This window comes from Nonomuraea sp. NPDC003804 (genome assembly GCF_040610675.1).
In the GTDB taxonomy this organism is placed as follows: domain Bacteria; phylum Actinomycetota; class Actinomycetes; order Streptosporangiales; family Streptosporangiaceae; genus Nonomuraea.
The window spans coordinates 1-111,726 of sequence record NZ_JBEXMT010000017.1 but is presented as its reverse complement, the minus strand read 5'-3'; the positions used below and the strand labels follow the sequence as shown (position 1 = coordinate 111,726).

Below are 111,726 nucleotides of genomic sequence, written 5' to 3'. Positions count from 1 at the left end.
CGCGGGGTTCGGCCGCTTCAGCGTGACCTTGATCTGGTCGGCGCCGACCGCCTCGACCTGCTTGACCGTCGTGAAGTAGCTGGCGGCCTGCGAGGCGACCTTCGGATCCAGGTGGCGGCGCAGCGAGAACGCCGCGTCGTCGGCCGTCAGCGGAGTGCCGTCGGCGAAGCGTACGCCCTTGCGCAACGTGAACAGGTAGGTGGCCGGGTCCGGCTGCGTCCATTCCGTCGCCAGCCGGGGTGCGGGCGCGCCCCGGGTGTCGAGGGTGAGCATCGTGTCGAGGACGGCGGACTGGATGAGGGTCGAGGCGTTGTTGAAGCCGTGTGCGATGTCCAGGCTGTTGGGCGGGCTGGCGGTGGCCCAGACCAGGGAGTCGCGGGCCGGCTCTGCGGCTCCGCCGGAGGAGCAGGCGGTGACGAGCGCGAGTACGACGGCGGCGGCGGTGGCGGCCTTCGCGGATGTCATGGAACCACCTCTGTCATGGAACCACCTCGGAAAGGTGCGGGCGGGGGGACAGTGGGACGGTAGGAGCCGGACAGCCGCTGTTCACTGACCCGGCAGCCAAAACCGCCGGCCCCCGCCTCGTCCTGCAGGCCAATCAGCCGTCGAAGCGCATCCGGCGCAGGCCGCCGCCGCTCACCAGCAGGTCGCCCTCGTGGAGACGGAGCGTGAACAGCCCGGCCTCCCACGCTCCGCCTGGCGCGGGAGTCACCGGCAGCTTCAGCTCGCGGCCGAAGTGCACCTGGCCGTCTCGCACGGTGGCGGCGATGTCGAGCTCCCGGCTGTGGAAGACGCCGTCGGGCATCGGCGCGTCCGAGGGCGGCGACGCGGCGTGGAAGACGACCGGCGGGCGCGCCGGGGGGCCGACGCGCAGGAACATCCGGTCACCGTCGATCTCCAGCCAGGCGCCCTCGGCGTCACCTGTCCCGTGCCAGCGTCCGTCGGCGCCGGCAGTGAACGCTCCCACGCCCGCGATCACGAGGCGCCCGTCGGCGGGTTCGAGGGTCAGCGTGCCGTCCCCGGCCGGATCGTGCCAGTGCAGCCGCTCCGGCGGCGCCGACGTCGCGGGCGCGGGCTTCGGCGGCTCCGCCGTGCCGAGCAGCAGCCGCACCAGCCGGTGAGACAGCCGCACCGGATCGATCGCCGTCTGGTTGGACAGCACCGCGATGCCGACACCCGGATCGGGCAGATACAGCAGGTTCGACAGGTAGCCGTGCATGCCGCCCGCGTGGCCGAACCAGTCGTCGCCGTGATAGATCCCCAGCGCGTACGGCTGGACCGTCCCGTCAGCGAGCACACCCCGCTCCAGCAGCCGGTCGCGCAGGTCGGCGCCGAGCACCCGCCCGTCGGCCAGGAAGCCGAACCACGGCGCCAGATCCGCCACGCTGGTCACCAGCCCGCCGTCGCCGACGGCGCTCTCCTGAGTGTCGGCCCGGCGCGGCTCTTCTCCCCCCGCGTTGGCATAGCCGTACGCCAGCCGCTCCAGCGGCACCGACGCGTCGTCCCTGAACACCGAATCGGCCATCCCCAGCGGCTCGAAGAGCCGCTCCCGCGCGAACCGCGCCAGCGACATGTTCGTGACCCGGTTGACCACGACCGCCGCGAGCACGTACCCGGTGTTGGAGTAGGCGAAGGCCGTACCCGGCTCGAACGTCGTCCTGCGGATGCCCGCCAGCACCTCCAGCAGCCGCTCCTCGGTCATCTCGGCCAGCGGCACACCCGTCAGCGCCTGCAGCCCGTACCACTCCGGCAGGCCGCCCGTGTGCTGCAGGCACTGCCGCAGGGTCACCGGCACCTCCAGGTTCAGCTCCGGCACGTGCATTCGCACGTCGTCGTCGAGCCCCACCTTCCCGTCACGCTCCAGCAGGAGCACGCACGCCGCCGTGAACTGTTTGCTCGCGCTGGCGATGTCGAAGCGGGTGTGCTCGTCGACCGGTACGCCGAACTCCACGCACGCCGCCCCCTGGGCGACCGTGAGCACCGCGGCTCCGTCGGCGTACACTCCTACGGCCAGACCCGGGGTCTGCGGGCTGATCAGCGAGAATACCTCGCGCTTGACTCGTTCGAGATCCATGCTGCCAGTATCGCCAGGCGACCCGCGCCGCCCTTTGGCGTACGCGACGACGGATGCCCGCCGTTCTTTGTCCTCCGGGCACAAGGCGGGCCTGTGGCAATACGTAAACTCCCCGATGCGGGATGCGGCCGGGGTCTCTACCGTCTGCGAGGTCGAGAGTCCCCCAGCCAAGGTGAGCCCATGCGCGTGCTGACCGTGTTCCTCTCCGCCGTCCTGCTGACCACCATCGTCACCCCGTCCGCCGCTGCCGAGCTGAAACCGCCACCTGGCCCGGCGGACGTCGTCTACCAGCGGGCCGCTTTCGCCTCCGGCACCGCCGAGGGTGTGACGGCCGGTGACACCCTGACATTCGACTCCCCGGCCGGGACCACCTCCTACACCGACGCGCTGGGTACCAGGACCTGGGAGTACGCCCGATGGACCGGCCCTGAGCGGCCGATCGGATTCGCCGCCACCGAACTGGTCGCCTCCTGGACCGCCGACACACCGCCAGGAAGCTGGCTGCAGGTCGAGATGCGCGGCCGTCACGCCGCCGGGGCGACCACGTGGTACGTGCTGGGCCGCTGGGCGTACGGCGAGGCCGACATCCGCCGCACCTCGGTACCGGGCCAGGCCGATGCCGACGGCACCGTGTCCGTCGACACCTTCGTCGCCGCGACCGGCAAGCCGATCACCGCCTACCAGCTGCGCGTCACGCTGCACCGCGCACCAGGCTCCGCCGCGACGCCGGTGGTGAAGACGCTCGGCGCGATGGCCTCGGCCGTCCCCGAGCGCAAGACCGTGCCGGTCAGCCCCGGCGGCGGCGCGTGGGGAACCGAGCTGAACGTACCCCGCCGTTCCCAGAGCATCCACCAGGGCCACTACCCCGAATGGGACGGCGGCGGCCAGGCCTGGTGCAGCCCGACCTCCACCACGATGGTGCTGGGCTACTGGGACAGGTGGCCCAGCGCCCAGGACACCTCCTGGGTCGACGCCGCCGACCCCAACCCCGAGGTGGACCACGCCGCCCGGTACACCTACGACCACGCCTACCAGGGGGCGGGCAACTGGCCGTTCAACACCGCCTACGCCGGCCGCTACGGCCTGGAGGGGTTCGTCACCCGGCTGCGGTCGCTGACCGAGCTGGAACGCCTGATCACCGCCGGCATTCCGGTGATCACCTCCCAGTCGTTCAAGAAGGGCGAGCTGCCCGGCGCCGGCTACGGCACCGACGGCCACATCATGGTGGTGGTCGGCTTCACCGCCACCGGCGACGTGATCGCCAACGACCCCGCCTCGCCGAGCAACGACGCCGTGCGCCGGATCTACCCGAGGGCCGATTTCGAGAACGTCTGGCTGCGCAGCTCCAGCAGCGGCGGCATCGTCTACGTCATCCACCCGCCGGGCCACGCCCTGCCTGCCACCACCCCGGGGCTGCCCGCCAACTGGTGACCCCTCGGTCCCGACCGGGCCGGTGAAGGACGGCCGGCTGTGGCGGTGCGCCCGGGTGCTGACGCGAGGTGGGGCGACCTCAGCCGCGCAGCGGGAAGTGACAGGCCACCTGGTGCGCGCCGCCCGTCAGCGGCGGCTCGCTCTCGCAGATCTGCTCGGCGAACGGGCACCGGGTCCTGAACCTGCACCCTGACGGCGGGTTCTGCGCGCTGGGCAACTCCCCGCTGATGGCGACGCTCGGCCGGACGGCCACGCCCGGCTCGGCGGCCGGGACGGCGTCGATCAGCGCCTGCGTGTAGGGGTGCCTGGCCGCCCGCACCACGTCGTGCGCCGGGCCGACCTCGACGAGCTTGCCCAGGTACATGACGCCGATCCGGTCGGCCATGTAGTCGACGACGGACAGGTCGTGGCTGATGAACACGTAGGCCAGATCCAGCTCCCGCTGCAGGTCCCGCATCAGGTTGAGCACCTGCGCCTGGATCGACACGTCCAGCGCGCTCACCGGCTCGTCGCCGACGATCAGCCGTGGCCGCAGCGCCAGCGACCTGGCCAGCCCGATGCGCTGCAACTGCCCGCCGGAGAACTCGTGCGGGTAGCGCTCCAGCACCCGCCGCGACAGCCCCACCTGGTCCAGCAGGGTGGCGACGCGGGACCGGCGCGTGCCGGGGTCACCGTCCTGCTGGATCTCCAGCGGTTCGGAGAGGATCGCGTCGATGCGCATCCGCGGGTTCATCGCCGCGTAGCTGTCCTGGAACATCAGCTGCACCTGCCGGTGCATCCGGCGGCGCGCCCGCCGGTCCAGCGTGGCGATGTCGGCGCCGTCGACGACGATCCGCCCGTCCGACGGCTGCTCCAGCCCGACGACCAGCCTGCCCACCGTGGACTTGCCGCACCCCGACTCGCCGACGAGCCCGAACGTCTCGCCGGGCCGTACGTCGAACGACACCCCCGCGACCGCGCTCACCTGCCCGGCACGGCGGCGCAGCCCGCCACCGGCCGCCTCGTAGTTCTTGACCAGGCCGCGGACCGACAGGATCGGCTCCACCGCGGGAACGTCAGGCCCTTCCGCGGGCCCGGATCCGGGCCCGGCAGCGGGTGCGGCGGCCGTCACGGTGGTGATCACGGAGCCGGTTGCGGTGGCGGTCACGGCGGCGGGCACGGCGGCGGGCACGGCCGGCGTGACCGCACGGGCCGTGACCGGCGGCTCGGCGACCGGGTGCAGGCAGGCGTGCCGGTGCTCCTCACCCGCCAGGACCACCTCGGTGGTACGGCACGCCTGCGTGACATGCCGGCAGCGCGAGGCGAACCTGCAGCCGGTGAGCGGCCTGGACAGGTCGGGCGGCAGTCCGGGGATGCTGTAGAGCCTGGCGCGCGAGCCGTTCTCGCGGGCGGCGGCGCCGGGCAGCGACTCCATGAGCGCCTCGGTGTAGCGGTGCCGTGGCGAGCGGAACAGGTCCGCGGTCGCCGCCGACTCCACCACCCGACCCGCGTACATCACCGCCACCCTGTCTGCCCTGCTGGCGATCACCCCGAGGTCGTGGGTGACCAGGATGACCGCCATCTCGTATTCCTCGCGCAGGTCGTCGATCAGGTCGAGGATCTGCCGCTGCGTGGTCACGTCGAGCGCCGTCGTCGGCTCGTCGGCGATGAGCAGCCGGGGAGAGCAGACCAGCGCCATGGCGATGACGACCCGCTGGCGCATGCCGCCCGACAGCTGGTGGGGATAGGCCTCGACGATCTTCTCGGGGCGGGGCATCCCGACCCTGCGCAGGATCTCGACGGCCCGCTCGCGGGCCTCCGCCTTGCCGACGCCCTGATGGACGCGCAGCGGCTCGGACACCTGCGCGCCGATCCGCATCGTCGGGTTGAGCGAGGTGAGCGGATCCTGGAAGACCATGCCCATGCGGACGCCGCGGATCGCGCGCACCTCGGCGGGCGGCAGCGACAGCAGGTCCTGGCCTTCGAAGAGGATCTCCCCGCCGACGACCCGGCCGCCGTGGGGGAGCAGCCCCATGACCGACAGCGCGGTCATCGTCTTGCCGCTGCCCGACTCGCCCACGACGCCGAGCGTCTCGCCCTGCCGTACCTCCAGGTCGACCCGGTCGAGTGCGTGGACGACACCCCGGCGCAGCGTGATGTCGGTGCTGACGTGACGCAGCCGCAGCACGGGCGTGCTCGCGTCGATCGGTGCGCTCATGTTCCCGTTTCCTGCTAGCGCCGCCGGAGGCGGACCTCGAAGACGTCCCTCAGCCCGTCGCCCATGAAGTTGAAGGCGAGCACGATGAGGATGATGGCGATGCCGGGCGGGTACAGCAGCCACCAGTGGCCGCTGTAGGTGTCGGCCAGGCCGTCGGACAGCATCCCGCCCCAGTTGGCGGCCGGTGGCGGCACGCCGAGCCCGAGGAAGGACAGGTAGGCGACGTAGAGGATGGCGTCGGCCACCTGGAAGGTCGCGTTGACGATCACGGTGCCGATGGCGTTGGGGATGATGTGCCGGCGTACGGCCCTGCCGCCGGTGCCGCCCATGGACCGCATGGCGTGCACGTACTCGCGAGAGCGCAGGGTCAGCGCCTCGCCGCGCACCAGCCTGGCCGGGCCGAGCCAGGCGAACGCGCCGATGATCAGGATCAGCATCGGCACGCTCGGCGTGACGATCGTGGCCATCAGCATGAACAGGAACAGCGACGGGATCGACATCATGGCGTCGACCACGCGCATCATGGCCGCGTCCACCCAGCCGCCGGCGAACCCGGCGATCGCCCCCCACAGCGTCCCCACGAAGGTGGCCAGGACACCCGCGGCCAGGCCGACCACGAGGGAGGTCTGCCCGCCGAGCATGAGGCGGCCCAGCTGGTCGTAGCCGACGCCGTCGGTTCCCAGCGGGTGCCCGGCCGTACCCGGTGGCAGGTGGACCGACGCGAGGTCGGTGTGCACCTGGTCGGTCTGGTAGAACAGCGGGCCGAGGAAGCAGATCGCGCCCAGCACGACGAACAGCGCCAGCCCCACCAGGGCCAGGCGGTTCTCGGCGAAGACCGACAGGCCCTGACGCCACAGGCCGCGCACCGGCGCGTCGTCGGCGTCGAGGGGGGTCTCGGTCGTCTCGGTCGTCTCGGTCGTGGTGATCACGCGCGGCCCGCCCTGAGCCGCACCCTGGGGTCGGCCACCGCGTAGAGCAGGTCGGCCAGCAGCGCGCCGACCACGGTGGCGACCGCGATGATCAGGGTGACGCCGAACAGGATCGGGAAGTCGCGCTTCAGCGCGGCCTGCCAGAACAGCTGTCCCATGCCGGGGAAGTTGAACAACGACTCCACCACCAGCGCGCCGCTGAACAGCGCGGGCAGGTACATGCCGAGCAGCGTGATGACGGGGAACAGGCCGTTGCGCAGGGTGTGCAGGCCGACCACCCGCCCTTCGGACAGGCCCTTGCTCCGGGCGGTGCGCACGTAGTTCTCGTTGAGGTTGTCGACCATCGAGGAGCGCACGTAGCGCGAGTACACCGCGATGGTCACGACGGCCAGGGTCACGGTCGGCAGGACCAGGCCCGCGGGGTCGGCCAGCACCTCACCCAGGGTGAAGCCCTGCGGCGCCTCGGGCGGCAGGATCGGCCAGACCTGCGAGAAGACAATGATCATCATGAGGCCCAGGAAGAAGATCGGGGTGGCGTAGGCCAGCAGGGACAGGGCGGTGATGGCGTAGTCGGGCCACCTGTTGCGCCGCACCGCCTGCACGACGCCCAGCGGGACGGCCACGACGATGGCCAGCAGCGTCGACAGCAGCGACAGCACCATGGTCTTGGGCAGCCGCTGGCCGATGGCCTCGGTGACCGACTGGTTGAGCTGGAAGGAGTAGCCGAGGTCGCCGCTCAGCAGGCGTTGGACGTACATCACGTACTGCTGCGCCCACGGCTGGTCGTAGCCCATCTCGTGGTCGAAGGCCGCCAGCTGCTCCAGCGTCGCCTCCTTGCCCAGCGTGGCCCGCGCCACGCCGCCGGGCAGCAGATGCAGGATGACGAACGTGATCATCGTGACGAGCACGACGATGACCAGGGCCTGGCCCAGGCGCGTGATCAGATACCGGGCCACGGAGGCCCCTCCTTGTTCCGGGGACCCCGGCGGCCCTGTCGTGGGCCGCCGGGATCGGGGACGGTCGCTGCGTCAGCTCTTCCAGGCCCAGTCCTGGAAGAACATGCCGTTCATCGGGTCCTGCGGGTCGACCCCCTGCAGATCCGCCCGGAAGGCCGAGATCTGGTAGACGGGGTTCGGCATCCACAGCACCGGCAGGTTCTTGGCCAGGTGGTCGTTGTAGGCCTTGAGCGTGGCCTCGTCGGTGGAGAACTGCGTCGCCTCGATGAGCCGGTCGGCCTCGGGGTCGCTGTAGCTGCCCAGGTTGACCGGCGCGCCGGTGGCGAACAGCCGCTCGCCGCTGGCGAAGGCCGGGTAGTACCAGCTGCCCTGGGAGCCGAAGAAGGACATGTCCCACGTGCAGCTCGGCTCGGACGGCTTGCAGATCGGGGTGACCGCGACGGAGTCCGGCACCTCCTTGATGGTCAGCTCGATGCCGACCTTGGCCATCTGCGACTTGATCTCGGCGAACATCTTCGTCGTCGCCGCGAAGCCGGTCTGGCTGGTGACCGTGAAGGCGAGCGGCGTGCCCGCCTTGACGCCCTCGCCGCACTGGCCGGCCGCGCTGCCCGGCTTCTCGCAGGTGGTCCGCCCGTCGGGGGTCACCTTCCAGCCGTTGCTCTCCAGCAGCTGCCTGGCCTTGGCGGGGTCGAAGCCGTAGACGCAGCCCTCCCCGCTCCCGTTGGTGCCCGGCTTGCTCGGGACGGGCCCGCACGTCGGCGCGGCCATGCCGGACCAGATGACCTTGCTGATGGTCGGCTGGTCGATGAGCATCTGCATGGCCTGCCGCAGGTACGGCTGCTTGAACAGCGGCCCCGAGGTGGGGTTGTTGTAGTTCAGCTGCAGGTAGGTGATGGACCAGCCGTACCAGGGCGAGATCGTGTAGCCCTTGGACTCGAGGTACTTGCGCTGCGACAGGTTGGCGGGAGGCAGGTAGCCGTAGTCGATGTCGCCGGCGCGCAGCACGTTGAACTCCGCGTCGTCACCCGTGAACGGCCGGAGCACCACCTTCTTCAGCTTCGGCTTGTCGGTGCCGGAGTAGTTGTCGCGGGCGGCGAGGACGACCTCGCCGTTCGGCACGTACTTCTCCAGCTTCCACGGGCCGCTGTTGACCTGCCACAGCTCGTTGGTCGCGTACGTCTTGGGATCCTTGGCGGCGGCCAGCAGGAAGTCGAAGACTTTTTTCGCACCTTCGGGGGTTTTGTCGAGGTCGCCTACCGTGCCCGTGGCCGAGTCCTTGTCCCAGACGTGCTGGGGCATCGGGACGATGCGGTTGAGCTGGTTCCCGACGAACCAGGCGGTGTTGTAGACCTTCGTGGTCGTCAGGGAGAAGGTCTTCTCGTCCTTGACCTTGAACGCGGTGATGTTGTCGGGGAACCCGCCGGCCCGGTAGGAGGCCCACCTGTCCTTGTTCGCGCTGACGAGGTTGTACCAGAACTGCACGTCCCGGGTGGTGACGGGCTTGCCGTCCGACCACGTGTTGTCCTTCAGCGTGATCGTCAGGGTCTTGCCGCCGTCGCTGACCTCGGGCGGCGCGGCCATCGAGCGCTCGGGGTCGATGTTGTGGACGGCCGAGCCGTCCAGCCGGTACTCGTACAGGTGACGGTACTGCGCGGCGCCGAAGATGGCGTTCTCGCCCTGGGTGAAGCCGGGCGCCGAGATGGGCAGGATCCAGTTGGGCGTGCGCAGGGCGACCGTCACGGTGTCCTTGCCCTGGCTGCCGCCCTTGCCGTTCTGGGCGCCCTTCGGCGAGCCGCCGCCGGCGCCGCCGCACGCGGTCAGGCCCAGGCCGACGGCCATCACACCCGCTAGGGCGACGGTGCCGCGGAGTCCGCGCCTGTGGAATCTGGTCCCCATGGGATCTCCTCGATTGACGGGCACCGGCCCTGCGCTTTCGGGGCTCTGGTGCGCTCAATCCGGAGAATGTATAGACGCATATGTTCGAAGTCAACGGAACTAACCACTTTGTTTCGCAGACTTATTTCGCGTTAGAGTCGAAGTGCGGTGTGGTCCATGATGGGCCTCGGTGCAATCGCGGTCCGGGAGACCGGCCGTAGGGAGGAGAGGCATGTCGGACCCAACGAGCCCCGCCAACTTGCGTGAGCAGGCGCTCAGCCTGTTGGCCAGCGGCGAGGCCACGTCCCGTGCCGACCTCGTGGAGAACCTGCAGGTCGCGCCGTCGACCGTCTCCAGCGTGGTACGGCGGCTGCTGGAGGAGGGCGCCATCCTCGAGGAGGGCGTGGGCAGGTCCACCGGCGGGCGCCGACCCCGCATCCTGCGCCTGCGAGACGCCGGCGGCGTCTACGCCGTCTCCGAACTCGGCGCCGGGCACGCCCGCGTCGGCCTGTGCTCCCCCGACGGGCGGCTGCTGGCCGCCGAAGAGATCGCCATCGACATAGCGGCAGGACCCGGCGAGGTCTTCGACACGGTCGAGACCGCCTTCGACCGGGTCCGCAATGTCGTCGCCGCGGGCCAGGCCTTCCTCGGCGTCGGCCTCGCGCTCCCCGGACCCGTCGAACACCCCAGTGGCCGGCTGATCGGCCCGGCCAGAATGCCCGGCTGGAGCGGCTTCGACGCGCAGGCCGGCCTGCGCGAGCGCCTCGGCCTGCCGGTGGTCGTCGACAACGACGCCAAGGCGGCCGCGATCGGCGAGCACATCACCCGCGGCAGGGACACCGGCGACATGATCTACGTCAAGGCCGGCACCGGCATCGGCGGCTGCCTGGTCAGCGGCGGCCAGATCTACCGCGGCGGCCGCGGCCTCAGCGGCGACGTCACCCACGTCCGCGTCGCCGACAGCGGCGAACGCGAGTGCTCATGCGGCGCGCGCGGCTGCCTGGAGACCGTCGCCAGCGGCGCCGCCCTGGCCCGCCAGCTGGGCGAACGCGGCCTGCCCGTCAGCACCACCCGCGACGTCATCGCCGCGACCGTCAACGCCGAACCGTCCGTCGTGACCATGGTCCGCCACGCCGGCGGCCTGCTCGGCGTCGCCCTGTCCGGCCTGGTCAACTTCCTCAACCCCGACGCCGTCGTCATCGGCGGCGCCCTGTCCAGCCTGGACGTCTACGTGGCAGCCGCCAGGAGCATGCTCTACGAGCGCTGCCTGCCGTCCATGACCCAGTCCCTGTCCATCGAGGCCAGCGTCGTCGGCCCGGATGCGGCCCTGCTCGGCCTCGGTCATCTGGTCCGCGCGTCGGCCGACGTCCGACCCTCCTGAGGAGCTTCCACCCGTGTCCCGCCCCCTCCGCATCGCCATCGGCGGCGTCCACATCGAGTCCAGCACCTTCTCGCCGCACCTGAGCACCACCGACGACTTCGAGGTCACCCGCGGCGCCGCCCTCCTGGCGCGGTACGGCTGGCTCGCGCCCACCGCCCCCTGGGCCGAGGACGTCGAATGGATCCCGCTCGTCCACGCCCGAGCCCTGCCCGGCGGCGCGGTCACCCCCGCCGCCTACGACGCGTGGGCCGCCGAGATCGTCGACGGGCTGACCCAGGCCGGCCCCGTCGACGGCGTCCTGCTCGACATCCACGGCGCGATGAGCGTCGTCGGGCGCGACGACGCCGAAGGCGCGCTCGTCGCCGCCATCCGCGCCGCGATCGGGCCCGAGCCGTACCTGTCGGCCGCCATGGACCTGCACGGCAACGTCTCCCACGACTTCTTCCACGGCTGCGACCTGCTCACCTGCTACCGCACCGCCCCCCACGTCGACGTGTGGGAGACCAGGGAGCGCGCCGCGCGCAACCTCGTCGACGCGCTGCGCAGGGGCGAGCGCCCGCACAAGGCGCTCGTCCACGTGCCGATCCTGCTGCCCGGCGAGATGACCAGCACCAGGATCGAGCCCGCCGCCGGCCTGTACGCCCGCGTCCCCGAGATCGAGGCCAGGGACGGCGTCATCGACGCGGCCGTGTGGATCGGGTTCGCCTGGGCCGACGAGCCCCGCTGCCGCGGCGCGGTCGTCGCCACCGGCACCGACGCCATCGCCACCGCCGAGGCCGCCCGCGAGCTCGGCGAGCTGTTCTGGGCGGCGCGCGACGAGTTCGCCTTCGTCGCGCCGACCGGCACCATGGACGCCTGCCTCGACGAGGCCCTGGTGGCGGTGAAGGACCAGGCCCGGCGCCCGTTCTTCATCAGCGACTCCGGCGACAACCCCGGCGCCGGCGGCGCCGACGACGTCACCTTCGCCCTCGGCCGGCTGCTGGCCCGCCCGGAGGTCGCCGACGGCTCGGTCAGGGCGGTGTTCGCCTCGCTGGTCGATCCCGACGCCGTGGCCCAGGTGGCGAGCCTGCCGATCGGCTCGCCGGTGAGCGTGCGCGTCGGCGGCCGCATCGACACCCGCGCCCCCGGACCGCTGCCGATCGACGGCGTCCTCGAAGCCGTCGCCGCCGACCCCGACGGCGGCACCTGCGTCAGCGTGCGGACCGGCGGGCTCAGCGTGTTCGTCACCTCCCGCCGCATGCAGTACCGCGAGCTGGCCTCCTACACCAGGCTCGGCGTCGACGTCGCGGAGGTGGACCTGGTCGTCGTGAAGATCGGCTACCTTGAACCCGAGTTGTACGACGCGGCCGGCGACTGGCTGCTGGCCCTCACGCCGGGCGGGGTCGACCAGGACCTGACGCGGCTGCCGTACGAGCGGCTGGCCCGTCCCGTCTTCCCGCTGGACCGCGACTTCACCGCCGACCTCAGCGTCGTCACCGGCTGACCGGTGAAGGCCTGACACCCCGACCACGCGGCCCGGCCGGCGCCTTCGCCGGCCGGGCGGCGCTGCTCGCTCGCGACCGTGAAGAGGTGACATCCCGTGGCTCCCGATTCCACGAGCCCGGCGACTCCCCGCTCGTCATCCGATCCGGACGGCCGTGGCCGCCTCGTCGTGGCAGACGTGTTACGAAAGTCGTTTGGTCCGCCTGTCGGACACGTCTACCCTCTGGCCATGATCCAGATGAGGAATGACGAGTTGCGTAGCTATCAAGTGGGACCAGTACATGCCGAGCTTCGCGCGCTCACGGTAAGTGACGACCGTGAAAGTGTGCTCGAAGGGACGCCGCACCTACACCGTCGCTTTCGTCTGATGGGCATCGAGCGATGGCGGCGACGCCGCATTTGTATGTGCACGATCTCGACAAGCTCCGAGCCGATACAGAGGGGCGGGTCGAGGAGTGGCTGCCGCGAGAGACGGTTCACGCTCGACTGACGTCATGGTGGAAGCCCGAGGACATTGCAGAGCCTGGACATACGGTGCTCTCGGTGATGTGGTTCCAAACGGCTGCGCAGGATCCCTTCGCCCGCCTGGCCGCGATCGTGCGTCCGCTGGACTGGACTTCGCTCGCCAAGTTTGTCCCCTTTGAGGACTAGGTGTGGTGTCTCAGGAGGTTGGTTCCACGATGTCCTCGAACGTCAGTTGCTGCGGGACGGTGTCGAGCGGCTCCGGCGGCTGATCGAAGACGACGCGGTAGTCGCTGCCGATGGTTCGACTGATCGGTGGCTTCCCGCCCAGGGCGGCGTGCTGCCGCTCGTGGTTGTAGTAGTTCAGAAAATTTGCGAGGGCAACGCGGCGTTCGTGCTCGGAGGTGTAGTCGCGGACATAGGCCCACTCCCGGGCCAGGGTGCGGGTCTGCCGCCGCAATGCCTCCACCAGGTCAGCGATGCCCTCGGGGGTGCGGGCGGGGCTGCTGGTGGGGCGGGAGGAGTGGTCGAGCAGGCCGTTCTCGCCGTGCGCGCGCCAGCGGGCGTACCACTTGGCCAGGCAGCGGCGCGATAGCCCGGCCTCGGCAGCCCGCGTGAGCGGCTGTGCGTGGCGTCAGCGTGCGAACTTTTCGATGGCCGCCGGGGTGACGGGGGTGAAGAAGTTGACGAGGTTGCCGTCGGGGTCACGGAACAGCAGCGACCGGTTGCCCCAGGGCATCGTGGTGGGCTCGCTGACGAAGTCGGTGACGAAGCCGGTCAGGTTCTGGTGAACGCGGTCCACGTCGTCGACGAGGAACTCGGTGATCACGCTGTGGTTGTCCGCCGGGCGGGCAGAGCCCGGGGCGAACAGAGGGACGGTGCGGGTGCCGGCGATCGCGAGGGTGGCGCCCGCGGTCTTGAGTTCGGCGAAGTCCTCGGTGGCCCACATCGCCTGCACCTCCGTGGCTCGCTCGTAGAACTCGACGAGGCGCGCTACGTCGCTGGTGATGATGCGGATCGAGACGAAGTCCATGGGGATCTCCTTGGCTGTGATGGAGGCGTGCACGTCGCAGGCTAGGAGAAATACTGGACAGAATCAGTCCTGTATTCGCGTTAGGCTGCGAACATGCCTCGACCCGCCGGCCGCGTGCTGACACTCCTGGAGCTGCTGCAGTCGGGCGGCACCCGGACGGTGGCCGAACTCGCCGACCGGCTCGGCGTCGAAGGGCGCACCGTGCGGCGGTATGTGGACCAGCTGATCGACCTGGACGTGCCCGTGGAATCGGTGCGCGGCCGCTACGGTGGGTACCGGCTCGCCCCCGGGTACCGCTTGCCTCCGCTCATGCTCAGCGACGACGAGGCGCTGGCCGTGCTGCTCGGCCTGGTCGCCGGCCGCCGAGCAGGGTTGACGACGACGCAGCACACGGCAAGCGAGACGGCATCGGCGAAGATCCGGCGGGTGCTGCCCAAGCACCTCGCCCGTCGGCTGGACACGCTCCTGGAGGCTCTCGCCTTCACGGATCAGCCCGGTGAGTTCGCCACCCCGGACGCTGGAGTCCTGCTCACCATCGCCGATGCGGTGCGCCACCGCCGACCGGTCTCGATCCGCTACACCGACCGCGAAGGACGGCGCAGCGAACGCACGCTGCACGCGTACGGGGTCGTCGCTCACGCGGGCCGGTGGTACGTCACGGGCAAGGACCCCGACATCGGCGAGGACCGAACCTTCCGGCTCGATCGCATCGCAGACGCGAGGACCCTGCCCGGCTCATTCGAGGCGCCCGTGGGTCCCGATCCGGCGCAGCGCGTGTTGTCAGGGTTCGCCACGGCTGAGTACCGGCATGAGGTGACCTTGCGGATCCACGGGACAGTTGAGCAGATCCGCGCCCACCTTCCCGCCAGCGTCGCGAGCCTGGAGGAGCACGCGCCCACGGCAGACAAGGACCGGGCGACCGAGCGCTGGCTGCGCGTCGAACTACGGGCGGAGCGGCTCGACTGGTTGCCTCCGGCACTCGCCTCACTCGACTGTCCGTTCGTCATCGAGCGCCCCGATGAACTGCGCGACCTCGTCATCGCGCTCGCCGATCGCCTCGCGTCCTACGCCCGCCAAGCCTGACGGCGAGGAACCAGCGGTAGCCGCCGTCACCGAGGGCGACGAAGTCCCACCGGCGGGCATGACCGTGGACCACGACGAATTCTTCCGCGAGCACGTGCAGTTCGCCGGAAGCCGCGGAATGGGCTGCTCGCCGACCCCGCATGCCCGGGCCGACAGGTCTCCCACAGGCACTTCCTGCACTGGTCGTACGGCGACGCGACGACCAGTGCGGGACCGGCGGTGGCCTTCTCCGGTCCACCGCATCCGCGCCGACACCCGCTACGACATCAGAAGGCGGCATCAGCGCTCGACCACCTCAGCCCGACGGAAGCAGGAGCAGTCAGCAGCCCTGCGGGTCGACGCAGCCGGCGGCCAGCTCGTTCGGGGCGTCAGGGAGCGTCACCGACCTGACGACCTTGCGCGTGGGAAGGTCGACGGCGTGCAGCCGCCTGGCCGCGGGCTCGCTCACGTAGGCGGTGCCGCCCCGCACGTGGATGGCCGGACGGGGCTGCTGCCACTCCAGCGGCTCCGTCCACGCGCCCATGACCTTGATCTTCTCCACGACCGTGCCCTTGACCGGGTCGATCACGTGCACGGCTCCGTCGGTGCCGAGCACCAGCGCCTCGCCCTCCGGGCCGCGGGCCAGCGACCTGAACGTGTAGCTGGTGCCGAGCGGCACCAGCTTCAGCGCGCCCTTCTCGGTGTCGATCAGCGAGACCTGCTCCGGCCGTTCCAGCTCGGCGTCGCGGTCCTTCTTGTAGTCGCCCAGCACGATCGGCGAGGTGTCGGAGCCAGCCTGGTTGCCGATCCTGCCGTACTCGTCCGGGCTGGGGATCTTGGTGATCTCGCCGTCCTTGTACAGCAGCACGCCGTCCTCGCAGCCGATCACCACGGCCTCGTTCTCGGCGGTGGCCTCGCCGTGCACGCCAGGGCAGTTCTCGCTGCGGGCGATCTCCTTGCGTTCGCGGTCGAGGACGAGAATGCCGAGCCGCTTCTCCTCCGTGCCGAGCGTGACCACGAGCTCGCCGTTCTCCAGCTGGATGGCGACGCCGTGGTGCGGGGCCGCCGCCTTGTACACGCTGCTCGGCGGCAGGCCGTCGCCGAGTCGCCGCGGGTCGAAGCTGATGACCTGCCCGGTCCCGTCGGAGAACAGCACGGTACGGCCCGCGTGCCGGACGACGTGGCCTGGCTTGGCGCCCGCGAACTCGTCCGGCGTCAGCTCCGCGGAGACCGCGTCGAGCACGCGGAACCCGGTGGCCGTCGAGACGAGCACGTGGCGACCGTCACCCGCCGGGTTCACACGGTTGAAGCCCGGCAACGGGATGGTCCTGGCGAGCTCGAGCGTCTGCCCGTCGAGCACGTGCAGGCCGCCGTCGAAGGTGACGACCAGCGGGTCGGCCACGGTCAGCGCCGGGCTGGGCGGCGTGGGGGTGGCCGATGCGGGCGCGGCCACCGGCGCGGCGGCCGGCCGCGCCGCGCAGGCCGACACCAGGAGGCCGGCGGTGAGCAGGGCGGGGATCGTGATTCGCATGTCTTCCTTCAGTGAGTGAGAGCGTCGGCGATGGCTGTGGCGTTGGCGCGCATCATCTGCGTGTACGTGGGGGCGCCTCCTTGGGCGTCGGTGAGGGACTCGGAGACCAGCTCGACGATCCGCACCCGCAGCCCGGCCTGCTCGGCCATGACCCGGGCCAGGCGGTCGGGTTGCGAGGAGTCGGCGAAGACCGCGGGCACACCGGCCGCGCGGACCGCGTCCGACAGCGACTTCAGGTCGGAGGCGCTGGGGGAGGCGAGCGTGGTGCCGCTGGGGATCACGGCGCCGACGACGGTGAAGCCGTAGCGCTCGGCGAAATAGCCGAAGACGTGATGGTTGGTGACCAGCTTTCGCCGCTCGGGCGGGATGGCCGCGAACCGGGCCGCCATCCAGGCGTCGAGCTCCTCCAGTTGCCTGCGGTAAGCGGCCGCGTTCGCGCGTACAGCGGAGGCGTCGACGCCCTCGACCTCCGCGATGACTCGCTCGGCGATCAGGTCGACGGCCCTGGCCATCCGGCGGGGGTCGGTCCAGAAGTGCGGGTCGAGCTGCCCGGACTGGCCGTCGGCCCGGTAACGGAGCGGGTCGACGCGCTCGCCCACGGCCAGCGACGGCACCCCGGCTTCACGCGCCGCCTGGACGTGGCGCAGCACGCCTTCCTCCAGGCCGAGACCGTTGTAGACGAGCAGCGCCGCCCGCTCGATCCGCGCGGCCTGCCGCGCCGAGACGCCGAAGGAGTGCGGGTCGGCGTCCGGCCTCATCAGCACGCTCACCGTGGCCTCGGCGCCGACGATCTGGCGGGTGACGTCGCCGAGGATGTTCGTGGTGACGACGACGCCCGAGCGCGCGCCGCCGTCGCAGCCCGTCAGGAGCACGGCGACCAGCGTCAGGAGCGTGGCGAACAGGGGAATCCTGGTCATCGGCCGGTCTCCACCATGTGCGTCGGACGGAAGTCGAGGGTGAAGGTGCGGGCGCGGCGCAGGCGGTCGTTGTAGTCGATCTCGTGCACGGCCCGCCCGGCCGGGTCGTTGACGTAGGCGCGGGTGGTGTCCACCTGGATGGACCCGCCTCCGCCGCCGCTCAGCGGCTTGGTGCTCGCGATCCGCTTGCCGGATCCCGGATCGAAGGCGTGCAGCACGCCACCGGCGTCGAGCGTCAGTACCGGCGAGCCCGCCCCTGCCGTGTTGACCGCCACCATCGGGCCGGTCTCGAGGAACTTCCACGCCTTCGCGGAGACGTCGAGCAGCCAGGTCCCCCTGGTGCCGGCCCGCGCGGCAAGCGTCGTACTGCCCGGCCGGTGACTGAACGCGGTGGCGCGCGGCGCCTTCGCCGGGTACCCGATCTTCTCAGCGGTGAAGCCGCCCTTCCCTGTGACGTTCCCGCTGATCAGCAGGGCACCGTCCGCGCAGCCGAGCACCGCCCCGCGTCGCGTCACCGCGTGCCCTCGTGGCTCGCGGCACGGCTCGGCCAGCCTGGCGACGGGCGCGCCGTCCCGGCGGCGCACCTCGACCGCGTCGCCCCGCGCGACCAGCAGCCGCTCCGCGTACGGCACCGCCAGCACAGCACCGGCCTGGCTCGTGTGCGTCACCTCGCCCTTCTCCAGGCGGGCGCGGTCGAGAACGAGCGCGCCGCCATCGGCGAAGGACAGCGCGGTGACGGCGGTGTCTCCGGCGGCGGCCGGCCGTCCGCCTCCGGAGACGGTTCCGACCAGCCGTGGCCGCGCCCGGTAGTAGTGGACGTGGTCGCCGTGGTCCACGGTCCAGGCGCCGCTGTCCACGATGTGCGTGGCCGCCGGCGTGGACAGGTAGGCGAAGCGGCCGTCCCCGGTGATCGCCCCGACGTCCCTGACGGTGCCGAGACTCTCGACCTCGCCGGTGATCAGGTCGAGGACGCGCACGCCGCCCGTTCCGCTGTCGGCCAGCACCAGCCGCGACTGCGCCTCGGCGCTCTCCTCGGCGCCTGCGACGTACCCGTGCGGCACCGCCTCGTGCGTCTCCTCGCGCACGGTGTGCTCGGCGCAACCGGCCACCGCGATCACGGCCAGCGCGACGAACACCTCCCTGCCTCCTCCACGGCCTCCTCCACGGCCCCGGCCTTCTCCACGGCCTTCTCCACGGCCTTCTCCGCGCCCGGACGCGCGGCCGCGGCCTGCCTGGAGTGCGGGCGCGCCGGATGTCGTGGACCCGGGCGTGCGGTCGGCGGACGGCGTCGCCGTCTGCCGCCTCATGCCGACCGCCCCGGACGCGGGCGCGCGGGGAGCCCCGGACGCAGGCTCGAGGTCAGCGCCGATGCGAAGAACAGGGCCACGGCCACGGCGGCGATCGTGGCGCCCGCCGCGGTGCCCAGGTGCCACGAGAGCACGAGCCCGCACACCGTGGCCAGGGCACCGATCAGCGCCGCACCCAGCATGATCACCGGGATGCGTCGCGCCCACAGTGCCATGGCCGCGGGCGGCGCGACGAGCAGGCCGAACACCAGCAGGGTCCCGACCACGTGGAAGGAGGCCACGATGGCCAGCGTCACCAGCCCGACCAGCAACGCCTGCGCCAGGCGTGGGCGCAGACCCAGCGTGGACGCCTTGCGCGGGTCGAAGGCCAGGGCGACGAAGCAGCGGTGCCCCAGCACGGCGAGCGCGACGGCGATCACCAGCGCGGCCGCGAGCAGCCGCAGGTCCTGTGCCCTGACCGCCAGGACGTCGCCGAACAGGAACGCGGTGAGGTCGACGGCGAAGGACTCGGCGTGCGAGACGATGATCACTCCCAGGGCGAGCATGCCGGCGAACAGCAGTCCGATGCTCGTGTCCTGGGACAGGCGCGGCGACCTGCTCAGCACCGTCACTCCCAGCGCCATCGCGCCCGCGCTGAGCGCGGCGCCGGCCAGCAGGTTGCCGCCGGTCAGCGAGGCGAGCGCCACGCCGGGCAGCATGCCGTGCGACATCGCGTCGCCCAGGAAGGCCATGCCGCGTAACACCACCCAGGTGCCGGCCAGCGCGCAGATCGACGAGACCAGGACTCCGGCCCACAGGGCATGACGCACGAAAGCCACCTCAAACGGATCAAGGAGGTATTCCATGGCGACACACCCTACAATGAAAACCGTTATCGATTTCAAGGAGGTTGATGTGACAGTCGCCCTGCGCGCCCTGAGCGCCGGCTACCGGCGCCGGACGGTGCTGCACGAGATCACGGCGAACCTGCCCGGCGCCGCCGTGACAGCCGTCGTCGGGCAGAACGGCTCAGGCAAGTCGACACTGCTTGCCGTACTGGCCGGAGTCGTCAAGCCTTCAGCGGGCTCGATCGAGCACGCCAGCCGCCGGATCGGCTTCGTCGTGCAGCGCAGCGCCGTCTCCGACACCCTGCCGATCACCGTGCGCGAGACCGTGGCGATGGGACGCTGGAGCCACCGTGGTCCCTGGCGGCGCCTGTCACGTCACGACTGGGCGGTCGTCGACGACTGCATGGCCAGGCTGGACGTGCTCGACCTGGCCAGGCGTCCGCTCGGCGAGCTGTCGGGCGGTCAGCGGCAGCGGGTGCTCGTCGCCCAGGGCTTGGCGCAGGAGCCCGACCTGCTCCTCCTCGACGAGCCCGAGTCGGGACTCGACGCGGCGGCCCAGCGGCGCATCGCCGGCGTCATCAGCGAGGTGGCCGCCTCCGGCATCACGGTCGTCCAGGCCACCCACGACCTCGCGGCCGCGTCCCGCGCCGACCACTGCCTCCACCTGGAAGACGGCAGGCTGCGTGAAGCCCCGTAGGACCGCCGGCGTGTACGCGCGGCGCCGGGACGAGCCATGCTCGCGCAGCCGGTGCCCGGCCCCGGGGCGGGTCTGGCCTGCGGCGTCACGGTCGGCCTCGCCTCACCTCACCTCACCGAGCCGGCCCCGGCCGACCGGACTTGATCGAGCAAGGCGGTTACGATTCCGGCAATGGACGCAATCTTCCCGCCCAAGCTGAACAGAGGCGACGTCATACGAGTGGTGGCACCGGCCAGGTCCCGCGCGATGGTGACGGAGCACGACCACACCGACATCATCGAAGCCCGCTTCGCCGATCTCGGCCTGACGCTGTCCTATGGTCGCCACGTCGACGAACGGGACGCCTTCGACTCCTCCGGCATCGCCTCTCGGGTCGCCGATCTGCACGAGGCGTTCGCGGACCCCTCGGTCGCAGCGATCATGACGGTGATCGGCGGCTACAACTGCAACGAGCTCCTGCCCTTCCTGGACTGGGAACTGATCCGCGCCAACCCGAAGATCCTGTGCGGATACTCCGACATCACAGCCCTGCAGAACGCCATCCTGGCCCGGACGGGCCTGGTCACCTACTCGGGGCCGCACTGGTCGACGTTCGGGATGCGCGATCACTTCGAGCAGACCCTGCGGTGGTTCACCGACGTGGTGTTCGGCGGCGCTCCGGTCACCCTGACCCCGGCAGCCGAGTGGAGCGACGATCTGTGGTTCCTCGACCAGGACAAGCGTGACCTGATCCCCAACGAGGGGTGGTGGCCGATCCGGTCGGGCACCGCCGAGGGAAGAATCGTCGGCGGCAACCTCTGCACCCTCAACCTGCTGCAGGGCACGCCCTCCATGCCCTCGCTCGACGGCGCGATCCTGATCGTCGAGGACGACTTCGAATCGCATCCGGCGACCTTCGCCAGGGACCTGACCTCACTCCTTCAGCTTCCCGACGCCGCCGGCATCCGGGGGCTGGCGATAGGGCGCTTCCAGAAGGCCAGCAACATGACCCGCCCGCTGCTGGAACAGATCGTCGCCGGCCAGCCGTCTCTGGAGGGCGTCCCCGTCCTCGCCAACCTCGACGTGGGTCACACCTACCCCTTGGCCACGTTCCCGATCGGGGGTACGGCCCGGCTCACCGTCGACGGCGACGAGGCCGGCCTGATCTTGCGGCATCACTGACGCGGCCACATCGGCCGGGCGCATGGTCGGCGTGGTCGCTGACGTACGGCCGGCTGGTGGAGGAATCCTCGGGGAAGGCATGGGACGATCTCCAGGTGATCGGTCACATCGGGATCAACGTGCCGGACCTTCCGACAGCGAAGGCGTACTACGACGAGATCATGCCGCTGGTGGGCTTCGAGGAGTTCTTCAGCGCCGACGACGAGTTCTCCTACAGCCCGGCCGGCGGCAAGCGCGGCACGTACCTGTTCGTCTATCGGGCTCTCGGGGACGGCGACTACTCGCGGCACCGGACCGGACTTCAGCACATCGCCTTCATGGTGAAGACGCGGTCGGCCGTGGACGCGGTGCACGCCCGCGCGGTCGGGCTCGGCGCCACGGTGCTGCACGAGCCACGGCACTTCCCCGAATACCCGCCGCCCTACTACGCGACCTTCTGGCTCGACCCCTTCGGGATCATGCTGGAAGCCGTGTGCCACCACGACCGGGACTGACCGCGGCAGGTGCCATGTCGCCCGCCGGCGCAGCGCTGCCGCTGTGTTCAGCCGCGTCAAGATCCGGACAGCTGCGCTGGTGATCGACCAGCTGGTCACCCGACCGGGCCCCACCGCACACCCCGCCTCGGCAGCGGCCGCTCGATGTAGGCCCACCAAGGCGATTCAGCGCTGGACGAAGTCGCCTCGACTCCGCCCGATCGCCGGCACAAACTCGGATCATGGCGCCCAGAGCAGCGTACGACGAGATCGCCGACTGGTACGAAGCGGAGTTCCTGGCCAGACAGCAGGATGACCCGCGGGGACTCGGCCGCGCGCTGCGCGATCTGCTCGGGCCGGGCGGCGGGGTCTGCGTCGAGGTGGGGTGCGGCACCGGTGTGCACGCCGCCGCGGTGCGCGAACTCGGCTGGACACCGGTGGGCCTCGACCTGTCCGCGGGGATGTTGCGGCACGCGAGGGCTCGGCTGCCGGTCGCGCTCGCCGACGCCGAGCGGCTGCCGATACGCGACGGCGCCGTGCCGGCGGTCATCGCCATGATGGTCCACACCGACATGCCGGGGTATCCGGCGGTGCTGCGCGAGGTCGCCAGGATCCTCCAACCCGGTGGCGTGTTCGTGCACGTCGGTGTGCACCCCTGCTTCTGCGGCGGGTTCGCCGATCGCGGCGACCCGGAGGCGGTGGTGATCCGTCCCGGCTACCTCGACGGGCACTGGACCAAGGCGTCGTGGACGGACCAGGGGGTGCGGGACAAGGTCGGTGCCACGCACCGTCCGCTGCCGGAGCTCCTGCACGCCTTCCTCGAGGCGGGCCTGACGCTCGACCGCTTCGCGGAAGGCGGCAGCCCGGCTCCGGTCATGTTCGCGATCAAGGCCCGCAACGGCGACCGCCCCGCATGACCCGTAGGGCGCGGCCCGTGCCTGCCGAATTCCGGTGGCACCTGTCCGCGAGCCTCGCCGGAAGGCGGCGCCGATCAGGGCGCATGGCCCTCGGCGATCCAGCGGGCGAACAGGTCGACGTGCTCGGCGGGCCAGGCGCCGTCGCAGGGCATGCTGCCCTTGCGGAGCCGGGCCAGGATGGCGTCGGCGTGCCGTACGACGTCTTCGTGGGACCACAGGTCGAAGACGAAGCTCATCGACCTGCGGTCCATCTCGCGGAACAGCGGCTTGATGTGGTCGGCGAAGCCGACCGGCTCGTCCGATGCGGGAAGGCGCACCTCCGTCCTTTCGGCGGGCGGGGCCAGCGCCGAGACGCGCGAACCCGGTCTGGCCTCGCACACCCACCACCATTGCGGTACCGGCATGTGCGGGGGCGGTGTCGCGCCGGGCTGCGAGTTCTCCAGCGCGATCCTGGAGCCCCATTCGATGTAGGCGGCGAACGCGGCGCGGAACTCGGGATCGGTGGGCAGCCCCGCGTCGTCGGCGGCCCGGCTGATGAGCTGCGCCCAGCGGGATCGCCACTGTTCGGTCAGCGCCTTGCCCGCGTGCTCGGCGACCATGTGGTCGTATCCGCCGTACTGCTCGGTGTAGAGCTTGGGGCCGCCGAAGGTCTCGGCGAGCCAGGCGGCGACACGCTGGGGATGGTCCGGCGACATCCGGGCGAACAGCGGCCCGAGCAGGTCGTCATGCGGCACGTACTTCTCGTAGAAGATGCGGGTCATCCGCGTCAGGGCGGGCAGCCCGCCGGCCCACTCGAACAGCGTGGGCTCCTCGGAGAGCGGCGGGTCGGCGAAACCGACGTGGTAGTGCATGCCGCTGCAGATGGGTTTGTTCCGCGAGTGGCCGCACCTGCAGAGGCTGTAGTGCTCCCTGGAGTCGTCGCCGTCGAGCGGGATGCCGCCGGTGATCCGGTACGGGCCGTCCTTGGACACCTCGATCGCGGGCTCGCGTCGCGGGACGGGAGCCGTCCCGCCGTCGATCGCCTGCCCCAGCGCGCCCGACGGGCAGGCCCGTACGGCGCGGACGATCTCGTCGGCCCTGCCGCCGCTGGGCGCCACGAACGGCTCCTCACCAACCCGGAACACGGTGGGCAGCCGGTCGGTGCAGAAGCCCGAGTGGGCGCAGATGCCGCGGTTGTCGAGCACGGTGACCTGCACGCCCTCGTAGGACTCCTGCCGGTCGGGCACCCGGGCGGGATCCTTGTCGCCCTTGAACCCGATGCGGGCGTGGCTGCCGTCGCACAGCGGCTTGACGGCGGAGGCGCCGCATCGGCACAGGGCCATCTGCGGGAACGTCTGGATGGGCTCGCCCAGCCAGTTGGTGATCTTCGTGGGATTGGTGACCAGGTACGGCCCGTCGGCCGCGACGTCGATCCGTGTCTCCAGATCGCCTTGGAGGCCGGCCAGTTCCTCGATCCTGGCCGCCATGGCCGCGGGGTCCTCCGCGAACAGGCAGGCCAGGTGCTGTAACGCGGCCGTGGCCTCGATCAGGCCCTCAGGAGCTCCTGGCCGGGCGCGCAGCTGCGTGGCGTCCTTGGCCAGTTCCCACAGCCGCTCGGCGGGCGAGCCGGTCTCGGCGACCTCCGGCTCCGTCCCGACCTCGAGCCCCGCCATGGACTCCCGGTCCGGTCCCGTCGCCGCTTCCTCGACGGCGGCGGCGAGGGGCCGGATCACCGTCTCGGCCAGCGGTTCGCCGGGCGCCAGGTCGCGGTTGAGCAGGCGCGCCCGCGCCAGCAGGGCGGCCGTGCTCATCGTGCCCCGAACAGCGCGGTGTAGTGCTTCATCTCCTCGATCTGCGAGAAGAAGGGCTTGACCGCGGTGAAGAACTCGCCGAACCGGGCGCTGCGGCGAAAGCCCTGCTCGTGCCCCTCGACCGAGTCCCATTCGATGCGGACGGTGTAGTGCTCGGGCTCCTCGACGCCGCGGGCGATCTCGTAGGCCAGGCAGTGCGGGTCGGCGTCGAGGACGCTCGACGCCGTCTTGTACGCCTGCTCGAACTCCCCGGCCCGGTCGGATGGAACGGTGTATCGGATGTACTCGATGACCACGATAGAACCTTCTTCAGTACTGTGGTGCGAGACGAACTTTCATTACATTACAGCATTGTAATGAAACTAGGGGCTGGATCATGACACGAAGGACCGGACGAGCGCGGGACTCCTCCATCGACGACCGGATCCTGGCCGTCGCCCGACGGCATCTGTCGGTGTACGGGTACGAGCGCATGTCGCTGGCCGCCGTCGCCCAGGAGGCAGGCACCACCCGTCCAGCCCTGTACCGCCGCTGGCCGGGCAAGGCCGAGCTCGCCGCCGCGGCGGTCGCGAGCATGGCCGAGGAGGAGGAAACGAGCCCGCCGCGGGATCCCTACACCGCCCTGGTGGCCGAACTCGCCGACTTCGAGCGCGGGGTCTCCAGGCCAGGCCGGCTCTCGCTCGTCGGCAGCATGCTCCAGGACACGACGCAGCCCGAGGTCCTGGCCCGCTACAGGGCCCGCGTGGTGGCCCCGCGACGCCGCCGCCTCCTGGCCATCCTCCAGGCCGCCAAGGACGGCGGCCTCATCGACGCGGACGCCGACCTGGAGGTCGCCGTCACCATGTGCACGGGAAGCTGGTACGGCCGCGCACTGGCCGAGTCCACCCCGCCGCCGCGCTGGCCGGAACGTACCGCGGCCCTGGTCTGGCGCGCCCTCGGCGGCCGGTGACGACCGGCTCTCCCGAGGGCGCGTGTCACCCCAGGCTCGTCTCCCGGTCCTCGGGTCGCGCCCGACCGGCGGCCGCCGGGCGGGTGGCCGCGGTCCCCTCGGTCCCCTCGGTCAGCGGAGGTTGAACGCGCGGAGGGTGGTCTGCCTGACGCGGTTGCCCGCCGCGTCCCACGCCTCCACCTTCAGGCTCACCGCGCCCTTGGTGGCGCGGTAGGCCGGGTACCTCGCGCCGGCGGTGTAGACGCCATCCCGGCTCCGCTTGAGGTCGGCGGGCTGCCAGGTGGCGCCGTCGTCGGTGCTGGTCCACAGCCGCACGCCCGAGATCGCCGGCATCGTCGCCGCCGACGGCCCGTGGTAGGCCTCCAGCTCGAACGTGTGCCTGCGCCCGGCCGCGACGGTGTTCGCGGCGGACAGGCTGTCACCGAGGTCGTAGCTGACGTAGACCGCCGGGGTGGTGCGGCACTGCTCGACCAGCCCGTCCACGAACCAGGCGTAGCAGTTGGAGCCCGGCCTCAGCTGCTCCTTGGCCGGCGGGGCGGTGAACGTCCACTCGATGTCCTGCAGGTCGTTCTTGGCCGTCAGCCGGTAGACGCCCTGCTCCTTGGGCAGAGGGTAGCGCGGCAGCGTGTCGAACCCCGGCAGGGGGGCGTTCGGGATCTCCTTGCCGTCGCGGTACAGGTGCAGGTCGTACCGGGGCGCCAGGTCGCCGAACGCGACGCCGTCGTCGCGCCGTTCCCCGACCCCGCTGACCATGGACGGCGTCACCCACAGGTTGCCGTCGTGCATGCAGATCGCGCACGGCACCCCGATGACGAGCTGCTGGAGCGGGGCCGCGTCCGGGTCGCCGCCGAGCGCGTACAGCTTGTCGGAGGCCGTCGAGGCGCCCGGCGTGCTCGGGGTGGCGAACCACTGCTGGCGGGTGCTGCCCGGCTGGTCGAAGACGTCGGCGCGGTATCGGGTCTCCTGGACCTCCGCGCCGGGTTCGGACGTGACGAGAGCGGACATGCCCGCCTCGCTCACGATCTTGGGGTCGTGGCCGTCGAGATGGCGAAGTCGGCGCCGTGGAACTGCCGCCCGTCGGAGTCGGTGAAGCAGCTGTCGACCCCGATCTCGCCGAAGCACTCGCCCTCGCCCATGTGGTCGCGCAGGAACTCCAGGGACCGGTCCAGCTCGTGGTTCCCGACTGTGGTGAACTCCACCTTGATCTTGTTCAGGAACTCGATCGTGGGCTCGTCGGCGTGGTAGGACACCTCGGTCGGCCAGCCGCGTCAAGGCCATCGTCGCCAACGTGCACGAGGGAGGCAAGGCCGGAGACGACTACAACGGCTGCGCCGACCAGAAGAGCGGGCCGATCTGGGACTTCGCCGCCAACGCCTCGCCCGACATCGACGTCATCGTCACGGGCCACTGGCACTGGTACTTCACCTGCTCGCTACCCGACCCGGCGGGTAACCCCCGCCCTGTCGTCGAGGCCGCCAACCACGGCCGCCTCATCAACGAGATCAACTTGAAGCTCGACCACCGTACCCGCGACGTCATCAGGTCCGAGACCACCGCGGTCAACCACCCCGTGACCCGCGACGTCACCCCCGACCCCGCCATGGTGAAGCTGGTCGACCACTGGAACGCCAAGCAGAAGGAGACCTACGCCAAGCCGTACGGGACCATCACCGGCGACCTCACCAGGACCCGCGACGCGACGGGGCAGAGCACGCTCGGCAACACCGTGGCCGACGTGGCCTACCTCGACTCGCAGCGAACCGAGGGCGGCCAGGCCGACCTGGCCATGGTGGCCGCCGCCCCGACCAAGGGCTCCAACTCCCTGCGCGGCGACCTGAGGTTCGCCAAGGGCACCAACCCCGCCGACAGCGACGGTCAGGTGCTCATGGGCGAGTCGTGGGCGGCGTGGGGTTACGCCAACCCGGTGCTCACGGTCTCGGTCAAGGGCTCGCAGATCGAGCAGGCCCTGGAGCAGCAGTGGCAGACGCAGGCCAACGGCACCGTGAAGTTCGCGCCGCTGGCCGTGTCCAAGAACGTCCGCTTCTCCTACTCCGCGAACCGGCCCGTCGGGGACCGGGTCAACCCCGCCGACGTGATCGTGAACGGGCAGCCGCTCGACACCGGCAGGACCTACCGGCTCGCCGCGCTGGCCTACACGCTGCTCGGCGCCGACGGCTACACCGCCTTCGCCGGGTACACCGACGCCGTGCGCGGCAACCGCGACTACGAGGCCATGCGGGCCTACCTGCGGCAGGGGCCGGTGGCCCCGCCCGCCCTGGACCGGGCGGTGCCGCTGATGTAGGACTCCGGGCGCGGGGGACCCGCGTCCCCCGCACCCGCGCGGGCTCGCCCGGACGGTATCGCGATGGTCCGTGACCTGCAGCCGACCGTGCTGATCGACAATCGGCTGGAGACCGACGGCGGCGGCCCCGGCTCCATCGTGACCGGTTCGCCGACCGACTACAGCGGCGACTTCGCCTCCCGGAGCAGCTGATACCGGTCGACGGCATCCGTGCCGAGGACGGCAGCCCCGTGCCCTGGGAAGCCTGCGTCACGATCGACGACAACTGGGGCTGCACCGCGGGCGACGACCTGTGGAAGCGCCCGGAACAGCTGATCACCAAGCTGGTCGAGTGCGTGGCCGAGGGCGGCAACCTGCTGCTCATTCGGTCGTAGAGCGGAGTGCCACCGCGGCGGCGCAGCAGGCGAACGTGAGCACAGCGACCACGGCGAGCAGGCCCCCGGTCGCGCGCACCTCGCCGGCGCCGGCGAGGTCGCCGGCCACACGGACCGCCACGGAGGCGTGCAGCAACGCCAGCGGCGCGTACAGCACCGGGTGGTACGGCAGGCGGACCCGCAGCACGGCGGGCAGGATCACCGGCGCGTGCCCGAACAGCATCGACATGACGAAGCCCAGGAACAGCGCGTGCAGTGCCGCGTCGTACAGGAAAGAGCCGGCTGCCAGGCCCGTAACCGTCCACAGCGCTCCGGCGACCGCCAGCCAGCCGTACCCGGTCAGCAGGCACACGGCCGCGTAGCGGGACAGCCCTCGGGCGCGCACGGTGCGCCGGGCGACGTCGTGCCAGGCCAGCCAGACGGCCACCGCCAGCAGGCCGGCCCCGGTGATCCGCGCGCCCGCGGCGGGCTGCCAGATCGAACCGGCGGCGCCGACGCCGAGCAGCGCGGCCGCGCCGGTCAGGACGCGGGCCGCGCCGGGCCGCAGCGCGCCCACGTGGGTCAGCTCCAGTCGCTCCCCGGCGATGGTCAGGACGTGGAAGGCGGCGAACCAGACGACCAGCTCCGGTACCGGGCGGCCGGCCAGCCACAGCAGCCCGCCAACGTACCAGGCCAGCGCACCGCCCAGCTGCAGGAGCGTTTCACGACTGAGACGTCGTCCCAACAGAGCCAGGTAGACCCCTGCCAGCCACCCCGCGCCGGCGGTCAGCGCCACCCTCCCCGGCAGCTCAGCGCCGCCCACCAGGCAGAACGCACCCAGCGCCGACAGGCCGGGGGCAAGGTATCCCCAAGACCGGCGCAGTGCCACCGCGCGCTCCAAGCTGATCAGCGTGCCCAGGAAGCCCAACGCCATCAGCGGCCCGTGCTCGCGGGCCAGCGCCTCGGGTACGGGGACTTCGGGCAGCAGGAGCGCGAGTCCACCGTAGAGGCCGGCGAGCACAGAGACAACGGCACCGGCCAGCATCGGAAGCCGACCCGCGGCCGGACGGGCGCGGAGCCGCGCGGCGCTCGGTTGGGGGAGCGGGCGGCGGTCCGGGGAGGATGCCGTCGTCGGTTGTTCGGACACGGTCGTTCTCTTCGCTCTGACGGGCCGCAGGCCGTCCAACGCCCGGGCAACTGCTTGCCCGATCTGGACGGTCAGGTGGACTGCCGGATACGTCGGCCGGTGGCCTCCACCGTGGTGACGAGGATGAAGTGGTCGCGGCTGCGCGCCCACGGCGTCAGCGGCAGGCTTTCCAGCCGGGCGATCTGCGCCGGATCGTCGGCGACACGCGCCGGCCCCACAACGGTGACCGACCAGCCGGTCCGCTCCTTGGAGTCGAAGTCGTCGACCTCGAAGGCCACGACCGCACGGCGGGTGGCGGCGGCCAGCTTGGAACCGGCCGCCGCGCGGATGACGATGTCCTCCCCGTCCAGGCAGAAGTTGACCGGCTGCACAGCAGGCAGGGCACGGTCGGTGAAGACAATCCGCCCGATCGGGCGTGAGGGCAGCAGGCGCATGCACTCCTCGTGGGAAAGCACCTGCAGGCCGGCCGAGTCGAGTTCCATACCGCCAGCCTGCCAGCGCCCCTATGCGCGAGTTAGGGACGAAAGTCCCGTGACAGCCGCCGATCGCCCTCGGTCGCGGAGACCGCGGACCGTCCCCACGCGGAATGGCAGGCGCGTGCCGAACGCCCTGAAAGATCGGGTCCAAAGTCCCGCCGCGAAGGGGACCTGTGGCGGTGACGGCGGGCCTGGCTTCGGATCTACTGTTTCGGTCATGTCCGATGAGCGCCACCTGATCCGCTGCCGGCTCGGCACGCGGCCGGTGGAGCCCATGACGGGCATGCATCCTGACGGGCGGCGAGTCGCACGTGTGAAATCCCATCCTCCGGACCCGCCGCCCGTCCACCTCGCTGTCACGGGTCACCGGTTTCGCGACCCCCATGACCGGCTTGCACGTCCGACGCGTCTTCGACGAGCGGTGTCCCGCGGCCTGATCCGCTCGTAGCGGCCCCCTGCGGCACTCGTCACCGACGACGAACGGACCTCACCTCATGCTCGAAGACCTCCACGCGGCCATACGCCGCGACCCCGCTCTGTACGGCCACCACAAGCTGGAGGGCATCCTCGCGGGCGTTTCCGCAAGCGCGGCCCTGCATGCCGCGTCCGCCGTCGCCGCCTGCCCGGAGAACGAGGGCCGGCTCGTCGTCGTGGTCGTCCTGCCCGCCACCGGCCTGCTGGTACGGGCGATGCGGGACGAGCACGTCACCCTGTGGGCACTGGCGGACGAGCTGGCCTCGGCGACCACCTCCGGCGAGATCGTGAGCACGTCATCGGCGCTGAACGCCCTGTTCCAGTCACACCTGCACAAGGAGAACGACGTCCTGCTGCCCGCCCTCGCCGACCATGGCGTCGACCTGGCGGCCCTGCTCGGCGACGCCCACGAGATCCTCGGCGAACCGGCCGCCGGCTCCTGCTGCGGATGCGGCGGCACGGAGGACGTGGCGGACGTACCCGTCGCCGAACTCGACGTCCGCCGGCTGATCCCGGCCCGGCGCCACGAGCAGATCTTCGCCGCGTACGTTGTGGCGTTCGGCCACCTGAATGTCCGCCACCAGCGAGGTCACCGCCATAGCCGTGCCCGCGGGGATGACGCGCATGGTCATGCCCGCCGCTCGGTGCCCGGCCACCGTGCACCAGCCGTTCACGGCCTCGCCCAGCGGCTCGAGATTCAGCGTGGCGCTCTCGCCGGAGGCCGGCATCGGAGAGCCGTCCGTCCCCGTGCACTGCGCGCCGTCAGCCGCCGCGCGGCCACTGGCGAACCAGCGGTTCAGCGGGTGCCAACCTGCTCGGCCGTGCGACGGGCAGCCGCTGAGCGGACCACGATCACCGTCAGGGCCAGGGTGAGCGCGGCGGTGATCGCCAGGAGGGCCAGGCCGAGGCCGTAGGAGCCGAGCTGTCCGTAGATGAAGCCCATCACCAGCGGCGGCACGAACCCGCCGAGGCCGCCGGCGGCGCCGACCAGGCCGGTGACCGTGCCGACCTTGTCGGGGGGTGCGACTTGGGCGACGAGGGCGAAGGTGGCGCCGCTGCCCGCGCCGAGCGCCGCAGCCATGGTCAGGAACGCGATCGTGCCGATCGGCATGAGGCTGGGCGTGAGCGCCTGCACCCCCGCCATGACGGCGATGAGGACGAACACGCCGGTCAGCACAGGGATGGGGCCGACGCGGTCGGACAGCCAGCCGCCGAGGGGACGGGCCAGGACGGCCAGGACGACGAACCCGGCCATGCGGTTGGCGGCGTCGGCGAGCTCGAGGCCGTAGCCGGTTTGCAGGTAGGCGGGCAGGTAGACGGAGAAGGCGACGTAGCCGCCGAACGCGACCGCGTACAGCACTCCCGCCTGCCACGTGATCGCCAGCTTCAGGGTCGCGGCCATGCGCGTCGCGAGCGGCTGGGTGGCGACCGTGCGGCCGGGGGCGTCCCGCAGGACCAGCCACGCGACGATGGCGTAGGCGGCCAGGACGACGGCGGTGATCAGGAACGGGGTGGCGGCGCCGCCGGTCCGCACCAGGGTGACGGTGGTCAGCGCGCTGATCGCGGTGCCGCCCATCCCGGCGCCGAAGACCCCGACCGCCAGCCCGCGCCGGTGCGGCGGGAACCAGGCGTTGACGAACGGCACTCCGACAGCGAACACGGTGCCCCCGATGCCGAGGAAGAACCCACCGATCAGCAGCGCGGCCAGTGAGGTCTGCCCGAACAGCCCGATGAACAGCACGGGGACGATGGTGGCGGCGGAGATCAGCGGGAACATCACCCGCCCGCCGAAGCGGTCGGTGAGCGCGCCAACGGGGATGCGGCCCAGCGAGCCGACGATCACCGGTACGGCGACCAGCAGCGCCTGCTGCCCGGACGACAGGCCGAGCAGCTCTTTGAAACGGGGGCCCAGCGGGCTGAGCAGGGCCCAGGCCCAGAAGTTCACCGCGAACCCCAGGGTCGCCAGGGCGAGCATCAACGCGGGCCTGCGGCCACGGGTGGCGGCCGGTGCGTTTGTCATGTCTTCCTCACGTGATCGTGGATTCATGGGTGGGCGCGGCTGCGTGCCGTAGATGTCCCGGTCTCATCTCAGAGGTCCTGTCCATGGCGGGGTATGGACCAAGGTCCCCACCTCGGGGGACCTAGGACGCGTAGAGGTGCCGGGCGAGGTCGCTCTGGTAGGGGAAGCTGCCTGGCTCGTAGCCGCACCAGGGCTCCTCGGCGAGCACGTCGCCGGTGCAGGCGTACGCGCGGGACCGGGAGCCGCCGCAGATGGTCCGGAACTCGCATGCCCCGCATCGCCCGCCGAGCCGGTCGGCGTCGCGTAGGGCGGCGAACAGGGGCGCGGACCGGTAGATGTCGGTCAGCGGCCGATCGCGTACGTTGCCCGCGCCCAGCGGCAGGAATCCCGACGGGTGCACGGTGCCGGTGTGGGAGACGAACACGAAGCCGCGCCCGGCGTTCACGTCGATGGGCGGGCGGCGCACCCGGCTCTGGCCGATCAGCCCGGCGCGCTGCGCCCGCCGGTGCAGGTCCTGGTAGAGCGGTCCCAACGTCTGGGCGTGGTCGGCGCCGTGCTCGGCCAGGATCAGCCGTTGCACGGCCACGCGCCGGAAGTGGTGGGCCTCGGTGGTTTTGACCGGGATGGTGGTGCCGAGGTCGTACAGGAAGTGCAGCACGTCCTCTGCCTCGTGAGGGCTCAGCGCGGACAGGGCGCGGCCCCGGCCGGTGGGCACCAGGAAGAACACACTCCACAGCAGCGCGCCCTGGTCGCGTACCAGGCGGGCGATGTCGGGCAGCCGCACGAGGTTGCGGCGCGTGACCGTCGTGTTGATCTGCACCTTGAGCCCGGCCTCGCGGGCGGCCTGCCAGGCGGCCATGGTGCGGGCGAACACGCCGTCGTAGCCGCGGAAGGCGTCGTGTCCGGCGGCCGTGGAGCCGTCAAGGCTCAGCGAGATCGCCGCGGTGCCCGCCTCGCGCAGCCGGGCGAGGTTGCCGGGGGTGAGGGCCGGGGTGGCCGAGGGCGACACGGCGGGTGAGAGGCCGAGCTCGCGGGCCCGCCGTACCAGCTGGAACAGGTCGGGTCGCTCGAACGGGTCACCACCGGTGATCACGAACAGCGGCGCGGGCCGGCCGAAGGCGGCCACCTGCCGCATCAGCTCGGTGGCCTCGTCGGTGGTCAGCTCCTCCGGATGCCGGTCGGGCACGGCCTCGGCGCGGCAGTGCAAGCACGCCAGCAGGCATGCACGCGTGGCCTCCCAGATCACGATGAACGGGCGGTCCGCGGCATCCCGCCGGACCTGCCGCAGCGGCGGGCGCAGACTCATATGCGGGCTCCCAGCAGGATGTGGGCCACGACGTCGGCGGCCGAGTGGTCGTCGGGCAGGCCGTCGAGGAAGGCGGCGTGCTGGCCGAGTGTGAGCAGAGGCGGCTCGTCGTAGCCGTCGGCGCGGTGCTGGCCGAGGCCGATGGCGGCCAGCAGGCCGTTACACAGGCAGCGCCGCCCTTCGGCCTCCTCGGCCGGGCGGCCCTTGCGCACGTAGGTGTCCACCGGCTCGGCCGGGCAGCGGTAGCCGATCGCGCCGTTCGGCTTCGCGTACGGTGTGCGCAGGTAGCCCAGGTCGCACAGCCGCGGCCGCGCCTGATACACCTCCTGCTCTGACAGCGTCTCTGCGACGTCGGCGACCTTGAACGGGAACCCGGTGGGCGAGGCGCGCGGGTCGTTGCGCACCTGGAGTGCGCCGCTCGCGGCCTGCTCGCGTAGGCGTCTGCGCAGGCCCTCGTCAAGCCCGGACTCCCGGCACAGCGCGAACGCCGACCCCACCTGGATGCCCTGCGCGCCCGCCGCCCAGGCCCGCTCGAGCCCGCCGGGCGTGCCGTACCCGCCGGCCAGCCAGAACGGCAGGCCGAGCGCGGCCACCTTGCCCAGGTCGGCCTCGTCGCGTGGCCCATACATCGGCTCTCCGGCTGCATCGAGCGTCATCCGGCCGCGGGGTGGTGCGCTGTGCCCGCCCGCCACTGGTGTCTCGATCACGAACCCGTCCGGCCGGGTGAGCGGTGAGCGGGCCAGGTACGCGGACAGCACGTGTGACGACACGATCGCCAGCAACCGGGGCCGGACGAGCGGCGTGAGACGGTGGCCGAGCAACTGCACCGGGTCGATCCCGATCGTGTGTCCGTCACCGCCCGCCACGGCGACCGAGACCTGGGCGGGGCGGTGCTCGGACAGGTCATCGAGCAGGCGCGGGATCTCCGCAGGGATGCCGGCGCCCATCAGCACGTAGTCGGCCCCGGCCAGGACCGCACCGTAGGCGGCGGCCGGGGTGGCGAGCTGGATCTTCTCCAGGTAGTTGACCCCGACAGGGCCGTCGTGGCCCTCCTTGGCCAGGAAGACCTCGGCGAAGTTGGCGACCACGGCCAACTCGTCGCGGGCGCGGCTGTGCCGCAGCCCGAGCCGGGGCACAGGCCGGTACGGCACGTCCGGCCCGGTGCCACCGGGTACGAAGTAGCGGCCGAGCACGCGCTCGGCCACCTCGTGCACCGGGAAGCAGGCCAGCGCGCGACGCAGGTGACCGCCAGGGTCGCCGCGCTGCAGCCGTCGGGCCAGGGTGACGTCCAGCGCCGTGCCCGACACCACACCGAGCTGCCCGGTCTCGGCGACCGCCCGGGCCAGCCGCCAGCCGGACACTCCCACCCCCATCCCGCCCTGGATCAACACGGGCCTCGGCGGCTCATACACGCGGGACCTCCACCGGGTCGAGCACTTCGAACACGGAACGGCGCGGCACGCGCGGGACTGGTGCGCCGTACCCGAACCTGGCCAGCATCTGCACGTGACCCATCGGCCCGGACTGGTCGGCGCGGTGCTGCGCCGGGCGCAGGTCGAGCGGCTGGCTGAACATCGACGCCGACACGCCGTGCGCGGTCGCGGCGAGGAGCACCCGCTGCAGCGCCTGCCCGGCACGCAGCCAGTCGAGCGGCCCGTCACCCCTGGTGAAAAGGGCCGCGATCTGTGGGTCCGTCTCGAAGTCGGCGCTCGGCCGCGCGCACTCCAGGCCGAAGTCCCGCATGGGCAACTCCCTGTTTCGCGGGCGAGGGCCGAAGGCATGCTCGGGCACGCCATCGAAACGCCGGCACGGATCCGTCCAGCAGGCCAGCTCGGCGCGGTAGGACTCTTCGGCGGCCAGCGTGTCGTCGGCCGTGCCGATCATGTCGAGCACACGCCGCGCCGTCCGCCCCTTGACCAGGACCAGTGTGGCGCTCTCGGCGTGCGCGGCGTGGACCAGGTCGACGAAGACCTCCCTGGGCAGTCGGCGGCCGTCGAACGGGAAGCGGTTGGTACGCCGGTACGGGATCATGTCGTACATCAGCCGCTCGTTCCGGTCGGGTGGGTCGCCCAGGACCGCGTGCACGGTGGCCAGCAGGTCGGGACGGGCGGCCGGGTCGGGCAGCGCCGTGACGTGGGCGTCGTGCCCGGTCATCCGGATCGCCAGCCGCAGGTTGAACAGTGCGGCCCCACAGCTGATGCCGACTCCGCGCCCCATCGGGTCGGTGACGGCCAGCAGCCGGTCGAGGTCGGCGTACAGCTCCATGGTGGCGTCGTCGACACGGTGGAAGCGCCACGGCTGGGTGTTGTGCACCGACGGCGCCGCGGCGGCGGCCTTCACCGTTCTGCTCACGCCGCCGGGCGTCGCGAACGGAAGCTCCCGGGCGGCGAGCGATCCGGTGTCAGGGGATACCGGGATCGCGCCGATATCGGTCATCGGGACATCCCCGGCACAGGGGTAACAGCGGACATGGGATCAACATCTCGCGCCTCGCCGTGGTCACGGCAGGGACCAAAGTCCCTTGGATCACCTCCGATGGACTGTTTCCCGACCGGAACCCCGCACGGTCCCTTGGGGCGCCTGATGAGCCGTCGACGGACGGGCGCCTGGTGCGAGCCGCATGGGGATCTCGGCCGCTGCGGCGCTCCCTCCTGCCCAGGCCGACGCCGCGTCCGTGACCGCGAGCGTGACGCCGCATGTCGGCGTCACGCTCGGAGATCGGGGGTGCCACCGAACCCGCTGCCCCGCAGGAGACAGGTTCAGGCTGCTTGGTGACGCCCCGTGCCAGGTGAGCGCCACGCCGGTGGCGAGCAGAACGGGCAGGGACACCGCGGTGAAGATCCCGAAGCGGCGGCCGACCGCGGTCAGCACCTATCCTTTCCTTGGGAACCTCCGAGCGGCCATGCGTTCCGTGCCCGCTCGCGCGGGATACCGGCAACGCTAGCCGAACAGCGTCCAGCCGTACTTGAGCACGACGACCAAGATCATGATCAGGATCCAGATCGTGACGGCGATGGCGTCCAGGTCGGCGTCGATGGCCCTGGCCAGCGCCTTCTGTACGCGGCGGGGCAGGAACAGGTTGCCGTCGCGGACGTTCACGTGTGTCAGCGTCGACCACACCAGCGTCGTGGACACGGTCACCAGCAGGCACCACGGGCACAACGCGCCGATCACGTACATGGACTGGGACAACAGCCAGTACGCGAAGATCAGGCCGAGTGTGTAGATCACCTGCGCGGCGAACATGAACCAGCGCGGGAACCGCACCCGGCCCAGGCTCGCCGCCGCGATCGTGATCACGACCGGCTCGGCCACCAGCCCCAGGAAGGCGTTCGGGAAGCCTAACAGGTGCGCCTGCCAGGAACTGCCGACCGCGCCGCAGCTGACGACGCTGTTGATGTTGCAGGACAGATCCGCGCCCGGGTCGGCCGCCAGGCGCACCGCGTCGATCGACAGCACGAAGGACGCAGTCAGGCTCAGGCACGCCGACAACAGCATCGTTCCGAAGATCCAAGCGTTGGAGTGCCGGAACACGTGCACGCGGTGGAGGACCGTTGCCACTACTGGCCCTTGGCCGCGGTCACGGCTGCCGTCAGCGCGCCCGCCGTGGAGAGGTCGCCCTCGAACACCTTGCCGTTGATCTTCACAGTCGGCGTGCCCGAGATCCCCGTGTTGAACACGGCCTGCGTCGAGGTTGTGATCCACGGCTCGAAGCTGCGGTCGGTGAAGGCGTCCACCACGTCCGCCGAAACCCCGGCATGACGGGCCAGCGTGGCGATCTCGTCGTCAGACAGGCCGCGGCTGCCCTCCTCGGGCTGGTTGGCGAACAGCGCCGCATTGAAGGCCAGAACCTTGTCCGGCGCCCGATCGGCGACGGTGGCGACGGCGTTGGCCGCCCGCGTGGAGTACTTCGCGCCGCTGGAAGCCTGATCCAGGAACGACAGCGGGTACAGCTCCAGCCGCACCGTCCCGTCGGCCACCATCTTGTCCAGCTCGCGGCTGTTGGCCTGCTCGAAGCGCCCGCAGTACGGGCACATGTAGTCGAGGTAGACCTCGAGCCGCACGGGCGCGGCCGTGCTGCCCAGGGCCAGCGCCCCGCCGGCCGTCGCGATCGCCGGGGCCTTGCCTCCCTGCGCCGCCGGGGAGCTGTCGTTACCCGCCGCGTTGATCAAGCTGATCACGATGGCGACCAGTAGCCCCACGATGATCAGCCCGCCGCCGGCGGCGACCAGGCGGGTGCGTTTTTTCCTTCGCCGCTCGGCGGCAGCCCGGGCGTTGCGTAGCTCGCGGGACTTGATTCGTGCCTCGGTGGTCATGCTCTCGTTTTCCTCGCTGGACGAAAGATCGAGCGCCACGCGACACGTCGCCACCATTCCTGAACCACGCTCAGCCCTGGCCGGATGCCTCTCCCCGACGCCCGCCGCCCAGCTTGGAGCACACCGCCGCGCCCACACCCGGGCCGAAGGTCCCAACCCTGTGGACCTTGGTCCTGGATCGGACGTCACCGAGGCAATCGGGACGAGATCCGGTACGTGCCCAGCGGTCAAGCGCCGCACGGGCCACCACGACGCCGTTGCACCTGTTCCGCCAGTTCTCCTTCCCCGGCGGCGTCCCCAGCCACGTTGCGCCGAGACGCCCGGCTCCCTCCACGAGGATGGCTTCGAGGGCGAGCAACGCCGCGCGCCCGCCGGAGGGGTCCGACTCCGTCACCAGGATCCGCATGCGACCACCTTGTCGTCTGCCGTCACCCTTCGGCAGAGACCGAAGTCCGTTGTACAGCAGGCTGGAAAACGTCGTCTCTCAGGCCCCTTCCGTCGCACAACCAACGTCCTTGCGCAGTGATGACGAAAGTCCCTGGCAGCGATATCCGGACCGGCCAGAGGGTGGAGGCATCAGCAACGGATGCGAAGAAGGTGCTCACGCATGAGGCACAGGCCCATCGCTCTTGATCCCGCCGACGTGCAGGTCAAGATCCGTGGCGGGATACGACCTGCCGACGTCAGGCGCGCGAGGGAAACCGTGGCCCACCTGGCGCGGCTCGCCCACGAACCGGTGCTCGGCGCGAAGGTCAAGCTGGCCACCGCCCCCGGGCTGGCGGTGAAGCAACGGACGGCGGAGGCCGTCCTGGACGTCCAGGGGCGACTCATCAGAGCCCAGGCCAGCGCCGCCTCCACGCGCACGGCCATCCACCTGCTCGGCGACCGCCTGCGGACCCGGCTGCTGGAGACCACCAGGGACTGGGAGAACCGGCGGGGGCGCCACCAGCAGCGTCCGGCCGGGCATGCCGGCGGGGAGCGGCGGGTCGTGCGGTCCCTCGCGGCGGCCCGTGCCGTGCCCGACGAGGCGGTGGTGGACATGGAGGAGCTCGACTACGACTTCCTGCTGTTCATCGAGGACGCGACGGGTCAGGACAGCGTCGTCTACCGCACCGGCGACGGCTACGGGCTCGCCCAGGTCGAGCCCCGGCCGGACCTGCCGTTGCCGATGTGCGCGGCGATCTCGGTCAGCCCGTCGCCCGCTCCTCGGCTCACTGTAGAGGAGGCCGTCGAACGGCTGGAGCTGACCGGGTTCGCGTTCGTCTTCTTCGCCGACGCGGACACCGGCGCCGGCCGGCTCGTCTACCGCCGTGACGACGGGGACTACGGCCTGGTCAGCACCGCTCACGCCTGACGTCCCTCCGAAACGGACCGCGGCCCCCCATGGCGCGAGAGGGGCTGCGGTCGTCCGGCGCATGGAGCGGTCCGTAGGTCGCGGTAACGATGGCTTCGAAGCAGAGCGCCTTTCATCGCTGCATCAAGTGCGCTCTTCAAGGGCGGGCGCTACTGCAGTTGGTCGCGGCGGCGGGTGAGGTAGGCGGTCTCGCCGGTGTTGCCGGCCAGCTCGATGGCCCGGTCGTAGGCCGCGCGTGACTGCTGACTTCGGCCCAGCCGGCGCAGCAGGTCGGCGCGGGTGGCGTGGTAGGCGTGATAGCCGGCCAACGCCTCGGCGAGGCGGTCAACGATGGCCAGGGCCACCTCCGGCCCGTCGAGCTCGGCCACGGCGATGGCCCGGTTGAGAGCGATGATCGGCGAGGGGTCGAGGCGGACGAGCTGGTCGTAGAGGGCGAGGACCTGCGACCAGTCGGTGTCGCGGATGTCGCGGGCGGAGGTGTGCACGGCGTTGATCGCGGCGAGGATCTGGTAGCGACCCGGAGCCACCCCGGCGGCGGCAGCGGCCAGGCGCTCGCGCGCCAGCCGGTGACCTTCGGCGATCAGTTCCGTGTCCCAGGCCCCACGGTCCTGCTCGTCGAGCGCGACCAGTTCGCCGTTCGCCGAGACCCGGGCGGTGCGGCGGGCCTCGGTGAGCAGCATCAGCGCCAGCAGCCCGGCCACTTCTCCGTCCTGCGGCAGGAGCGCGCGGATCAGTCGGGTGAGCCGGATCGCCTCGGTGGTCAGGTCGTGTCGTACGGGGTCGGTGTCGGGACCGCTGGCCAGGTAGCCCTCGTTGAAGACGAGGTACAGGACGGCGAGGACGCCGGAGACACGCGCCGGCAGATCCTCGGCGGCCGGCATCCGATAGGGGATGCGAGCCGCCTTGATCTTGGCCTTCGCGCGGGTGATGCGCTGCTCCATGGTGGTCCCCTGCACCAGGAAGGCACGGGCGATCTCGGGCACGGTCAGACCGCCGACCATGCGCAGCGTCAACGCCACGCGCGCTTCCACCGCCAGCGCCGGGTGACAGCAGGTGAAGATCAGCCGGAGCCGGTCGTCGTCGATGGCGCCCAGCGGCTCGGGCGGGGCCTGGTCGTACAACATCTGCGCCTCCCTCTGCTTGTCGCCGCGCTTGTTCTCGCGCCGGACCCGGTCGATGGCCTCGCGGTTGGCGGTGGTGGTCAGCCAGGCGCCGGGGTTGGGCGGCACGCCGTCGGCCGGCCACCGCTCGACGGCGGTCGCGAACGCCTCGGCCGCTGCCTCCTCGGCGATGCCGAGGTCACCGAAGCGCCTGGTCAGGGCGGCCACCACCCGCGCCCACTCGGCGTGGTGGGCCCGGGTGATCGCCTCCTCGACGTCGCTCACTGGAACGGCCGCACCTCGATCTTCCGATCGCAGACCTTCGACGCCTCGGCCGCGAGCCTGAGCGCCACATCCAGATCGGGGGCCTCCCACACCCAGATGCCGGCGAGGTACTCCTTCGACTCCACGAAAGGCCCGTCGCTGAACACCGCCTGCTCGCCCCGGTTGTCGATGACCGTGGCCGCGTCGGTGTCCGCGAGTCCGCCCGCGAAAACCCAGTAGCCCTCGGCGATCAGTCGCTCGTTGAACGCGCTGATGGCAGGCCGCCTGTCCGTGCTGCCGGGATTGCTCTTGTCATCGATCACGGAAACCAGGTACCGCATCTGAAGATCATCTCCTGTGGTGTCAAGACAGCGTGGTTCGGTGGTAGGGACTTCAGGCCGTTGCACAGTGCGGGCGCCCGGCCGGCCGGTAGAGCTGGATCGTCACGCCCTTCGCGTCGACCCGCGACTCGACCAGGTCGAGCGCAAGATCCGGACCGGTCTCCGGGAACAGTCTCGCGCCCTGGCCGAGGATCACCGGGATCACGATCAGAGTCATCTCGTCGACCAGGTCGTTCTCCAGCAGCCACCGGGTCAGGATGCCGCTGCCGTGCACCTGCAGCTCCCGCCCGGGCTTGGCCTTCAGCTCGCTGATGGCCGCCGCGAGGTCGCCGCGGAGAACGGTCGTGTCCTCCCAACGCGGCGCGGTGAGCGTGGTCGAGGCGACGTACTTGGGGGCCTCGTTCAAGGCCACGCCGATGGGATGTGCGCGCATCTGGTCGACTGATCCCCAGGAGCCGGCGAACAGCTCGTAGGTGCGCCGGCCGAACAGGAACGCCTCGGCGCGCTGGTAGGTCTGCGTGATGAACGTCCTGGTCTGGTCGTCACCGGCCCCCAGCGCCCATCCGCCGCGCTCGAATCCGTTCCTGCGGTCATCCGACGCGGCGCCGTTTCCCTGCATCACTCCATCGATGGTGACCTGCGTCATGGTCGTCAGCTTCATGATCGCGGTTCCTTTGCCTTGGCGCCGCCCCTTGCGGGCGGCCTCATCCCTGCTACGAACACCACCGCCCCGATCCGACACTTCCTCCCGGACTTCTTTGAAGAATTTTCCGGGACGCCGGTCGTCAGCGATCCGACAGCACGACAGTGTCGCGGCGACCGCGCTCGGTACCCCTTGCGACACTCAACCTGTCCGATATCAAGGCGTAGTCGCACGGCTACGAGCAGCAGGCGAGGCGATGACCGACGACGGCGAGCACCTCAGTTAGGAGTAGCCAGGTGTCCGGGCTGGGCGACGACTCCGTCGCCCAGGGGGCCATCCGGATAGCGCTGGACCAGGTCGAGGCTCAACTGCTCCTCACCGGGAACGGTCACTCAGATCGCGACGCCCGCTTCGGCACCCTCCCCGCCGGAGCGGATCTGGAGGCGATCATCGACCGGGTTCGAGAGTCCAGGACATGAGCAGCTTGGCCGAGTAGAACGGGTCGTCCTCGATATCGGGCACGGCCTCGGCGGCCGGCCGCTCGTAGCGTGGATCGTCCGGCGTGATCGCAGCGCGCCGTCGGCGGCCAGGCCACGCGCCGTGACGATGCGTGCACCAGTATGTCTCTGTTCTCCAACCGGATCAGGGTCACAGCGCCTCCTTTGTCGGCCCTGTGACCCTGATGTCGTGTTTGATGGCGCCCTCACTACGTTCGGTCACAGCGTGTTCCTCCCGTGGTAGCACCAGACCTGGCAGCACCAGACCGCCCTGGCGACCGAGATTGGCGCCGGACAGCAGCCCGGCGAGCCGGGCGAGGCGGCTGCTGGCGCAGAGCGCGTAGCTCTCGGCCCACCACTCGATCGGGTCGTGCGGGTGCCCGAAACTCGGCCGGCGGGCCGATCTGGGGTTTGTCGCTGTTCATGCCGTTGCGGCTGGTTTATCTGATCTTGGTTAGGCTCCGGGTGGGTGGTGCTGCTGGGGCGCTCGCAGAGGTCGAGGATGCGGGCTGCCGGTCCGTCCTCGGTCGACTGGGGACGGCCTGTCTGCAATTCCCTGTGACCGGGTTCCGGCCCCACGCCGTCCGATCACTGTCCGTCCTGGTAGACCAGGGGGCCTGACTCCTTGAACGCCGCACGCGAGGCGTCCTTGAGCCACTTCGACGCGCTGGAGTCTCTGGTGAGGTTCGTGTAGACGGCCAGGGTACGGATCACATATCGGCCGGTCTGCCCGGTCCACGAGTACAACTGCACGTTCCACCAGTTCGAGGTATAGCAGATGCCGGTCGATCCCGGCCCCGTTTGGGGGCACCGGATCCCCCAGTCCTGCACGTAGACGTTCTTGAGCCTCGAGTACGCGGTGCCGGCCCTGCCCGAGTCCTTCAGCGGAACGACCCAGACGGTCACCATGATGCGCCCGTTCGGAGCGCCCGAGCTGATATAGGCACCCACCGCCATGTCGTCGCAGCGTGCCTTGCGGAGTGCGGACTTGACTCTGGCGTCGGGCCACGGGCTCGGGCAGTCCTCCACCCCAAATGCCTTGCGGCTGAAACGCACCCCCTTGGCGCTCGTGAAGGACTGCGGAAGCAGGGCGTCGGCCGTGATCGGGGTCGGGTCGGTGCTCTCCTTGTTGAGGTCCGCGGGGTTGAACGACTCCTCGGTCGGCTCCTCCGAAGCTGTCTGAGAAGGCGTCTGCGAAGGCGTCTGAGAAGGCGTCTGCGAAGGTGTGTCGGAAGGGCTCGGTTCGGGGGAGTAGGCGGAGACGGGCTGGGAGGTGGAGGAATGACCGGCCGACAGCGCTCCCCGGACCGCGTTCTTGACTACGGCCCGCACGCCCACCACGGCCAGCACCAGGGCAACTGCTCCAGCGCCGACGGCGAGGCCGATCTTCTTCGACCGGCCGCCGCCGCTGGGCGGAGGCTGGGGAGGGACACCCCACCCAGGCTGCCCAGGCGGCTGCGCCCAGCCGGCAGGCCCGTTCTCCTGCGTCGACGGGTGCGGCCGGAGAGCGAGTTGCTCGGCCTCCGGCATGCCCATCGTGGCGTGCGCGGTGGGCCACTGCGCGAGTGGGGCGGGAGCCTCGTCGCCGGTCAGGCGGCGCAGCAGGGCGGCGGCGCTCGGCCGGGCCGCGGGGTCCTTGGCCAGACAGGCCGCCAGCGCCGGGCGTAGCTCCTGCGGCACGGCCGACAGGTCGGGTTCGCGGGTCAGGATGGCGTGCATGATCACCGGAAGGGTGTCTCCACTGAAGACCTGCTGCCCGGTGGCCGCGTAGATCATGGAGGTCGCCCAGCTGAACAGGTCGGCCGCCGGGGTGATCGGCGCCCCGCCGAACTGCTCCGGCGCCATGTAGACGGGGGTGCCCACCACGCTGTGCGTGGCCGTCTGGGCGGTCACCCTGGCAATCCCGAAATCGATCACCACGGGCCCTTCCGGCCCCATGATCACGTTGTGCGGTTTGAAGTCACGGTGGACTATCCCGGCCCGGTGGATGGCTGCCAGCGCGGTGAGCGTGGTCACCGCGAGCCGCTCCAGCCCGCTGCCCGAACGTGGACCCTCGGTCCTGACCAGCAGGTCGAGTGACGGGCCTGGGATGTGTTCACTGACGATGTATGGCTGGCCGCCCGCCAGGCCCGTGTCCAGCACGCGCGCCGTACAGAACGGAGCAACCCGGCGAGCCGCCTCGGCTTCGCGCAGGAACCGGCGGCGCGCGTTCTCATCCGCCGCGGCTCCAGCGTGTAACACCTTTATCGCGACCTGTTCGTTGGACGCCCCCTGGCCCAGGTAAACCGTTCCCTGGCCGCCCCGCCCCAGTACACCAGCGAGCCGATAGGGGCCGATCTGACGTAAATCTTCCGGCGTGAGCGATTGCACAAGATCTCACCTTAGCGTTTGCTGGCAAGATCTCCTTAATGTCACACAATGGGGCAAGTCACTGCGAAGCCTTCGTGGCCGTTGGCAGCGATCTCGGCGCACCTGACGCGGTAAGGGCCGACGCCGTCGACGACCTGATGGGTGCTCACCGACTGCGGCTACGACCCCGACAAGTACCGCCGCCCAGAGGAATGAGTCCAGGAGATCTGGTCACGTTCAGTGGTCCCTACTGTTGTGACATCTGGGACTGACGGTGGAGGCCGTCATGCGGCGGGGCAGTGCTCGACGGCGAAGTGGTCTGATCAGGTTGTGGAGTAGTCCAAGCCGTAGAGGTCCGAGCTGGATTGCGCCGAAGGTCTGTCTGAGAGGCCTGCGCTGGGAGATGATGTCCAGCCATGGCTGATCATTCGCACTCGACACTTCCCAGGGCGCGACGTCCGGTCCTCGAACTCTCCATTGATCTCGGCGATCACCCTCCCCTGGAGCGTCTTACGCAATCCATGGTGGCGCTGAACGAGGTATGGCGGTTCGCGCTGAGAATCTCCCAGGGATCCCCCTCCTTTCCCGTAGCCTGGCATCCCGAGTTCGCCGCAATGTTGGCGGCGTACCGGCCCGAGAATTATGGCCACATCGGCGACGAGTACGAGATCGAACTGCATGAGTTGCTGGTGCGTCGGACGATCCTGGCCAGCCCGTGGGAGACCGTCCTCACCGTGGCGGCCAACCATTCAGGGGTCGTCATGTATGGCGGTGCGGCCCTCATCACGCTGGAGCGGATTCTCAAGATGCTCATGGATTGGCAGAGCCATAGATTGGCTCTTGAAGAACGCAGACACCAGCTTGAGCAAGAATCCGGGCCGACGGCGGCCCTGGAGGATGACGACGGTAGCTCTCCTGAGAGTGCGCCCGATGTCATCCGAGCGGTCGAGCGGTTCGTTTGGAAGTACGACCGTTTGGAAGCCGCTCCCATGGACCACGTCGACCGGGTCGCAGACTACTTCATCACCCTTGCGCAGGGAAGAATCCTTCGTGTCGAAGTGCGTCTGGAGCACGAGGACCCTACCGTCGAGCAGTGATCTCCTTATCGCGGTATTGCGCCACATCCCTAGGCAGACGAATACCCCGCCTCGAAGAGTGGCGCACTCGCATACTTCCCTCGGGCGATCAGCCGATTATCGCGTGCTGGATGTGAACCCGCGGTGGTCCGGTCGCCACCGGTGCCGGCAACGATGGACATGAGCAGGCCGACCACGGCGGTCATGCCTGCATCAAAGCGACGGCTGGCTGTGCCACATCCAACGCTGTGCCACATCCGACAGAGCACTGGAGTCATCGAGTCAGCGCTCTGCCCGCTCACATGCGGCTACGCGTTCAGCGCGGCACCTGTACAGGATCGATGGTGAATGCCTTGTAGAGCCGGGTGATGTCCAGCACCCGCTGGAGCACGCCCTGGACGTGGGACAGGCGCAGTCTGCATCCCGCTTGCAGGGCGGCACCCTGTATATGCAACAGCGCGCGTAGTCCCTCGGAGCCGCAGAACGTCAGCGCCGCAACGTCTACCTCGACGTAGCGGGGCCGATTCGACAAGGCCGTTTCCATAGCGTCCAGCAGCGTCGAGGTCGTGTTCACATCAAGCTCGCCAGCCAAGCACACCACCGAAAAGCCATCATGGACGTGCACATCGGCCGTAAGGACGGTCATGGATGACCTCCTTCTTCTATTGGAGGGGAGACGTGAGTCGCCCGCACGTCTCATGACCGACACGCGATCGTGCCGGCCCCCAACGCATCGCCGTGGACGCCCTTATGGCGGGCGATGCGTTCGGCTGATCCATGACCTCGATTCCGGGTCACTTCGACCCTGTGGGCGCCCTCCGACAAACCGGGGCCTAATCACGTGACGAAGCGACGGGATGCCGCTCAGCAGGCGGCTGAACCAGGCATTCATTCCCAACTCATTGATCCTTAACCCGCTTTGTGCGCATGCATCCCATACAGCTCAAAGCCCACCCCGCCCACCCCTTGCGAGGGACATTGTCGGCGACGGGCCGCCGGACTCGATGGGGGGCCAGGCGGCACGGGGTTCCGCGTAGCAGGCCTGTCGCCGGTAGGGCCTGCGTGATCGGGCTCGCCAGCGCCATTCCTGGCCGCACCCGTCGCGAGACCCGAGGCGCCTTGGTCAGGGCCAGTCGGAATACCTGCAGTTCCTGCTGTTCATCCTGGCCACGGTGTGGCTGGTCCAACGCGGCTCGCCCGAATTCAACGAACGTCACCTCGGCGCCGGCCTGGCCGCCATCGCCGGCTGGAACCGCCCGCGGTGCGCCCAGTGCCTTCTGCGCCTCCAGCAACCGGTCGAGATGTCCTTGGACGACCGGCGCACCGGATGAGGCTTTTGAGTGGTCCCCTGGTGCGCCGACGGCTGCGATGGCAACGACACCTGCAAGTCGCGCGCGGTCTGCTTGAGCGCGCGTCGAGTCTGGTGTGGTCGGTGACGAGATCAGCTCCGATCGACCGGACGACGTGGGCCTCTGCCGTGTCCTGTGCGGCGGTTCCGGCGGCGATCTCGGCGAGATTGCTTGGTGTGCCTGGGCCTTTCTGCCAAGCGGGGTGGCGCTGGGAACGGCGGGATGGCATCGGGTCCGTTCCGCTCCCCGTGCGTGAGCCGTGGTTTGCTCGCGTGGAGAGCAGGAGAGTGGACAACCGCCTCCGCCGAGCAGCTCACAATGTTTGCCCATGGTAATGCGGGTATGGGCTGTTATTCACTAGAGAGGGGACACCTGACATGGAACAACCCGGTGGCGGTAGCAGACACCATTCCACCCCACATGAGCCTCGATCGCCTGAGGGGATGAGCTCACAGCAGGTCGACAGCCGCAGCGAGCTGGCTAAGTGGATCAGCGGTACGCATGTGTTTCCCGCTGGCAGGGAAGAACTGCTGGAGCGGGCGCGGTCCGAGGCAGCGCCCGACACGGTGCTCTCTGCCATTCAATCGCTGCCCCCCGACCGTGTTTTCGAGAACATGGCGGATCTCAGCCGAGAGCTTGGTCTCGACGGAATCCAGCACGACTAGGCACATAACAGCGGATCTACCATTCACGGGCGCCCATCCTGGATGGGTTCCCGAGTCCTCGCATCAGGTCGGTAAGGACGGTCGAGACTTCCGCCAGGCGGCGAAATCATCGCTCGCCTGAGGCAGGCCAGCCGCAGTCGGCAACCCCGCTGGCGGAAACGACACTCCTGTGGGCAAGCAGGGCATGGGCGTCCGGGAGTCGGCACGTGCTCGCACCCAGAGCTCGTGCCCCGGCACGCTGGCGCCACAACGTCACGGTCAGCAATAACGTAGCGCGCTGGGTGAATAACCGAGCCTCCGGGTGCTGCTACTTCTCACCGACATCCCGGGCCCGATCAGACCCCGAGTGCCCCTTCGGAGCGGAACGTCCGGTCTCCCTGGCCGGCCTCGGTGCGCTCGACACCCGCGTGGTCCGGCGCTCCACCACATCGATCCGGCGCGGGCGCGGGCCGAGTTCGCCGGGGTCCGCGCCGCCGCCGAGCACGGCCCCTGGCGGTGGCCGATATCGGCGGCGACCTCGGCGCGCTGCCGATATCGGCCCGCACGCGACGTCCCAGGCGTCATATGACCCGGTGGTCGATACCGCACGTCCTCGGTGGTCATGACAGTCGGATGTGGTGTTCGGCAGCCCATCCGGGGTAGCACGACGGGACGAACGCTCCTGAGGAGGATGCAGCCGAGGAGACGAAAACCGCCGCTGGACGCGGTTCAGGACACGGAGGAATCCGTCCATCACCCCGTTCCGGCAGGCGCTGCGGCGTTGGGGAAGCGTCGGCGATCAGGCCACGCACGCGCGGACCTCGCCGGTCAGCCGAATCCCGCGGCGATGCCCAGTCCTCATCGACAAACGTTCCGCAGCAGAAAGCAGTCCGCCATCCTGAAGCTACGCATCGGTGCGAGCCGACTCCGCCGAACGCAGCCGTCTCGTAGAGAGTGCCGCAATATGACATCTCAACTACAAGGCCGTACACCCTTCACCGTCTCGACTCGCCGGTTCCGCACGGTCGCCTTGGTCCGTGTAGCGGGCGAACTCGACCTTGCCACCGCCCCCACATTGCGCGCGCATCTGCGCGCCGCGACAGCACCGTCGGCGTCCTCCGTGCTGATCCTGGATCTGTCGGGGGTGACCTTCTGCGACTCGGTCGGTTTGAGCGAGCTCATTGTGGCCTTGCAGCACAGTCAGAACAGAGGAAAACGGCTCGTGCTCAGCGGCGTTCCAGCGAGCCTGGACGACCTGCTGTACCGAACGGGCCTGCACAAGATTTTAGAACGGCGCGCCACCTGCGACGAGGCGCTGCGACATGTGAGAGAAACACGCCATGCCCACTCCGCGGGACACGACAGACGTCGCCCAGCGTAGTCGACCGCTACGCGACGGCGGTCGTCGCGTCGGCCAAGCCGGTGCCCAGGGCTCCGATAAGCAGCCGCCCGCCGCGTAGGCATTGCTGTCCATTCCAGATCTCATTGGCCAGTTTGACGGCGGGCCCGGGCATCTGGCCGGGCCCCAACACTGGCGTGGTTGGGAAGCAGTCAGCACCGGGGTGACGGGCGGTCTCTTCTTGATCATGGTGGCACTAGTGACCCGGACGAGACGATCCCGGGGCGCCGGTGCCGAAATCGGCCAGGTGGGCGTTCTCATGCGGGAGCGAGTGGGCAGCGTAGGGGCGTGCTCGATGGTCTACGCCGGTCGACTGCGGTGGTCGGCGAACGCTGGAGAGCTTCGAAGTCCTGGTTCCGGTGCATCTTGCCCGGCAGCGCTGCCGGCGCATCGTCGGACCTCGTCACGATTCTCCGCTGCAGCGGGTGCTCATTTCACGCGAGGAAGGTTTCCTGGGCCGATACGCGAAACGGGGGTCGATTCAGGAGGTAGCGACATGTCACTTATGGAGTGAAGGCGGCATAAATCGCCGCAACTCCGCTTGATCGTATGGTCGTGTCCAATGGCGACCCATCCGCGGCGGCGGCGCACCGCAAAGGAGCAGGATGACTGTCCAGGACATCACGCTCGACAGCATGGTCGTCGAAGACCTCCTGGCGGTCATGGCGGACGGGAACGTCGGGACCCGATCGGGAGCGTATACGTGAGCGTCTTGTCCAGATGTACAGCTGGCTGGCCACAGCGATAGCCCGGCGCTACCGCCATCGCGGCGAGCCCGTCGAGGACCTTCTCCAGGTGGCCTACCTCGGGTTGATGAAGGCTATCACCGGCTACGACGCCAGCCTGGGCCACGATTTTCGCGGCTATGCGGCCATCACGATGACCGGGGAGGTCAAGCGGCACTTCCGCGACCGAACCTGGGCTCTCAGGGTGCCCCACGTCTATCAGGAACGCCGTCCGGTGCTGAACCGGCTCGTGTCCGACCTGGCTCAGTCGCTACAACGCTCGCCGACCATCGCCGAGTTGGCCGCGCACATGCGGTTGACAGAAGAAGAGGTGCTGCTCACCCTCGATATGGCCACCGCCTACAGCACGTACTCCTTGGACGCCTACCTGGTCGGCGAGGGGGACGACCGCCACGTCGATCTCATCGCCGATCCGGACGATCGTCTGGAGACCTTCATCGACTCCCTGGCGGTCAAGCCCCTCATCGACGCGTTGCCGCCGCGTGAGAAGAACATCTTGCTGTTGCGCTACTACGGCAACCTCACCCAAGCCGAGATCGCCGACGAGGTCGGCATCTCCCAGATGCACGTCTCCCGCATCCTGCGGGCGGTGCTGAACAGACTGCGAGCCGGTCTCGCCGTCGGCTAGTGAACCGACTGCAGACCGGCGGCTGGACGGCGTGACAGCAGGACAGGCACCGGGTCGCTGGGCGCACGGGGCTGTCACAGGAGGGCGGCCAGTCCTAACCGCCCTACTGTGCCATGGGGGCCCTGGCCCAGGGTGCCCGGCTGATCAACGGCGTTCCCACCCCGCTGATCCGCCGCCTGGCCGAACGCCTCGGGTCTCCGTCTCCACGACTCGAACACGCTTCTATGCGACCAGCGTCCGCGCCCACGCGTAGTCGAGCTTGCCCACGGGTGTCCGCTTGATCTCGGGCACGATCCGCAGCGCTCGCGGGATCTTGTAACCCGCGAGCCGCCCGCGGCAGTGCTCGGCCAGCTCCTCCAGCGTCACCTCACCTGCGACCACTGCTGTCACCCGCTGGCCGAACCGCGGATCGGGCGTACCGATCACCAGCGCGTCGTACACCTTCGGGTGGCTGCGCACGGCGATCTCCACCTCCTCGGGGAACACCTTTTCCCCACCGGTGTTGATCACCGTCGAGCCCCGGCCGAGCATGAGCGCGGTGCCGTCCTCGTGCAGGATCGCCTGATCGCCCTGCAGCGCCCAGCGGGTCCCGTCCGGTCCGGTGACGAAGGTGCTCGCCGACTTCACCGGATCCTTGTAATAGCCGAGCGGGATGTTTCCTGATCTGGCCAGTACGCCCTGCTGGCCTGGCCGTACCGGGCGGTGATCGGGGCCGAGCACGGCGAAGCCGGGACTCAGCGCGAACCTGGGGCGCTCCTCCTCGGCGGCGGCCCCTACCGCGCCCGTCTCGGACCCGCCGTAGTTGTCGACGATCGTCGCGTCGGGCAGCGCCGCGCGGATCCTCTCGCGCGTCGTCGCCGACAGCGGGGCCCCGCCCGACCCCACCGAGAAGACCTCCAGCTGGTACGGCCGGCGCCCCAGTTCGTCGGCGACCGGCCTGACCATGCCGTCCCCGACGAACGTCAGCACCTGCGACCGCTCACGCTCGGCCAGCTCCAGCACCGCCACAGGGTCGAAGTGCCGCCCCGTCCAAAGGATCACCGTGCCGCCCGCCGACAGGCAGATCCAGGTGCTCCACTGCCCATTGCCGTGCATCAGCGGCGCGTGCACCTGGAAGCGCAGCCCCTCGGGCCCGAAGCGCAGCTCGGAGACATCCTTGATCGGCCCCGAGTACACGCTCATCGCCGCGAGATAGATGTCCTCCGAACGCCACAACACGCCCTTGGGCCGCCCGGTCGTGCCACCGGTGTAGAGGATGTACGGGTCGTCCCCCGACCGCGGCCCGAAGTCCCTGCCGCCCGGCACGCCCGCCAGCGCCCTCTCGTACGGCTCGCCGAAGGCCAGCACGGGACCGTCGAAGGGCGCCCTGGCCAGCAGATCGGCCTCGCCCAGCAATGCCACGCAGTCGGCGTCGCCGAGCAGGTGGCCCAGCTCCCGCTCCACGTAGCGATAGTTGACGTTGACCGGCGCCGCCCTGGCCTTGAAACAGCCGATCATGCTCTCCAGCCATTCCGCGCGGTTCCAGGACAGGATGCCCACGTGCTCGCCCGGCCGTACCCCTTGGACCTGGAGCCAGTGCGCCACCCGGTTGGCGCGCTCGTCCAGCTCGCGGTAGGTCAGCCGGTCCTCGCCCGCGACCAGCGCGAGCCGGTCGGGCACCGCGTCCGCGGCGCGCTCGAAGACGTCCGCGAGGTTGATCACCGAGCCTCCAGGACGATCGGGAAGGACGTGACGCCGCGCACGAAGGAGTTGCGCATCAGCCGCGGCCCCTCCGCGTCTGCCCACGCGGCCGAGCCGACCCTGGCCACCCACTCCTCGAAGAAGATCTTCAGTTCCAGCCTGGCCAGCGCCGCGCCGAGGCAGAAGTGCGTGCCCAGGCCGAAGGCGATGTGGCCGCCCGGCTTGCTGGTCACGTCGAACACGTCGGGGTCGGCGAAGACCGCCGGGTCGCGGTTGGCCGAGCCGTACATGAGCAGAACCTGCTGACCTTTCCTGATGGTGTGGCCGTGCAGCTCGGTGTCGCGGGTGGCGGCGCGGCACATGTTCAGGATGGGCGTGGTCCACCGGATGAACTCCTCGACCGCGTTCTCCATCAGCGACGGCTCCTCACGCAGCAGCCGCCACTGGTCCGGGTGCCTGATCAGCGCGTCGATGGCGGTGGCGATCACCGTGCGAGTGGTCTCCGCGCCGCCGTCGAGCAGCAGCAGCGCCTCGTTGGCCAGGTGCTCGTCGTCGTAGTCGGGCCGTGCCGACCACAGCGACATCAGGTCGTCGTGCGGGCACTTGCGGCGTTCGGCGGCCAGGTCGAGCACGGCCAGGCCGAACTCCCCGGCGGCGACAGCGGCCTCGTGAGTGACGTAGCGCAGGCCGCCCCCCGCCGCGATCGTCGTCTCCGACCAGTGCTTGAGCTTGGGCCAATCGGAGTCGGGGAAGCCGAGCAGCCAGCCGATCATCCGGGCGGGCAGCGGCGCGGCCAGCGCGGTCACCGCGTCCACCGTGCCCTCCTCCAGCGCCTGGCCTATCTGCTCGACCACCACCGCCCTGATCCGCTCGGCGTAGCGGTCGTGCACGTAGCGCGGGGTGAAGCGGCGGTAGACGAGGCGGCGGCGCTCGGCATGCCGCGGATCGTCTGTGCCGATCATGGAGGGGTCGGACGGCAGCTGCGGGCGGTAGCCGCCGGTGCTGGTCCAGAGCTTGGGGTCGCGCTCGATGGCGCAGATGTCGGCGTGGCGGGAGATGCCCCACAGGTCGTTCGCCTCGTCGTAGTGGACAGGGGAGTGCTCGCGCAGCCAGGCGTACAGCGACCACGGATCGTCCGCGTACATGTCGCCGTCGAGCAGGTCGATGCCGGTCCGGTGGCCGTCGGCCATGGCCTTCCTGCCCGCGATCACCACTTCCGTGGTCCTGAACAGTTCGCTCATGCTCCGCCCCTGATCAGCCGGCCGGGCAGTGCCCCGGTGTGCTCGCCGTGAGAGAAGGTCTGGATGCCGCCGACGAAGGTGGCGACGTAGCCGTCGGCCCGCTGGATGAGCCTGCGTCCGCCCGCGGGCAGGTCGTATACCATCCGCGGGCGGTGGTTGCCGACCCGCTCGAAGTCGATGAGGTTGAGGTCGGCCTTCATGCCGGGGGAGATCGTGCCGCGGTCGTGCAGGCCGTACAGCTGGGCGGTGTCGCGCGACATCAGCTTGACGACGTGCTCCAGCGGCAGCCGCGCACCGCGCGAGCGGTCGCGCGCCCAGTGGGAGAGCATCGTCGTGGGCATGGAGGCGTCGCAGATGAAGCCGCAGTGCGCGCCGCCGTCGCCGAGCCCGAGCACGGCCTGCGGGTGCAGCAGCATCTCGCGCTGGGGGTCCAGGTCGCCGTTGGCGTAGTTGAGTATCGGCAGAAGGAAGATCGCCTGGCCGTCGTCCTCCAGCATGAGGTCGTACAGCAGCTCGAGCGGCTCTCGGCCCTGGCGCTCGGCTTGAGCCTTGACGGAGGTGCTGGGGTGTGGCTCGTAGTCCGGATTTTCGGGATTCAGCGGATAGAGGCGGTCGGTGAAACCGCGGCAGAGGGCCGCGAGCACGTCCTCCTCCTTCGGGACCTCGTGGAGGATGCGGTGTTTGACCTGGGGTTCGCGCATGCGCTGGACACGTTCGTGGCGCGGCAAGGTGGAAATTTGCTGATATGAGGGGTGATCGGCGAAGGCGTGAAGCGCTTCGAGGCCGATCAGCATCCCGAACGGCCGGCAGGCCACCTGCGGGTGCAGCCGCGCCACCTTGGCCGACTCGCTCAGCAGCTCACGCCACAGGTCGGGCACCGAGTCGATCTGCAGCAGCGCGAAGGTCACCGGCCGGTCGACAGCCTCGGCCAGCCTGCTCATCCAGGAAACCTCCTTCATCGGCGCGTTGACGTCCTCGCCCGCGGCCCCGGCCGGTGCGATCTCGTAGACGCCCCTGCCGAGCTCGCGCAGCGCCTCGCCGATGCCGAACAGCTCGTCCTCCGCCGCGAACGTGCCCGGAACCGGCTCGCCGTCGATCGCCTTGTGCGCCAGCGTCCTGCTCGTCGAGAATCCCAGCGCGCCGGCCTCGATCCCCTCCTTGACCAGCTGCTTCATCCTGGCGACATCGTCGGGTGAGGCGGGCTCGTTGCGCGCGCCGCGCTCGCCCATCACGTACGCGCGCAGCGCGCCGTGCGGCACCTGAGTGCCGATGTCGAGGACGTGCGGGTGTCGCTCCAGCGCGTCGAGGAACTCGGGGAAGCTCTCCCACTCCCAGGCGATCCCCTCGGAGAGGGCGGTGCCGGGAATGTCCTCGACGCCCTCCATGAGGCCGATCAGCCACTCGCGCCGGTCGGGCCTGGCGGGTGCGAAGCCGACGCCGCAGTTGCCCATGACCACGCTGGTGACGCCGTGCCAGCACGAGGGACCGAGCAGCGGGTCCCAGGTGGCCTGGCCGTCATAGTGCGTGTGCAGGTCGACGAAGCCGGGCGTGAGCAGCAGCCCGTCCGCCTCGACGGTGCGCCGGGCGCGCCCCGGCCGGCCGGCGCCGTTCTGGCGGGCCACCTCGGTGATGCGGCCGTCCGTGACGGCGACGTCGGCGGTGTACGGCGGGGCACCAGTCCCGTCGACGACGGTGGCGGCGCGAATGACAAGATCGTGCATGGTCAGCTCCGGTGGGGGAGTGTCACGGAGCCGCCGCATCGCTCGCGCCGACGATGTGGCGGTCATACCGAAGTGTCCTGATGTGTCCGGCGCTGGCGCCGGACACATCAGGATGGGGTCTGCGTGGGTGTCACCCCTCTCAGGCCGTCGCGGCCGTAGGCGGGTTCGAGCCAGGGGGAGAAGTCGGGACCGCGGCGCAGCGAGTGGCCGCCGTCCACGTTGATGACCTGGCCGGTGATCCACGAGGCCTCGGGCGACAGGAGAAAGGTCGCCAGCGCGGCCACGTCCGCCACCTCGCCCACCCTGGGCAGCGGGGTGCAGGCCTGGTAGTCGGCCAGAACCGGGTTCTCCGCTTCGGTGATGATCGACACCATCTCGGTGCGGATCAGACCGGGACGGATCGCGTTTACCCGGACACCGCTGGGGCCGAGCTCGTCGGCGGCCAGCATGCACAGGTGGTCGATGCCCGCCTTGGCCACGCCGTACGGGCCGAACCAGCGGTGGGTGTTGGAGGCGGCGATCGAGGAGATCGCCACGAACGAGCCGCCGCCCGCCGTGGCCATCAGCGCGGCGGAGTGCTTGAGCGCCAGCATGGTGCCGGTCAGGTTCGTCGCGATGACCTTCTGCCACTCCTCGATCGGCAGTCGGGTGATCGGGCCCAGCCAGCCGGAGCCGCCCGCCGAGGCGACCACCCCGTCGAGGCGGCCACCCGCCTGCTCCCAGGCCCGCCGTACGGCCGCCGCCATCTGTTTCTCGTCGGCCACGTCGGCCACCACGTAGCTCGCCTTGCCGATCTCCGCGCAGGCGGCGGCCAGCCGGTCCTCGGTACGGCCGCAGATTGTCACGGCGGCGCCCGAGGCGGCAAGGCGCTTGGCGATGCCCAGCCCGATGCCGCTGCCGCCGCCGGTGACGAGCACTCCCTGGCCGCCGAGGTTCATGGCTGTTCCCTCCACAACGGCTCGTCGACGGTGAAAGCGCCCGGGATGTCGATCGGCGGCGCCGGCTTGTCGCCCTCGCGGCCGAGCATCGGCAGAACGCCGGAGACGGCGATGCGGTCGATGTCGTGCCCGGCGGTGGGTGCAGGCGGACCGTCCTGGCCCCAACCGGTCATCCGGCCGCAGATCAGCCTGGGGTTGATCGCGTGCAGGTCGTCCGGGCCGATGCCGAGCCGTTCGGTGACGTCCGGCCCGAACACCTCGATGAGCACGTCGGCCTGCTCCGCCGGCTCCTTGAAGGCGGCCACCCGGTCGGGGGTCTTGAGGTCCAGCCCGATGGTGTGCTTACCGCGGTCCATGACGTCGGCGCGCGGCTTGGTGGAGACCGTCTTGACGCGGTCGACGCGCAGCACCTCGGCGCCGTGGTCGACGAGCATCATCCCGGCGCACGGGCCCGGGGCGGCCCGGGCCGGCTCCAGCACCCGCACTCCGGCCAGAGGACCTTCAGGCATGGACATCTCCTCGACTGTAGGTCCGTACGGCTATCTCAAGCAAGCGCTTGGTAATGCGGTGTGCCGGGTTGGATGGTCTTCGTTCCGGACGTCGCCAGATTCGCCGAGCGTGCCATAGCCGCCGGAGCGCCTCCAGGAACTACGACATGCTCACGTTCCTGACCCGGCTCGGGTCGCCGAGCATTGACGCGCTCCCCGGCCGCTCATTGCCCCTGGACCGTGATGCGGTAGGCCAGCCGGAGGCCGGCCGACGCGTGCGCCGCGCCGCTGACCAGGAGCCAGCGCGCCGGACCGCCACGAGGATCGGGCGTGTAGGCGGCGGAGATCCGCTCCACGCCGATCGGGAAGTGCCCCGACGACTGCGTACCGGGCACGAACCACATCACCTGGGCCTCTGCCCAGATCAGCGGCGCCGGCACACCCTCGGCCAGCGGCGGCATGTCGGGCGGATAGAAGCCGAACTCCGTGGCCGGTTCGTTCGATCGCCACACCTGGATGCGGGCATTGTGGCCCACCCGGACGACACCGGAGTGGACGGTCGTGGTCGGCGTCAGGGCGAGCGCGGGGTTCGCGATCAGCTCGAGGATGTCGTAGGCCATCTCGAGAACGTAAGCCACTGCCACGGCTCGGCGATAGAGACTTCCGATGCGGCAGATCGGCGGCGGTGCGCGTTCACCTGACACACCTTGCCCTCCATCGGTACCTGCGTGCTCCGCCGGCGCGCCCGATCTGGAACGGCGTCCGGTGCCGGGAGCGGAGCCTCAAGACGGCGGCAGGCCCGGTGCGCAAATTTCTTCAAGACCGGGCAGGCGCGGACAGCCCATGCTGGCTGCGTGATCTCTCTTGCTCCTTCGCCGGTGGCGGGTGCGCGCCGCGGCCGGATGCTCGCCGTACTGCTCACCGGTCAGGTCATGGCGTCCATGGACGGCTCGATCGTGTCAGTGGCTGCGGAAACCATTCGCGGTGATCTTCACGCCGGTGGCGCGGCGATCCAGCTGATCGTGTCGGGCTACCTGCTGACCGTCGGCGTGCTCCTCGTCACGTGCGCGCGGGTCGGTGACGTCGTCGGGCAGCGGCGCGCGTTCCTGCTCGGGCTGGGCTGGTTCACCGGCGCATCGCTGCTGTGCGGGCTGGCTCCTGACGTGAACGTGCTGGTGCTCGCACGCATCGCGCAGGCCATGGGGGCGGCACTGCTCACTCCGCAGATCTTCTCGCTCATCCAGACGCACTGGGAGGGTACGGCACGCCGCAGAGCGATCGGCCTCTACAGCATGGTGCTCGCCCTGGGAGTCGCGCTGGGGCAGGTCGTCGGAGGGCTGGTCGTCAGCGCCGACCTCTTCGGCCTGTCCTGGCGGCCCGTCTTCCTGATCAACATCCCGATCGGCGTGATGGCGCTGGCCGTGGGGCCGCGCCTGCTGCCGCTCTCCCGCATGGACGGGCAGGCACGCCTCGATCTGGGTGGAGTGGCGGTACTGACCGCCGCCATGGCCGCCATCACGGTCCCGCTGATCTTCGGCCGCGAGCTCGGCTGGCCCGGTTGGGTCTGGATCTCGCTGGTGTGTGGTGCCGCGCTGACGGTGGGATTTGTCCGCTATGAGACCAGGGCGCGGTATCCCCTGCTGGACCTGGCATCGGTACGGCCGCGCGGGGTGAAGCCGGGGCTGGTGGCTTGTTGGACCGTCATGGGGTGCTACACCGTCTTTCTGCTCACCCTCACCCTGCACCTCCAGACCGCGCTGGGTTTCTCGCCGCTTCACGCGGGGCTGGCGTTCGTCCCGTACGCCCTGGGCTTCGGCGCGCTCAGCTTGAGCTGGACCCGATTCCCTCAGCGGCTGCAGCGCGCCCTGCCGATCGCGGGTCCGATCGCCTTCGCGGGCGGGGCGAGCCTGCTGGTGCTCTTCTGCCGCGATCAGTGGCAGCCGGTCGTGGCGATGCCGTTGCTGCTCCTGGCGGGGGCCGGGCACGCTGCCGGGTACAGCCCGCTGATCGCGCAGATCACAGCGCTGGTCGAGCCACGGCTGGCGTCAGCGATCTCGGCGTTGAACTCCACCGGGCCCATGCTCGCCGGGGTGACCGCCGTCGCCGGGCTCGGGAGCGTCTACTTCGCTGCGCCCTCCTCGGCCGACGGGCTCGTGCGGGTCGTCGTCGTGGTCGCTGTCCTGCTCGTGGGTGGGGCCGCGTGTGCCGTCGGGGTGGCTCGCCGTACCTCCTCGGGATCAGCGTGATCAGTACGATCAGATCGTCGAAGGGACGGCCGGCCGGCGCCGCGCGTGATCGTGCGAAAGTCGGGCCAGTCCCGGCCGCGGGTGGGGCGGTTGAAACGCGGGCCGTTCAGGTACGGGTCGAGGGCGTCCGCGGCACCGGCGGAAGCCGACCTCGGGCCGACACCGACCACCGGTCCGGCCGCGATCCGACCAGTTGATGACATCAGCCCTTCGAGCCGGTGAAGGCGATGCCGGCGATGAGCTGGCGTTGCATGACGACGAAGAGGGCGATCACGGGCAGTGAGGCCACGACCGACCCGGCGAACAGGATGGGGAAGTTGGTCAGGTACTGACCGCGCAGCGAGGCGAGGCCGGCCGAGAGCGTCATCATCTCCGGATCGGTGTTGACCACCAGCGGCCAGAGCAGGCTACTCCACGACCACATGACAGTCAGCATGCCGAGCGCCAGCAGGCCGGGTCTGACCAGAGGAAGCAGGATGTGCCAGTAGATCTGCAGCGGATTCGCCCCGTCGATCGAGGCCGCCTCGTCCAGTTCCCTGGGCAACGACAGGAAGAACTGCCGGAGCATGAAGGTGCCGAACGCTCCGAACACGCCCGGCGCTATCAGCGCCTGCAGAGAGTTCAGCCAGCCGAGCTCCATCATGATCTCGTAGCGCGGGATGAGGAACAGTTCCCCGGGCACCATCAGGACGGCCAGGAAGAGCAGGAACAGCGCGCCCCTGCCCGGGAAGCGGAGCCGGGCGAAGGCGAACGCGGCCAGCGAGCACAGCAGCAGTTGCCCGGCGGTGACGGCGGCGGTGACCACGACCGTGTTGAGGAACTGCCTGGCCAGCGGCACCGACCGGAACACATCGGCGAAGTTCGACCACTGCCAGGAGGGCGTGAACTTCGGCGGCACCCGGAGCGAGTCCGGCAGGGTCTGCAGCGAGACCACGAGCTGCCAGGCGAACGGCGCGAGCATGACCAGCGCGCCGGCGGCCAGGAACAAGTGCGCCGGCGAGGTCCTGGGCCTACTCATAGTGCACCCACTTCTTCTGTAGCCTGAACTGGAACGCGGTCAGCATCAGGACCAGCCCGAGCAGGATGACGGCGATCGCCGCGGCGAGCCCGCGCTGGTTCTGCACGAAGCCCGTCTCGTAGAAGAGGTAGACGATCGTGCGACTGCCCTCCAGGGCCGGGCTCTTCAGGTCGATCATGAGATAGACGAGGTCGAAGACCTGCAGCGCGTTGATCATCGTGATGACCACGACGAAGAACGTGGTGGGCGTGAGCAACGGCAGCGTGATGCGGACGAACTGCCGCAGCCGCCCGGCCCCGTCGATCTCGGCGGCCTCGTAGTAGTGACGCGGAATGCCCTGTAGCCCGGCCAGGAACAACACGGCGTTGTAGCCGACCGAGCTCCAGATCCCGACGACCGCGATGGCGTAGATCGCGAAGTCGGGGTCGCCGAGCCAGTACGGCCCGTCGATCCCCGCCGTGCCCAGGACGTGGTTGATCGCCCCGAAGTCGCCGTTGAACAGGTACCTCCAGGTCAGGCCCACCGCGGCGGGCATCGTGACCACGGGCAGGAAGTAGAGGGTCCGGTAGAGGCTCAGCCCGCGCAGCCCCGGCACGTTCAGCAGCGCCGCGACGACGATGGACAGCGGCACGCCCGCCAGTACCAACACCGAGTAGAGCAAGGTGTTGCCGAGCGCGCCGTACATCTCCTCGTCGGTGAACAGTTCGGCGAAGTTGGCCGTCCCCACCCAGGTGTAGCCGCCGAAGACGCCCGACTCGGTCATGCTGAGATACAGGGTCTGAACGATGGGCCACAGGTAGAAGACGGCCAGACCCAGCGCCATCGGGGCGATGAGGAGGTATCCCCACGCCCACTCGCGCTTGGAGTGCATTGATTACTCCTTGGCCAGGATCTCGTTCATCTGCGTCGCGATCTCCTTGGCGACGTCGGCCACCGGCCGCTTGCCTGCCCAGGCCTCGGCGAGCAGCCTGTTCTGCACGTCCTGCCACTGCGCGGTGTTCAGCGACACCGGGTACGGCACGCCGTTCGGCATCGAAGCGTCGTAGGTCTCCTTCAGGTGGAAGGTGGGGAAGGCCTTGAACCAGCCCTCCTGCGTGCCGTCGCGGAGCGAGAGGGCGCCGCCGCCGCTGTCGCTGAGGATCTTCTGAGCCTGCTCGGAGACGACGAACTCGGCGAAGGCCGCCGACTCTTTCGGATGCTCGCTCCTGGCCGAGACGGCGTTGGCAAGGCCCAGCAGGATGACGGCGTCCTTGGCCGGACCCTTGGGCAGCGGGGCCACGTCGATCCGCTCGCGGATCTCGGGGTTGGCCCAGAAGGTGGAGGCGAACCAGACGCCGCCGTAGAGCATGCCGTACTTGCCGGACTGGAAGAGCGTGATGGGGTCGGTGTCGGCGTAGACCTCGGCGACAGGGGCGACCTGGTCCTTGATCATGCCGGTCCAGTACTCCAGGCCCTGGATCGAGGCGGGATCGTCGAAGCCGCTCTTCTTGCCGTCCTCCGACAGCACGTGGCCGCCTGCCTGAAGCATGGTGGGGTAGAAGGCGCCCTGGTCCCACATGTGGGCGAGGATGCCGAACTGCTTCTTGGACGGGTCGGTCAGCTTCTTGGCGGCGGCCTTGACATCGTCCCAGGTCCAGTCGGCGGTGGGGTAGGCCACTCCGGCGGCGTCGAAGAGCTTCTTATCGTACCAGAGTGCCGGAATGCTCACGTTGTGCGGCAGGCCGTACAGTTTGCCGTCGTAGCGGTAGCCGTCGACGACCGCCGGGGGAAGGCCCTGGGCCTTCGACTCCTCGAGCGGGGTGATGATCCCGCCCTTGGCGTACATGCGGACGTTGAGGCTGTTCATCCAGAACACGTCGGGTGTGGCGCCGCCGGACGCGGCCGTCTGGAGCTTGGTCCAGTACTGGTCCCACGGGGTGATCTCGAGCTTCACTGTGACGTTCGGGTTGGCCTGCTGGAAGGCTGCGATGATCTTCTCCGCGCTCGTCTGGTCGTTCTTGTCCCAGATGGCGTAGCTGATCGTGGCCTTTCCTGCGGCTTCCGGCTCGCTGGACGAGCCGCAGCCGGCAGTCATGACGGCCAGGCCGGTGAGGCAGACGAGGGGTAGACGGAAACGCATGGTTGTCTCCAGATGGTTGGGGGGTGTTCAGGGCCGCAGGCTGGAGGTCCAGTCGGCGAGCTCGCGGTCGATCTCGGCCCTGGTCCGGGTGTGGCCGGGAGCATCAGGGCGTTGCTGCCAGGGGTGCGGACCGGTGGCCGGGCGATATTCCACGCCCAGGGCGTCGAGCCGCTTTTCGTGTACGGCGAGCCGTACACGAAAGTCCTCGAAGTCACGCTCGTCGCTCCACATCGCCTCCGCGAAGGCGGCCAGTCGCGGGAAGGCCATGTAGTCGAGGAGGCGGGGCGAGTCGATGTGCTCGGTCCACAGCGCCGCTTGCGCGCCGAGGATCCTGCTCCGCTCCTCCCCGGTGAGGCCATGGGGGACCGGGTCGAAAGCGTGGACGGCGCGCAGGGAGGTCACGCTGCCGATCGGCACCGGTTCCTGGTCGCCCTCCGCCTGGCGGAAATCCAGGTACGTCTCGGCGAACGGGGAGACGACCACGTCGTGGCCGGCCCGCGCGGCCATCGCAGCACACCTGTCGCCGCGCCAGGCCCCGACGGTGACGCCCGGGGGCAGTCCGCCCTCCAGGAGCTCGTCCCAGCCGAGCGGCTTGCGCCCGCGGGCCAGCAGGTAGTCGGTGAAGTGCCGCATGAGCCAGGTCTGCAGCTCGTCGGCATCGCGCAGGCCGAGTTCGCGGATGCGCTCCTTGGCGGGGAGGCTCTCGTTCCACTGGGTCTTGGGAGTCTCGTCGCCGCCGACGCAGACGTACTCGCCGGGGAAGAGCTCGAGGACCTCGTCGAGGACATCGGTGAAGAAGGCGATCGTGTCGTCGGAGACATTGAGCACGTTCTCACCGACGCCCCACTCGGTGCGCACCTCCAGGGGGACGTCGAGGTTGCCGAGCTCGGGGTAAGCGGCGATGGCAGCCTGCGTGTGGCCGGGAAGGTCGATCTCCGGGACGACCATGACGGAGCGGTCGGCGGCGTAGGAGACGATCTCCCTGATGTCGTCCTGGCTGTAGAAGCCGCCGTGCGGGCGCCCGTCGAACAGGCGATGCCGCTTGGCGCCCAGCGGGGACTCGCGCCGCCAGGCGCCGATCTCCGTGAGCTTCGGGTACTTCCTGATCTCCAGCCGCCAGCCCTGGTCGTCCGTCAGGTGCAGATGGAGGACGTTGAGCTTGTGCGCGGCCAGCAGGTCGATGTACCGCAGCAGGTCGTTCTTGGGCAGGAAGTGCCGCGCGACGTCGATGAGGCAGCCGCGCCAGCCGTACCTGGGGGCGTCGGCGATCTCGATCGCGGGGATGCTCCAGGTTCTGTCTCCGGTACGGCCGGCGCGGAACGCGGCCGGGTCGAGCAGCTGGCGAAGAGTCTGCGCCCCGTAGAAGGCACCGGACTGGGCCGAGGCCTCGATCAGCACGGACTCCGTCGTGGCGGTGAGCCGATACTCCTCGGGCCCGAGGCCCACGGTGTGGCGGATCTCGACCCCGCCGGGTCCTTCGAGCAGTGGCAGGCCGGTGGCCGAGGTGAGCGCCTGGCGGAGCCACGTCGCGGCACCGGCCAGCACCGGGTCGGCGGTCAACGGCGTCGCGGCGGTGAAGGTGAACAGCCCTTGTCCGAGTGCGCAGCGGGAAGGCGCCGGGATCAGGGTCACAGTGCCTGCACCGTCCGGGTCTCGCGGGCGCGTTCGGCGGCCCAGACGACGAGGTGCCCGGCCAGAGCTTCGGCCGGGTCGGCGCCGAGCGGCGCCTGGTCTCCGGCGGCCACGGCGTCGATGAATGCCCTGACGAGGCCCGCATCGCCACCGCCATGGCCATCGGCAAGCGACGCCCCCGCGTTCGTCCCGGTGTCAAGGGTTTCCTCGGCGCCGGTCGCGAAGTCGACGATCCTGATGTGGCGCCCATCCCCCTCGGCGAAGCCGTGGGTGCCGAAAACCCGCGTCTTGCGGTGCTCCAGCGGTGTGAACGCCGTCATCGTCAACGACGCGGTCGCGCCCCGCGCGAACTCCAGCGTGACGACCTGCTGGTCCACCACGTCGTTGTCGCAGTCGTAGACGCAGCGGCCGTAGGGACCGGTCTCCAGCGCGCGCATGACGCCTGCCGTACTGGCGTCGGAGGTGACGGCGCCGAGCGGCCAGAACTCCCGGGCCGGATCGCCGAGACAGCCCAGATAGAGGCGTGTGGCCGAGTAAGGGCAGGTCGGCTCGACAGGGCAGCTCACGCACCGCGTGCCCGCACCCTCCGGCCGGTTCTCCGGCCGGAAGTGGGTCAGCGAGCCGAAGGACGACACGGCGACCGGTTCGTCGCCGACGAGATGGAGCAGCCAGTCGATGTCGTGACAGGACTTGGTCAGCAGCATCGGCCCTGATTCGGCCGCATTGCGCCAGGCGCCCCGCACGAAGGAATGGGCCATGTGCCACCAGCCCACCGGCTCCAGGTGCTGGACGCTGGAGATCGAGCCCAGCCTGCCGCTGCCCAGGAGCTCCTTGAACGCTTTCGTGTAGGCGGTGTAGCGGAGCACGTGGCAGATCGCGAAGACGACGCCGCTGCGCTCGACCGCCTCGACGATGCGGCGGGCCTCCGCTTCGGTGGGGGCCAGCGGCTTCTCCAGCAAGATCGCATAGCCCAGCTCGGCGAAGGCGACCGCCGGCTCGACGTGTAACCGGTCCTGGGTCGCGATGACCACAGCGTCCGCCAGCTTCGGCACGGCGGCCAGGTCAGCCCATCCCGTGAAACGGGACTGCTCCGGCACGTCGTGCTCGGTGGCCAGCGCGGCCCGCCTCGCCGGGTCGGGATCGGCCACAGCCACGATGCGTGCCCGACCGTCGGCAGCCGCCGCCCTGGCGTAGATCTGGCCGCGCGCTCCCGCCCCGACGACGGCTATGGTCAAAGTCATTCGAAGACCCCCTTTATTACAGGCTCCATAGATATTCACGGATCTCGCCTTGCGGTCAAGACCCCGGTGCCGGATGATCCAGGTAGACCAGCGCGACATAATTCAGACACTGTTGATAGTGAGGAGCACGCCCGTGCAGGTCAGTGGTGGAGACCTTCAGCGGCTGCGTCAGCAGAACACCCTGAACAGCCTCCGCGCCCTGCGTGAGGCGCGCGCGCCGTTGACGCTCACAGAGCTGGTCGCGCGGACCGGGCTGTCGCGAGCCTCCGTGGGGGACGTCGTCGCCGAGCTCCAGCAACGTGGCTGGATCGCCGAGGTAGAACCCGCACCGGGCACCTTGGGCCGGCCCGCCAAGCGCTACCGCTTCCGCACCGACGTCGGGCACGTGCTGGGCATCGACATAGGAGTCCACAAGGTCCTGGCCGTGGTCACCGACCTCGCGGGCCGGACCATCGCCAGCGGCCGGGTCGCCGTCGACCGGCACACCGCCCGGCATGAGCGGCTGGAGGCCGTGTGGAGAGCCATCGACGCAGCACTCGTCGCCGCCGGCCGGGAAGCCTCCGACCTGTGGGGCGCCACCGCAGGAAGCACCGGCGTCGTCAACCGGGAAGGGCTGGTCACCCGGGTCCACGATCTTCCCGACTGGGCCGGAGTCGATCTGGCCGGCCATCTCGGGCAGCGCCTGACCTGCCCGATCACCATCGAGAACGACAGCAAGCTAGCCGCTCTCGCCGAGCAGCGGCTCGGCGTCGCGGCAGGCGTTCAGGACCTTGTCTACCTGCACGTCGGCCGCCGGCCCGGTGCCGCGCTCATCCTCAACGGCCGGCTTCACCACGGGTTCAGCGGGGCCACCGGCGAGGTGGGCCTCATGGAGGTCACCGGGTGGCGCACCATGGCCGGCCACCTGGAGGTCTGTCGCGCGGCCGCCGGCGCATCACCTGAGGAGGCTGCCCGGCTCGTCTTCGACGCCGCCCGCGCCGGAGACCCCGAAGCCCAGGCCGCCGTCGATACCTACGCCCACCACCTCGCCCTCGGCACCGCCGCCATGGTGCTGACCCTGGATCCTGAACTGGTCGTTCTGGGCGGTGGCTTCTCCCGCTCGGCCGACGTGCTGCTTCCCGCGCTCAACCGGGCCCTCGAACCCCACTGCCTGCGCGTTCCCGGCATCCGGCCGTCGACGCTCGGTGAGGAATGCGTCGCCCTGGGCGGAGCCTGTCTGGCGCTGGACGATGTGGACGAGCGGCTCTTCTCACTGGAAGGGGCCATCCTCGACCCCGCTGCTCCTCAACGCATCTCTTGACGCCCCCCTCCTCTTGAAGGCCGGCCGAGCCGGGTCCACCTGGCTCGGCCGGCCCTCGTTGTCAGGCCTTCTCGTAAGGGATGATCTCGGCCAGGGCGGAGGCTCCGCCGATGCCGTAGTCGGAGCGCAGCCTGATGTACCGGGCCGAGAGCCCCTGGAGGCTGACATCGTTGGGCGCGGTCATGCGGGGCCACTCGACGGGTGTGACGTCCCTGAACGTGATGCCGTCGTCGCTGACCTGCACCATGCCCTTGAGGATGGTGCCGTTCATGTTCGTGCGCAGCTTGGGCTGGAACCGTACCGCCGACAGCTCCCTGACGCGGCCGAGGTCGACGGTGATGGTGTGCGGCTGCGGCGGGACCGCGGGGTAGTCGGAGTGGAAGTCGGTGGTCAGCTTGCCGTCGATGGCATTGCGCGGGTCGCCGACGCCGGGCTTGAAGGTGCTGGCGGTGGCCTTGAGCTCGGCGGGCGGGATGCGGCGACCGGCGGGCTCGGCCGGCCAGATGTGGCGTCCCTTGCCGGGCTCCTCGGTGACGGGCTCCCGGTCGGGTCCGGTCCCCTTGCCGCGGATCAGGACGTCGGTGATGACCGAGCCGTGGTCGGAGTAGAAGGGGTAGGGCTGGTTGAGCCAGCTCTGCCGGTGGCGGGGGAGGCGATCGATGTCGGCGCGAGACCCCAGGACGCGGACGTCCTTGCCGCGGGCGAAGACGTAGTCGATGCGGCCTGGAATGGCGCCCATGCCGTGGTAAGGGCTCCACGTGCGGCCGGGGTAGCGTCCGGCGTCGGGATTGGCGTAGCGGAAGGTATCCATGAAGCCGTGGTCGGTGTACAGCTTGGTGTACGGCCAGGGCAGGACCACACCGCCGTGGCCGGGGGCGTCGGCGAACTGCTCGCTCCAGTCCAGGTGCGACTGCGCGTTGAGGTCGCCGCCCATGAGCACCGGGGCATCGTCGTCGCCGATGAAGGACGGGATCGCCTTCTCGAGGATGGCCTTGCCCATGGCGACCCGGCGAAGGTTGTCTCCCTCCAGGATCTGTTCGTTGGTCTTGGTGCGGGGCAGGCCGTGGGTGTTCTGCACCGCCGCGTCGTGGGTGTCGCCGTAGGCCCAGCCGTCGTGCCAGGTCCACAGGCTGAAGGCGTGGACATGCTTGCCGTTGGGCAGGCCGAGCCGGGCGCCGCCCAGGTTGAACGAGCTGATGTCGGCGTCGGCGTAGCGCGGGTACACCTTCTGGATGTCGAGCTTGGTGTAGAGCCACAGGTTGTCGCCGTTGACGCTGTAGTCCTCGGGCGTGGTGAGCTGCACGCCGGCGAATCGGTCGCCCTCCGCCCGTCCGGCGTTCAGCCCGTCGAGGATCTTCTGGCCGGAGCCGTACCCCTCGACCACGAAAAGAATGTCGGGGTTGACCTCGTTCATGTAGTCGATCATCTGGGCGAGGTTCTCGCCGGTGTTCTCCTGGCGGTTGTAGGTGCCGCCGACGAAGAGGTTCCATGCCATCAGCCGGAGCGGTGTTCCCACGTGCTTCTCCGGCAGGGAGGTGAGGGAGACGTCGACCGTCACATCCTTGTCGGGGAGCACGAAGGGGCGGCTGCGCACCTGCCCGTCACGCGTGTACAAGGTGTCTCGCGCCCATACCTGGTCGCCGCTCCTGACGGTGGTGACGAACTCCTCGACGCGGTGAGGTCGGGCCTTGCCGGTGGCGACCACTGTGCAGGTGCTGCCGGGGCCGTTGCCGTCGCAGTCCAACCGGTAGCTCGGCTTGCTTGCGCGGTCGGCGGAGGCCGCGGTGGTGTTCGTGGCGGCGAGCAGTCCGGTCAAGGCCACGGCGACTGCGAGCGGAGGGACTAAGAATCGCATGGGCATTCCTTCTGCGAGATTTCTGGGGGATCAAGGGGGTCGGTCGCGAGGTGTACGAGGAGTGCTGCCAGGTGAGAGGCCGCGGCGGCGGCAAGGCACGAGTCAGGGCCGGGGCGGCAGTGCGGGGGCGCCGGCCGACGGCGACCGAAGCATGCGGCTCGCCGCTCCTGGGTCAGCTTCGAAGAAGAGTTCGTGGTCTCGCGCTCAGCGCATGTTCAGCGGCCCGACAACGAGCGCACGCTGGGCGTCTGCGCGGACACGGTATTCCGGTTGTACCTCGCACAGGGTGGGAGACGGCGCCGGGCAGGCTCAGGTGACGTGACCTCTGCGTGTCGTCACAGTTGGTCGGCACGTGGCAGGACATTATTGACAGACTCCAGAGGAAGTTGTCCCCCGTGAAGGGCCTCTACCGGGATCATCCCGGCGTCGCCGCTACGCCGCAAGGTCTCCACGATGAATATTTACAGAGTATGCAATAAAGTCCCGCCCTGGGAGTGGCTGTGATTGGCTTTGTCCAGCCGACCGCCTGTGGTTCGCGCGCTCTCGCACCTGATATCCCGCAGCCAATGGAGGAAGATCCTCCCGACATCCCCAGCCACCCTGCCGGCCTCGCACCGCGAACTCGTGGCTATGTGCCGCCGTTGCGTTCCACCTGCACGGCGCACCGCGGTAAGCGCGGCCCGGATCATGTGCATGTCCTTGGTCAGAAGGACGCCGGATCACGTGGGCACCTCCATCACCAACCGGAAGCCACCCTGGGACGTGCGCCCGGACTCCACCGTGCCCCCCACCTGGGCGGCCCGCTCCACCAGCCCGACCAGGCCGCCTCCGACCAGCCCGCCGCCAAGAGACGGGGCACCAACAGGCCCATCGCCGACCGGGTCAGGAGCGGTTTGCGCGTCATCAGGTGGGAGGCCGTTGTTGACGATCTCCAGCTGGGTGCGTCCCGCGCGGTTCGAGGTGGTGATCGAACAGGTGGTGGCGCGGCTGTGCCGCAGGATGTTCGTGACGCCCTCGCGTACGGCCCAGGCGAGGGCCTCGTCCGGCTCGCGGGACAGGGTGATCTCGGCAAGGTTGACCTGGCACCCGATTCCGGACGATTCCAGCAGCGCCGCGGCCCTGTGCACCTCACCGGCGAGCGACATCCTCCGATAGCCGCGAGCCACCTGACGCACCTCCTGCGAGGCCTCCCTCGCCACCTGGATCAACGCGCCGACCTCGGTCTTCGCGGCGGGGAGATCGCGGTCCATGAGCCGGGTGGCCAGGTCGCCCTTCAACGCGATCGCGGTGAGGCTGCAGCCGAGTCCGTCGTGCAGGTCGCGGGAGATCCGCAACCGCTCCTTCAGCACCGCCGCCTCCGCCAGGTCAACCCGCGCCTGTTCCAATTCGGCGGTGACCCGGACCAGCCGCACGACGACGTAGATCATGGCCCCAGTGATGAGGACGGTGAGGGCGTAGAAGAACGAGCCGGTCACGTTGTGGAAGATGCCCTGTAGCCACCAGAACTCCACAGCCACCATCATCATCACCAGGACGCCGCCCCAGCGCAGCGGGAGCAGCAGGAGCACCGGCCCGGCCAGCAGCGGCGCGGTTCCGGCCGACCAGCCGGTGAACCCGAGGGCCTCCGGCAGGTAGGTGGCGAGTACCTGCACCGCCAGCGTCGCGGGGAGCCACCGGGACCGGGTGCCCGTAAGAGCCTGCCGTACATGAAGAAAATGCGGCCAGTAGAAAGCGGTCAGCGCCACGAGCAGCCCGGCGTTGACCGAGGTGGCGGCGGTCGCGAGGGAAGCCACGAGGGGGATGATCGTGTAGCCGACCGAGACCAGGACGATCAGCGCGATTCCGATCCGCCGCGCGAAAATGGAGTTCATGATCGGCACATTAGGATTTTCTGGGCTCCCAGCGGAACCACCTCGTGATCGAGAACAGTGCGACCGCCGCCCACACCGCCAGAACCAGAGTCGGTACGGCAGCCGCTGCCAGGTCAGAGCCGAGTGTTCCCGGCCCGTAGGAGGCGCGGACCGCGTCCACCACCGCGGTGGTGGGCAGGGCGGCGAGCAGTGGGTGCAGCCAGGAAGGCAGCAGGTTCATGATCGGCCCCATCGCCCCGGAGGCGAACCCGGCCAGGAAGAAGAACGGCATCGTCATGGCAGCCGCGAGTTCCCCGCGTGGGATCGCGGCCGTCCACGCCACCCCCAGCGTCGCCAGCACCGCCGAACCCGCGATCGCGAACACCGCGAACAGCACCGGACTCCTCGGCAGCGGCACATCGGCCAGGAGGTGTACGGCCACGGCCGACACAATCATCAGGGCGACCGCCTGCGTGACGGTGTTCGCGACCTCGCCAAGGAGAATCTGCCGGTCGGTGAGCCGGGTGGTGCGCAGCCGTTTGAGCAGGAGCTGGTCGCGTCGCATGGTCAGGGCGACGGTGATGTTCAGGAACGCGGTCCCCGACAGGATGAGCGCGAGCGTCCCCACGAACATCTGCGCCGCGGCCGTGATGCCGTCGGCCTGAACGTTACGCATCAGCGCCGGCATCCCGATCGCCAGCCCCAGCGGGGTGACCACGGAGGCGAGCAGCATGCCCTTGTCGCGCCAGAACAGCCGGGCGCTCAGCTTGTAGGTGGCCGTGAGGCTCATCGGCGTGGGTCCCAGCGGAAGAGAAGGCGAATGGCGACCAGAGTGAGGAGGGCCCAGGTTGTCAGGTTCAGGACGGGCCCGGTCAGTGTCGTGAGCTCGCCGCCCCGGTAGGCGAGTCCGGCGATCTCGACCATCGCTCCGGTCGGCAGCAGGTCGAGTGTCCACTGGACCCAGCCGGGGAGGAGCCCGGTGACGAACGGACCATATCCTCCGGCTCCGACCACGCTGGCCAGCATGAACGGGATCGTGGCGGGAGCGTTCAGGTCGGGGCGGCGGGTCACGATCGAGAAGACGACCCCGATCAGCGCCAGCACCCCGGCCACCGCGACGACGCACGCCGCGAACAGCACCGGCAGTTCGGGCGGCGGCAGGTAGGTGAAGATGTAGAGGATCACCGAGACGAGGGCCGACAGGAGAGTGGCCTGCGTCACGATGTTGACCAGCTCGCCACCGATGATGGCCCGCCCGCGCAGGCCCGAGGCGCGTAGCCGCTTGAGAACCAGCATCTCCCGCCGGGCCGACAGCGCCACGGCCGTCTGGGTGGTCGCGACGATGGTCAGGACCATGGCGAGCATGCCGAGATGCATGCCGAGCACCACCTCCACGTCGCGGCTGCGGAGTGAGGCGGCGATCAGCAGCGGCAGGCCCGCGCCCAGGCAGACGCTGAGCACCGCGATGCCGCCGACTGCCCGCCCGTCACCCCAGAACAGCCGCCCGCCCAGCCGCGCCACGGCCAACAGCTCACGCACGGGCGTCACCACTCACGGCAGGGCGGTCGCTTCGGCTTCCACGGTCGCTTCCGGAAGATACGTCGTCCTGGGGAATGTCGTAGCTCTGGGCCAGTTCCAGGAACAGGTCTTCCAATGACGCCGTCCGGACCTCCAGGCCGCGTAGCCGCAGGCCGCGGTCGCTCGCCCAGCTCAGCAGCGTCTGGGCCGCCAAGTCGGGATCAGCGGCCTGGACGACGGCGAGCCTGCCCCGCACGGTCGCGGGCAGCGGCAGCTCCCCGGGATGGATCATCGACGGCAGCTCGAACGAGACCCGCCCCACCCGCGCGGCCAGCGTCTCGACCATGTCACCACCGACGACGATCTCACCCCTGTCCATGATGGCCAGTTTCGTCGCCAGCTGCTGGGCCTCCTCCAGGTAGTGGGTGGTCAGCAGCACGGCCGTACCTCGTGCGGCGAGGTCGCGGACGACCTGCCAGATGTTGCGGCGGGCCTCGGGGTCCATGCCGGTGGTCGGCTCGTCCAGGAACAGCGCATCGGTTCGGCCCAGCAGCGCCAGCGCCAGGTCCAGGCGGCGCTTCTCGTCGCCGGACAGCTGCCGCACCTTCGTCTTCGCCTTCGCCGTCAGGCCGGCCAACTCCAGCGCCTCGCTCGCGGGGCGCGCGGCGGGGGTGAAGTCACGCCAGATCTCGACCGTCTGACGGACTGTCAGCTCAGGGAAGAATCCGGCCTCCTGCAGCATGATGCCGACGTTGCCGCGCACCTGGGCGCGGTCCCTGATCGGGTCGAGGCCCAGCACCATGACCGCACCGGTGTCGGGCTTCTGGAATCCGGTGAGCAGCTCGATCGTCGTGGTCTTGCCCGCGCCGTTGCGGCCGAGCAGGGCGAAGACCGTCCCAGCCTCGACCTCGAACGAAATGTCGTTGACCGCCTGGAATCTGCCGTAGCTCTTGCTGAGGTGGTTCGCCTGTATCGCTGTCACGCCTTGATCCTTCGTCGGGGGCAGCGGCGGGGACAGTGAGGAATTCACAACTTCGTGACCGGCCGTGGGAGTCGCACGGTGGCGACCCCGTGTCCGCGGCGTGGTGCTCGCTTCTACGGCACGTGCCGGCGAGCGCGGCTGCCGCGTAGCGATCGAAGTCGTCGCCTGACACCAGGCTGAGCAGCCGGAACATGCCCTGCTGGGCCGTGCTCAGCTGGGCCGTGCTCAGCTGGTCGTAGGACAGGGCGAATGCGATGAAGATTCCACGATCACCCGCCTGCAATTCGTGAATGCCGCCTGAGCAGTGCCACCGCCATCAGCGGCAGCGCCCGCGAGCACCAGGCCGTCGCTGTTGCCCAGGAGGAGAGGCCCACCAGGTCGAGGGTGTCGCGGCGGTGTAGCCCAGCGACTCATACAGCGGCCGGCCCAGTTTGGATGCGGTGAGGGTGAGCGGTAGATCCGCGAGGTGGGCCAGGGAGGCGAGCATGACGGCCCGCCCCACGCCACGCGATCGCAACGCCGGTGATGTAGCGACCCAGTAATGGCTACCGACGCCGTCGTCCACGACGCTGACGCACGCTCCCGCGGCCACGCCGTCGTGAGATACGATGAACACCTCCACGCCCGGCTGCTCGATCAGCGTCATCGGAAACAGCTCGCCGGGGCGGTAGGGCTCGAATCCGGTCAGCTCGAAACCCTCGATCACGACCCGCTCGGCCGCCTGGAGGTCCTCGGGCCGCCGTACCCGGATCACCTCGAGCACCGGTTCGCCGACGGGCCCGGGCGGGCGCAGCATGACCGGCATCTGCCAGCTGCGCATGCCCAGGTGGCTCAGGTCGGTCGAGCTGAACGGGTCCTCGGCGTTCACCGGGCCCACGGCCCGGCGGGCCAGCTCGCTCAACTCGGCCAGTTCGCCCAGGTCGAGGTCGGGCTCCTGGATCAAGATCCGCAGACCTGCACGCTCGTCGCCGTCGACCGCGACGAAACCGCGGCGCCGGATCACCTCATGCCCCCGACATCGTCCGGTCGCGCTCCAAAAAGCGGCGGAGTTGCGGGCCTGACGCATCGGCGCCTCGGCCAAGGGCAAGGAGGTGAGCTGGTCAGTCGGGGTGGATCCCATCGTCATTGCGCCGAGGGTAGCGCGCCCGATTGACCCATCACACGGGCCAATTTCACACGAGCTGACTGGGCCATCTTTGGGGCGGGCCATCTGGCGACTAGGCCTTCGAGGAGGCTGAGTGCAGAAATTGGCGGTAGCGACCTGGGGCTTCTCTGCCTGTTAGTGATCCGTGACGGCCCGGACTCCCACAGCTCCGGCCAGCCGCCACTCAGTTGATCAGTGGGTACGGCGGCGGGGTGCCAGGACCTCGGTGGCCTTGGCGATGGCTTCGGGGCCGGGTTTGACGTAGCGCATGGCGGTGCGGGGGTTCTTGTGGCGGGTCTTGCCCATGATGAGTTGCAGCGGCACTTCGGCCTCGCCGAGGTGGGTGGCGGCGCTGTGGCGCAGCTGGTGCAGGTCGAGGCTGGCGTACTTGTCCAGCAGGACGCGGGCACGGTCATAGCCGAGGCGGGCGCGGCTAGTGTGCGGGCAGATGTCGCCGGCGGCGGGACGCCGGGCGGGCACGGGGCGGCGTTCGGACAGGAACAGCGGACCGTGCGTGCGCATGCTGCCGTCCGGTAGGCGCAGTAGTCGGGGCAGCAGGTGGGCGGTGCCGCTGTCCCAATACGCCCACTCGGTGGCGCCGCCCTTGGAGCGGACGGGGGCGCGGCGGTGCTCCAGGTCGAGGTCCTCGACGTTCAGCGCGAGGATCTCAGCCGCTCTGGCTGCCGTTTCATAGAGCATCCGCCAGAGTGTCTTCTCGCGTAGCGGGATGTCGCGGCGGGACAGCATCCGGTGGATGGTGGTCCTGGCGACCGCGCGGGTCTCGTCGGCGCTTTCCTTGCGACGTTCGGCCTCAGCCGGAACCGAGGGCGCTGCCCAGTGCTTCTTGGTCTGGCACCAGGTCAGCCAGGAGGTGACGGCGGCGCGGTTGCGGTTCCAGGTCGCCGGCGCGCTCTCGCCCCATAGCTCGGTGAGCGCGGCGCCGATCTCGGTATCGGTGACGTCGGCGAGCGGCCGGTCGCGGCCGAGCCGCTCGATGGTGCGGTCGATGGCCGAGGCGTAGGCGCGGTGGGTGTTGGGGTTGGCGGTGCGCGGGGTGGCGAGGAAGGCGTCGGCGGCCGCGGCGAGGCTGACACCTCCACCGCGAAGGGCGGTGATCTTCGGCGCGGCGCTCATGCCGCCCGCCAGGCGACGTCTTCGGCGATGTACCGGATAACGTGCCGAAGTCGCGCACCGCCCAGGCGGACAGTTCTCCTGGTCGCTGCGCCACCATGATCGCCCATGTACGTGATAATTGGCCATTATCACGTACATGAGTATGGCCGGTTAGGCCCGGCGTCGATGACGAAGGTGTCCCAGTCCTGCCCGATCAGCACGATGCGCCCGCCGGGGGCGAGCATGCGCTGTGCCTCGCCGGCCACGCGAGTGGGTCGTCCGGGACGTGGTTCACTTCTCCGCCTACCTGAGTCCACCGAGACGGAGGGCGTCCCTGATCTCGCTGAGTTTCGCGGTCGTTGCTGGGGTCCACTCCTTCGCCTGCTCCCCGAGGCGGAGGGCATCCTCGATCTCGCTGAGTTTCGCGGAGGACAGGACGCCCGCTTGCTCGATCAGGTCGTCCCGGGACACCGTGGTCAGCCACGTGCAAGGAGTCATGCCTGGACGAGGGAACGCTATCCGCAGCACGCCTTCAAAGGGCAGTCCTTCCCCGGCTCCTACTGCCACTTCGACGCCCAGACCGCTGAGGTCGACGCCCGCCGGAGCGACGACCTGCATCGCCCGGATCCCGGACGCGTCGTCTCCCGCCAGCAGGACGACCGGCCGCCGCTCGTCGAACGCGACCCACCAGACTTCGCCACGTTGCACATGTCCTCCTGACACTGGGTGGCAGACCCGGACGGCGGTCAGGGCATGCCTCTTCGGTGACGCTCGATGTACGCGACGGGCAGATCCAGACGATCCGCACGGTGATCAACCCCGACAAGCTCGGGCACGTAGGCCCAGTCGCGGACGCCTGGGCCATCAACCGCGAAGTAAGGCAGACACTCCGACCCACAATAGCCGCTACGACTGCACGCCCCCTCAGCGTATGAACGGCCTCCCTACCCCGTCCAGGTCAGCCGCGGCCCAGGGGAGACCCCTAAGCGGCGTGCACCGCGACGCCGAACACATCGCCGCCCCGCTGGCCGTCTACGGTTTGTAGCGCGGGATCCGCAGGCGGCCACGCCACCGCCCGACCCGCTCCCACTGCCGGGCACGGGCCTGTCCCATCAGCTCTCCGGCGCGGGCGGCGTCCCCGTCAGGTCCAGCCTTCGGTCAGGGCGAAGCTGCACGGTCCCGCACGGGGGCCAGGAACGCCACATATTCACCATGGTTCGTCGCGGGCGGCCAGCCCGTGCTTGGTGACGAGCGCGGCCAACGCGGTGCGCAGCACGGTGATCCGGGCGGCGGCGTCCGTGCCGTAGATCCCGACCGTCACGCTGGTCTCGGTGGCGTGGAAGGTGGTGCGGCGCTGTACGGCGGCGCCGCGGCGGAAGACGGGTGTGCTCGGGCATGCTGAAGTTATGACTGATGATCAGGTAGCTGCTGCCATCCGCGTGTTGATCAATCAGCTCGATCCCGAGGGGCTGCTGGCCGCGGGGGCTCCTGACGATGAATACGACTCCGAGGTGAGTGATCTCACCGCTTTGGTGTGCGGTGAGGACGAGATCACAGCCGGGACTGTCGGCTCCGTCTGGAACCGATGGTTCAACATGTCTCCGAACTGGTGCACCCGAGAGCCCGAACAGGTCAATGAGATTGCGGCCGCGCTGCGAAGACTGCGTGACCAGCGACAGCGCTCGGATCTGCGTTAGCCCGCTGTCGGTTGGGTGAGTCGGGCTTCCAGGTCGGCCCCTGTCGCACAAGACCATCGACTGGGATCGGATCGCCCGCCACTACGACCAGATGATCAAGTGGCAGAGCGCGAACGCGCCTGGCTGGTGCAGATGCTGACCGCCCGACCCCAGGAGAGCTGATGAGGATCCGCCCCAACCCGATGCAGGACCGCGGCGTCTGCCCGCCTGCGGACGCGCGGCCACGGTCGGCCACCACCTGCCGGTCACCCACCCGTGCATCCACCACCGGCCCCACCAGCCGACCAGCGGCATCACGTGCCCGGCGTGCGGTACCCACAACAGGTTCTGCCGCCGCCAGGTCGTGGTGTGCGGGGTGTGCCGGCAGACGGTGCTGTCGGACCTGCGCCCGCCCCGCGCCCCGCTGCCGGCGTGGAGCCACCCGGACGGCGACGAGCGGCTGCACGCGAAGCTCGACTACACCCTGGCGGGCACCCTGCCGGTCGACAACTGACCGCCCAGACCACGCCGGACAGCCCACCACACCCAGCAGGAGAGAGATGACCGAGTTCCGTCGCGTGAAGGCCTCTGGCGGCCGCGACGACGAAACCCCTGCGCCGGACGTGCGCTGCCCGGTGTGCGGCGCAGCGATCGAGAAGGCCCACACGCCGGTCGTCGGCCGTGAAGTGAATCCTGTGCATCCGCCCTCATACGCGTCGGCATCGCCGTCACCGCATACCGCCAAGCGGTCACGCAAGACCCTGAGCGGCATGGTTAAGCCAGGACTTACAAGCTTCGCGGCGCGTGATTTCTTCCTGCGACAGTGAGCGGGCTGGATCTCCGCAGAAGAGGACGGCTCGACCTGATGCCCGGCCCACCGAATGAAAGGTTCACGTGAGCATGCGCAACCGAATCCGCACCATGTATCTCAACGTTCGGGCGGCATTGGCCGCCCTCGCGACCGTCGTCTTCGTCGTCGGAGCGTTCCTGACTCCGGCCGCGGCGGCTGCCGTCGAGAAGGGCGAATACTGCGCGGTGATTTTGAGTAAGGAACGCGATGCCAACGGGGTCTCCAAGGTGCTCTCGAAGGAGTGCTCGACAGTCTCCGCGGCCGATGCGCATCGCAAGGCTGGAGTCGAGGGTGGTGTATCGATCGCGGCGGACACCAAGCTGGCGTCGCTGTACCGCCATCAGGACTACGGCGACCTGATGGTGGACCTCTACGGCCAGTACGGTCCGTGTGACCACGAGGGCTATACCTTCATCCTGGACGGCGAGTACGCCTACGCACTCTCATCGGTCATCGGCCACAACAGCTGCACCTGGTCGAAGCTCACGAGCGAGGGCGGGTACTACGAGTACCACGCGCTGCCGGTTCGCAATATCGGCGCGCTGAACGACAACACCAAGGTGATCCACCTCTGGCGCGGCTGAGCCATCCGACGCCGTACGACATCGAGACCGCCGCCCGGAGTTCGACCCGGGCGGCGGTCTCGATGTCTGTCTCAGGTGTGACTTGGATTGCTCTATGGCGTGATTCTGGGATCGAGTGGGATCTTGGTTACAAACGTGGTGGCGAGACGGCGACGGGCCCGACCAGGAGAAGACACCAGGGCCAATGGAGACGTTCGCGGTGCAGACGCTGTACGACAAGTACGGCCGCGAGCTCTACGCCCGCGCGGCCGCCGACCCGGCCTTCAGCGCGGCGATCAGCGAACTGGCGGCAGCGATACGCCACGAGCTGGAACAGGAAGGCCCTCGGGTGGCCAAGCTGCTCACCCGCAAGCAGAACCTGAACTCCTACCTGCAGGGACACAGCCACGCTCTCCTCGCCTGCCTGCTGGAGGCCGCGCTACGCCCGGACGCCGACACGCTCGCCGCGACCGACCCTGACTTCGCGGCGGTACGCCTGGGCGCCCTGTTCCATCTGGCCTTCGACGGCGGGCTGTTGCAGCTGCCCGCCCAGACGAGCCAGGCGCTTCCCGATCTGCGAGGTGAGGGCCATGGCCGCCCCGTACGACACCGAGACGCGTCCGTGCCCGGCCTGCCAGGCCACGTTCCCCCTGACCGACGGCAAGACGCTCATCCTGTGGAGCGGGGAAGACGTGATCGTCGAACAGGTCCACGCCGCCGACTGCCCGGACAACCTCGTGTGAAGGTAGCGACCGCGAAGGGCACGCCGTGCCTGCGAGCGCGCTGAGCGAAGTGGCCTCGCGCGCACGCCAGCTGTCAAGAGCGTATTGACGCGGCAACGGCTCCCCTCTCAGGTGCGCTGGTCTCGCAGGGTCTGCAGCAGGTCGGCGGCCCGGGCGTCGGCGGCCGCGGCCTGCTGAATGGCGGTCTGCGCCGCGGCCTGGGCGGCGGTGAGCTGCCCACGCACCTCCCCCAGCTGTTGCTTGGCCGCAGCCAGCTCCTCCCGGAGCCGGTCGGTCTCTCTCGCATGCTGCGAGTGACGGTGCGCCCCGCGCCGCTGCTGGGGCCTGCATGGCGATGCTCAGGCACTCGTGCACGGTCTGCAGCGGCACGGCGGCGGTGAGGTCCAGGCGCCGCCGGACCGAGCGGGTGGTGGTCAGAACGTGATCGACCGTCGACCGCGTGTCGGACATCGGCGCTCCTTCCAAGAGGGGTGCGGGCAGGCGAGAGGGCTGCCCGATGGGCAGGTGGCGTGTGGCGTCTGCCTCCGCGTCGCTGTCTGATTGCCCGAATGTCACATGCTCGGCCAGCAGTGTTGTGACTGCGGCAAGGAATCGGTCAAGAGCGTCGGGTGGCGCGGCCGGCCTCGAGGTTCGCGGCTTCCAGCGCGGCGAACGCCCGGTTGCTGAGAGGGTCTTGCCGGGGGCACGTACTGCGCCGGGAGTAGCCGGGGGAGTACCGGTGAATGCGTTCGCCCGGGCGATGCCCCGTCTGCCCTCCGGCGGACACCATGACCTGCATGAACATTCTTCTTGCTGTGTCGGTGGGCCTGTCGGTTCTGCAGCCCGCCCTGGATGAGGTCCATGACGCGGGGATGCCGGGCATCTACGCCGAGGTGCGCCATGGTGGGCGAGTGTGGCGTGGCGCCTCCGGGGTCGCCGACGTGGAGACCGGCCAGCCTGTCACTCCGGACATGCGGCAGCGCGTGGGCAGTGTCACCAAGACCTTCGTCGCGGCCGCGATCATGCAGCAGGTGGAGAAGGGGCGGGTCGATCTCGACGTCCCGATCAGCCGCTATCTGCCTGATCTCGGGGAGCGCGCCAAGAAGATCACGACCAGGATGCTGCTCAACCACACGAGCGGCATCGCCGAGTACATTCCGTACGCCTTCCCCTCTCTCGCGAATTTTCCGTCGCTCCCGGATATGTCGATCAAGAGCCTGGACGACAACCGGTTCAAGCACTTCCCACCGGCCGAACTGATCGCGATGGGCCTCAAGGCGCCCGCCGTCGGCGAGCCGGGAGCCACGCCGGGGGTGTACGCCAACACCAACTACCTGATCTTGGGCCAGCTCCTGGAGAAGGTCACCGGGATGCCGGCCGAGACGTACCTCACCCGGAACGTCATCGAGCGCGCCGGGCTGAAGCACACCGGCTTCCCGACCGGGCCGCGGATCAAGGGGCCGCACTCGCGCATGTACGAGTCGTTCTACGGGCTGGCCGACCCGCCGCGCGACTACAGCGTGTACGACATGTCGTGGGCGGGCGTAGGCGCCTCGATGGTGTCGACCATGAGCGACCTCAACGAGTTCTTCGCCCGGTTCTTCGCCGGCGCGATCGTCAAGCCGTCGTCGCTGGCCCAGATGCGGCAGGCGATCCCGGTCATCTCGCAGACGGGCAGCCCGATCGAGTACGGCCTGGGCCTGCTCAAGACCGAGATCCCGGGCTGCGGCACCTTCTGGGGCAACGGCGGCACGGTCTGGGGCGCGGCCACGATTTCCCTGACCAGCGCGGATGGCAAGCGCCAACTGTCGGCGGCGATGAACCTGGAGCGGTGGAACAAGCCCAACGCCTCGGGCGTACCGCAGCCGCACCCCATCGACGGCGCGCTCGCCGCCTTCCAGCGCAAGGCGCTGTGCGAGGACCCGGCTACTTCTTGAGCAGCGGAAGCACCTGGTCGATGGCGTAAGGGACGCTCAGCAGAGTGTTGAAGGACAGTGCTGCGCCGATCGGCGGGTCCTGGTAGGTCAGGAACAGGTCGCGCCCCTCCTTGGCCACTTTGAGCGTCTGGTACACCTTGTCGCCCTTGATCCGCTGGTGTGGCTCCGTGCCCGTGGTGGGGTCGTGGTCATATCTCAACGAGATTTCTCGATAAGCGTTGAGCCGCAGGTCAGCGAGGTTCTTCTCGGGTGGCCCAGCCGTGTTTGGTGATGAGTTTGGCCAAAGCCTGACGGAGTTGGTTGATGCGGTCGGCGGCGTCGGGTCCGCGGATGCCGATGGTGATGGTGGTCTCGGTGGCGTGGTAGACGGTCTGGCAGCCTTCGGCCGCGGTACGGGCGGCGGCATGGATACGGCCGCGGACCGCGGGCCGTCGGCCTTCGACTCCGCGGGAACATTTGTCCAAGACTGACGCTCGGCCGCCCATGCATAGTCTCCGCATGAGTGAATACGACATTGAGCACTCGCATGGGATGCACGTGGTCCATGACGGCCCGCGGCAGGCGCCGCCGTTGTTGCTCATCCACGGGTCGGGGGCCTCGGGCGGCTTCTGGGGCCCGGTGGTCCCGGCGCTGGCCGGCCACCATCATGTCATCCGGGTCGACCTCCCGGGCTGCGGCCAGTCCCCGCCCGCGCCGTCGTACGACGTGCCCGCGCAGGCGGGCCAGGTGGCGGCGCTGCTGGACGACCTCGGGCTTCGTCACGTCGCCGCGGCCGGGCACTCCAGCGGCGGCTACGTCGCCACCGCGCTTGCCGAACAACGTCCCGACCTCGTGGGTTCGCTCGCGTTGATCAGTAGCGGTCCGAGTCCGGATGCGCTCCTCCGGCAGCCGTTCATCCTCCGGGTGCTGCTGGCCCCGCCGTTGGGGCCGCTCCTGTGGTCGAGGCGTTCGGATGCGATGATCCGCAAGGGGATCAGCGCGACGGCCGTTCGTCCGGTGGACCTCCCGGACGACGTGGTCGCCGACGTACGGGGCATCACCTACCGGGTGATGAGGACGGTGCTGCGCCACAACACCGCCTACATCGCCGAGCGGAGCATGCCCGAGCGTCTGGCCGCCCTCGATGTCCCCGTGCAGGTGATCTTCGGCGCTGCCGACCCCCGTTGGGAGCCGTCGTCGGCGCACCGGTATGACGCGGTGCCGGGCGCGCGGGTCGAGCTGCTGCCCGGTGTCGGGCACCTGCCCATGCTGGAAGCGCCCGAGACGGTCGGCGAACTGCTGCTGAGCTTCACGGCGACGGGCCGCCGACGACCGGTGATCCCCTGATACCTAGACTGGCCGTGTGTTGCCGACCGGGACGCCACCTGACCGGGCGTGGGTGGACGTCGCGGTCCCCCGCCCGTCGGTTCGGCTGCCGGGGGTCAGCATGGCCGGGTTCCGCCATCGTGCCTCGGCCTCGGTGGACATCTCCATGGTCGCGTACCCGTCCGTCACCCTGCTCATCGATCTGGGCGAGGGAGCCGGCGTCGTCTACGAAACCCATGGCCGGCACGAGCGTGGCAGTGTCGTCGTCGGGCTCCTGCCCGGCGATCTCCGGGCGACTGGGTGGGGAGTCGGCGAGCTGCTCCAGATCCGGCTGGATCCGGTCGCGGCGGCTGCGTTGCTGGGCGCATCGGCCGAGCTCAGCGGGACGGTGGCAACCCTTGAGGATGTCTGGGGCCGCGACGCCGGGCGGGTCGAGGACAGGCTGCGCGCCGCCGCGTCCTGGGATGAACGGTTCGCGATCGCGGCAGACATCCTGGGGCGGCGGCTGGGCGCCCACCCGCCGGTCGATCCGCAGGTCGCCTACGCCTGGCGGCGGACGCTGACCAGCCGGGGGCGGGTGCGGGTCGACGGCCTGGCGGACGAGGTCGGCTGGAGCCGCAAGCGCCTGTGGTCCCGTTTCCGGTCCCAGCTCGGCATCACCCCCAAACGCGCCGCCGGGCTGGTGCGCTTCGACCACGTCGCCCACCTTCTCGCGGCGGGTCACGCCGCCGCCCGCGTTGCCGCCGAGAGCGGCTACGTCGACCAGTCCCACCTCCACCGCGAGGTCGCGACGTTCGCCGGGCTCACGCCCACGGCCCTGGCCGTCGCGCCGTGGCTCGCGGTCGACGACGTCGCGTGGCCGGCTTCATCGCCCGCCAGCGCGAGCACGCCTTCCTGCGATGGGCCATGCGCGCCAAGCTCCCGGCTCGGATGACACCAGACCTCGCCACCCGCACGTTCGCCGCCACCGACATGAACCATCAAACCGGCCGGCTGACGGTCACCGAAGGCACCGACTCGATCGTCCAACTCGCGATGCTCGACGCCGACGGGCCGACCGGGATCTTCATCGATCGCCTCGGGCCCATCGGCTGGTGATCCAGCACACCTGTCACCACGCTCGATCGCCCGGTGCCTTGAGGCCGAACCCCCGGACATGAAGGAAACATGACGCCCGCTGCCTCGCCCATCGGGGCAACCTGTCGGGACAGAACATCTAGAGCCCGAATGCGGTGCTGACCTGCGTTCTAGTGCCTGGAGGCACGACTGGGAGAACCCGTGTGGACCTCGATCTCGCGGTGAGATCTCACGGTGAGATGAGTCGCTCGGCGACAGGAGATGCGGTTTCGTGCTCTGGGGGCAGCTTCCGGCGCGCGACGAATCCCGGCGATGCGGGCGGCGTTGCGGGTGGCGCCGACGTTGGGTCCCATGGCCGAGACCCTGTTCAGCCTGTACGCGCTGCGCGGGCGGGTGGCGGAGACGACGTTCGGTGGGTGGCGGCGTCGTGTGCGGGGAGCCCTTGACTCGCGGTTCGCGGTCCTGGCCGCTATCACGCCCGCGCGGCTGCCAAGCTTTGACATGGCCTTCCTCGCCGGGCAGGGCCGCGACCTGGCCGAGAGCGCCGAGACCTTCCTGGCCAGTCCCCGGCAGGCCGTCCGGGCGGAGCTGGACTTCTACGCCAGCCATCACGGGCGCGTGCCGACCGCGCTTGCCGGGCTCGTCGAGAGCCTCGACGTACGGCGGGAGGTGCTGTCCACGGTGCAGGCGTACCACCATGCCGCTGTCGGCCCGCATTGGCGGCGCATTCGCGCGCACCTCGACGCCGAGCGCGCCCAGCGCGGCACGATCCTGCTCGACCACGGTGTCGACGGACTCCTGTCCAGCCTGCACCCCAACATCCGGTGGATACCGCCGACCCTCCACGTCAATGCAGGCGACCAGTTCGACGCCGACTTCACCCTCGATGGACGGGGGCTGCTGCTGGTGTCGTCGTTCTTCCTGCGCTTCCCAGCGGTGATGTACGAGCCGGGCGATCCCGCCGACTGCATCCTGATCTACCCTGCCGCGCTCGGCGTCGACCACGCCGCGGGCATCTGGACGGGCGGCCCGTCGACACGGGCGCTGGCCAACCTCCTCGGGCGGACCCGCGCGGTGGTGCTCACCGCCATCGCCGACGGCGTGACCACCACCGGCGCCCTGGCCCGGCGCCTGGACGTCTCCTCGGCGGCCATCAGCCAGCACACTGCCGTGCTACGCGAGGCAGGCCTGATCACCACACGCCGGCATCACGGCAGCGTCCTGCACCACCCCACCCAGACCGGCCTGACCCTCCTCGACCAGCACGACACTCCCCGCCTGATGCCCTGACACCAGCTCAACGCGCGTCACCGTGGCGTCGTCCAGCACATACGGTGTGACTTGCATCGCTGGATGGCGTGATTCTGGGATCGCTATTTGGCGTACTTTTCGATCTTCGGGACGGTCCGATCGGACAGAATCGATGTTATCCACTGGATGATCTTGAGATGGTCTCAGGGCGGCAGGTCAGCTCGTCGATGCGATCGAGTAGGCGAGCCGTCGTTGCCTCGGCGGGAGGCGGACATGCGGGCGGGTTCTTCGGCGTGGCGGTCCTGTGCAGGGAACCGACAAGCGGAGCCAACTCTCGCGTCTACAAAGTCAGTGGGGGCGGCCCATGCGGCTCCCACAGTTCCCGCGCGACCTTGCCCGAGACGCGAGATCCCTTCTGTCGTGCGAACGCCCGGGCGACGTCGCGGCTCACCCGCCCGGCGTCGACGTCCAGGCAGGGGATCACTCAGACCGCGAGCGTCATCGCGCGCCCTTGGTCAGCGCCAGCGCATCCTCGAAGGTGAACCGGCCCTCGTAGAGCGCCGTTCCCGCGATGGCCCCCTCGACCCCGACCGGGACGAGCTCCATCAGCGCGCGGATGTCGTCGAGCATGGTCACTCCGCCGCTGGCCACAACCGGGCGGTCCGTGCGGGCACACACGTCACGCAGCAGGTCGAGGTTTGGGCCCTGCAGCATGCCGTCCTTGTTAACGTCGGTCACCACGTAGCGGGCGCAGCCCTCCGCGTCGAGCCGGGCCAGCGTCTCGTAGAGGTCGCCACCGTCGCGGATCCAGCCCCGCGCGGCGAGCGTCGTCCCGCGGACGTCGAGTCCGATGGCCACGCGGTCGCCGTACGTGGCGATCGCCTTCGCGCACCACTCGGGCCGCTCCAGGGCAGCCGTGCCGATGTTGACCCGGCGACAGCCGGTGGCCATCGCCGCCTCGAGCGACTCGTCGTCACGGATGCCGCCACTCATCTCGACCTTGATGTCGAGCCGGCCCACGATCTCGGCCTGCAGCTCACGGTTGTGCCCGTGCCCGAAGGCGGCATCCAGGTCGACCAGATGCAGCCACTCCGCGCCAGCCTCCTGCCAGCGGAGTGCAGCCGCGATCGGGTCGCCGAACCCCTTCTCCGACCCGTCCACGCCCTGCACCAGCTGGACCGCCTGGCCGTTCTTGATGTCCACGGCGGGAAGGAGTTCGAGGTAGCTACTCATGGCTGAATCCTAGGTACGCCGGGGTGCACCGCCGCGCAGCGTCTCAGAGGGACCGGACCCAGTTGCGCAGCAGTTGGGCACCGGCGTCGCCGGACTGCGCCGGACTTCTCCGGATGGGAACTGGGTGGTGGGAAGCGGGCCCGTGGACGGTCCTCAACGAACGGGCTTGAAGACCAAGACCGACCTTCGGTTCCGCGCCACCCGCGCGAACGCGGCCAAGCTGCGCGCGCCTTCCACCTTGGTGAGGAGCCAGGGTGGGACTCGATGCGGTCCAGCTGAGCAGAACGGGCGATCAGAGGTTGCCTGCTTTGCTGTCAGACAGCGGAGATCATTGCGAGGATGCTCGGCGTGGCCGCCCGGAGATCTTGAAATGAGAGGTCAGCTTCGCTGAGCTCCTCCAGAGTGTGTGTGGTCGCGATGGCGATCACTGTGCATCCGGCCGCCTTGCCTGCCCTCACCCCGTGAGGGGCGTCTTCGACCACGACGCATCGAGCAGGCTCGACCCCGAGCAGTTCTGCTGCTTTCAGGTAGCCCTCGGGGTGGGGTTTGCAGCGATCGACGTCCTCGCCGTAGATCTGGATCTGAGGAAGGGCGAGCCCGGCCAGCTTGAATCGCTGGTGGACGGGAGCGCGACTGCCGGATGTCACAATGGCCCACTGGTTCTGGCTCAGGCCGACAAGCAGGTCCGCGGCGCCCGGAGCGGCCGGGAAAGCGTTCCCCTCCCTTTCCATGAGCTCGTTGAGGATCAGACGCTCTGCGGCCGGGTCGAGTTCGGGGGCAACATCGCGGACGGTGTCCTCGGGGCGGCGGCCATGCGTGAGGCTCCAGACCCACTCCTGGTCCAGGCCGCGCATGGCACTCCAGGTGTTCCAGATCCGCCGGTGCGTAGCGGCGGAGTCCAGAAGTACGCCATCGACGTCGAAGAGCAACCCAGCGATCATCATGGGCACCATCTTGTACTTGATCGCGTGTCGAGTCAGATGGGCCCTGACCAGATGGCTAGATCAGTGCCTGCGGGACGACGGGTCGCGGCCTTCCTGCCAGCGGGCCAGCGCCTCGGGAGAGACGCGGGCGTAGCGGGCCAGCGAGGCGACGGAGGTGTGGCCGGAGTAGGCGAGCAGGGTGGAGGTGTTGGCGCCGTCTTCGGCCGCGTGCGTGAGCGCGCTGTGGCGGAGCTGGTGCAGCGTCCACGGCCCGCCCGGCAGGCCGGTGGTGGCGGTCTCGAAGAGTTCGGCGGCTCGCCGGTAGGACAGCCGGGCCTGGCCGGTGGCGGGGTCGAGGTCGCCGGGCGGCAGTTCGACCCGGGCGCGGCGGCCGGTCAGGAAGAGCGGCCCGGTGCGGCAGCCGTCCAGCAGGCGGGGCAGCAGGCGGGCGGTGGCGGTGCGCCAGACGATGACGTCGACGGCGCCGCCCTTGCGCCGGACCCGGGCGCGGCGATTTCGCAGGTCGAGATCGACGACATCGAGAGCCAGGGCCTCCTGGGCGCGGGCGGCGCTCTCGTACAGCAGCCGGAACAGCGTCCGCTCACGCAAGGCCAGGCGCGGGCTGGTGAGCAGCTGCTCGACCTCGGCGCGGGACAGGGCGCGGGTGCGGTCGGGGGTGCGGGCGCGGCGGCGGATGCGGCGCAGCGGGTCGCCGGTCAGCCAGTGCTGGTCGCGCCACCAGGCGCACGCCGAGCCGAGCGCGTCCAGGCGGGCGTTGAAGGTCGCGGCGGCCGCGCCGCCCCAGCGGCCGGTGAACCAGGCCGCGACCCGGTCGGCGCCAGCCTCCCCCTCGAGGTCGGTCAGCGGGGTCTGCTCGCCGAGCTCGGCGGCCAGGGCGCGCAGCGCGATCGCGTACGCCTTGGCGGTGTTGGCCACTGCGATGGTCTCCAGGAACGCCGCTGCGGCGGCACCGAGCACGGGCGCGATGGTGACCGGGTGGAGGCGGTGCACGTTCGCCATGACGGCCCCATTCGAGGTCTATCGCAGATAAGCGCATGGAGTCACCGCAGCTGGGGCGGGGTGTTCTCCCAGGACGGCACCTACGCTATCGCAGATAATCATTCATTATCTGCGGTAGTGCTCATGCTCCTCCGCGCGCTGCGAGGTCGCGGCGCAGGGCGAGGTTCTCCCCGTGCGCCCGCTCCAGGGCTTGGCGCAGGGCCGCGAGCTCGGCGCGGTGCTGGGCCTTGAGCCGGGCGATCTCGGCGGTGAGCGCCAGGACGATGTTGTCCGGCCCGCCCGCCGGTGCCGGTGGGCTGGTGCCGGGGTCGTGTCGTGTCTGGCGAGGGCGCAGGTGCTCGATGCGCTGGCGAAGTTCGGCGTTGCCGTACAGGAAGGTGTGCGAGACGCCGGCGCGGCGGGCGACCTCCTGGAAGGTGACCGGCAGGCCGTTCTTGGTCAGGTGGCGGATGGCGGCGTGCGCGGCCGCGGCCGCGGCGTCGGACTTGCGGCGGGCGGCTTCCGACAGTGCGGCGAGACGGCGGGCTCGCCGTTCTGCGGCGGCGTCCTCGGCGGGCTCGGGGGGCGCGTCGACGGCGAAGGGCTGGTTCACAGGCCGCTCCTTGGCGGGCGGGGCGATAGCTGGACCGGGACCGGCTCGGGGCGAGCGGTGGTGGGTGCGCCCACGCCTTGCAGCGCCCGGCCGGGCGCGGTGCGCATAACGGCCAGCAGCCGGAGGAGGGCCTGGCGCTCGCGCAGGCGTTCGGCGAGCCAGACGTTGTCCTCCGGCATGGGGCGGCCGTGCCGGGCGGCGAAGGCGGCGCGGGTGCGCTCGACCAGGGCGTCGGTCTGGTCGAGCTGCTGCTGCAGGACCTCCTGGTGGCTGTCGTCGGTGACGAACACGCCGCAGCTCAGGCAGGCGTTGCCCTTGTCGCAGCTTTGCAGGGGCGGCAGCAGGCAGTAGCCGTGCGGCAGGATCCGGTCGGCTCGCTGGAACAGGTGCAGGGTGTCGTGGTCCTCGCGGGTGAAGGCGACGGGCGAGGCGTCGGCGCGGAATTTGCGGGTGGCCAGGAACGCCTGTTCGGCGTGCTCGTCGCGGCGGGCGATGTAGTGCATGGACATCGTCGGGTTGGCGTGCCCGGCGTAGCGCTGCAGGACGTGGATGGGCAGGCCCAGCTCCGCCAGGCGGGTCAGGCGGCTGTGCCGGAAGCGGTGGGTGTGGCTGAGCCGGACCGGGCGGCCGGCGCTGTCAGTGATCTGGGCCTGCTCGCTGAAGGCGGCCAGGACCTCGGCGTAGGTGCCGCGCGGGAACGGCTTGCCGCCGTTGCGGTTGGCTTTGCGCTGCGGGAACAGGAACGGGGTCGCCGTGCCGAACCGTTCGAGCACCCATCGGCGCTGTTCCTCGATGATGGCGACGACCTCGGCGTCGACCAGGATGGTGTCCGGGGCCTGGCCGATCTTGGACTGGGCGTAGTGGAAGCGGGCGATGTGCTCGCCCTCGGCGGCCTGCAGCGCCCGGCCAGTGGCCGGAGACAGGCAGTCGAAGGCGCAGAGCAGGATCTCGCTGGCGCGTCGTCCGGTGAGGATCTGCAGCAGCAGCATGCGCATCACCTGCGGCTGCCCGTGGCCGGTCAGCTCGCGTACGCGGCCGCCGCAGGTGACGGGGACCGGCTGGCCCGCTGGTGCGCCCAGAGCGGGCAGGCAGGCGGTGAGCTGCGTGAGCGTGTGATCGTCGAGATAGTGGTCTTCGGTCACCGCGGGAGGCTTGCGGCGGCGGCCGCGGATCTGCCGGGTCCAGGCTCCCGGGTGGAGAGGCGTGAGCGCCTGCCAGGGGCTGCGGGGGAGCATCCGCCGGGTCTCGTCGGGGTTGTCGAGCATGAAGGCCAGGAACCCGGCGATCACCAGCAGGTCGGTGTTGACCTTGCTCACCGCGACCTGTGCGGTCGGCTCGCGTCCTGTCGTCGTCCGGTTGGCCGGGATCTCGTTCCAGGCGCGGAAGGAGGCGGCCAGGCCGGGCGCGTCGGCGATGTCGCGGGCCACGGCGGCGGGGTCGGGCAGGCTCCCCATCCAGCGGTCCAGGCGCAGCAGCGCCGGCATCCGGTTGGTCACGAGCGTCGACCAGGTCACCTCGCCGGACTCCAGTTGCATGCCGAGCACCCACTTGATCGCCTCACGCACCCAGGGGATGCGCGCGTTGCCGGGCTGGCATCCTGCGGCGCGCAGGGGTTCGCGCGCACGCAACGGGATGCGCGGGTCGCAGCGCGGCAGCCAGCGATCCAGTTCCCACCACGGGCCGTCGTGCAGGCGGGCGTGCAGGGCCAGGTGGGCGTAGCGCAGGTTCGAGTGCAGGACCCGCATCGTGCTCGGCGAGGGCATCCGGCCTGTCTCGGCATGCCCCGTCAGGGCGTGCAGGCGGCTGGAGTCCGCTTCGGACCAGGAGGCAAGGGAGGCGGGCAGCCGGTCGGCGTATCCGCAGCGTGCCGCCGACCTGAGCAGGTGAGCGATACGGCCGAACTGGCGGACCATCACGCTGGCGCCGTCCAGGAGTTGCCAGTGCGCCATCCAGGCCAGTTCCAGCCGGAAGCGGTCGGGCAGGTCACGCAGGTCCAGAGTGAAGCTCCCGGCGGGCCGGTTCCCGTGGCCGGTGAGATCGGGGCCGATGATCTCCCCGCGCCAGGCGTGCGGGAGGTCGCTCTCCAGCCTGGCCAGCGGGTCGCCGGCAGGTTCTCGCGGCCCTCCGGACACCAGCGAGACAGGGGGTTCGTCAGTCATCGGCGGTGTGCCACTCCTTGATGTACTGCTTCCAGTTGGCCGCCGCGAGCAAGGCGGCGTCTTCGCTCACCCAGCCGTACAGGTCCAGCGTCGTCTGGACGTGGGCGTGCCCGAGCCGCCGGGAGACGACCCAGTCGGGCGTGCCGCCCAGCAGCAGCGCGGTGGCGTGGGTGTGCCGGAACCAGTGCGGGGTCCAGCCCGGCGGGCCCAGGCCGCGGCGGCGCAGCGAGGCGACCTTGTCGCGCACCGTGCCCTCGCGCAGCGCGGCCAGCAGCGGCGGCCGCTGCAGGTTGACCAGCAGCATGTGCCCGGCGTCGACGGCGATGCCGAGCTCGGCGGCGCGGCAGGCCAGGTGGGTCAGGTAGTCGGCGTACAGGCGTTCCAGGTCGGCGCCGACGTAGATCCGGCGGGCCCGCGCCGACTTCGCCCTGGCCTCGTTGGGGTTGTGCTCGCGCGGGACGACCTGCACGTAGGGGGTGCCGCCCCGGCCCATGACGAAGTCCTCGATGCGCAGGCCCAGCGCCTCACCCAGCCGCATCCCGGTCTCGGCCAGCAGCGCGAACAGCAGCCGGTCACGCAGGTTCCCCCGCCACCACCCGCTGACCTCGTCGAAGACCGCGCAACCGTCCAGGATCTCCTGCACCTGACCGGGCAGCAGGATCGGCGGACGGTCGCGCCGCCGGGTCCGGCGCACCCGCACCAGCCGAGTTCCGGGAGCGGGGAGCCTGCCCTCCAGGTGGGCCAGCAGCCCGCGCGAGGGGGCACGGCGCGGGGCGCCCTTCAGCAGCCGGCGCGCGACGGCGACCTCGTGCACCGCTTCTTGCCATCGGTAGAAGGAGGTCACCGCGGTCAGCCGCGCCTCCAGCGTCGCCGCCGACGGCCCGCCCCGCGCGCTCGCGGCGGTGGGCAGGACGGGGACGGCCTGGTGGTGGCGGCCGTCCCGCAGCCAGCGCACGAAGGCCGTCATGGCCGGGACGCCGAGCCGGTCCCAGCTCGCGCTTTCCTCGCGCCCTTCCAGGAACGTCCACCACTGCGCCAGCGCCGTGGCGAAACTGCGCACCGTGTTCGGCGACCAGCTCAGCCGGTGCGCCTCCAGCCACTCCTCCACCGGCCCGACCGTGGAGAAACCGGCGTCGACCACCGTCCACGTCCGGGCCGCGTCCGGTGGCCGCACCGCGATGCAGTAGGCCATAGCCGCTCGTTCCTCACGTTGCTGAGGAACCGACGATAAGCCGGAAACAACAAGCGATTATCCAGAGTGCTCAACCTGTTACTTACAGTGTTGAAGCCGTTGGAGGTCCCCCAGATAACCTGAGTTCTGTCCGGTCGGTGCGCCACCCTCGGGTTCACTCTCGCTGAAAACTCTCACCGCACGCGCCCCTGGGTTCGGCGTCAGACGCGAGAATCCCGCATCGGATGCGAACCTACGACGGTCACAACCATGCCTGACCTGCACAAAGAGAGAATCGCCGCCGGTCAGGGGTATATCCGTTGGATTTTCCGCCATTGCTACCGGGAACCCCGCTGGGAACAGCCGTGGCTCCGGTCAGTCGTCGAAGAGTTGGGCGACGGAGACCTTACCCGGTCGTAGCTGTCGACGATCAGGTACCAATAGTCGTCGTAGGGCACCCGCAGGACGATGGGGCTGACGTCGTAGAAGCCGCCGTGGCCAGTACAGATGCCTCACATCCCATTAGTAGCTGGTCACGCACCGGCCGGGAAGCTGCCTGCCGATGATGGCCCGTTCCCCAGGAGTTGTCGGTGTCGCCGCGTACGCCGGCCTCAGTGGCCGACGCGCTGGCCCGCTTCCGAGCCTTTCGCCCCCACCGGCGTGGCGGTGCCAGACATCGCGTCCAAGCTGATCATCCCCACTGGCAAGAACAAGGGCAGCAACCCCTCTGTAGCCAGCGTCTACCGCATCCTCGCCGACAACGAGGGCACGCCGACCTGACACCCCCAGTTCGTCGGCTCACGCCAAAGGCTTCGGGTTGAGCAGGAGCCCGACGCCCGTTCAACCCGATGAGGTCAGATCTGGAAGTGTGCCGCCGCGCCTCGCGGGAGCCACCGGAACAGGCCCCTGATCTGTTCCGGCGCTCGCGCCAGGTCGCGCTCGACGCCGTCGCGGCCCTGCCGGAAGTGCTCCCAGCCCTCGTAGTGGATCGGCAGCACCGTGCGCGGGGTGAAGGTCTGGCACAGCCGTATGGCCTGGCGCCCGGTCATGCTGTACCGCAGCGGCCCGGTCAGCGGGAAGCCGACGCCGCCCAGATGGATCAGGACGGTGCCGGGCCGGATCGCGGCGGCGGCCCGGCGCAGCGCCCGATGGTCGACGGTGTCGCCGGTGATCCAGAGCGGGCCGTGGGCCTGGCCCGGCCAGGTCAGGGCGAATCCGATCACCTCGCCGGTGATCGGGCGGCTCAGCGGCGGCCCGTGCCGGCAGGGCGTGGCCAGGATGTCGATGGGCAGGCGGCCCGGCGCCTCCAGGCGGGTCGACTCACCGGCGCGCAGGCCGCGAGCCGCCACCGGGAGCGACCGCGCTCCCGACTGGGTGGTCACCACGGTTCCCGCGCCCGGCAGCAGGGCCCGGCCGCCGTGGTCGAGGTTGTCGCCGTGGTGGACGTGGGTGAGCAGGATGGCGTCGATGGGTGGCAGCTCGGCGGCGCTCACGGCTGGTCCGGTGAGTTTGCGTGAGGAGGTGCCCCACCCGAAGGAGTAGGTCTGCCCGGGAGCGTCGAAGGTGGGATCGGTGAGCAGGTGCCAGCCGCCGAACTCGATGAGCACGGTGGGCCCGCCGATATGGGTGAAGTGGACGTTCGTCACGTGACCGCTTCCTTGGTGTGGTGTCGTGCCGGTCAGGGCCCGCAAGCCGTTGGCGGCGAGAGGAGGGTGCCGCCTGGAACGAGGTTCATCGCCTCCTCCGCAGGGCGGTTCCCGTGCGGTCAGCTTTGTGAACGGGACCATGAGTGTGGGTGCGCTGAGGGAGATGCCGGCCTTTGGGCGGCCCGCATGCGGCGGCGGTCGGCCGGGGCCCACATGCCGTCCGGTTCGCCTGTGGTCACCGCCCATTCCAGGCACGGGAGCCTGACGGGGCAGGAGGTTCAGATCCGGCGGACTTCTGCGGTCTGTGCCGCCGGGACGGTCTTCCAGTCCAGCGGGAAGAACACGTCCGGATCCTGGGCGCCGCACGCCGCCGACTCGGCCCAGTGCAGGTTCAGCTGTGTCATGTCCGTGTCTTGTCGTGGGGTTTTGCCGGGTAGTGAGGTCCGGCGTGGTTGTGCCGTCACGCCGGACCTGCTCGCCTCAGCCGGCGTGCCTGAGCGCCCAGTCGAGGGCGTGGTCGGCGACCTCGTCCCAGCCCTGCTGGGCGGGGATCAGGTGGGAGCGGCCCGGGAACTCGACCACGTCGGTGATCGTGTCCGGCGCCTTGTAGTGCTTGGCGTTGGAGCGCTGGATCTTCGGCGGCATGAGGTTGTCGTGCTCACCGGAGATGAACAGCAGCGGCTTGCGGTCGTTGTTGTGGTAGTCGACGTAGGTGTCGTCCTTGCCGGGGTGGATGTTGGCCAGGGCGCTGCCCCAAAAGATCGAGCCCGACGCCGGGATGTGGTAGCGCTCGTAGGCGGCCCGCGCCTCGCCCTCGGGGAAGGTGTTGGTGAAGGCGTAACGCCAGTGCTCGTAGTCCAGACCGACCGCCTTGTGGCGGTTGGCCGGGTTCTTGAGCATCGGGAAGGTGGCTTTGACCTGCGAGAGCGGGATGACCTTCACTCCTTCGGTCGGGGCGGAGTTGATGGCCACGCCGGCCGCGCCGTATCCGTGGTCGAGCAGGATCTGGGTGAACACCCCGCCGGCGGAGTGGCCCATGAGGATCGGGGGCCGTTCCAGGCCGCCGACGAGCTTCTCCAGGGAGTCGATGATCTGCGGGACAGTGACCCGCTCGATGGGCGTGGGATCGGCGTTGAGCGCCTCGACCTCGATCTCGAAGCCGGGGTAGGCGGGGGCGAGCACCCGGAACCCCTTGGCTTCGTAGTGGGCGATCCAGTTCTCCCAGCTGCGCGGGGTGACCCAGAAGCCGTGGATCAGGACGATCGTGTCGGGTTTCATCCGGTCTCTCCTAGCGGGTGGCGGCGTAGGCGGCGAGGATGACGGCCGTGGCTGCGGCGGGGTGGGAGATCATGACGACGTGCGAGGAGTCGATCTCGGTGACCTTGCTGCCTGCGCGCTTGGCCATGAAGCGCTGGGCGGCGGCCGGGATGACCTTGTCCTGCGCCGGGATGAGATACCAGGACGGGACGGTCTTCCAGGCAGGCGCGCCGCTGGGCCCTGAGAGTCCTTCGACGCTGCCGGGCCGCTGGGTGGCGGCCATCAGCCGGGTGGTGGACTCGGGCAGGTCGGCGGCGAACACCGCGCGGAACTTGGCGGGGTCGATGTAGCCGTCGGTCCCCTGCCCGGCGCCGCCCGGCAGCGGGTACGGCCGTGCGATCAGGGCGGCGCCGAGTTCGCTGCCGGGGAAGCGCTGGGCCAGTTGCAGCGCGCTCTCGCCCTCGTCGGGGGCGAAGGCGCCGAGGTAGACCAGGGCTTTGACGTTGTCGTGGCCGCGGGCGGCGTTGGTGATGACGATGCCGCCGTAGGAGTGGGCGGCGAGGATGACCGGCCCGGTGATGGTGTCGAGGACGCTGGAGATGTAGGCGGCGTCCTGGGTGGTGTCCCTGAGCGGGTTGGCGGGGGCGATGACGGGGAATCCTGCCAGCTGCAGCAGGCTGATGACCTGGTTGAAGCCGGAGGCGTCGGCGAAGGCCCCGTGCACCAGGACCACGGTCGGCTTGACGGGGGCCGCGGAGGCGGAGACGGTCGCTCCGCCCAGTCCGAGGATCAGGGCACAGCTCGTGACGAGGGCGCCCAGCAGGCGGCCGACTCGGCGGAGAGGGGTCATGCGATGCTCCTCAGGAGTTCACGAAGGCGAGAAGGTCGGCGTGCAGGCGGTCGCGGTCGGTGTCGGGCAGGGCGTGCCCGCTGCCCTCGTACACCTTCAGAACGGCACCGTTGATCAGTTCGGCCGATCGCTTGCCCCCGACCTCGAACGGCACGATCTGGTCGTCGTCGCCGTGGATGACCAGGGTGGGAACGTCGATCTTGGCCAGGTCCGGCCGGAAGTCGGTGGCGGAGAAGGCCGCGATGCACTCGTAGGCGCCGCGGTGCCCGCAGGCCATGCTCTGCAGCCAGAACGCGTCTCGGAAGCCCTGAGGGACGTCTTGCTTGCGGTTGTGTCCGAAGAACGGGCCGTCGGCCAGATCGCGGTAGAGCTGGGACCGGTTGGCGACCTCGCCCGCGCGGATCGCGTCGAAGACCTCGATCGGCAGGCCCTCGGGGTTGTCCTCGCTGCGCAGCATCAGCGGCGGTACGGCCGACACCAGCACCAGCTTCGAGACGCGGTCGCTGCCGTGCCGGCCGAGGTAGTGAGCGACCTCCCCGCCTCCGGTCGAGTGCCCGACCAGGGTGAGGTCGCGCAGGTCGAGCGTCTCGATCAGGCAGGCCAGGTCGTCGGCGTAGGTGTCCATCTCGTTGCCGTGCCAGGTCTGCGACGAGCGGCCGTGACCGCGCCGGTCGTGGGCGATGGCGCGGTGCCCGTGCGCGGCGAGGAACAGGGCGGATGCTTCCCAGGCGTCGGAGTTGAGCGGCCAGCCGTGGCTGAGCAGAACCGGCGAACCACCGGTGCCCCAGTCCTTGTAGAAGATCGAGGCTCCGTCGGTGGTGGTCACGTAAGGCATGTCGGATCCCTTGGTTGACGTGGGCTTTGTGGTCTTCATCCAAGTCGCGGGCCCGTGGCGCGACCATGCAGAACCGCATGCAGAAGTAGTGCCGATCCACGATCCGGACACGTTGATCCACAACCGGTTCGAGCCAGTAGATTCGATGCATGGTCAGCCAGTTCGGTCTGCTCTTACGGCGTCTGCGGCAAGACGCCAAACTGACGCTTGAAGAGCTTTCCGCCGTGTCGGGCGTGAGCGCGCGGGCGATCAGCGACATGGAACGCGGCCACAGCCGCGGGCCGCAACGGCGCACGGTCGACGCCCTGGCCGACGCGCTCAAGCTCGACGGCGACCGGCGGACGGCGCTGTCCGACGCCGCGAAAGCGGGCCGTCCGAGGCCGACCGGTCCCGCGCCGGGTTCGTGCGAGCTGCCACGCGGCGTGGGCGACTTCACCGGACGCTGCGCGGAACTGCGACTGCTGCGCCGGCTGGCCGAGCACACCGGAGCCCCGGCCGCGAACGTCGCCACCGTCTCCGGCGCCGGCGGCATCGGGAAGACCGCCTTGGCCGTGCATGCCGCCGGGCAACTGGCGGGCCTGTTCCCCGACGGCCGCTACTACATCGACCTGCGCGGCATGGACGCCACGCCCCTGCCTCCAGCGATGGCGCTGTCGCGCCTGCTCAAGGCGCTCGGCGTCCCAGAGAACGGGATCCCCGGCGACGAGGAGGAGCGGGAGGGACACTACCGCGCGCTGCTGCGCGAGCGCAGATGCCTGATCGTCTTGGACAACGTCGCCCACGAGAGCCAGGTCCGCCCGCTGCTGCCGCCGGACGGCGCCGCGATGGCCATCGTCACCAGCCGCAGGACCCTCGCCGGGCTGGAGGGCGTCCGGCAGATCCCGCTGGCTCCGCTGTCCGGCGAGGAGACGGTCGGCCTGCTGCGCGCGATCGTGGGCGAGGAACGTTCCGGATCGGACGCGGCCGGCCTGACCAGGCTGGCGCAGCTCTCCGGCCGGCTGCCGCTGGCCGTGCGCATCGTCGGCAACCGGCTGCAGAGCCGGCCCGGGTGGACGCCCAGCCAGCTTGCCGGACGACTGGACGACGAGGAACGACGCCTGGAGTCTCTGGCTGCCGGCGACCTGGCCGTCGCCGCGGCGTTCGCGCTCTCCTACGAGCAACTGTCCGGTGCGGCCCGCCTGGTCTTCCGGCGCTTGGCGCTCGCCGCGGCGCCGGACTTCGGGATACCGCTGACCGCGGTCCTGAGCGAGATGGAGCCGGACGAGGCCGAGGACGCGCTGGAGGAGCTGGTCGAGCTGGGCCTGCTGCAGTCGCCGTACCTCGCCCGCTACCGCTTCCACGACCTGGTCCGCCTGTACGCCCGCGCGCAGCTGGCCAAGGAGGAGTCGATCGAGGCGCAGCACGGTGCGCGACGGCGGATGGAGGGCTGGCTGCTGGAGGTGGCGGTCGTGGCGGGGCGCTGGTTCGAGCCCGGGTACGGCGAGCCGCCGCCCGGCTGGCGTTCCCTGGTCGAGCTCGGCAGCCGGGAGGAGGCCGGCAGCTGGCTGCGGGAGGAGGGGACGGCTTGGCTGGAGGCGTTGCGCTCGGCGGCCCAGCAGGGCGAGCACGCGACGGTCGTCGAAGTGGCCGAATCCATGCACTGGTTCTCCGACCAGTGGATGTTCTGGGGCTCCTGGCGCGAGATCTTCGAGTTGTCCTCCGACGCAGCGCGGGCCATGGGCGACCAGCTTCAGGAATCGGTGCATCTCGGCTACCTGTCGTGGGCGCTGGTTTACTGCGAAGCTCGCATGGCGGAGGGGCTGACGGCCGCATTGCGGGCAGTGGAGCTGGCGCGGGCCGTGCGCGATGAACGCCAGCAGGGTTGGGCACTGCTCTATGCCGCGTGGGCCGATCAGCAGGAGCCGTCGAGGCTGGAAAGCGCGCTGGAGTACGCCCGCCAGAGCGCAGACCTCCTGCGCCGGGCTGGAGACCCGGAGGGCTACGCCCAGGCCATGACCACCGTGATGGTGTCGCTGGGCCGGCTGGGGCGGATGGAAGAGCTGCTGAGGCAGGGGCGGGCTTGCCTGTCCACGATGCGAGATCCCGGCTACGGCGGCGATCCCGCCATCATGACCTACAGCATCGGCGTGGCCCTGAACTACATGGGAACCGCCTACGTCAGGACGGAACGATGGGATGAGGCGATCGACACCATCCGGCAAGCGCTGCCCGAACTGAGCGCGCACCCCATCGCCATGGTCCTGGGGCGGGCGCACCGCAATCTGGGAGTCGCGTTGACCAAGACAGGCCGCTTCGAGGAAGCACGCCAAGCGCTGGAGGAGGCGCGGCGGATCCTTGAGACGACCAGCGAGACCGCGATCGTGGCCGAGGTGATCCAAGAGCTGGCCGACCTGCCCGAGCGATGAACGCGTCCAGCGACGCCTACGCCCCGGCTGCAGCCCTCCTCGCAGTGGCGGTCCCGCCCGCGGGTCAGGCGTCCTGGCCCGCCTCCAACTCCGGGCCCGGCCCTCGCGCCGGGCTGGCGGGGTCTGGGGTGTCCAGGTCGGGGCCGAGGTCGAGCCGTTTGCTCATGTCGAGCTCGAACTTGCCGTACAGGTTCAGATGGGTGCAGAACAGGGCCGAAAGGCCGCGCGGTCGGCGTCGGTGAGCTTCTTGGCCCACGCCGGTTCGGCCAGGACGATCTGCACCATGCGGGTGTTCAAGTAGACGATCGCGGCCTGGACCAGGTGGAGTGCGAGGGCGGACACTTCGACGCTTTCGCGGTCGTCGCCGGTCAGGTCGCCGGCCTTTCCGTAGAAGAGGTCCTTGTTGGCGGAGTTCCAGTTCTCCACCACGTTCAGGCCTTCGTGGATCTCACGGCGCAGTTCTTCGGCGGCGAGGTAGTCGCAGATGAAGATGGTGCGGATCACCCGGCCGAGTTCCTCGATCGCCCGGTAGGTGGGGTGCTTGGGGCCGCCGCGGGCGAAGCGGCGCAACATCTGGTGGGCCTCGGCGGTCTTGAGCCGCAGCGCGGTCGCGTACTTGATCATCTGGTCGTACTGGTGGGCGATCAGCTCCCAGTCGATCGTCTTGCCCGACAGCACATTCTCCAGTCGCGGCCAGGTTTCGGCTTCGGTCAGGCCCGGCCGGTACAGGCGGGCCGAGCCGATGTTCTTCAGCCGGGGCAGCAGCTTGAAGTCCAGCAGGTGGGAGAAGGCGAACCCGACGACGGAGGCGCCGTGGGTGTCGGTGTACTGGCGGTCGATCTCCGCGCTGGTCAGGTGCCGCAGCAGGCCCTCGATCATCGAGGCGACCTCGGAGTCGGTGGTGGAGCGTACCTGGCTGTAGATGCACACGTTCTTCCGCTCGACGTGCCAGTACACCATGATCCCGGACCCGCCGTAGCGCTGGTGCCACTCGGTCATGAAGTTGGCCGACCAGGAGCCGAACTTGCGCGAGTCCGACGCGCACGCCGTGCCCGGTCTTGGTGGCCAGCCAGTCGGCGAGCTTGTCCTCATCGCCTACCGTCGGTTCCCGAAAACAGCCGACCGGGTGGGAGAGCGACATCATCGAGCTGGCAGGCCGCCTGACCAGGCTGATCGGCGCCATCGGCGCCAGCGCCCGTGACCACCAGGCCACCGCGGCCGACCGGCCGACGAGGCCCTCGGAGTGTGAAGGAACGGAAACGTACGCTAAGCCGGTTCGCCCAGCTCACCGAGGGTGCGTGATCGTCTTCAGGTAGAGAGCGCGGGCGTACGTTTCCGTTCCATCGCACCGGGGGTTCTGGAATTCGCTAACACGGCTCCAGCCCCACCGAGCGCCACAGAGCCGCTGACCGACATCCGCCCCTTGACCACGTGCACGGGCGCGTACGCGTCCAGCACGGACGGCACGCACACGTCGCCCGCGTGCAGGATCGCGTCCTGCGCCGCGCAGCCGGTCGGCCACCGGAGGCGGGCACGACCTCCAGCGGCGCGGCGCGTGCGTGTCGGACAGCACCACGACGTTCATGGGTTGCCCCTACCCGTCAGCCGGCTGCCTGCCGCTGCCCCTGCTGCCGCTGCCCCTGGTACGGCTGTCCCTGGTACGTCGTGGCGTCAGAGGATCACGCCTTCCTTCATCACCAGCGTGCGTGGCGGGTGGACGACGACCGCCTCGGCCGCCCCGCCCGCGGGGACCACGACCAGGTCCGCCCGGTCGCCTGGGGCCAGGCCGTATCCGGACAGGCCGAGCGCGCGGGCTCCGCCGTACGTCGCCGCCTCCAGCGCGAGCTCGATGTCCTCGTCGCGCCTGAACGTGCTCCGGTAGGCCAGGTGCATCGCCCGCTCCAGCATGTCGCCCGAGCCGTACGGCCCCCACAGGTCGCGGATGCCGTCATGGCCGCACGCGACCGTGACCCCGGCCGCGCGCAGGACCTTCACCGCGGGGACGGGGAAGCTGTAGACGGCCGCCGTCGCGATCGTCACGCCCGCCGCCGCGAGCTTCTCTGCCAGGCGGCCCTGCTGGGTCTCGTCGGCCTGGCCCATGGCGTAGGCGTGGCTGACCGTGACCCTGCCGCCCAGCCCGGTGACCGCGGTGCGCTCGGCGATCAGCTCCAGCTCCCACATGCCCAGCGAGCCGCCGTCGTGCAGGTGGATGTCGATGTGCGCGCCGTACGCCTCGGCGAGCCCGAAGACGACATCGAGGTGACGGACGGGGTCGCGGTCGATACCGGCGGGGTCGAGGCCGCCGATGGCCTCGACGCCGCTCTTGAGTGCCTCCTCCAGCAGGGCGGCGGTGCCGGGGTTGGTCAGCAGGCCGTGCTGGGGGAAGGCGACCTGCGTCACGCTGACGCGGTCGCTCAGCGCCTCGGCGGCCTGCCGTACCGCCTCGACGCCGCGCAGCCCGACGGCGGGGTCGACGTCGGTGTGGGTGCGCACGTGCGTGGTGCCGAACGCGCTCATCCGCTCCAGCAGGGCGATGACACGCTCGACGCTCGGCACCCCCAGCTCCGCCCTGCGGCCCAGATCGTTGGACATGCGCCCGGCCAGCGTGTCGTCGGCCGAGTGCGGCACCCACGGCCCGCCGTACAGGGTCTTGTCGAGGTGGCAGTGCGCCTCGACGAGACCGGGCAGCACCAGCTGGCCCGAGACGTCGACCACGCGCGCCCCCGGTGCGTCGGCCGCCGCACCGATCCCGGCGATGACGCCGTCGCGGACCAGGACGTCGGCCGGCTCGTCGAGACCCCAGGGGCGGCCGCCGTGGAGGAGGGTGTCAGTCATGGCAGCACCCTAGTGTTCCTGGTTCGGAAATCTCGCTCATACCTGGAGCTTCCGCCCGGCCTGGTGGCCATCGAGGCGCAGGCCCACGGCCTCCCCGTCGCCTACTCCAACGTTGCCGGGATGGCGGAGACCCTGGGCCAAGCCGGTATCCCGTTCACGGCAGGAGACCCGGCGAGCCTGGCGTCCGCGCTCGATCAGCTGGCCCGCGACGTGCACTGGCGCAAAGCCCTGATCCGCGCCGGGCTGGACAACTCCCGCCGGTACGACATCACCCACACCGCCAGGCAGGTCGCCGACCTGACCACCAAGGTCGCCTCCGCCGCCTCCGTCTGATCCACCCCGTTGCTGCTGGCCCGCGACGAGCCGTGGGCCAGGAGCGAGCCGAGAGTCGTGGTCTCCGGATGCACCGCTACGCACGGCCCCCGGCCGGGCCAGAGCCACTCGAACCGTTCTTCTCCCTGCTGTGGCTTCCCTACGGCAGCGCCAACCGCATCAGGTGAACCGAACCCCCAGGCGCCCAGCGCATGAGTGCAGAAATTTGCGCTAGCGACTCTCGCCAGCCTTGGGGATCGGTGCGGATTCTGCCGCGTGAGGGCTTGCATCCGGTACCCAGGTACAGGCTTACCGTCGGTTCATGACACAGAACATCGCCCTCGACCAGGGGTGGGTCCCGTCCGGGTGCACCCTGCCAACCGCCGAGCAACCGTTGCGTGTGGCGGAGTTCGACGCCTTGTTCGCCGAGGCGGTCCAGGCGGTGCAGCGCCCCGGCCGCGAACACCTGCGCTTGGAGCTCGCCTTCAGCCCCGAGCACGCCGCGCGGGCAGCCGAGCTGACCGCGCGGGAGAACGGCTGCTGCTCCTTCTTCGCCTTCACCCTCACCATCGCGGGCGGCGGCCTGTCCCTGGAGGTGGCGGTGCCCGCCGAGCACGCCGACGTGCTCGACGCGCTGCAGGCCCGCGCCGCCGCGGCCGCCGGGCTTACGGCCGGAGACAGCCGCGCGGGTAGGGCCGATGCGCCGACGGGTCAGCTGTCATGAGGCAGGCCCTCGCATTGCCGGAGGTCGGCGGGCCGTACCTGCGCAGCGGGCAGGTAGCCGAGCAGGCCGGGGTCAACCCGCAGACGCTGCGCTACTACGAGCGGCGCGGGCTGATCGCCGAGCCGGCGCGCAGCCCCGGCGGGCATCGCGCCTACCCACCGGAGATCGTCACGCTGTTGCGGGTGATCAAGGCCGCGCAGCGGCTCGGGTTCACTCTGGACGAGGTCGCCGAGCTGATCGACACCGGACGGCGCGGTCACCCCACGCCGGACCTGCGCGCTCGCGCCCAGGCCAAGATCTCCGAGGTGGACGAGCGGATCGCCGACCTGACGACCATCCGTTCCGCGCTCACCGCGGTGGTCAGCGCCGGCTGCGCCAGCCTGACCAACTGCACCTGCCCCGACTGCCCCCTGCCCTTCGCCGACCTGGCCGACGGCCACGATGCGTCCCCGCTCGAGTCCACGCCCGAGGAGAACTGACCACGTGAGCACCTCCCCCGAGCAGCCCCACGAGCAGCCCCACGAGCATCGTCGTGGCCATGCGCCCGTCCCGGTCGCGCTGGGCCTGTACGGGCTGGTCCCCCTGCAGCCGGACGCGCACTTCGGGCGCATCCTGGCCGCCTACGGCGGCGTGTTCGTCGCCAGCTCCCTGGCCTGGGGCATGCTCGTGGACGGGTTCTGGCCCGACCGCTGGGACGTCATCGGCGCCTTGATCTGTCTGGCTGGCGTTGCCGTGATCATGTGCGCGCCGCGGGTGAGCCCCGGGCAGGCGTTCTCAAAAGATCTTCGTTTCGGTTCGGTGGCGAGCGGTGTTCAGCCTGGTTGACGGCCTTACTTTCAAGGGACGAGCTCTATGATCAGGTTCGTCCTGATCGTTGAGATTTCGGAGAAGATGTCAATCTCATGCGCCGTGCCATGGTCCTTCTGGGTGGCGTCGCCCTCGCCGTCGGCGCGTTCGCCCTCTTCTACCGGGGCCCGGGACAACCGTTCATCCGCGGTTACGTGAGCGACGTCGGCGCCACCATGCTGGTCTACGCGTTCTTGGGGCTGCTGTGGCGCACCACCGCCGCACGCCGCACCCTGGCCACGGCCGCGATCGCCGCCGCCGTCGAGTTCTACCAAGTGGTCGGCATGACCCCGCCGGGTATCGGCGGTGTCCTGGTCGGCGCGTTCCCCGACCCATGGGACCTGGTCGCCTATGCCATCGGTGTGGTCGCGGCCCTGGCCTGGGAACGCCGATTGGTCCGATCCGGTGATCAGGCCGGCTGACTCTCGGACTCCACCCCACCGGCACGCTGACGGTACGGATGCCCCACAGCGGCGAGGTCATCGGGTTCGTCCTGCGCGGCGGCCAGCCGTTGCAAAGCAGGACGAGGTCCGGTACATCAGCAGCCCAGCAAGATCGAATGTGGGTTTTGGGCTTATGTGGGCCGGACCCCAGTAAGGCCCCGAGCTCCGTCGATCCTTGGAGGGTTGATCATGTCGTCCGAATCCGTGGAAGCCGTGCTGGTCATCGTCGACGGGCGTGCCGTCGTCGCGGGTGAACAGCAGCTCGGTGGCGGGGGGCGAGCAGCAATGGAACGGTCAGTGGCGTTAGCGAGGCGTCGGGGTGCGGCTTACCGCCACTCGCCGTTCCGGTCCGGGTGGAGCGTCGAATAGCAGGCTTCCTGTAACGGTTTGATCGCTGTTGGTGATCAAACTGTCGGTTGGCCCTACTTTGTGGGCATGCCGGTGGAGTTCTTGACGGATGATAAGGCTGTTGCGTACGGGGCCCGCCGTCGCGGGCGGATCTGGAGCGGGTGTTCTTCCTCGATGACGAGGACCGGGCGCGGGTCGCGCAGCGGCGCGGCCGGCACATGAGGCTCGGGTTCGCTCTCCAACTGGTGACGGTGCGGTGGCTGGGGACGTTCCTTGAGGACCCGCTGGATGTGCCGGGTGCGGTGCTGGAGTTCGTGGCCGAGCAGCTGGAGGTCGAAGACCTCTCGCAGGTGAAGCGGTACGTCGAGCGGCGCGAGACGCCGTTCGATCACCAGCGGGACATCCGGCGGGTGTATGGGTGGAAGGACTTCACCGACGTTGACGGCGAGTTCGCGGCGTGGGTGGCGGCCCGTTCCTGGACGTCGGGCGATGGACCGAAGGCGATCTTCACCGACGGGATCGGGTGGCTGCGGGAGCGGAAGGTGTTGCTGCCGGGCGTGACGACGCTGGCCCGGCTGGTGGCGAAGTCAAACCCGGACCAGAGGCCATCGCCAAGGTCACCGAGGTCCTCGCGCCCCGACGCCGTATCCACTGATCGACCGAGTGGCGGCTCGCCGCAGCTTTGGGAGTTCCGGGCCGTCACGGCTTAGCGCTAATACTCGCCAGCAGAGTCCCGGCACCCCCGGTCGGCGCGTCCGGGTCAGACTGGTCAGCATGGCCGAACGGGTTCAGGTGCGGGTGATCGATGATGGCGAGGGTCGTCGGCTGATGGCTTCGACTGCCTGTATCCGAAGTACGCCGGCGGGCGCCCGCGGGTCTTCAACCTGCCGGAGCGTCGAGAGATCAAGAAGATTGCCAAGTCGAAGCCATCGAGCACGGCCTGCCGTTTTCCACATGGAGTCCGTCGAAGCTGGCGGACTTCATGGTTGCCGAGGGGGCCGAAGGGGGCCGAGCACATCGAACAGCATGGGCCGCTACTCCACCGGCACAAGGCCGCTCACGATCCGAAGTCGATCTGGGCGGTCGGGTACGCGGCGGTGATCCGGCCGCGGACGGCCTGGTGAAGCTTGTTGTTCCTGAGGTTGACCATGGCCAGTTCGTGGAGCGTGTAGAACTCGGCCGGCAGGTGCCGGAGCCGGTTGGAGGCCAGGTTGAGGGTCCGCAGCCGGCGGAACGCCCCGATCCCGGCGAGGTACTCGGGCTCGAGTGCGCCGCGGTCATCCTGCTTGCCCCACCCGTTGACGCGCAGTTCCTCCACCGTGGTCAGCGCCATGCCGAGCAGTTGACGCAGCACCGTGTGCGGTGGCACGGGCACGTCCGTGTGGCTGGTGTGGCCGCCGAAGCCGAGGACGCGCAGGGCGGGCAGGCGGCCGAGGTCCGGCAGTGGGACGTCGCTCGTGTACGAGGCGCTCGGCTCGAGGTGGCGCCGCTACCACGACACCCACTGCAGGTGCGGCCTGAACTGGGTCACCGAGCACGCCGAACCGGCCGGATTCACCGTGGTGCGCTCCGGCACCGGCTGGGTTGCCCTGATCGGCCCGGGCCTGACCGAGGAGGTCGACGAATCCGCGCTGACCACCGATGCCCTCCGGGAGGCCGTCACCGGCAAACCCGGCCTGGGCTGGCCGGAGTCGGTGAGGGTCATCGACCGGGGGCGGGGCACCCCCCAGAGATCTCTCAGCGACCGGTGCTCCCCGCCGCTGCCAAGCGGCCCGAACGTCGCCCCGAAGCTCGGCCCGGGCCGGTCACAAGCTGAGCCTGGCCAACCGGGCGCAGATCGCGCTGCTCGTCCGCCGACGCAGGCGGGGAAGACTTACCCTGATCACGGCTCCTGGCCTCGGCCGCGGGCCGACGCGCGCCGGGTACCACCCGTAAGCGGCCGGGAAACCCGCGTTTGCTGATATGGCAACGGATCTTGCCCCCTGGGAAACGGCGGATCTATGGTTGGCCAGATCAAGGAAGTGCAGGTAGGGGGGCGTGATGACAGTCGAGCATCGGATCTTGGAAGCGGGCGCGGGGCGCATTCACCTGGCGATGCAGGGCAGCGGGCCGCTGGTGCTGCTGGTGCACGGGTTCCCCGAGTCGTGGTATTCCTGGCGGCGGCAGATGCCTGTGCTGGCGCAGGCGGGTTACCGGGCCGTCGCTCTCGACGTGCGGGGATACGGGCGCTCGTCCAAGCCCCGGGATTCGGCCGCCTACCGGATGCTCGATTTGGTCGCCGACAATGTCGCGGTCGTGCGGGCGCTCGGCGAGTCGTCGGCGGTGATCATCGGCCACGATTGGGGGGCAACGATCGCGGCGCACTCCGCGCTGCTGGCACCGGAGGTGTTCCGTGCGGTCGGCCTCTTGAGCGTGCCCTACGCGCCGCCGGGCGGTCCCCGGCCGAGTGAGGCGTTCGCTCAGATGGGCGGGCTGGAGGAGTTCTACGTCTCCTACTTCCAGGAGCCCGACCGGGCCGAGTCCGAGATCGAGCCCGACGTGCGGGGCTGGCTTGCCGGGTTCTACCGCGCTCTGTCCGGCGACACCATGGCCGGCCCCGACGCTCCCGACCCGCATTTCGTCACCCGCGAGGGCGGCACCCTGCGCGAGCGGTTCCCCACCGGGGCGCTGCCGTCCTGGCTGACGCAGGAGGATCTCGAGTTCTACGCCGCGGAGTTCGAGCGGACGGGCCTGACCGGAGCGCTCAACCGGTACCGCAACATGGACCGTGACTGGGAGGACCTGGGTTCCTACGCCGGGGCCCCGATCGAGCAGCCGTCCCTGTTCGTCGGTGGCAAGCGGGACGCCTCCACCATGTGGCTGTCCGGCGCCATCGACGCCTACCCCCGTACTCTCCCGAATCTGAGGGGGAGCCATCTCCTGGACTGCGGCCATTGGATTCAGCAGGAACGCCCGGACGACGTCAACCGCCTCCTCCAGGACTTCCTCGACAGCCTCTGACTGAGCATTTCTGACGCCACAGCCTGCGGCCCACAGGACGCGAGCGCCAGGTCGGGGCGCGGTGGCCGCAGCGGGCTTGCGCCGGTGTGTGCCCCGGCCACCGAGAACCGACATCGGTGGCCGCGGAATACCGGGGTGTCGGCCGCGGACCCTGCGGCTGCCGTAGTCTGCGTCGTCTGCTCGCTCGCGGCCTTGCCGGGCGCGGCGGCCAACCGGCCCGTGGCTGCCACCGGCGTGCCGGCCAGCGCGTAGAGGAAGGCGATGCGAAAGCCGCCCACGCACCCGGCGTACCTCACGCCGAGGGGGCCAAGGGGTTCACGGATTCACCGTGAGCCCGCCCAGCACGTCGTACATCTGCTGCGTGGTCAAAGGCGCGACGGGAAGCGGTCCTCGGACGGCCTCCGTACGCAGCCCGTCGAGCAGGAAGGCGACGCCCCGGCGCCACGCGCCGGGCGCGGCGCCGGCGGCTGCGCGAGCGAGCAGAGCGCTGCTGCCGAAGACGAGCAGAAGGTCCTCGCTGGTGAAGTCCGGGCGCAGGGAGCCGGCCCGCTGGGCGCGCTCGATGATCCGGGTGGAGGCGGCCTGCGCCCGGCCGCAGACGGCCATCAGCAGCTCGGCACGCGGATACCGGCCGCTGACCACGTCGGCGACGGCGGGGTCGGTGGCCTGCAGCTCGCAGACCTTCTCGATGTAGTAGGCGAATCCGTCCCAGGCGTCGCCAAAGGACAGGGCGTGCTCGGCGACCTCGTCGAGGCGGCCTGCGGCCAGGTCGGTCACCACCTCGTCGATGAGCGCCTCGCGGGTGCCGTAGAGGTTGTACAGGGTGCCGTGGCTCACCCCGGCCCGGCGGGCGATCTCTTTCAGAGGCACCTTGAGGCCGCGCTCCTGGAAGAGCTCGGCGGCGGCCGCCCGTAGTTTTTCCGCGTTGCGTTGCGCGTCGGCCCGCATCCGGTCGTTCCTCCTGGCTGTGGCGTGGGACTCCATGGTCGCATCCTGAGACGCATCCAATTTGACCCGGGGGTCAAGTTGGATGCTACCGTCGTCCAACAAGTTGACCCCCGGGTCAAGAAAGCCGTTCATGTCAAGGAGCACTCACATGTCCAGAGTGATCGCCGTCTTCGGTGCCGGTACCGGCCTTGGGGTGTCCGTGGCCCGCCGCTTCGGACGCGAAGGTTTCCGGGTCGCACTGGTGGCCCGCCGCAAGGACCGGCTGGACGCCCTCGCCGGGGAGCTCGGCGGCGAAGGCATCGAGGCGGTCGCCTTCTCCGCCGATCTTGCCAAGCCCTCCGAGGTGCCTGCCCTGGTGCAGATGATCCGGGACCGCCTGGGCCGGATCGACGTGGTCGAGTACGGGCCGATCAGCGGTGACACGGGCTTCACCGCCGCCACCGAGCTGGACGCGGCAACCCTGATGGAGCTGTCGCCGCTGCTCCTGTTCACCCCGGTCGAGGTGGTCCGGGCAGTGCTGCCGGAGTGGACCGAGCGCGGTGACGGTGTCTTTCTGCTGACCCAGGGCTACTCGGCGGCGCGGCCGATGCCGTACCTCAGCGGCCTGGGCCCGGTGATGTCCGCCACCCGCAACTACCTGTACTCCCTCAACGCCGAGCTGGCCGGCACGGGCGTCTACGCCGGCACCCTGAGCGTCGCCTCCCTGATCGCCCGGAGCGAGGTGGCCGCCGCGGCGCAGGCCGCCTTCACCGCGGCCGACGGCCCGAAGGTCGGCATCGTCGATCCGGACGACCTGGCCGATCAGTACTGGCGCATGTACACAGAACGCGACCACGTCGAGCGGTTCTACCCCGACTCGCTCACTGCCTGATCACTGACGTCTCCCGTCCGCGCGTAAAGCGATCCTGGCATCTGCAGCTGGGCAACAACGGCGGCTCGATCACCCTCCTGGATGACGTGGACGGCTGGGCGGTCTCTGCAGAGCAGCGTCGCGCATGCCTGACACAGCTGGTCATGGTGCAGAAGGAGACCATCGGCCGCGGGGACGAGCTGATCGCCGCGGGGTGCGTCCCGCTCACCCCGACCTCGCTAGCCGACGGCGTGCGGTCAACCCTGGCCCGCGACGACATCTGGCGCGCACCCAAAGTTCCGAAGAACCTGGACCGACGAGATCCTGCTGCACGACTGGAGCTTCGCCACCGTCACGAACCCGCTGTTCGACCTGGCCTGATGGCTGCTCGACGTCCCCGAGCCGGACGCTGCGAGTACCTCGAGGTCTGCTTCGCCGCCTGGGCCGACACCGTCGCTCCGGAACGGATGCGGAGCGCGTGGTGCGTGGCCAAGCCGCTCGCCGCGGTGGTGGAGATCATGAAACTGATCGAGCTGGCCGACCTCGTCGGACCGGATCACGGCTTCAACTGGGGCACGGACCAAGTACGCCGGAAAGGGCTAGGGCTGGTCAACAGCCGTCGGAGAGTCCATCCTGCTGTTGATACCCGCGCGAGCCGGCGACGGGACCTGCTACGTCCGCGTAGCGGATGATCTGGGTCGCCAGGACCACCACTGCGGCCAGCGCGGCGGCCGAGCCGATCAGGACCAGTGGAGTGTGTGGCCCCAGCAGCCAGAGCAAGGCGAGGGCGGTCAGCGAGGGCGCGCAGAACGCAGCCAGGTCCACCGCCCGTTGTAGCCGCTTGCGAGAGGGGCGGTGTGGATCCTCGCGGTGGTAGTTCTCCCACTTGAACACGTCGATGTCACTGGAGCCGTCGTCGATGAGGCCGACCAGGCGCGGTCCTAGTCGGTCGCGGAGATATCGCCCGATGGCGGTGATCTTGTGATCGTTGGTGACGTAGACCCAGCCCAGCACTGTGGCGGCCAGCGGAAGCAGCAACAGCAGCCCCAGCTGTCCCACGGTTGTGGTGACAGTGCTGATGCCGGCGACGGCAGTGAGGGTGGCATACAGCAATTGGCCGCGCGCGCCGATCCGCTGTCGCTCCTCCGCCTTCAGGGCGTCGTATTCGCTCAGCAGCGCCTTGACCGCGTGCTCGGGGCTTACTGCGGTGGTGTCGGTGATTGCGGGCATGATGGGATGTTCCTCCCTGATCTGTCGGGATTGGTGGGGATGCGCGGTCGCGCTCCCCGCCGGGTTGTCTTGATTGATCGACTACGGTGATGCGTGCCCGGCTGGGTCCAGGCGGCGCCGACCCGAGCACCGGGAGCTCTGGAGTGTTCACCGTGGGGAAGGGCAACGGCGCAGCGCTCTGCCCTGCCATCTGAGCGAGCGTTCGGGCTCCGGGCCGCCCAGCCAGGGTGCGAGGCAGGCGCCAACCAATTTCGGCCGCGTGCAGCACGATCGGCAAGCCGGGCCTGATGCCAGGTTGGCGCGCCACGCTGCTTCGGGCAACGTCTTGCGGGCGTATGCGGTGATGCGGAGGGCCAGCGCCTGTAGTCGGCGGGAATCAGCGCGTGGAGCGCCGTTCATGGATTCGGGCGACTGGCGCACCGTGGCCGCTTTGCGCGGGCCGCACCTCTGAAGGCGTGGCTGTCGGCTTGTAGGTGATCCCACAGCCATGGGCGTCGAGACAAGCCTAGCGATCATGATTTCGTTGCGTCGCCCCTCTTTGTCCACACAGCACTGCCAGGTGCCGTACGGCACGGCGGCGGTGCACATCTGGAAGTGCCTCGCCACGCATCGTCCAACTCGCTACGCAGCTGATGATTCATTCTGAATTTGACGTTATCGTCATATATGAACAGTATCGTCACTTGTGTAATGATTCATCGAAACAAGGGTGAGGATTCCGTCACTGTTGATGAGATCAACTACAGTGAGGCCGCGAAGGGAGTGAGGGGCGAATGGCCGATGCCGCGCCGACCCGCCTGGACCGGCGCCAGGGGCGCACCCGCGCCGCACTCATCCACGCCGCCCAGACCTTCATCGCCGACGGCAAGGCCGACACCGCGATCCTGGACCTCACCTAGTACTCCAGTGACATTTTGAGATCATGGGCGGGATCTGCGCTGGTAGTGGCAACGGCGGGCGGTCGCCTGATGCCGTCGGCGCCAACTCGACCAGCGCAGGACCTGCTCGATCGAGCGTGTGCGGACGAGCACGAGTACGGCCAGCAGGCGGCGGATCTCGGGCACGGTTAACGCGATGTGCTGGTTGTCGGTAGTGCGGGGCTGTTGGGCTGCCACGACGACGAGGAAGGCCATGGCGAGCATGGCCAGGGTGATGTGGCGGTGCCACGGGGTCCAACCCCGGACCTGGTAGTGGTCCAGGCCGACCTGGCCCTTGGCCGCCTGGAACGACTCCTCGATGGCCCAGCGGATGCCGGCGATGCGCACCAGCGTCATCAACGGCTTCGGGGTGGGTGCGTAGCAGCGGTAGAAGGCCAGTTCGCCGGTGGTCAGGTTGCGGCGGATCAGTAGCCACCGCCAGCCGGGCTGGTGTTCGTCGATGCGGGCCCATGCCCAGGCATACAGGCGGTGGCCCTTGGCTCCCGCTCCGGCGCTGTAGCGATGCCAGTGCCGGTCAGCGGCCATGGCAGCGATCTGGGCGGCGGTCATCTCCGCCCCGTCCAAGCTGGCCCGGCGATTGGCGGCGACGGCCAGCACATAGCCGACCCGGCGCTCCTCCAGTGCCGCGCGCAGGCGAGGGTCTTGGCCGTAGACCTCATCGCCGCTGACCCAGGAGGTCGCGATCCCGGCGTCCAGCGCGGCGGTGATCATCGCCGTGGCCAGCGCGGGCTTGGTCGCGAAGGTGGTTTGGTCTGGGACTCCGGCTCGCCGGCAGCGCTCGGGATCGGCCAGCCACGAGTGCTCGGGCAGATACAGCCGACGGTCGATCAGGGCTCGTCCGGCACCGGTGGCATAGGCCAGGAAGACGCCGATCTGGCAGTTGTCGATCCTGCCCGTCGTGCCGGAGTACTGGCGCTGCACCCCGGCCGAGCCGGTGCCCTTCTTCTCGAAGCCGGTCTCATCCACGATCAGCACACCGCCCGGTCCCAGGTGCTCGACGACGTAGCTGCGGACATCGTCGCGGACCTTATCGGCGTCCCAGCGCGCCTGGCGCAGCAGGCGTTGCATGCCCTGCGGTCCGGTTGCTCCGGTGTGTTCGGCCAGGTTCCAGCAGTTCTTGCGGTCGATGTCGTCCAGCAGGCCGTGCACATAGGCGGTGGCGGTCCGACGTGGTTCGACGCGGCCGAACCTGGCCGCGATCCGGGCGAGGAGGTCGTTGAGGGTGACGGTCCATCGGTCAGGGTCTACGCTGTCGCCCACGGCCACTGCGTGATCTTCGGTTGTTCTCACAAACTCCGCATGATCTTGCAGTGGCCGTACCCATGCGACCTCAACACCGAAGATCGCGAAGTGTCACTGGAGTACTAGTACTACAGTCATGTTTTGTGATCTATAGTCGCGTTCGTGTCGGATGTGGTGACGTCTGAGGATCTCCAGTCGTGGGCGGCCGGGCTGGATG

General features: G+C 69.9%; 108 protein-coding genes and 3 pseudogenes (1 of these 111 only partly in view). 43 read left to right on the top strand and 68 right to left on the bottom strand.

Translation table 11 applies throughout. The features are described 5' to 3' along the window. Both ABZX22_RS23720 and ABZX22_RS23715 read right to left on the bottom strand, forming a co-directional pair. Positions 1-465, bottom strand: partial view of an ABC transporter substrate-binding protein gene (locus ABZX22_RS23720; protein WP_354912711.1) — the beginning only. It extends 1,086 nt beyond the left edge of the window; 465 of the gene's 1,551 nt are visible here — the first part of the coding sequence; the start codon lies at positions 463-465; its stop codon lies beyond the left edge, outside the window. Between the two features lie 133 nt (positions 466-598). After that, entirely contained in the window at positions 599-2,074 is a 1,476-nt protein-coding gene (locus tag ABZX22_RS23715) for a serine hydrolase domain-containing protein (RefSeq protein ID WP_354912709.1), read from the bottom strand. 180 nt (positions 2,075-2,254) lie between these two features. Here ABZX22_RS23715 and ABZX22_RS23710 point away from each other — a divergent pair, with 180 nt between their 5' ends. Then, positions 2,255-3,505 carry a C39 family peptidase gene (locus tag ABZX22_RS23710; RefSeq protein WP_354912707.1) on the top strand — a complete coding sequence of 417 codons (1,251 nt, stop codon included), beginning with the start codon at positions 2,255-2,257 and terminating at the stop codon, positions 3,503-3,505. Positions 3,506-3,584: 79 nt separating this feature from the next. Here ABZX22_RS23710 and ABZX22_RS23705 read toward each other — a convergent pair whose 3' ends face one another. The 4 genes from ABZX22_RS23705 to ABZX22_RS23690 all read right to left on the bottom strand — a co-directional run bounded on the left by ABZX22_RS23705 (position 3,585) and on the right by ABZX22_RS23690 (position 9,483). Then, entirely contained in the window at positions 3,585-5,702 is a 2,118-nt protein-coding gene (locus ABZX22_RS23705) for an ABC transporter ATP-binding protein (protein ID WP_354912705.1), read from the bottom strand. A 14-nt stretch (positions 5,703-5,716) separates the two neighbouring features. After that, the gene (locus tag ABZX22_RS23700) at positions 5,717-6,631 is read right to left on the bottom strand and encodes an ABC transporter permease (RefSeq protein ID WP_354912703.1); all 915 of its coding nucleotides are present in this window, start codon (positions 6,629-6,631) and stop codon (positions 5,717-5,719) included. Next, positions 6,628-7,587 (bottom strand): ABC transporter permease, encoded by a 960-nt coding sequence (locus tag ABZX22_RS23695; protein WP_354912701.1) that lies wholly within the window; start codon positions 7,585-7,587, stop codon positions 6,628-6,630. Before ABZX22_RS23695 ends, ABZX22_RS23700 begins: the two co-directional genes overlap by 4 nt. Before the next feature lie 72 nt (positions 7,588-7,659). After that, positions 7,660-9,483 carry a peptide ABC transporter substrate-binding protein gene (locus ABZX22_RS23690; RefSeq protein ID WP_354912699.1) on the bottom strand — a complete coding sequence of 608 codons (1,824 nt, stop codon included), beginning with the start codon at positions 9,481-9,483 and terminating at the stop codon, positions 7,660-7,662. A gap of 211 nt (positions 9,484-9,694) precedes the next feature. Here ABZX22_RS23690 and ABZX22_RS23685 point away from each other — a divergent pair, with 211 nt between their 5' ends. The 3 genes from ABZX22_RS23685 to ABZX22_RS23675 all read left to right on the top strand — a co-directional run bounded on the left by ABZX22_RS23685 (position 9,695) and on the right by ABZX22_RS23675 (position 12,976). Then, positions 9,695-10,843: an ROK family transcriptional regulator gene (locus ABZX22_RS23685; RefSeq protein ID WP_354912697.1), complete on the top strand. Its 1,149-nt coding sequence runs from the start codon at positions 9,695-9,697 to the stop codon at positions 10,841-10,843. Between the two features lie 13 nt (positions 10,844-10,856). Next, the gene (locus tag ABZX22_RS23680) at positions 10,857-12,326 is read left to right on the top strand and encodes a M81 family metallopeptidase (RefSeq protein ID WP_354912695.1); all 1,470 of its coding nucleotides are present in this window, start codon (positions 10,857-10,859) and stop codon (positions 12,324-12,326) included. 380 nt (positions 12,327-12,706) lie between these two features. After that, a complete protein-coding gene (locus tag ABZX22_RS23675) occupies positions 12,707-12,976 on the top strand; it encodes a hypothetical protein (RefSeq protein ID WP_354912693.1) in 270 nt (89 codons plus the stop codon). Between the two features lie 115 nt (positions 12,977-13,091). Here ABZX22_RS23675 and ABZX22_RS23670 read toward each other — a convergent pair. The 3 genes and pseudogenes from ABZX22_RS23670 to ABZX22_RS23660 all read right to left on the bottom strand — a co-directional run. Continuing rightward, positions 13,092-13,232: pseudogene (locus tag ABZX22_RS23670) on the bottom strand (integrase core domain-containing protein); the annotation flags it as partial. Between the two features lie 27 nt (positions 13,233-13,259). Next, a pseudogene (locus ABZX22_RS23665) lies at positions 13,260-13,412 on the bottom strand (leucine zipper domain-containing protein); the annotation flags it as partial. A gap of 9 nt (positions 13,413-13,421) precedes the next feature. Beyond that, positions 13,422-13,820, bottom strand: a complete 399-nt coding sequence (locus ABZX22_RS23660) for a VOC family protein (RefSeq protein ID WP_354912691.1) — start codon at positions 13,818-13,820, stop codon at positions 13,422-13,424. A gap of 114 nt (positions 13,821-13,934) precedes the next feature. On the opposite strand from ABZX22_RS23660, the gene ABZX22_RS23655 reads away from it, so the two are divergent. Further along, the gene (locus ABZX22_RS23655; RefSeq protein ID WP_354912689.1) at positions 13,935-14,903 is read left to right on the top strand and encodes a YafY family protein; all 969 of its coding nucleotides are present in this window, start codon (positions 13,935-13,937) and stop codon (positions 14,901-14,903) included. 319 nt (positions 14,904-15,222) lie between these two features. Here ABZX22_RS23655 and aztD read toward each other — a convergent pair whose 3' ends face one another. The 4 genes from aztD to aztB all read right to left on the bottom strand — a co-directional run bounded on the left by aztD (position 15,223) and on the right by aztB (position 19,482). Next, complete coding sequence (gene aztD, locus ABZX22_RS23650; RefSeq protein ID WP_354912687.1) at positions 15,223-16,413, bottom strand: zinc metallochaperone AztD; 1,191 nt, start codon at positions 16,411-16,413, stop codon at positions 15,223-15,225. 8 nt (positions 16,414-16,421) lie between these two features. Continuing rightward, positions 16,422-17,330: a zinc ABC transporter substrate-binding protein AztC gene (aztC, locus tag ABZX22_RS23645; RefSeq protein ID WP_354912685.1), complete on the bottom strand. Its 909-nt coding sequence runs from the start codon at positions 17,328-17,330 to the stop codon at positions 16,422-16,424. Then, entirely contained in the window at positions 17,327-18,466 is a 1,140-nt protein-coding gene (locus ABZX22_RS23640; protein ID WP_354912683.1) for a hypothetical protein, read from the bottom strand. Before ABZX22_RS23640 ends, aztC begins: the two co-directional genes overlap by 4 nt. A 167-nt stretch (positions 18,467-18,633) precedes the next feature. Continuing rightward, positions 18,634-19,482, bottom strand: coding sequence for a zinc ABC transporter permease AztB (aztB, locus tag ABZX22_RS23635; protein WP_354912681.1), 849 nt, complete (start codon positions 19,480-19,482; stop codon positions 18,634-18,636). A 49-nt stretch (positions 19,483-19,531) separates the two neighbouring features. Between aztB and aztA the strand changes: the two genes are divergently transcribed. From aztA to ABZX22_RS23615, 4 genes are all read left to right on the top strand, one after another. Then, complete coding sequence (gene aztA / locus ABZX22_RS23630; RefSeq protein WP_354912679.1) at positions 19,532-20,161, top strand: zinc ABC transporter ATP-binding protein AztA; 630 nt, start codon at positions 19,532-19,534, stop codon at positions 20,159-20,161. 171 nt (positions 20,162-20,332) lie between these two features. Beyond that, positions 20,333-21,322, top strand: a complete 990-nt coding sequence (locus ABZX22_RS23625) for a S66 peptidase family protein (protein WP_354912677.1) — start codon at positions 20,333-20,335, stop codon at positions 21,320-21,322. A 95-nt stretch (positions 21,323-21,417) separates the two neighbouring features. After that, positions 21,418-21,816 carry a VOC family protein gene (locus ABZX22_RS23620; protein WP_354912675.1) on the top strand — a complete coding sequence of 133 codons (399 nt, stop codon included), beginning with the start codon at positions 21,418-21,420 and terminating at the stop codon, positions 21,814-21,816. 221 nt (positions 21,817-22,037) lie between these two features. Then, positions 22,038-22,712, top strand: coding sequence for a methyltransferase domain-containing protein (locus tag ABZX22_RS23615; RefSeq protein WP_354912673.1), 675 nt, complete (start codon positions 22,038-22,040; stop codon positions 22,710-22,712). 74 nt (positions 22,713-22,786) lie between these two features. Here the strand turns inward: ABZX22_RS23615 and ABZX22_RS23610 are convergent, their stop codons facing one another. Both ABZX22_RS23610 and ABZX22_RS23605 read right to left on the bottom strand, forming a co-directional pair. Beyond that, a complete protein-coding gene (locus ABZX22_RS23610; protein WP_354912671.1) occupies positions 22,787-24,502 on the bottom strand; it encodes a CDGSH iron-sulfur domain-containing protein in 1,716 nt (571 codons plus the stop codon). Further along, positions 24,499-24,798 carry an antibiotic biosynthesis monooxygenase family protein gene (locus tag ABZX22_RS23605; RefSeq protein ID WP_354912669.1) on the bottom strand — a complete coding sequence of 100 codons (300 nt, stop codon included), beginning with the start codon at positions 24,796-24,798 and terminating at the stop codon, positions 24,499-24,501. Before ABZX22_RS23605 ends, ABZX22_RS23610 begins: the two co-directional genes overlap by 4 nt. Positions 24,799-24,878: 80 nt before the next feature. Between ABZX22_RS23605 and ABZX22_RS23600 the strand changes: the two genes are divergently transcribed. Continuing rightward, on the top strand, positions 24,879-25,451 hold the full coding sequence (locus ABZX22_RS23600) for a TetR/AcrR family transcriptional regulator (RefSeq protein ID WP_354912667.1): 573 nt from the start codon (positions 24,879-24,881) through the stop codon (positions 25,449-25,451). Positions 25,452-25,562: 111 nt separating this feature from the next. On the opposite strand, the gene ABZX22_RS23595 is transcribed toward ABZX22_RS23600, so the two are convergent. Both ABZX22_RS23595 and ABZX22_RS23590 read right to left on the bottom strand, forming a co-directional pair. Further along, entirely contained in the window at positions 25,563-26,456 is an 894-nt protein-coding gene (locus tag ABZX22_RS23595) for a hypothetical protein (RefSeq protein WP_354912665.1), read from the bottom strand. A gap of 11 nt (positions 26,457-26,467) precedes the next feature. Next, the gene (locus tag ABZX22_RS23590; RefSeq protein ID WP_354912663.1) at positions 26,468-26,701 is read right to left on the bottom strand and encodes a hypothetical protein; all 234 of its coding nucleotides are present in this window, start codon (positions 26,699-26,701) and stop codon (positions 26,468-26,470) included. Positions 26,702-26,739: 38 nt separating this feature from the next. On the opposite strand from ABZX22_RS23590, the gene ABZX22_RS23585 reads away from it, so the two are divergent. From ABZX22_RS23585 to ABZX22_RS23575, 3 genes are all read left to right on the top strand, one after another. Next, positions 26,740-27,753, top strand: a complete 1,014-nt coding sequence (locus tag ABZX22_RS23585) for a 5'-nucleotidase C-terminal domain-containing protein (protein WP_354912661.1) — start codon at positions 26,740-26,742, stop codon at positions 27,751-27,753. 63 nt (positions 27,754-27,816) lie between these two features. Further along, positions 27,817-27,945: a hypothetical protein gene (locus ABZX22_RS23580; protein ID WP_354912659.1), complete on the top strand. Its 129-nt coding sequence runs from the start codon at positions 27,817-27,819 to the stop codon at positions 27,943-27,945. A 38-nt stretch (positions 27,946-27,983) separates the two neighbouring features. Then, positions 27,984-28,127: an alpha-L-fucosidase gene (locus ABZX22_RS23575; RefSeq protein ID WP_354912657.1), complete on the top strand. Its 144-nt coding sequence runs from the start codon at positions 27,984-27,986 to the stop codon at positions 28,125-28,127. Here the strand turns inward: ABZX22_RS23575 and ABZX22_RS23570 are convergent. Together ABZX22_RS23570 and ABZX22_RS23565 are read right to left on the bottom strand one after the other, a co-directional pair. Then, entirely contained in the window at positions 28,114-29,127 is a 1,014-nt protein-coding gene (locus ABZX22_RS23570) for a hypothetical protein (protein WP_354912655.1), read from the bottom strand. The genes ABZX22_RS23575 and ABZX22_RS23570 overlap by 14 nt on opposite strands. A gap of 197 nt (positions 29,128-29,324) precedes the next feature. Next, on the bottom strand, positions 29,325-29,735 hold the full coding sequence (locus tag ABZX22_RS23565; protein WP_354912653.1) for a pyridoxamine 5'-phosphate oxidase family protein: 411 nt from the start codon (positions 29,733-29,735) through the stop codon (positions 29,325-29,327). A 488-nt stretch (positions 29,736-30,223) separates the two neighbouring features. Between ABZX22_RS23565 and ABZX22_RS23560 the strand changes: the two genes are divergently transcribed. Then, the gene (locus ABZX22_RS23560; RefSeq protein ID WP_354912651.1) at positions 30,224-31,117 is read left to right on the top strand and encodes a hypothetical protein; all 894 of its coding nucleotides are present in this window, start codon (positions 30,224-30,226) and stop codon (positions 31,115-31,117) included. On the opposite strand, the gene ABZX22_RS23555 is transcribed toward ABZX22_RS23560, so the two are convergent. The 6 genes from ABZX22_RS23555 to ABZX22_RS23530 all read right to left on the bottom strand — a co-directional run bounded on the left by ABZX22_RS23555 (position 31,000) and on the right by ABZX22_RS23530 (position 37,884). Next, entirely contained in the window at positions 31,000-32,223 is a 1,224-nt protein-coding gene (locus tag ABZX22_RS23555) for an MFS transporter (protein ID WP_354912649.1), read from the bottom strand. The two genes, ABZX22_RS23560 and ABZX22_RS23555, sit on opposite strands and share 118 nt — an antisense overlap. A gap of 121 nt (positions 32,224-32,344) precedes the next feature. After that, positions 32,345-33,529, bottom strand: a complete 1,185-nt coding sequence (locus tag ABZX22_RS23550; protein WP_354912647.1) for a TIGR04053 family radical SAM/SPASM domain-containing protein — start codon at positions 33,527-33,529, stop codon at positions 32,345-32,347. Then, the gene (locus ABZX22_RS23545) at positions 33,526-34,941 is read right to left on the bottom strand and encodes a nitronate monooxygenase (protein ID WP_354912645.1); all 1,416 of its coding nucleotides are present in this window, start codon (positions 34,939-34,941) and stop codon (positions 33,526-33,528) included. The genes ABZX22_RS23550 and ABZX22_RS23545 overlap by 4 nt, the downstream gene beginning before the upstream one ends. Beyond that, positions 34,934-35,965 carry a hypothetical protein gene (locus ABZX22_RS23540; RefSeq protein ID WP_354912643.1) on the bottom strand — a complete coding sequence of 344 codons (1,032 nt, stop codon included), beginning with the start codon at positions 35,963-35,965 and terminating at the stop codon, positions 34,934-34,936. The genes ABZX22_RS23545 and ABZX22_RS23540 overlap by 8 nt, the downstream gene beginning before the upstream one ends. 504 nt (positions 35,966-36,469) lie before the next feature. After that, on the bottom strand, positions 36,470-37,027 hold the full coding sequence (locus ABZX22_RS23535) for a vitamin K epoxide reductase family protein (protein WP_354912641.1): 558 nt from the start codon (positions 37,025-37,027) through the stop codon (positions 36,470-36,472). A gap of 62 nt (positions 37,028-37,089) precedes the next feature. After that, on the bottom strand, positions 37,090-37,884 hold the full coding sequence (locus tag ABZX22_RS23530) for a thioredoxin domain-containing protein (protein ID WP_354912639.1): 795 nt from the start codon (positions 37,882-37,884) through the stop codon (positions 37,090-37,092). A 568-nt stretch (positions 37,885-38,452) separates the two neighbouring features. Here ABZX22_RS23530 and ABZX22_RS23525 point away from each other — a divergent pair. Further along, on the top strand, positions 38,453-39,199 hold the full coding sequence (locus ABZX22_RS23525; RefSeq protein WP_354912637.1) for a sigma 54 modulation/S30EA ribosomal C-terminal domain-containing protein: 747 nt from the start codon (positions 38,453-38,455) through the stop codon (positions 39,197-39,199). A gap of 149 nt (positions 39,200-39,348) precedes the next feature. On the opposite strand, the gene ABZX22_RS23520 is transcribed toward ABZX22_RS23525, so the two are convergent. Genes ABZX22_RS23520 through ABZX22_RS23510 form a run of 3 tightly spaced genes read right to left on the bottom strand, consistent with a single transcriptional unit; the run spans position 39,349 to position 41,565 of the window. Next, the gene (locus ABZX22_RS23520) at positions 39,349-40,584 is read right to left on the bottom strand and encodes a DUF6596 domain-containing protein (RefSeq protein WP_354912635.1); all 1,236 of its coding nucleotides are present in this window, start codon (positions 40,582-40,584) and stop codon (positions 39,349-39,351) included. Beyond that, the gene (locus tag ABZX22_RS23515; protein ID WP_354912633.1) at positions 40,581-40,904 is read right to left on the bottom strand and encodes a YciI family protein; all 324 of its coding nucleotides are present in this window, start codon (positions 40,902-40,904) and stop codon (positions 40,581-40,583) included. The genes ABZX22_RS23520 and ABZX22_RS23515 overlap by 4 nt, the downstream gene beginning before the upstream one ends. A gap of 52 nt (positions 40,905-40,956) precedes the next feature. Further along, the gene (locus ABZX22_RS23510) at positions 40,957-41,565 is read right to left on the bottom strand and encodes a dihydrofolate reductase family protein (protein WP_354912631.1); all 609 of its coding nucleotides are present in this window, start codon (positions 41,563-41,565) and stop codon (positions 40,957-40,959) included. 278 nt (positions 41,566-41,843) lie between these two features. Between ABZX22_RS23510 and ABZX22_RS23505 the strand changes: the two genes are divergently transcribed. Further along, on the top strand, positions 41,844-42,026 hold the full coding sequence (locus ABZX22_RS23505; RefSeq protein ID WP_354912629.1) for a hypothetical protein: 183 nt from the start codon (positions 41,844-41,846) through the stop codon (positions 42,024-42,026). Between the two features lie 606 nt (positions 42,027-42,632). Here the strand turns inward: ABZX22_RS23505 and ABZX22_RS23500 are convergent. Next, the gene (locus ABZX22_RS23500; RefSeq protein ID WP_354912627.1) at positions 42,633-44,414 is read right to left on the bottom strand and encodes a serine/threonine-protein kinase; all 1,782 of its coding nucleotides are present in this window, start codon (positions 44,412-44,414) and stop codon (positions 42,633-42,635) included. Positions 44,415-44,809: 395 nt separating this feature from the next. Here ABZX22_RS23500 and ABZX22_RS23495 point away from each other — a divergent pair, with 395 nt between their 5' ends. Further along, on the top strand, positions 44,810-45,490 hold the full coding sequence (locus ABZX22_RS23495; RefSeq protein WP_354912625.1) for a hypothetical protein: 681 nt from the start codon (positions 44,810-44,812) through the stop codon (positions 45,488-45,490). Positions 45,491-45,785: 295 nt separating this feature from the next. On the opposite strand, the gene ABZX22_RS23490 is transcribed toward ABZX22_RS23495, so the two are convergent. After that, positions 45,786-46,115 (bottom strand): STAS domain-containing protein, encoded by a 330-nt coding sequence (locus ABZX22_RS23490; RefSeq protein ID WP_354912623.1) that lies wholly within the window; start codon positions 46,113-46,115, stop codon positions 45,786-45,788. Positions 46,116-46,527: 412 nt separating this feature from the next. On the opposite strand from ABZX22_RS23490, the gene ABZX22_RS23485 reads away from it, so the two are divergent. The 4 genes from ABZX22_RS23485 to ABZX22_RS23470 all read left to right on the top strand — a co-directional run bounded on the left by ABZX22_RS23485 (position 46,528) and on the right by ABZX22_RS23470 (position 50,235). Further along, entirely contained in the window at positions 46,528-46,800 is a 273-nt protein-coding gene (locus ABZX22_RS23485; protein WP_354912874.1) for a DUF6766 family protein, read from the top strand. 461 nt (positions 46,801-47,261) lie between these two features. Continuing rightward, complete coding sequence (locus ABZX22_RS23480; RefSeq protein ID WP_354912621.1) at positions 47,262-47,483, top strand: DUF2795 domain-containing protein; 222 nt, start codon at positions 47,262-47,264, stop codon at positions 47,481-47,483. A gap of 943 nt (positions 47,484-48,426) precedes the next feature. Beyond that, positions 48,427-48,843, top strand: a complete 417-nt coding sequence (locus ABZX22_RS23475) for an STAS domain-containing protein (RefSeq protein WP_354912619.1) — start codon at positions 48,427-48,429, stop codon at positions 48,841-48,843. A gap of 738 nt (positions 48,844-49,581) precedes the next feature. After that, positions 49,582-50,235: a SigB/SigF/SigG family RNA polymerase sigma factor gene (locus tag ABZX22_RS23470; protein ID WP_354912617.1), complete on the top strand. Its 654-nt coding sequence runs from the start codon at positions 49,582-49,584 to the stop codon at positions 50,233-50,235. 222 nt (positions 50,236-50,457) lie between these two features. On the opposite strand, the gene ABZX22_RS23465 is transcribed toward ABZX22_RS23470, so the two are convergent. From ABZX22_RS23465 to ABZX22_RS23440, 6 genes are all read right to left on the bottom strand, one after another. Beyond that, the gene (locus tag ABZX22_RS23465; protein ID WP_354912615.1) at positions 50,458-51,936 is read right to left on the bottom strand and encodes an AMP-binding protein; all 1,479 of its coding nucleotides are present in this window, start codon (positions 51,934-51,936) and stop codon (positions 50,458-50,460) included. Then, positions 51,933-53,156 (bottom strand): cytochrome P450, encoded by a 1,224-nt coding sequence (locus ABZX22_RS23460; RefSeq protein WP_354912613.1) that lies wholly within the window; start codon positions 53,154-53,156, stop codon positions 51,933-51,935. Before ABZX22_RS23460 ends, ABZX22_RS23465 begins: the two co-directional genes overlap by 4 nt. Continuing rightward, complete coding sequence (locus ABZX22_RS23455) at positions 53,153-54,877, bottom strand: amidohydrolase family protein (RefSeq protein WP_354912611.1); 1,725 nt, start codon at positions 54,875-54,877, stop codon at positions 53,153-53,155. Before ABZX22_RS23455 ends, ABZX22_RS23460 begins: the two co-directional genes overlap by 4 nt. A gap of 107 nt (positions 54,878-54,984) precedes the next feature. Beyond that, the gene (locus ABZX22_RS23450) at positions 54,985-55,815 is read right to left on the bottom strand and encodes an SDR family oxidoreductase (protein ID WP_354912609.1); all 831 of its coding nucleotides are present in this window, start codon (positions 55,813-55,815) and stop codon (positions 54,985-54,987) included. Then, entirely contained in the window at positions 55,812-56,324 is a 513-nt protein-coding gene (locus ABZX22_RS23445; RefSeq protein ID WP_354912607.1) for a CoA transferase, read from the bottom strand. The genes ABZX22_RS23450 and ABZX22_RS23445 overlap by 4 nt, the downstream gene beginning before the upstream one ends. Before the next feature lie 203 nt (positions 56,325-56,527). Beyond that, positions 56,528-57,007 carry a hypothetical protein gene (locus ABZX22_RS23440; RefSeq protein WP_354912605.1) on the bottom strand — a complete coding sequence of 160 codons (480 nt, stop codon included), beginning with the start codon at positions 57,005-57,007 and terminating at the stop codon, positions 56,528-56,530. 150 nt (positions 57,008-57,157) lie between these two features. Between ABZX22_RS23440 and ABZX22_RS23435 the strand changes: the two genes are divergently transcribed. Beyond that, positions 57,158-58,549, top strand: coding sequence for an MFS transporter (locus tag ABZX22_RS23435; RefSeq protein WP_354912603.1), 1,392 nt, complete (start codon positions 57,158-57,160; stop codon positions 58,547-58,549). 202 nt (positions 58,550-58,751) lie between these two features. Here ABZX22_RS23435 and ABZX22_RS23430 read toward each other — a convergent pair whose 3' ends face one another. The 5 genes from ABZX22_RS23430 to ABZX22_RS23410 are packed head-to-tail and all read right to left on the bottom strand — an operon-like array spanning position 58,752 to position 64,598. Then, on the bottom strand, positions 58,752-59,567 hold the full coding sequence (locus ABZX22_RS23430) for a carbohydrate ABC transporter permease (RefSeq protein WP_354912601.1): 816 nt from the start codon (positions 59,565-59,567) through the stop codon (positions 58,752-58,754). Next, a complete protein-coding gene (locus ABZX22_RS23425) occupies positions 59,560-60,438 on the bottom strand; it encodes a sugar ABC transporter permease (protein WP_354912599.1) in 879 nt (292 codons plus the stop codon). Before ABZX22_RS23425 ends, ABZX22_RS23430 begins: the two co-directional genes overlap by 8 nt. Before the next feature lie 3 nt (positions 60,439-60,441). Then, complete coding sequence (locus tag ABZX22_RS23420; RefSeq protein ID WP_354912597.1) at positions 60,442-61,686, bottom strand: sugar ABC transporter substrate-binding protein; 1,245 nt, start codon at positions 61,684-61,686, stop codon at positions 60,442-60,444. 27 nt (positions 61,687-61,713) lie between these two features. Continuing rightward, positions 61,714-63,318, bottom strand: coding sequence for a beta-N-acetylhexosaminidase (locus tag ABZX22_RS23415; RefSeq protein ID WP_354912595.1), 1,605 nt, complete (start codon positions 63,316-63,318; stop codon positions 61,714-61,716). Further along, positions 63,315-64,598, bottom strand: a complete 1,284-nt coding sequence (locus ABZX22_RS23410) for a Gfo/Idh/MocA family oxidoreductase (RefSeq protein WP_354912593.1) — start codon at positions 64,596-64,598, stop codon at positions 63,315-63,317. The genes ABZX22_RS23415 and ABZX22_RS23410 overlap by 4 nt, the downstream gene beginning before the upstream one ends. 94 nt (positions 64,599-64,692) lie before the next feature. Between ABZX22_RS23410 and ABZX22_RS23405 the strand changes: the two genes are divergently transcribed. Further along, positions 64,693-65,859, top strand: coding sequence for an ROK family transcriptional regulator (locus ABZX22_RS23405; RefSeq protein WP_354912591.1), 1,167 nt, complete (start codon positions 64,693-64,695; stop codon positions 65,857-65,859). A gap of 61 nt (positions 65,860-65,920) precedes the next feature. Here ABZX22_RS23405 and ABZX22_RS23400 read toward each other — a convergent pair whose 3' ends face one another. The 8 genes from ABZX22_RS23400 to ABZX22_RS23365 all read right to left on the bottom strand — a co-directional run bounded on the left by ABZX22_RS23400 (position 65,921) and on the right by ABZX22_RS23365 (position 75,029). Further along, positions 65,921-67,714 carry a discoidin domain-containing protein gene (locus ABZX22_RS23400; RefSeq protein WP_354912589.1) on the bottom strand — a complete coding sequence of 598 codons (1,794 nt, stop codon included), beginning with the start codon at positions 67,712-67,714 and terminating at the stop codon, positions 65,921-65,923. A gap of 719 nt (positions 67,715-68,433) precedes the next feature. After that, positions 68,434-69,585, bottom strand: coding sequence for a histidine kinase (locus ABZX22_RS23395; protein WP_354912587.1), 1,152 nt, complete (start codon positions 69,583-69,585; stop codon positions 68,434-68,436). A 10-nt stretch (positions 69,586-69,595) separates the two neighbouring features. Then, positions 69,596-70,354 (bottom strand): ABC transporter permease, encoded by a 759-nt coding sequence (locus ABZX22_RS23390; protein ID WP_354912585.1) that lies wholly within the window; start codon positions 70,352-70,354, stop codon positions 69,596-69,598. Beyond that, entirely contained in the window at positions 70,351-71,103 is a 753-nt protein-coding gene (locus ABZX22_RS23385) for an ABC transporter permease (protein WP_354912583.1), read from the bottom strand. The genes ABZX22_RS23390 and ABZX22_RS23385 overlap by 4 nt, the downstream gene beginning before the upstream one ends. Continuing rightward, positions 71,096-72,064 (bottom strand): ABC transporter ATP-binding protein, encoded by a 969-nt coding sequence (locus ABZX22_RS23380; RefSeq protein WP_354912581.1) that lies wholly within the window; start codon positions 72,062-72,064, stop codon positions 71,096-71,098. The genes ABZX22_RS23385 and ABZX22_RS23380 overlap by 8 nt, the downstream gene beginning before the upstream one ends. A gap of 316 nt (positions 72,065-72,380) precedes the next feature. Beyond that, complete coding sequence (locus tag ABZX22_RS23375) at positions 72,381-73,145, bottom strand: GNAT family N-acetyltransferase (RefSeq protein WP_354912579.1); 765 nt, start codon at positions 73,143-73,145, stop codon at positions 72,381-72,383. A 255-nt stretch (positions 73,146-73,400) separates the two neighbouring features. Beyond that, positions 73,401-74,342, bottom strand: a complete 942-nt coding sequence (locus tag ABZX22_RS23370) for a site-specific integrase (RefSeq protein ID WP_354912577.1) — start codon at positions 74,340-74,342, stop codon at positions 73,401-73,403. A 282-nt stretch (positions 74,343-74,624) separates the two neighbouring features. Then, positions 74,625-75,029, bottom strand: a complete 405-nt coding sequence (locus ABZX22_RS23365; protein WP_354912575.1) for a type II toxin-antitoxin system PemK/MazF family toxin — start codon at positions 75,027-75,029, stop codon at positions 74,625-74,627. Between the two features lie 698 nt (positions 75,030-75,727). Between ABZX22_RS23365 and ABZX22_RS23360 the strand changes: the two genes are divergently transcribed. The 6 genes from ABZX22_RS23360 to ABZX22_RS23335 all read left to right on the top strand — a co-directional run bounded on the left by ABZX22_RS23360 (position 75,728) and on the right by ABZX22_RS23335 (position 80,069). Further along, positions 75,728-76,018: a hypothetical protein gene (locus ABZX22_RS23360; RefSeq protein ID WP_354912573.1), complete on the top strand. Its 291-nt coding sequence runs from the start codon at positions 75,728-75,730 to the stop codon at positions 76,016-76,018. 355 nt (positions 76,019-76,373) lie between these two features. Continuing rightward, the gene (locus ABZX22_RS23355; protein WP_354912571.1) at positions 76,374-76,511 is read left to right on the top strand and encodes a hypothetical protein; all 138 of its coding nucleotides are present in this window, start codon (positions 76,374-76,376) and stop codon (positions 76,509-76,511) included. A gap of 46 nt (positions 76,512-76,557) precedes the next feature. Continuing rightward, positions 76,558-76,824, top strand: a complete 267-nt coding sequence (locus ABZX22_RS23350) for a hypothetical protein (protein ID WP_354912569.1) — start codon at positions 76,558-76,560, stop codon at positions 76,822-76,824. Between the two features lie 73 nt (positions 76,825-76,897). After that, positions 76,898-77,431, top strand: a complete 534-nt coding sequence (locus ABZX22_RS23345) for a hypothetical protein (RefSeq protein WP_354912568.1) — start codon at positions 76,898-76,900, stop codon at positions 77,429-77,431. A gap of 184 nt (positions 77,432-77,615) precedes the next feature. Next, positions 77,616-78,197: a DUF6401 family natural product biosynthesis protein gene (locus ABZX22_RS23340; protein WP_354912566.1), complete on the top strand. Its 582-nt coding sequence runs from the start codon at positions 77,616-77,618 to the stop codon at positions 78,195-78,197. A 732-nt stretch (positions 78,198-78,929) separates the two neighbouring features. Next, positions 78,930-80,069, top strand: a complete 1,140-nt coding sequence (locus tag ABZX22_RS23335) for a serine hydrolase domain-containing protein (protein ID WP_354912564.1) — start codon at positions 78,930-78,932, stop codon at positions 80,067-80,069. On the opposite strand, the gene ABZX22_RS23330 is transcribed toward ABZX22_RS23335, so the two are convergent. Next, positions 80,059-80,268 carry a hypothetical protein gene (locus tag ABZX22_RS23330; protein ID WP_354912562.1) on the bottom strand — a complete coding sequence of 70 codons (210 nt, stop codon included), beginning with the start codon at positions 80,266-80,268 and terminating at the stop codon, positions 80,059-80,061. The two genes, ABZX22_RS23335 and ABZX22_RS23330, sit on opposite strands and share 11 nt — an antisense overlap. Before the next feature lie 299 nt (positions 80,269-80,567). Between ABZX22_RS23330 and ABZX22_RS23325 the strand changes: the two genes are divergently transcribed. The 4 genes from ABZX22_RS23325 to ABZX22_RS23310 all read left to right on the top strand — a co-directional run bounded on the left by ABZX22_RS23325 (position 80,568) and on the right by ABZX22_RS23310 (position 83,741). Beyond that, positions 80,568-81,395: an alpha/beta hydrolase gene (locus ABZX22_RS23325; RefSeq protein ID WP_354912560.1), complete on the top strand. Its 828-nt coding sequence runs from the start codon at positions 80,568-80,570 to the stop codon at positions 81,393-81,395. 16 nt (positions 81,396-81,411) lie between these two features. Next, positions 81,412-82,308, top strand: coding sequence for a helix-turn-helix domain-containing protein (locus tag ABZX22_RS23320; protein WP_354912558.1), 897 nt, complete (start codon positions 81,412-81,414; stop codon positions 82,306-82,308). After that, the gene (locus ABZX22_RS23315) at positions 82,281-82,472 is read left to right on the top strand and encodes a hypothetical protein (protein WP_354912556.1); all 192 of its coding nucleotides are present in this window, start codon (positions 82,281-82,283) and stop codon (positions 82,470-82,472) included. Before ABZX22_RS23320 ends, ABZX22_RS23315 begins: the two co-directional genes overlap by 28 nt. Before the next feature lie 330 nt (positions 82,473-82,802). Beyond that, positions 82,803-83,741: a winged helix-turn-helix domain-containing protein gene (locus ABZX22_RS23310; RefSeq protein WP_354912554.1), complete on the top strand. Its 939-nt coding sequence runs from the start codon at positions 82,803-82,805 to the stop codon at positions 83,739-83,741. 459 nt (positions 83,742-84,200) lie between these two features. Here the strand turns inward: ABZX22_RS23310 and priA are convergent, their stop codons facing one another. The 12 genes and pseudogenes from priA to ABZX22_RS23250 all read right to left on the bottom strand — a co-directional run bounded on the left by priA (position 84,201) and on the right by ABZX22_RS23250 (position 95,388). Continuing rightward, complete coding sequence (priA, locus tag ABZX22_RS23305) at positions 84,201-84,935, bottom strand: bifunctional 1-(5-phosphoribosyl)-5-((5-phosphoribosylamino)methylideneamino)imidazole-4-carboxamide isomerase/phosphoribosylanthranilate isomerase PriA (protein WP_354912552.1); 735 nt, start codon at positions 84,933-84,935, stop codon at positions 84,201-84,203. 314 nt (positions 84,936-85,249) lie between these two features. After that, on the bottom strand, positions 85,250-85,879 hold the full coding sequence (locus ABZX22_RS23300; RefSeq protein WP_354912551.1) for an HAD-IA family hydrolase: 630 nt from the start codon (positions 85,877-85,879) through the stop codon (positions 85,250-85,252). 60 nt (positions 85,880-85,939) lie between these two features. Beyond that, complete coding sequence (locus ABZX22_RS23295) at positions 85,940-86,878, bottom strand: site-specific integrase (RefSeq protein WP_354912549.1); 939 nt, start codon at positions 86,876-86,878, stop codon at positions 85,940-85,942. A 121-nt stretch (positions 86,879-86,999) separates the two neighbouring features. Then, positions 87,000-87,470 (bottom strand): DUF6262 family protein, encoded by a 471-nt coding sequence (locus ABZX22_RS23290; protein ID WP_354912547.1) that lies wholly within the window; start codon positions 87,468-87,470, stop codon positions 87,000-87,002. Then, positions 87,467-89,629, bottom strand: coding sequence for a tyrosine-type recombinase/integrase (locus tag ABZX22_RS23285; RefSeq protein ID WP_354912545.1), 2,163 nt, complete (start codon positions 89,627-89,629; stop codon positions 87,467-87,469). Before ABZX22_RS23285 ends, ABZX22_RS23290 begins: the two co-directional genes overlap by 4 nt. Beyond that, entirely contained in the window at positions 89,622-90,821 is a 1,200-nt protein-coding gene (locus tag ABZX22_RS23280; protein WP_354912543.1) for a tyrosine-type recombinase/integrase, read from the bottom strand. The genes ABZX22_RS23285 and ABZX22_RS23280 overlap by 8 nt, the downstream gene beginning before the upstream one ends. Before the next feature lie 833 nt (positions 90,822-91,654). Continuing rightward, on the bottom strand, positions 91,655-92,446 hold the full coding sequence (locus tag ABZX22_RS23275; RefSeq protein WP_354912541.1) for an MBL fold metallo-hydrolase: 792 nt from the start codon (positions 92,444-92,446) through the stop codon (positions 91,655-91,657). 119 nt (positions 92,447-92,565) lie between these two features. Then, positions 92,566-92,709: pseudogene (locus ABZX22_RS23270) on the bottom strand (hypothetical protein); the annotation flags it as partial. Positions 92,710-92,724: 15 nt separating this feature from the next. Next, complete coding sequence (locus ABZX22_RS23265) at positions 92,725-92,850, bottom strand: hypothetical protein (RefSeq protein WP_354912540.1); 126 nt, start codon at positions 92,848-92,850, stop codon at positions 92,725-92,727. Positions 92,851-92,926: 76 nt separating this feature from the next. Beyond that, the gene (locus ABZX22_RS23260) at positions 92,927-93,724 is read right to left on the bottom strand and encodes an alpha/beta hydrolase (protein ID WP_354912538.1); all 798 of its coding nucleotides are present in this window, start codon (positions 93,722-93,724) and stop codon (positions 92,927-92,929) included. Positions 93,725-93,734: 10 nt separating this feature from the next. Next, on the bottom strand, positions 93,735-94,553 hold the full coding sequence (locus tag ABZX22_RS23255; protein ID WP_354912536.1) for an alpha/beta hydrolase: 819 nt from the start codon (positions 94,551-94,553) through the stop codon (positions 93,735-93,737). Between the two features lie 10 nt (positions 94,554-94,563). Further along, positions 94,564-95,388 carry an alpha/beta hydrolase gene (locus ABZX22_RS23250; protein ID WP_354912534.1) on the bottom strand — a complete coding sequence of 275 codons (825 nt, stop codon included), beginning with the start codon at positions 95,386-95,388 and terminating at the stop codon, positions 94,564-94,566. 149 nt (positions 95,389-95,537) lie between these two features. Here ABZX22_RS23250 and ABZX22_RS23245 point away from each other — a divergent pair, with 149 nt between their 5' ends. Next, positions 95,538-97,793 carry a helix-turn-helix domain-containing protein gene (locus ABZX22_RS23245; RefSeq protein ID WP_354912533.1) on the top strand — a complete coding sequence of 752 codons (2,256 nt, stop codon included), beginning with the start codon at positions 95,538-95,540 and terminating at the stop codon, positions 97,791-97,793. Positions 97,794-97,985: 192 nt separating this feature from the next. Here ABZX22_RS23245 and ABZX22_RS23240 read toward each other — a convergent pair whose 3' ends face one another. Together ABZX22_RS23240 and ABZX22_RS23235 are read right to left on the bottom strand one after the other, a co-directional pair. Next, a complete protein-coding gene (locus ABZX22_RS23240) occupies positions 97,986-98,792 on the bottom strand; it encodes a Tn3 family transposase (protein WP_354912531.1) in 807 nt (268 codons plus the stop codon). Positions 98,793-99,464: 672 nt separating this feature from the next. Beyond that, positions 99,465-100,628 (bottom strand): amidohydrolase, encoded by a 1,164-nt coding sequence (locus ABZX22_RS23235; protein WP_354912529.1) that lies wholly within the window; start codon positions 100,626-100,628, stop codon positions 99,465-99,467. A 120-nt stretch (positions 100,629-100,748) separates the two neighbouring features. Here ABZX22_RS23235 and ABZX22_RS23230 point away from each other — a divergent pair, with 120 nt between their 5' ends. The 6 genes from ABZX22_RS23230 to ABZX22_RS23205 all read left to right on the top strand — a co-directional run bounded on the left by ABZX22_RS23230 (position 100,749) and on the right by ABZX22_RS23205 (position 104,011). Beyond that, a complete protein-coding gene (locus ABZX22_RS23230; protein WP_354912527.1) occupies positions 100,749-100,961 on the top strand; it encodes a hypothetical protein in 213 nt (70 codons plus the stop codon). Between the two features lie 301 nt (positions 100,962-101,262). Further along, a complete protein-coding gene (locus ABZX22_RS23225) occupies positions 101,263-101,664 on the top strand; it encodes a hypothetical protein (protein WP_354912525.1) in 402 nt (133 codons plus the stop codon). Then, positions 101,661-102,143, top strand: coding sequence for a MerR family transcriptional regulator (locus tag ABZX22_RS23220; RefSeq protein WP_354912523.1), 483 nt, complete (start codon positions 101,661-101,663; stop codon positions 102,141-102,143). Before ABZX22_RS23225 ends, ABZX22_RS23220 begins: the two co-directional genes overlap by 4 nt. Before the next feature lie 4 nt (positions 102,144-102,147). Next, positions 102,148-102,489: a YnfA family protein gene (locus ABZX22_RS23215; protein ID WP_354912521.1), complete on the top strand. Its 342-nt coding sequence runs from the start codon at positions 102,148-102,150 to the stop codon at positions 102,487-102,489. Positions 102,490-102,566: 77 nt separating this feature from the next. After that, a complete protein-coding gene (locus ABZX22_RS23210; RefSeq protein WP_354912519.1) occupies positions 102,567-102,932 on the top strand; it encodes a DUF2809 domain-containing protein in 366 nt (121 codons plus the stop codon). A gap of 521 nt (positions 102,933-103,453) precedes the next feature. Then, on the top strand, positions 103,454-104,011 hold the full coding sequence (locus tag ABZX22_RS23205; RefSeq protein WP_354912872.1) for a DUF4158 domain-containing protein: 558 nt from the start codon (positions 103,454-103,456) through the stop codon (positions 104,009-104,011). A 347-nt stretch (positions 104,012-104,358) separates the two neighbouring features. Here the strand turns inward: ABZX22_RS23205 and ABZX22_RS23200 are convergent, their stop codons facing one another. Then, the gene (locus ABZX22_RS23200) at positions 104,359-104,670 is read right to left on the bottom strand and encodes a hypothetical protein (protein WP_354912517.1); all 312 of its coding nucleotides are present in this window, start codon (positions 104,668-104,670) and stop codon (positions 104,359-104,361) included. A 671-nt stretch (positions 104,671-105,341) separates the two neighbouring features. Here ABZX22_RS23200 and ABZX22_RS23195 point away from each other — a divergent pair. Further along, entirely contained in the window at positions 105,342-106,301 is a 960-nt protein-coding gene (locus tag ABZX22_RS23195; RefSeq protein ID WP_354912515.1) for an alpha/beta hydrolase, read from the top strand. 315 nt (positions 106,302-106,616) lie between these two features. On the opposite strand, the gene ABZX22_RS23190 is transcribed toward ABZX22_RS23195, so the two are convergent. Then, positions 106,617-107,285, bottom strand: coding sequence for a helix-turn-helix domain-containing protein (locus ABZX22_RS23190; RefSeq protein WP_354912513.1), 669 nt, complete (start codon positions 107,283-107,285; stop codon positions 106,617-106,619). A 112-nt stretch (positions 107,286-107,397) separates the two neighbouring features. Here ABZX22_RS23190 and ABZX22_RS23185 point away from each other — a divergent pair, with 112 nt between their 5' ends. Beyond that, positions 107,398-108,120, top strand: a complete 723-nt coding sequence (locus ABZX22_RS23185; RefSeq protein ID WP_354912511.1) for an SDR family NAD(P)-dependent oxidoreductase — start codon at positions 107,398-107,400, stop codon at positions 108,118-108,120. Between the two features lie 588 nt (positions 108,121-108,708). Here the strand turns inward: ABZX22_RS23185 and ABZX22_RS23180 are convergent. Continuing rightward, positions 108,709-109,329, bottom strand: a complete 621-nt coding sequence (locus tag ABZX22_RS23180; protein ID WP_354912509.1) for a hypothetical protein — start codon at positions 109,327-109,329, stop codon at positions 108,709-108,711. Between the two features lie 773 nt (positions 109,330-110,102). On the opposite strand from ABZX22_RS23180, the gene ABZX22_RS23175 reads away from it, so the two are divergent. Beyond that, positions 110,103-110,228 (top strand): hypothetical protein, encoded by a 126-nt coding sequence (locus ABZX22_RS23175; protein WP_354912507.1) that lies wholly within the window; start codon positions 110,103-110,105, stop codon positions 110,226-110,228. 21 nt (positions 110,229-110,249) lie between these two features. Here the strand turns inward: ABZX22_RS23175 and ABZX22_RS23170 are convergent, their stop codons facing one another. Further along, positions 110,250-111,527 (bottom strand): IS701 family transposase, encoded by a 1,278-nt coding sequence (locus ABZX22_RS23170; protein WP_354912870.1) that lies wholly within the window; start codon positions 111,525-111,527, stop codon positions 110,250-110,252. Positions 111,528-111,726 lie beyond the last annotated feature (199 nt).

Excerpts from the sequence above, each read along its gene's own strand:
- ABZX22_RS23395 (WP_354912587.1), bottom strand. The coding sequence starts at position 69,585 with ATGAACTCCATTTTCGCGCGGCGGATCGGAATCGCGCTGATCGTCCTG.
- ABZX22_RS23430 (WP_354912601.1), bottom strand. The coding sequence starts at position 59,567 with ATGAGTAGGCCCAGGACCTCGCCGGCGCACTTGTTCCTGGCCGCCGGC.
- ABZX22_RS23540 (WP_354912643.1), bottom strand. The coding sequence starts at position 35,965 with ATGACCGATATCGGCGCGATCCCGGTATCCCCTGACACCGGATCGCTC.
- ABZX22_RS23565 (WP_354912653.1), bottom strand. The coding sequence starts at position 29,735 with ATGGAACTCGACTCGGCCGGCCTGCAGGTGCTTTCCCACGAGGAGTGC.
- ABZX22_RS23325 (WP_354912560.1), top strand. The coding sequence starts at position 80,568 with ATGAGTGAATACGACATTGAGCACTCGCATGGGATGCACGTGGTCCAT.
- ABZX22_RS23185 (WP_354912511.1), top strand. The coding sequence starts at position 107,398 with ATGTCCAGAGTGATCGCCGTCTTCGGTGCCGGTACCGGCCTTGGGGTG.
- ABZX22_RS23335 (WP_354912564.1), top strand. The coding sequence starts at position 78,930 with ATGAACATTCTTCTTGCTGTGTCGGTGGGCCTGTCGGTTCTGCAGCCC.
- ABZX22_RS23660 (WP_354912691.1), bottom strand. The coding sequence starts at position 13,820 with ATGGACTTCGTCTCGATCCGCATCATCACCAGCGACGTAGCGCGCCTC.
- ABZX22_RS23675 (WP_354912693.1), top strand. The coding sequence starts at position 12,707 with ATGGCGGCGACGCCGCATTTGTATGTGCACGATCTCGACAAGCTCCGA.
- ABZX22_RS23280 (WP_354912543.1), bottom strand. The coding sequence starts at position 90,821 with ATGGCCTACTGCATCGCGGTGCGGCCACCGGACGCGGCCCGGACGTGG.
- ABZX22_RS23225 (WP_354912525.1), top strand. The coding sequence starts at position 101,263 with ATGACACAGAACATCGCCCTCGACCAGGGGTGGGTCCCGTCCGGGTGC.
- ABZX22_RS23705 (WP_354912705.1), bottom strand. The coding sequence starts at position 5,702 with ATGAGCGCACCGATCGACGCGAGCACGCCCGTGCTGCGGCTGCGTCAC.
- ABZX22_RS23535 (WP_354912641.1), bottom strand. The coding sequence starts at position 37,027 with ATGCTGTTGTCGGCGTGCCTGAGCCTGACTGCGTCCTTCGTGCTGTCG.
- ABZX22_RS23240 (WP_354912531.1), bottom strand. The coding sequence starts at position 98,792 with ATGACCGAGTGGCACCAGCGCTACGGCGGGTCCGGGATCATGGTGTAC.
- ABZX22_RS23420 (WP_354912597.1), bottom strand. The coding sequence starts at position 61,686 with ATGCGTTTCCGTCTACCCCTCGTCTGCCTCACCGGCCTGGCCGTCATG.
- ABZX22_RS23490 (WP_354912623.1), bottom strand. The coding sequence starts at position 46,115 with ATGACCGTCCTTACGGCCGATGTGCACGTCCATGATGGCTTTTCGGTG.
- ABZX22_RS23515 (WP_354912633.1), bottom strand. The coding sequence starts at position 40,904 with ATGCGGTACCTGGTTTCCGTGATCGATGACAAGAGCAATCCCGGCAGC.
- ABZX22_RS23460 (WP_354912613.1), bottom strand. The coding sequence starts at position 53,156 with ATGAGCGAACTGTTCAGGACCACGGAAGTGGTGATCGCGGGCAGGAAG.
- ABZX22_RS23285 (WP_354912545.1), bottom strand. The coding sequence starts at position 89,629 with ATGACTGACGAACCCCCTGTCTCGCTGGTGTCCGGAGGGCCGCGAGAA.
- priA (WP_354912552.1), bottom strand. The coding sequence starts at position 84,935 with ATGAGTAGCTACCTCGAACTCCTTCCCGCCGTGGACATCAAGAACGGC.
- ABZX22_RS23265 (WP_354912540.1), bottom strand. The coding sequence starts at position 92,850 with ATGACACAGCTGAACCTGCACTGGGCCGAGTCGGCGGCGTGCGGCGCC.
- ABZX22_RS23400 (WP_354912589.1), bottom strand. The coding sequence starts at position 67,714 with ATGCGATTCTTAGTCCCTCCGCTCGCAGTCGCCGTGGCCTTGACCGGA.
- ABZX22_RS23610 (WP_354912671.1), bottom strand. The coding sequence starts at position 24,502 with ATGAGCACGGCCGCCCTGCTGGCGCGGGCGCGCCTGCTCAACCGCGAC.
- ABZX22_RS23345 (WP_354912568.1), top strand. The coding sequence starts at position 76,898 with ATGCGCAACCGAATCCGCACCATGTATCTCAACGTTCGGGCGGCATTG.
- ABZX22_RS23445 (WP_354912607.1), bottom strand. The coding sequence starts at position 56,324 with ATGCCTGAAGGTCCTCTGGCCGGAGTGCGGGTGCTGGAGCCGGCCCGG.
- ABZX22_RS23175 (WP_354912507.1), top strand. The coding sequence starts at position 110,103 with ATGGCCGATGCCGCGCCGACCCGCCTGGACCGGCGCCAGGGGCGCACC.
- ABZX22_RS23340 (WP_354912566.1), top strand. The coding sequence starts at position 77,616 with ATGGAGACGTTCGCGGTGCAGACGCTGTACGACAAGTACGGCCGCGAG.
- ABZX22_RS23690 (WP_354912699.1), bottom strand. The coding sequence starts at position 9,483 with ATGGGGACCAGATTCCACAGGCGCGGACTCCGCGGCACCGTCGCCCTA.
- ABZX22_RS23555 (WP_354912649.1), bottom strand. The coding sequence starts at position 32,223 with ATGACAAACGCACCGGCCGCCACCCGTGGCCGCAGGCCCGCGTTGATG.
- ABZX22_RS23495 (WP_354912625.1), top strand. The coding sequence starts at position 44,810 with ATGGCTGATCATTCGCACTCGACACTTCCCAGGGCGCGACGTCCGGTC.
- ABZX22_RS23250 (WP_354912534.1), bottom strand. The coding sequence starts at position 95,388 with ATGCCTTACGTGACCACCACCGACGGAGCCTCGATCTTCTACAAGGAC.
- ABZX22_RS23550 (WP_354912647.1), bottom strand. The coding sequence starts at position 33,529 with ATGAGTCTGCGCCCGCCGCTGCGGCAGGTCCGGCGGGATGCCGCGGAC.
- ABZX22_RS23715 (WP_354912709.1), bottom strand. The coding sequence starts at position 2,074 with ATGGATCTCGAACGAGTCAAGCGCGAGGTATTCTCGCTGATCAGCCCG.
- ABZX22_RS23710 (WP_354912707.1), top strand. The coding sequence starts at position 2,255 with ATGCGCGTGCTGACCGTGTTCCTCTCCGCCGTCCTGCTGACCACCATC.
- ABZX22_RS23480 (WP_354912621.1), top strand. The coding sequence starts at position 47,262 with ATGAGCTCACAGCAGGTCGACAGCCGCAGCGAGCTGGCTAAGTGGATC.
- ABZX22_RS23220 (WP_354912523.1), top strand. The coding sequence starts at position 101,661 with ATGAGGCAGGCCCTCGCATTGCCGGAGGTCGGCGGGCCGTACCTGCGC.
- ABZX22_RS23360 (WP_354912573.1), top strand. The coding sequence starts at position 75,728 with ATGACTGATGATCAGGTAGCTGCTGCCATCCGCGTGTTGATCAATCAG.
- ABZX22_RS23295 (WP_354912549.1), bottom strand. The coding sequence starts at position 86,878 with ATGGCGAACGTGCACCGCCTCCACCCGGTCACCATCGCGCCCGTGCTC.
- ABZX22_RS23560 (WP_354912651.1), top strand. The coding sequence starts at position 30,224 with ATGCTCGAAGACCTCCACGCGGCCATACGCCGCGACCCCGCTCTGTAC.
- ABZX22_RS23245 (WP_354912533.1), top strand. The coding sequence starts at position 95,538 with ATGGTCAGCCAGTTCGGTCTGCTCTTACGGCGTCTGCGGCAAGACGCC.
- ABZX22_RS23455 (WP_354912611.1), bottom strand. The coding sequence starts at position 54,877 with ATGCACGATCTTGTCATTCGCGCCGCCACCGTCGTCGACGGGACTGGT.
- ABZX22_RS23450 (WP_354912609.1), bottom strand. The coding sequence starts at position 55,815 with ATGAACCTCGGCGGCCAGGGAGTGCTCGTCACCGGCGGCGGCAGCGGC.
- aztB (WP_354912681.1), bottom strand. The coding sequence starts at position 19,482 with ATGGAATACCTCCTTGATCCGTTTGAGGTGGCTTTCGTGCGTCATGCC.
- ABZX22_RS23195 (WP_354912515.1), top strand. The coding sequence starts at position 105,342 with ATGACAGTCGAGCATCGGATCTTGGAAGCGGGCGCGGGGCGCATTCAC.
- ABZX22_RS23580 (WP_354912659.1), top strand. The coding sequence starts at position 27,817 with ATGGTCCGTGACCTGCAGCCGACCGTGCTGATCGACAATCGGCTGGAG.
- ABZX22_RS23255 (WP_354912536.1), bottom strand. The coding sequence starts at position 94,553 with ATGACCCCTCTCCGCCGAGTCGGCCGCCTGCTGGGCGCCCTCGTCACG.
- ABZX22_RS23475 (WP_354912619.1), top strand. The coding sequence starts at position 48,427 with ATGACATCTCAACTACAAGGCCGTACACCCTTCACCGTCTCGACTCGC.
- ABZX22_RS23625 (WP_354912677.1), top strand. The coding sequence starts at position 20,333 with ATGGACGCAATCTTCCCGCCCAAGCTGAACAGAGGCGACGTCATACGA.
- ABZX22_RS23210 (WP_354912519.1), top strand. The coding sequence starts at position 102,567 with ATGCGCCGTGCCATGGTCCTTCTGGGTGGCGTCGCCCTCGCCGTCGGC.
- ABZX22_RS23510 (WP_354912631.1), bottom strand. The coding sequence starts at position 41,565 with ATGAAGCTGACGACCATGACGCAGGTCACCATCGATGGAGTGATGCAG.
- ABZX22_RS23615 (WP_354912673.1), top strand. The coding sequence starts at position 22,038 with ATGGCGCCCAGAGCAGCGTACGACGAGATCGCCGACTGGTACGAAGCG.
- ABZX22_RS23370 (WP_354912577.1), bottom strand. The coding sequence starts at position 74,342 with ATGAGCGCCGCGCCGAAGATCACCGCCCTTCGCGGTGGAGGTGTCAGC.
- ABZX22_RS23390 (WP_354912585.1), bottom strand. The coding sequence starts at position 70,354 with ATGAGCCTCACGGCCACCTACAAGCTGAGCGCCCGGCTGTTCTGGCGC.
- ABZX22_RS23600 (WP_354912667.1), top strand. The coding sequence starts at position 24,879 with ATGACACGAAGGACCGGACGAGCGCGGGACTCCTCCATCGACGACCGG.
- ABZX22_RS23190 (WP_354912513.1), bottom strand. The coding sequence starts at position 107,285 with ATGGAGTCCCACGCCACAGCCAGGAGGAACGACCGGATGCGGGCCGAC.
- ABZX22_RS23235 (WP_354912529.1), bottom strand. The coding sequence starts at position 100,628 with ATGACTGACACCCTCCTCCACGGCGGCCGCCCCTGGGGTCTCGACGAG.
- ABZX22_RS23350 (WP_354912569.1), top strand. The coding sequence starts at position 76,558 with ATGACCGAGTTCCGTCGCGTGAAGGCCTCTGGCGGCCGCGACGACGAA.
- ABZX22_RS23300 (WP_354912551.1), bottom strand. The coding sequence starts at position 85,879 with ATGATGATCGCTGGGTTGCTCTTCGACGTCGATGGCGTACTTCTGGAC.
- ABZX22_RS23230 (WP_354912527.1), top strand. The coding sequence starts at position 100,749 with ATGGCGGAGACCCTGGGCCAAGCCGGTATCCCGTTCACGGCAGGAGAC.
- ABZX22_RS23315 (WP_354912556.1), top strand. The coding sequence starts at position 82,281 with ATGCGCGCCAAGCTCCCGGCTCGGATGACACCAGACCTCGCCACCCGC.
- ABZX22_RS23310 (WP_354912554.1), top strand. The coding sequence starts at position 82,803 with ATGGCCGAGACCCTGTTCAGCCTGTACGCGCTGCGCGGGCGGGTGGCG.
- ABZX22_RS23180 (WP_354912509.1), bottom strand. The coding sequence starts at position 109,329 with ATGCCCGCAATCACCGACACCACCGCAGTAAGCCCCGAGCACGCGGTC.
- ABZX22_RS23470 (WP_354912617.1), top strand. The coding sequence starts at position 49,582 with ATGTACAGCTGGCTGGCCACAGCGATAGCCCGGCGCTACCGCCATCGC.
- ABZX22_RS23525 (WP_354912637.1), top strand. The coding sequence starts at position 38,453 with ATGAGGCACAGGCCCATCGCTCTTGATCCCGCCGACGTGCAGGTCAAG.
- ABZX22_RS23595 (WP_354912665.1), bottom strand. The coding sequence starts at position 26,456 with ATGTCCGCTCTCGTCACGTCCGAACCCGGCGCGGAGGTCCAGGAGACC.
- aztD (WP_354912687.1), bottom strand. The coding sequence starts at position 16,413 with ATGCGAATCACGATCCCCGCCCTGCTCACCGCCGGCCTCCTGGTGTCG.
- ABZX22_RS23260 (WP_354912538.1), bottom strand. The coding sequence starts at position 93,724 with ATGAAACCCGACACGATCGTCCTGATCCACGGCTTCTGGGTCACCCCG.
- ABZX22_RS23685 (WP_354912697.1), top strand. The coding sequence starts at position 9,695 with ATGTCGGACCCAACGAGCCCCGCCAACTTGCGTGAGCAGGCGCTCAGC.
- ABZX22_RS23425 (WP_354912599.1), bottom strand. The coding sequence starts at position 60,438 with ATGCACTCCAAGCGCGAGTGGGCGTGGGGATACCTCCTCATCGCCCCG.
- aztC (WP_354912685.1), bottom strand. The coding sequence starts at position 17,330 with ATGACCAGGATTCCCCTGTTCGCCACGCTCCTGACGCTGGTCGCCGTG.